At 34.9% G+C, this 115,343-nt stretch carries 87 protein-coding genes and 5 pseudogenes (2 of these 92 running past the window's edge); 53 read left to right on the forward strand and 39 right to left on the reverse strand.

The annotated features are described in order from the left end of the window. From P700755_RS09150 to P700755_RS09165, 4 genes are all read left to right on the forward strand, one after another. Positions 1-1,227, forward strand: the 3' portion of a protein-coding gene (locus tag P700755_RS09150; RefSeq protein ID WP_015024385.1) for a peptidoglycan DD-metalloendopeptidase family protein. Its footprint begins 27 nt before the window's first position; the window shows 1,227 of its 1,254 coding nt (coding positions 28-1,254); its start codon lies beyond the left edge, outside the window; the stop codon is at positions 1,225-1,227. 211 nt (positions 1,228-1,438) lie between these two features. Beyond that, positions 1,439-4,666, forward strand: a complete 3,228-nt coding sequence (locus P700755_RS09155) for a TonB-dependent receptor (protein WP_015024386.1) — start codon at positions 1,439-1,441, stop codon at positions 4,664-4,666. 183 nt (positions 4,667-4,849) lie between these two features. After that, a complete protein-coding gene (locus P700755_RS09160; protein WP_015024387.1) occupies positions 4,850-5,989 on the forward strand; it encodes an ATP-binding protein in 1,140 nt (379 codons plus the stop codon). Position 5,990: 1 nt separating this feature from the next. Beyond that, a complete protein-coding gene (locus P700755_RS09165) occupies positions 5,991-6,719 on the forward strand; it encodes a metallophosphoesterase (protein WP_015024388.1) in 729 nt (242 codons plus the stop codon). On the opposite strand, the gene P700755_RS09170 is transcribed toward P700755_RS09165, so the two are convergent. Further along, positions 6,716-8,494, reverse strand: a complete 1,779-nt coding sequence (locus P700755_RS09170) for a 1-deoxy-D-xylulose-5-phosphate synthase (protein ID WP_015024389.1) — start codon at positions 8,492-8,494, stop codon at positions 6,716-6,718. The two genes, P700755_RS09165 and P700755_RS09170, sit on opposite strands and share 4 nt — an antisense overlap. A 191-nt stretch (positions 8,495-8,685) precedes the next feature. Here P700755_RS09170 and P700755_RS09175 point away from each other — a divergent pair, with 191 nt between their 5' ends. Next, positions 8,686-9,135 (forward strand): nucleoside deaminase, encoded by a 450-nt coding sequence (locus tag P700755_RS09175; RefSeq protein ID WP_015024390.1) that lies wholly within the window; start codon positions 8,686-8,688, stop codon positions 9,133-9,135. A 57-nt stretch (positions 9,136-9,192) separates the two neighbouring features. On the opposite strand, the pseudogene P700755_RS21305 reads toward P700755_RS09175, so the two are convergent. Next, positions 9,193-9,884 (reverse strand): annotated as a pseudogene (locus P700755_RS21305) (IS30 family transposase); the annotation flags it as partial. 293 nt (positions 9,885-10,177) lie between these two features. Here P700755_RS21305 and P700755_RS09185 point away from each other — a divergent pair. From P700755_RS09185 to P700755_RS09195, 3 genes are read left to right on the forward strand one after another with little or no spacing between them, the layout of a single operon-like run. Then, the gene (locus P700755_RS09185; RefSeq protein ID WP_015024391.1) at positions 10,178-10,510 is read left to right on the forward strand and encodes a type II toxin-antitoxin system RelE/ParE family toxin; all 333 of its coding nucleotides are present in this window, start codon (positions 10,178-10,180) and stop codon (positions 10,508-10,510) included. Between the two features lie 17 nt (positions 10,511-10,527). Then, entirely contained in the window at positions 10,528-11,622 is a 1,095-nt protein-coding gene (locus P700755_RS09190; protein WP_015024392.1) for a HigA family addiction module antitoxin, read from the forward strand. Positions 11,623-11,647: 25 nt separating this feature from the next. After that, entirely contained in the window at positions 11,648-12,766 is a 1,119-nt protein-coding gene (locus P700755_RS09195) for a beta family protein (RefSeq protein ID WP_015024393.1), read from the forward strand. Here P700755_RS09195 and P700755_RS09200 read toward each other — a convergent pair. The 7 genes and pseudogenes from P700755_RS09200 to P700755_RS09220 form a co-directional block, all read right to left on the reverse strand. Beyond that, complete coding sequence (locus tag P700755_RS09200) at positions 12,763-13,545, reverse strand: sce7726 family protein (RefSeq protein WP_015024394.1); 783 nt, start codon at positions 13,543-13,545, stop codon at positions 12,763-12,765. The genes P700755_RS09195 and P700755_RS09200 overlap by 4 nt on opposite strands. 62 nt (positions 13,546-13,607) lie before the next feature. Then, a pseudogene (locus P700755_RS20735) lies at positions 13,608-13,715 on the reverse strand (transcriptional regulator); the annotation flags it as partial. Between the two features lie 22 nt (positions 13,716-13,737). Beyond that, positions 13,738-14,631: pseudogene (locus P700755_RS09205) on the reverse strand (IS1595-like element ISPto10 family transposase). 45 nt (positions 14,632-14,676) lie between these two features. Continuing rightward, complete coding sequence (locus tag P700755_RS20415) at positions 14,677-14,895, reverse strand: hypothetical protein (RefSeq protein WP_015024395.1); 219 nt, start codon at positions 14,893-14,895, stop codon at positions 14,677-14,679. Positions 14,896-14,915: 20 nt separating this feature from the next. Next, a pseudogene (locus P700755_RS20740) lies at positions 14,916-15,218 on the reverse strand (hypothetical protein); the annotation flags it as partial. A gap of 949 nt (positions 15,219-16,167) precedes the next feature. Continuing rightward, the gene (locus tag P700755_RS09215) at positions 16,168-18,297 is read right to left on the reverse strand and encodes a prolyl oligopeptidase family serine peptidase (RefSeq protein WP_015024396.1); all 2,130 of its coding nucleotides are present in this window, start codon (positions 18,295-18,297) and stop codon (positions 16,168-16,170) included. A gap of 183 nt (positions 18,298-18,480) precedes the next feature. Beyond that, positions 18,481-19,473, reverse strand: coding sequence for an aspartate-semialdehyde dehydrogenase (locus P700755_RS09220; protein ID WP_015024397.1), 993 nt, complete (start codon positions 19,471-19,473; stop codon positions 18,481-18,483). A gap of 156 nt (positions 19,474-19,629) precedes the next feature. Between P700755_RS09220 and P700755_RS09225 the strand changes: the two genes are divergently transcribed. The 4 genes from P700755_RS09225 (at position 19,630) to mfd (ending at position 26,041) form a co-directional block, all read left to right on the forward strand. After that, positions 19,630-21,501, forward strand: a complete 1,872-nt coding sequence (locus P700755_RS09225; RefSeq protein ID WP_041758733.1) for an ABC-F family ATP-binding cassette domain-containing protein — start codon at positions 19,630-19,632, stop codon at positions 21,499-21,501. 88 nt (positions 21,502-21,589) lie between these two features. Next, positions 21,590-22,390: an O-methyltransferase gene (locus P700755_RS09230; RefSeq protein WP_015024399.1), complete on the forward strand. Its 801-nt coding sequence runs from the start codon at positions 21,590-21,592 to the stop codon at positions 22,388-22,390. Between the two features lie 46 nt (positions 22,391-22,436). Continuing rightward, a complete protein-coding gene (locus P700755_RS20265; RefSeq protein ID WP_015024400.1) occupies positions 22,437-22,613 on the forward strand; it encodes a hypothetical protein in 177 nt (58 codons plus the stop codon). Positions 22,614-22,675: 62 nt separating this feature from the next. Beyond that, the gene (gene mfd, locus P700755_RS09235; protein WP_015024401.1) at positions 22,676-26,041 is read left to right on the forward strand and encodes a transcription-repair coupling factor; all 3,366 of its coding nucleotides are present in this window, start codon (positions 22,676-22,678) and stop codon (positions 26,039-26,041) included. A 2-nt stretch (positions 26,042-26,043) separates the two neighbouring features. Here mfd and rfbD read toward each other — a convergent pair whose 3' ends face one another. From rfbD to P700755_RS09270, 7 genes are read right to left on the reverse strand one after another with little or no spacing between them, the layout of a single operon-like run. Further along, positions 26,044-26,895, reverse strand: coding sequence for a dTDP-4-dehydrorhamnose reductase (gene rfbD / locus P700755_RS09240; RefSeq protein ID WP_015024402.1), 852 nt, complete (start codon positions 26,893-26,895; stop codon positions 26,044-26,046). Then, positions 26,892-27,440, reverse strand: a complete 549-nt coding sequence (rfbC, locus tag P700755_RS09245; RefSeq protein WP_015024403.1) for a dTDP-4-dehydrorhamnose 3,5-epimerase — start codon at positions 27,438-27,440, stop codon at positions 26,892-26,894. Before rfbC ends, rfbD begins: the two co-directional genes overlap by 4 nt. Further along, positions 27,441-28,295 carry a glucose-1-phosphate thymidylyltransferase RfbA gene (gene rfbA / locus P700755_RS09250; protein ID WP_015024404.1) on the reverse strand — a complete coding sequence of 285 codons (855 nt, stop codon included), beginning with the start codon at positions 28,293-28,295 and terminating at the stop codon, positions 27,441-27,443. Between the two features lie 3 nt (positions 28,296-28,298). Next, the gene (gene rfbB / locus P700755_RS09255; RefSeq protein WP_015024405.1) at positions 28,299-29,318 is read right to left on the reverse strand and encodes a dTDP-glucose 4,6-dehydratase; all 1,020 of its coding nucleotides are present in this window, start codon (positions 29,316-29,318) and stop codon (positions 28,299-28,301) included. Positions 29,319-29,324: 6 nt separating this feature from the next. After that, positions 29,325-31,025, reverse strand: a complete 1,701-nt coding sequence (locus P700755_RS09260) for a DUF6909 family protein (RefSeq protein ID WP_015024406.1) — start codon at positions 31,023-31,025, stop codon at positions 29,325-29,327. Between the two features lie 6 nt (positions 31,026-31,031). Continuing rightward, entirely contained in the window at positions 31,032-32,531 is a 1,500-nt protein-coding gene (locus tag P700755_RS09265) for a GH3 auxin-responsive promoter family protein (RefSeq protein ID WP_015024407.1), read from the reverse strand. 6 nt (positions 32,532-32,537) lie between these two features. After that, on the reverse strand, positions 32,538-33,410 hold the full coding sequence (locus tag P700755_RS09270) for a M23 family metallopeptidase (RefSeq protein ID WP_015024408.1): 873 nt from the start codon (positions 33,408-33,410) through the stop codon (positions 32,538-32,540). A 109-nt stretch (positions 33,411-33,519) separates the two neighbouring features. Between P700755_RS09270 and P700755_RS09275 the strand changes: the two genes are divergently transcribed. Beyond that, a complete protein-coding gene (locus P700755_RS09275; protein ID WP_015024409.1) occupies positions 33,520-33,732 on the forward strand; it encodes a Sec-independent protein translocase subunit TatA/TatB in 213 nt (70 codons plus the stop codon). A 54-nt stretch (positions 33,733-33,786) separates the two neighbouring features. On the opposite strand, the gene P700755_RS09280 is transcribed toward P700755_RS09275, so the two are convergent. Then, positions 33,787-34,542, reverse strand: a complete 756-nt coding sequence (locus P700755_RS09280) for a UDP-2,3-diacylglucosamine diphosphatase (protein WP_015024410.1) — start codon at positions 34,540-34,542, stop codon at positions 33,787-33,789. A gap of 125 nt (positions 34,543-34,667) precedes the next feature. On the opposite strand from P700755_RS09280, the gene P700755_RS09285 reads away from it, so the two are divergent. Further along, positions 34,668-35,357, forward strand: a complete 690-nt coding sequence (locus P700755_RS09285) for a head GIN domain-containing protein (protein ID WP_015024411.1) — start codon at positions 34,668-34,670, stop codon at positions 35,355-35,357. Between the two features lie 21 nt (positions 35,358-35,378). Then, positions 35,379-36,380: a ligase-associated DNA damage response exonuclease gene (locus tag P700755_RS09290; protein WP_041758735.1), complete on the forward strand. Its 1,002-nt coding sequence runs from the start codon at positions 35,379-35,381 to the stop codon at positions 36,378-36,380. A gap of 38 nt (positions 36,381-36,418) precedes the next feature. On the opposite strand, the pseudogene P700755_RS09295 reads toward P700755_RS09290, so the two are convergent. Next, positions 36,419-36,781: pseudogene (locus tag P700755_RS09295) on the reverse strand (helix-turn-helix transcriptional regulator); the annotation flags it as partial. A 370-nt stretch (positions 36,782-37,151) separates the two neighbouring features. On the opposite strand from P700755_RS09295, the gene P700755_RS09300 reads away from it, so the two are divergent. From P700755_RS09300 to P700755_RS09310, 3 genes are read left to right on the forward strand one after another with little or no spacing between them, the layout of a single operon-like run. Beyond that, positions 37,152-38,288 carry a hypothetical protein gene (locus P700755_RS09300; protein ID WP_041758287.1) on the forward strand — a complete coding sequence of 379 codons (1,137 nt, stop codon included), beginning with the start codon at positions 37,152-37,154 and terminating at the stop codon, positions 38,286-38,288. A gap of 59 nt (positions 38,289-38,347) precedes the next feature. Continuing rightward, on the forward strand, positions 38,348-39,250 hold the full coding sequence (locus P700755_RS09305) for an ABC transporter ATP-binding protein (protein ID WP_015024415.1): 903 nt from the start codon (positions 38,348-38,350) through the stop codon (positions 39,248-39,250). Positions 39,251-39,255: 5 nt separating this feature from the next. Beyond that, entirely contained in the window at positions 39,256-42,918 is a 3,663-nt protein-coding gene (locus P700755_RS09310; protein ID WP_015024416.1) for an ABC transporter permease/M1 family aminopeptidase, read from the forward strand. A gap of 293 nt (positions 42,919-43,211) precedes the next feature. Here P700755_RS09310 and P700755_RS09315 read toward each other — a convergent pair whose 3' ends face one another. Continuing rightward, entirely contained in the window at positions 43,212-43,784 is a 573-nt protein-coding gene (locus P700755_RS09315) for a MarC family protein (protein ID WP_015024418.1), read from the reverse strand. 168 nt (positions 43,785-43,952) lie between these two features. Here P700755_RS09315 and P700755_RS09320 point away from each other — a divergent pair, with 168 nt between their 5' ends. The 4 genes from P700755_RS09320 (at position 43,953) to P700755_RS09330 (ending at position 48,710) form a co-directional block, all read left to right on the forward strand. After that, a complete protein-coding gene (locus P700755_RS09320) occupies positions 43,953-44,522 on the forward strand; it encodes a DUF3109 family protein (protein WP_015024419.1) in 570 nt (189 codons plus the stop codon). 329 nt (positions 44,523-44,851) lie between these two features. Continuing rightward, on the forward strand, positions 44,852-45,034 hold the full coding sequence (locus tag P700755_RS19310; RefSeq protein WP_425357620.1) for a hypothetical protein: 183 nt from the start codon (positions 44,852-44,854) through the stop codon (positions 45,032-45,034). A gap of 163 nt (positions 45,035-45,197) precedes the next feature. Next, positions 45,198-46,178, forward strand: coding sequence for a ribonucleotide-diphosphate reductase subunit beta (locus tag P700755_RS09325; RefSeq protein ID WP_015024420.1), 981 nt, complete (start codon positions 45,198-45,200; stop codon positions 46,176-46,178). An 84-nt stretch (positions 46,179-46,262) separates the two neighbouring features. Beyond that, the gene (locus P700755_RS09330; protein ID WP_015024421.1) at positions 46,263-48,710 is read left to right on the forward strand and encodes a ribonucleoside-diphosphate reductase subunit alpha; all 2,448 of its coding nucleotides are present in this window, start codon (positions 46,263-46,265) and stop codon (positions 48,708-48,710) included. A gap of 2,222 nt (positions 48,711-50,932) precedes the next feature. Here the strand turns inward: P700755_RS09330 and P700755_RS09335 are convergent. After that, positions 50,933-52,921, reverse strand: coding sequence for a M56 family metallopeptidase (locus P700755_RS09335; RefSeq protein WP_015024422.1), 1,989 nt, complete (start codon positions 52,919-52,921; stop codon positions 50,933-50,935). After that, a complete protein-coding gene (locus P700755_RS09340) occupies positions 52,921-53,286 on the reverse strand; it encodes a BlaI/MecI/CopY family transcriptional regulator (RefSeq protein ID WP_015024423.1) in 366 nt (121 codons plus the stop codon). The genes P700755_RS09335 and P700755_RS09340 overlap by 1 nt, the downstream gene beginning before the upstream one ends. A gap of 288 nt (positions 53,287-53,574) precedes the next feature. Here P700755_RS09340 and dgt point away from each other — a divergent pair, with 288 nt between their 5' ends. Further along, positions 53,575-54,921, forward strand: a complete 1,347-nt coding sequence (dgt, locus tag P700755_RS09345; protein WP_015024424.1) for a dGTP triphosphohydrolase — start codon at positions 53,575-53,577, stop codon at positions 54,919-54,921. Positions 54,922-54,988: 67 nt separating this feature from the next. Here the strand turns inward: dgt and P700755_RS09350 are convergent, their stop codons facing one another. The 3 genes from P700755_RS09350 to P700755_RS09360 form a co-directional block, all read right to left on the reverse strand. Then, entirely contained in the window at positions 54,989-55,816 is an 828-nt protein-coding gene (locus P700755_RS09350) for an alpha/beta fold hydrolase (RefSeq protein ID WP_015024425.1), read from the reverse strand. A gap of 59 nt (positions 55,817-55,875) precedes the next feature. Then, on the reverse strand, positions 55,876-56,796 hold the full coding sequence (locus P700755_RS18745; protein WP_015024426.1) for a T9SS type A sorting domain-containing protein: 921 nt from the start codon (positions 56,794-56,796) through the stop codon (positions 55,876-55,878). Between the two features lie 89 nt (positions 56,797-56,885). Continuing rightward, a complete protein-coding gene (locus P700755_RS09360) occupies positions 56,886-58,178 on the reverse strand; it encodes an aminopeptidase P family protein (protein ID WP_015024427.1) in 1,293 nt (430 codons plus the stop codon). 230 nt (positions 58,179-58,408) lie between these two features. On the opposite strand from P700755_RS09360, the gene P700755_RS09365 reads away from it, so the two are divergent. The 3 genes from P700755_RS09365 to P700755_RS09375 are packed head-to-tail and all read left to right on the forward strand — an operon-like array spanning position 58,409 to position 61,843. Then, positions 58,409-59,074, forward strand: coding sequence for a succinate dehydrogenase cytochrome b subunit (locus tag P700755_RS09365; RefSeq protein ID WP_015024428.1), 666 nt, complete (start codon positions 58,409-58,411; stop codon positions 59,072-59,074). Between the two features lie 11 nt (positions 59,075-59,085). After that, positions 59,086-61,089: a fumarate reductase/succinate dehydrogenase flavoprotein subunit gene (locus P700755_RS09370; protein WP_015024429.1), complete on the forward strand. Its 2,004-nt coding sequence runs from the start codon at positions 59,086-59,088 to the stop codon at positions 61,087-61,089. Positions 61,090-61,096: 7 nt separating this feature from the next. Beyond that, complete coding sequence (locus tag P700755_RS09375) at positions 61,097-61,843, forward strand: succinate dehydrogenase/fumarate reductase iron-sulfur subunit (RefSeq protein ID WP_015024430.1); 747 nt, start codon at positions 61,097-61,099, stop codon at positions 61,841-61,843. A 740-nt stretch (positions 61,844-62,583) separates the two neighbouring features. On the opposite strand, the gene P700755_RS09380 is transcribed toward P700755_RS09375, so the two are convergent. Next, entirely contained in the window at positions 62,584-63,144 is a 561-nt protein-coding gene (locus P700755_RS09380; RefSeq protein WP_083858480.1) for an IS630 family transposase, read from the reverse strand. 13 nt (positions 63,145-63,157) lie between these two features. Beyond that, complete coding sequence (locus tag P700755_RS09385; protein WP_015023841.1) at positions 63,158-63,652, reverse strand: helix-turn-helix domain-containing protein; 495 nt, start codon at positions 63,650-63,652, stop codon at positions 63,158-63,160. Between the two features lie 387 nt (positions 63,653-64,039). Between P700755_RS09385 and P700755_RS09390 the strand changes: the two genes are divergently transcribed. The 6 genes from P700755_RS09390 to P700755_RS09415 all read left to right on the forward strand — a co-directional run bounded on the left by P700755_RS09390 (position 64,040) and on the right by P700755_RS09415 (position 74,579). After that, positions 64,040-66,370 carry a hypothetical protein gene (locus P700755_RS09390; RefSeq protein WP_015024431.1) on the forward strand — a complete coding sequence of 777 codons (2,331 nt, stop codon included), beginning with the start codon at positions 64,040-64,042 and terminating at the stop codon, positions 66,368-66,370. Between the two features lie 591 nt (positions 66,371-66,961). Then, positions 66,962-68,266: an NAD(P)/FAD-dependent oxidoreductase gene (locus tag P700755_RS09395; RefSeq protein WP_015024432.1), complete on the forward strand. Its 1,305-nt coding sequence runs from the start codon at positions 66,962-66,964 to the stop codon at positions 68,264-68,266. A 2-nt stretch (positions 68,267-68,268) separates the two neighbouring features. Continuing rightward, positions 68,269-69,855, forward strand: coding sequence for a 4Fe-4S binding protein (locus P700755_RS09400; RefSeq protein WP_015024433.1), 1,587 nt, complete (start codon positions 68,269-68,271; stop codon positions 69,853-69,855). 239 nt (positions 69,856-70,094) lie between these two features. Next, on the forward strand, positions 70,095-72,353 hold the full coding sequence (gene katG / locus P700755_RS09405; protein WP_015024434.1) for a catalase/peroxidase HPI: 2,259 nt from the start codon (positions 70,095-70,097) through the stop codon (positions 72,351-72,353). 334 nt (positions 72,354-72,687) lie between these two features. Then, positions 72,688-73,221, forward strand: a complete 534-nt coding sequence (locus P700755_RS09410; protein ID WP_015024435.1) for a hypothetical protein — start codon at positions 72,688-72,690, stop codon at positions 73,219-73,221. Next, entirely contained in the window at positions 73,218-74,579 is a 1,362-nt protein-coding gene (locus tag P700755_RS09415; RefSeq protein ID WP_015024436.1) for a DUF5723 family protein, read from the forward strand. Before P700755_RS09410 ends, P700755_RS09415 begins: the two co-directional genes overlap by 4 nt. Before the next feature lie 476 nt (positions 74,580-75,055). Here the strand turns inward: P700755_RS09415 and P700755_RS09420 are convergent, their stop codons facing one another. The 5 genes from P700755_RS09420 to uvrC form a co-directional block, all read right to left on the reverse strand. Beyond that, complete coding sequence (locus P700755_RS09420) at positions 75,056-75,823, reverse strand: DUF3108 domain-containing protein (protein WP_015024437.1); 768 nt, start codon at positions 75,821-75,823, stop codon at positions 75,056-75,058. A gap of 125 nt (positions 75,824-75,948) precedes the next feature. Beyond that, complete coding sequence (gene hppD / locus P700755_RS09425; protein ID WP_015024438.1) at positions 75,949-77,088, reverse strand: 4-hydroxyphenylpyruvate dioxygenase; 1,140 nt, start codon at positions 77,086-77,088, stop codon at positions 75,949-75,951. 210 nt (positions 77,089-77,298) lie between these two features. Further along, positions 77,299-78,465 carry a homogentisate 1,2-dioxygenase gene (locus tag P700755_RS09430; RefSeq protein ID WP_015024439.1) on the reverse strand — a complete coding sequence of 389 codons (1,167 nt, stop codon included), beginning with the start codon at positions 78,463-78,465 and terminating at the stop codon, positions 77,299-77,301. 128 nt (positions 78,466-78,593) lie between these two features. Continuing rightward, positions 78,594-80,840: a patatin-like phospholipase family protein gene (locus P700755_RS09435; RefSeq protein WP_015024440.1), complete on the reverse strand. Its 2,247-nt coding sequence runs from the start codon at positions 80,838-80,840 to the stop codon at positions 78,594-78,596. Beyond that, positions 80,830-82,632, reverse strand: coding sequence for an excinuclease ABC subunit UvrC (uvrC, locus tag P700755_RS09440; protein WP_015024441.1), 1,803 nt, complete (start codon positions 82,630-82,632; stop codon positions 80,830-80,832). Before uvrC ends, P700755_RS09435 begins: the two co-directional genes overlap by 11 nt. A 359-nt stretch (positions 82,633-82,991) precedes the next feature. Here uvrC and P700755_RS09445 point away from each other — a divergent pair, with 359 nt between their 5' ends. Then, the gene (locus P700755_RS09445; RefSeq protein WP_015024442.1) at positions 82,992-83,864 is read left to right on the forward strand and encodes a hypothetical protein; all 873 of its coding nucleotides are present in this window, start codon (positions 82,992-82,994) and stop codon (positions 83,862-83,864) included. Between the two features lie 124 nt (positions 83,865-83,988). Here the strand turns inward: P700755_RS09445 and alr are convergent, their stop codons facing one another. After that, positions 83,989-85,092, reverse strand: a complete 1,104-nt coding sequence (alr, locus tag P700755_RS09450) for an alanine racemase (protein ID WP_015024443.1) — start codon at positions 85,090-85,092, stop codon at positions 83,989-83,991. Next, positions 85,092-85,730, reverse strand: a complete 639-nt coding sequence (locus tag P700755_RS09455; protein WP_015024444.1) for a thymidine kinase — start codon at positions 85,728-85,730, stop codon at positions 85,092-85,094. The genes alr and P700755_RS09455 overlap by 1 nt, the downstream gene beginning before the upstream one ends. A gap of 101 nt (positions 85,731-85,831) precedes the next feature. Between P700755_RS09455 and P700755_RS09460 the strand changes: the two genes are divergently transcribed. Beyond that, the gene (locus P700755_RS09460) at positions 85,832-86,779 is read left to right on the forward strand and encodes a hypothetical protein (protein ID WP_015024445.1); all 948 of its coding nucleotides are present in this window, start codon (positions 85,832-85,834) and stop codon (positions 86,777-86,779) included. Between the two features lie 2 nt (positions 86,780-86,781). Continuing rightward, positions 86,782-87,462 (forward strand): 16S rRNA (cytidine(1402)-2'-O)-methyltransferase, encoded by a 681-nt coding sequence (rsmI, locus tag P700755_RS09465; protein ID WP_015024446.1) that lies wholly within the window; start codon positions 86,782-86,784, stop codon positions 87,460-87,462. 308 nt (positions 87,463-87,770) lie between these two features. Here the strand turns inward: rsmI and P700755_RS19965 are convergent, their stop codons facing one another. The 6 genes from P700755_RS19965 to P700755_RS09490 form a co-directional block, all read right to left on the reverse strand. After that, positions 87,771-87,953: a hypothetical protein gene (locus tag P700755_RS19965; RefSeq protein WP_157609274.1), complete on the reverse strand. Its 183-nt coding sequence runs from the start codon at positions 87,951-87,953 to the stop codon at positions 87,771-87,773. A gap of 1,816 nt (positions 87,954-89,769) precedes the next feature. Beyond that, positions 89,770-91,200 (reverse strand): pyruvate kinase, encoded by a 1,431-nt coding sequence (pyk, locus tag P700755_RS09470; protein WP_015024447.1) that lies wholly within the window; start codon positions 91,198-91,200, stop codon positions 89,770-89,772. Continuing rightward, positions 91,200-91,682, reverse strand: a complete 483-nt coding sequence (locus tag P700755_RS09475; protein WP_015024448.1) for an IPExxxVDY family protein — start codon at positions 91,680-91,682, stop codon at positions 91,200-91,202. The genes pyk and P700755_RS09475 overlap by 1 nt, the downstream gene beginning before the upstream one ends. Positions 91,683-91,818: 136 nt before the next feature. Continuing rightward, positions 91,819-92,556, reverse strand: coding sequence for a ribonuclease III (gene rnc / locus P700755_RS09480; protein ID WP_015024449.1), 738 nt, complete (start codon positions 92,554-92,556; stop codon positions 91,819-91,821). Between the two features lie 14 nt (positions 92,557-92,570). Continuing rightward, on the reverse strand, positions 92,571-93,824 hold the full coding sequence (gene fabF, locus P700755_RS09485; protein WP_015024450.1) for a beta-ketoacyl-ACP synthase II: 1,254 nt from the start codon (positions 93,822-93,824) through the stop codon (positions 92,571-92,573). Positions 93,825-93,840: 16 nt separating this feature from the next. Beyond that, the gene (locus P700755_RS09490; RefSeq protein ID WP_003443663.1) at positions 93,841-94,077 is read right to left on the reverse strand and encodes an acyl carrier protein; all 237 of its coding nucleotides are present in this window, start codon (positions 94,075-94,077) and stop codon (positions 93,841-93,843) included. A gap of 152 nt (positions 94,078-94,229) precedes the next feature. Here P700755_RS09490 and purN point away from each other — a divergent pair, with 152 nt between their 5' ends. From purN to P700755_RS09580, 18 genes are all read left to right on the forward strand, one after another. Further along, positions 94,230-94,817 (forward strand): phosphoribosylglycinamide formyltransferase, encoded by a 588-nt coding sequence (gene purN / locus P700755_RS09495; RefSeq protein ID WP_015024451.1) that lies wholly within the window; start codon positions 94,230-94,232, stop codon positions 94,815-94,817. Between the two features lie 2 nt (positions 94,818-94,819). Then, positions 94,820-95,440 (forward strand): ribonuclease H1 domain-containing protein, encoded by a 621-nt coding sequence (locus P700755_RS09500; protein WP_015024452.1) that lies wholly within the window; start codon positions 94,820-94,822, stop codon positions 95,438-95,440. Between the two features lie 96 nt (positions 95,441-95,536). Next, the gene (locus tag P700755_RS09505; RefSeq protein ID WP_015024453.1) at positions 95,537-96,460 is read left to right on the forward strand and encodes a PfkB family carbohydrate kinase; all 924 of its coding nucleotides are present in this window, start codon (positions 95,537-95,539) and stop codon (positions 96,458-96,460) included. Between the two features lie 45 nt (positions 96,461-96,505). Next, complete coding sequence (locus P700755_RS09510) at positions 96,506-98,407, forward strand: amidophosphoribosyltransferase (RefSeq protein WP_015024454.1); 1,902 nt, start codon at positions 96,506-96,508, stop codon at positions 98,405-98,407. A 98-nt stretch (positions 98,408-98,505) separates the two neighbouring features. Continuing rightward, a complete protein-coding gene (locus P700755_RS09515; protein ID WP_015024455.1) occupies positions 98,506-99,480 on the forward strand; it encodes a hypothetical protein in 975 nt (324 codons plus the stop codon). 323 nt (positions 99,481-99,803) lie between these two features. Beyond that, positions 99,804-100,826 carry an NAD-dependent epimerase gene (locus tag P700755_RS09520; RefSeq protein WP_015024456.1) on the forward strand — a complete coding sequence of 341 codons (1,023 nt, stop codon included), beginning with the start codon at positions 99,804-99,806 and terminating at the stop codon, positions 100,824-100,826. 24 nt (positions 100,827-100,850) lie between these two features. Continuing rightward, complete coding sequence (locus tag P700755_RS09525; RefSeq protein WP_015024457.1) at positions 100,851-102,098, forward strand: oligosaccharide flippase family protein; 1,248 nt, start codon at positions 100,851-100,853, stop codon at positions 102,096-102,098. 2 nt (positions 102,099-102,100) lie between these two features. Beyond that, positions 102,101-102,535 carry a serine O-acetyltransferase gene (locus P700755_RS09530; protein ID WP_015024458.1) on the forward strand — a complete coding sequence of 145 codons (435 nt, stop codon included), beginning with the start codon at positions 102,101-102,103 and terminating at the stop codon, positions 102,533-102,535. A 9-nt stretch (positions 102,536-102,544) separates the two neighbouring features. After that, positions 102,545-103,483 carry a sulfotransferase family protein gene (locus tag P700755_RS09535; RefSeq protein WP_015024459.1) on the forward strand — a complete coding sequence of 313 codons (939 nt, stop codon included), beginning with the start codon at positions 102,545-102,547 and terminating at the stop codon, positions 103,481-103,483. Continuing rightward, a complete protein-coding gene (locus P700755_RS09540) occupies positions 103,480-104,892 on the forward strand; it encodes an O-antigen ligase family protein (protein ID WP_015024460.1) in 1,413 nt (470 codons plus the stop codon). The genes P700755_RS09535 and P700755_RS09540 overlap by 4 nt, the downstream gene beginning before the upstream one ends. An 86-nt stretch (positions 104,893-104,978) precedes the next feature. Continuing rightward, on the forward strand, positions 104,979-105,779 hold the full coding sequence (locus P700755_RS09545) for a glycosyltransferase (RefSeq protein ID WP_015024461.1): 801 nt from the start codon (positions 104,979-104,981) through the stop codon (positions 105,777-105,779). Continuing rightward, positions 105,776-106,975, forward strand: a complete 1,200-nt coding sequence (locus P700755_RS09550; RefSeq protein WP_015024462.1) for an O-antigen ligase family protein — start codon at positions 105,776-105,778, stop codon at positions 106,973-106,975. The genes P700755_RS09545 and P700755_RS09550 overlap by 4 nt, the downstream gene beginning before the upstream one ends. A 3-nt stretch (positions 106,976-106,978) precedes the next feature. Continuing rightward, on the forward strand, positions 106,979-108,118 hold the full coding sequence (locus tag P700755_RS09555; RefSeq protein WP_015024463.1) for a glycosyltransferase: 1,140 nt from the start codon (positions 106,979-106,981) through the stop codon (positions 108,116-108,118). A 138-nt stretch (positions 108,119-108,256) separates the two neighbouring features. After that, a complete protein-coding gene (locus P700755_RS09560; RefSeq protein WP_015024464.1) occupies positions 108,257-109,564 on the forward strand; it encodes a UDP-glucose dehydrogenase family protein in 1,308 nt (435 codons plus the stop codon). Between the two features lie 135 nt (positions 109,565-109,699). Further along, entirely contained in the window at positions 109,700-110,857 is a 1,158-nt protein-coding gene (locus tag P700755_RS09565) for an ATP-binding protein (protein WP_015024465.1), read from the forward strand. Position 110,858: 1 nt separating this feature from the next. Further along, on the forward strand, positions 110,859-111,845 hold the full coding sequence (locus P700755_RS09570) for a UDP-glucuronic acid decarboxylase family protein (protein WP_015024466.1): 987 nt from the start codon (positions 110,859-110,861) through the stop codon (positions 111,843-111,845). Continuing rightward, entirely contained in the window at positions 111,846-113,198 is a 1,353-nt protein-coding gene (locus tag P700755_RS09575) for an undecaprenyl-phosphate glucose phosphotransferase (RefSeq protein ID WP_015024467.1), read from the forward strand. It abuts the gene before it with no gap. Positions 113,199-114,195: 997 nt separating this feature from the next. After that, positions 114,196-115,343, forward strand: partial view of a tetratricopeptide repeat-containing sensor histidine kinase gene (locus tag P700755_RS09580; RefSeq protein ID WP_015024468.1) — the 5' end (the start) only. The gene runs 1,246 nt beyond the window's last position; only the first 1,148 of its 2,394 coding nucleotides appear in the window; the start codon lies at positions 114,196-114,198; its stop codon lies beyond the right edge, outside the window.

Consider the following 115,343-nt stretch of genomic DNA (forward strand, 5'->3'; position numbering starts at 1 on the left):
TTAATAATTCTTTCTTTTACAGTATTGACCTCTTGCAATGAAGATATCGAAAAGGTATCCAAAAAGGAAACCATTGAATTGGAAGTTGAGAAAAAACCTGAGTCAAAAGTATATGGATTTAAGTTAAGTGATTTTGAAGTTATTTTAGATACTGTAAAACGCGGTGAAACTTTTGGGTTTATCATGGATAGACATGGAGTTACCCCAGGACAAGTTTTTCAAATCACACAAACTATCCCAGATTCTGTAATGAATTTCAGGCGTATCAATTATGGTAAGCCTTATATGCTCTTAAAGAGTAAAGATTCTACAAGACGGGTTGAGCATTTCATATATCAAAAGTCTGTCATAAACTATGCAGTTGTTAGCCTAGACAGTATCCACGGTCTAGCAAAGTCCAAACCAGTTACAATTAAACAGAAGACGACCTCTGGAGTCATTTCTTCATCGCTTTCAGCAGCTATAGATCAAGCGGGTTTAGATTATTTATTGACCAATAGATTCGCCGATATTTACCAGTGGAGTGTAGATTTCTTCAAACTTCAAAAAGGAGATCAATTTAAACTTATCTACAAAGAAAAATATATAGACGATACCATTTATGCTGGACTCGAAACCATAGATGCTGCGGTCTTAAAGCATAAAGGGAGAGAGTTTTATTCTTTCAATTTTGAAATTGATAGTTTAACTGGACGCACAGACTTCTTTGATGAGGAAGCAGGTACGTTGAGAAGTTTCTTTTTAAAAGCTCCCCTAAAGTTTAGTCGCATATCTTCAAGATATACTGGACGTCGTTTCCACCCCGTACAAAGACGTTGGAAAGCTCACAAGGGGACAGATTATGCAGCAGGAACAGGAACCCCAATCTGGTCTACAGCGGATGGTGTTATCACCAAAGCTAGCTATACCAGTGGCAACGGAAATTACGTCAAGGTAAGACACACCAATAAATACTCTACGCAATACCTTCACATGTCTAGAAGAGCTGTAAAAGTTGGCCAATATGTTAAGCAAGGTGAAATTATTGGGTATGTAGGACAAACCGGTCTAGCAACTGGACCTCATGTCTGTTACAGGTTTTGGGTGAACGGAAAACAAGTAGACCCCTATAAACAAGACCTACCAGATGCAGAACCTATGAAGGAATCTCTAAAGCCTTCCTATTTTGATTATATCAAGCCATTGAAAATAAAAATTGATGAGGTTGAGTATAAAAGGATTTTATAATTAGATGACTCAAATCTTGCTCTATCTTGTTAAAATTAGTGACTTTTTTTTTAAAATAAACCTACCGGTTTAGGAATTTAGTATTAATTTCGGCCGTAATTTCAAATCGAAATTTAATTTTTTAACAGTTTTTCTTAACATTGGCTTAATATTAAAACTTTAAATCTTGGTTTACTTTGCACCAAAATATAAACAAAAAAAACGTTTTCAAATGAAAAAATTGCTACTTGGCTTATTCTTAGTGATGGGAATTGGTATTTATGCACAAGGGGTAACTACTTCCTCTATTAATGGTAAGATCACAGACAATATTGATCAACCTCTTCCGGGGGCAAATATTATTGCTGTGCACACACCTACTGGAACACGGTATGGTGTTGTGACAGATTTTGACGGTTTCTACAGAATCCCTAACATGCGTGTTGGTGGACCTTACACTTTAGAAATTAGTTACGTTGGTTTTAACGACATTACTTTAAGTAATTTCTTTTTACAATTAGGCGATTCAGAAAGAATTAGCAAACAAATGTCGGAGTCAGACAACGCCTTGGATGAGGTGGTTATCTCGGCGTCTAGAAATGGTATTTTTGATTCTGGACAAACAGGATCAAATACAAACATTTCTCAAAGACAGATTTTGAATCTTCCATCTGCAACTCGATCTTTAGGAGATTTCATCAGAACAACTCCAGAAGCACAAGTTGGAGAAAATGGAAGCATTTCTTTGGGTGGTCAAAACAATAGATACAATGCCATTTATATTGATGGAGCGGTAAACAACGATGCTTTTGGACTTGCAGGTTCAGGAACCAATGGAGGACAAACGGGTGTAAGCCCAATCTCTATTGATGCTATTGAATCTTTTCAGGTTAATCTTTCTCCCTTTGATGTGAGGCAATCTGGTTTTGCTGGTGGGTCTATTAGTGCTATTACGCGTTCTGGATCTAATAATACAGAAGGTTCGGCATATTACTACTTAAGAAACCAAGATTTAGCAGGTAAGACACCTACAGCATTAAACGAAGATGATAGAGAGAGATTAACAGACTTTTCTGCAAAGCTTTTTGGAGCTAGAGTAGGTGGAGCACTTGTTAAAGACAAATTATTCTACTTTATTAACTACGAAAGACAGGATGAGGAAACGCCACAGCCTTTTGAATTTAACCGTTATCAAGGGGATACTCAAAATAGACAAGCTTTCACAAACCTAAGACAAGGTCTTATCAATACCTATGGATACGATCCAGGTGTGTTTGATAACAATACAAGTAGTTTGGTGAGTGATAAGTTAATTGCCCGTATTGACTGGAACGTAAATGATAAAAACAGCATTACACTTAAGAATAGTTATGTAAATGCTGAAAATACAAGTCCAAACCAAAGTAGTGATAGAAACATCAATTATACCAATGCAGGTGTATTTTTTCCTTCAAGAACTAACTCGACAACCTTAGAGTGGAGTACAACCAATGGTTCTAACATGTCTAATAACTTGATCGTCGCCTATACAGACGTATTAGATGATAGAAATCCAACTGGAAATCCATTTCCTTCTGTAAGAATATTTGACGGTCCAGGAAGTATAAACTTTGGTTCAGAGGCCTTTTCCACAGCTAACTTGTTAGAGCAGAAAACATTAAACATAACCAATAATTTTGAAGTTTATAGTGGACGTCATAAATTAACTTTTGGAGTTAACTTTGAATATTTTGATTCTAAAAATGTATTTTTTAGACAAAATTATGGTCAATATGCTTTTAATTCATTGGATGAATTTTCAACGTACTTAGATAATATTGACGGAAACGAAGCACCTGCTAGATTTTTTGATAGAGGCTATTCTCTTTTAGGAGGTATTGGTGATGACTCTTTAGGCGCAGCAGAATTTTCATATTCTCAGTTAGGGTTTTATGTTCAGGATGATATAGACTTATCTGATGATTTTAAAGTTAGTTTAGGTCTTCGTGTGGATGTTCCCTATTTTGATGATGGTTTAGTAAACGATGACTTCAACACAAGAACTGTAGAGCTTCTTGAAGCTAACGGAAAAGATTTACAAGGAGCGAGAGTCGGTAAGGCTATAAAAAGCCAAATTCATTTTTCTCCAAGACTTGGTTTTTCTTGGGACGTAGGTGGTAATAAATTAACCCAAGTAAGAGGTGGTGTAGGTGTATTTACTTCTAGAATTCCTTTGGCTTGGCCAGGAGGAGCCTATAACAATAACGGCTTAACTGCAGGATTCGTTGATGAAAGAGCAATAGATGGTGATATATTTTTTAATGGAGACCCCTTCAGTCAGCCTGTACAGCCAGGAGCTGAGCCAGGAACAGGAGCAAGAGGTGGACAAATAGATATCTTTTCTCCAGACTTCAGATTACCACAGGTCGCTAAGTATAATATCGCAGTAGATCAAAAACTACCAATATGGGGTTTAATCGCTTCCGGAGAATTTCTATATAACGACGTTTTAAATGCGATCTTTTATGAGAATTTAAACATTAAAGGCCCTGTAGGAAATCTTAATGGAGCAGACAATAGACCTTATTATGATAGACGTGACTTGATAGATGATGCTTATTCTAACATTATTTTAGGTACAAATACAAATGAGGGATATTCTTATAACGCTACGTTTAAACTAACAAAGCCTTTTGAAAATGGTTTTGCAGGTCAACTGGCCTACACTTATGGTGAGTCTTATAATGTTTTTGAAGGAACCTCTTCTCAAAACTCATCACAGTGGAGAAACATAGAAACGGTAAACGGTAAAAATGCTAACCCAGGTATTCAACGTTCTAACTTTGCATTAGGATCTAGAATCACAGCTAACATGAGCTATGAGTATGAGTGGAATGACAATGTAAAAAGTACTGTTTCCTTATTTTATGCTGGTGAAGAAGGGTCTCCATTTACTTATGTTTATAATAACAGACCATCAAACCTTCTTAATGATGATTCAAGAGACAACGCTTTAATATATATTCCTAGAGATGCTTCCGAGATTACTTTTATAGGTACACCAGCAGAACAAGCTGAGCAGTGGGAAGCTTTTAACGGTTACATTAATTCAAGTGATTACTTAAGCGAAAGAAGAGGACAGTATTCAGCGCGTAATGGAGAAAGAGGGCCATGGAGTCATATTGTAGACCTTAAATTTTTACAAGACTTTAGTGTGGATTTAAATGATAAGAATCATACGTTCCAACTCTCTTTTGATATTTTCAACTTTACAAATTTAATTAACAAGGATTGGGGTCGTAGACCATTTATCCCTGGTGGTGTTGGAATATTAAATGTAGAAGAAGGTGGTCCAGATCCTGTGTTTAGCTTTAATGCTGATCAATTTCAAACTGAAGCAGATATTGAAAATTTTGATGATTCAGGAATCCTATCTTCAAGATGGCAAATGCAAGTTGGTGTAAGATATATCTTCAACTAAACAACTTAAGAATTTACATTTTTTAAAGGGGCTATCTCAATAACATGAGATAGCCCCTTTTTCTTTTATTTCATTTAGTCTCACAATTATCTTATGTTATGATAAGAGGCTTTTTTTTTTGCAATTATTTCAAATTTGTTGGTGCTTACATTTGGTTTTTTTCTTGTAATTTTATCCTAATCTATGATTAACAAGCGCCTCCTTATTAAAAACCTACTTGCCCATAATGGGGAAAATAGTTTCTACGATAATAAATTACTTATAAACATAGGGAGTAAAGAGGGAAAAGCTAAATTTTTAAAACACGTGTGTTCCCTTTCTAACACTAACCCAATAAGTAATAGTTACATCGTTATTGGGATTGAAGATGAAAGCAATAAAATCGTTGGGGTTGACTTTTTTGATGACAGCAAAATCCAAAACTTAGTGAATGCCTATTTAGAACACCCACCAATCGTGTCTTACGAAAACATTCAATTTCCGCATTTGCCAGACGATAAGGTGGTGGGGCTCGTGAGCATTCGTCCAAAAAGAGATCAAAGCATCTGCGCTTTGCGTAAAAATATCTGGAAGTATTGGGGAGGTACCGTTTTTATGAGAGAAGGAAGCATTAGCAAGCCTAAGGTATTTGATATCGAAATAAAAGATATCAATTCTGAAATTGTTGCTGCTATTGAACAAAACTCTCAGAATAATATTGAATTAACTCTAGACAGTTTTCACGATTTCCTTTTAAACAGTAAAGATTTCAATCCTAAATATAAAGTCTTTAAAGAATACTTTGTCTTATGCTGGGCGGGAAAACCTAAAACCGTTGGTGATAAGACTTTCTATTCTAGAGTCAACATTCAGTTGATCAATGAGCAAGTCAAGTTGTTTTATTCTGATTTGGATGAAGTTGAAATTCAATATGATGAGGATAAGTTTCAAATTATTGAATATGTACATTTGGGTCTCCAAAATCAATTCAATTATTACCCTTTAGAAAAAGTCATGATCCATTTCAGAGATAATATGCATTACGATATAGAGTCCAAGTTGATGTTTGAGCCCCCTCAATTTGATCAAAAAACGCTAAGGCATTATCTCAACCATAATGACAGTCTCTTAAAAAAGCTTAAAAATAAGGTCGACTTAAATTCAGCAGAAAAAAGAGAACTTGTTAATTTGTCTACGATTTATCTTATCGCTTATCTCAATGGTTTTGCTTATTGTTTAGAAAATCTGGAGGAGGCTAAGCCTTTATTAAAGGCAGCACACCCTAAAGCTCATCAACGGCTAAAAGACAACTTAAGAATTTTACGAAAAACAAAATACAATTAGAATGAGTAGGACACTGGTGATTGGAGATATACACGGAGGTTTTAAGGCTTTAATTCAAGTCTTAGATCGTGCCAAAGTGACGAGACAAGATCGATTAATTTTCCTTGGCGATTACGTTGATGGATGGAGTGAGACTCCAGAACTTCTTTCGTACCTCATCCAATTGAAGGAAGAGCGAGACTGTATATTCATAAGGGGGAACCATGATGACCTTGTACTCGGCTGGTTTAAGACTGGCAATTCCAATCCCAAATGGTTACAACATGGTGGAGACAGCACGATAAAAGCATACGAAACCGTAAATCCAACTTTGAAAAATCTCCATCACCGATTTTTAGAAAACCTCACCAATTACCATATCGATAGTCAAAACCGACTTTTTTTACATGCGGGGTTTGCTAACATGCACGGCCCAGCTTCAGAATTTCATTCCAATACAGTATATTGGGACAGAACGCTCTGGGAAATGGCCTTAGCTATGGATACGTCTCTAACGCCGAGCGACCCCACTTATCCAGATCGCCTAAAGTTATTTAATGAAATTTATATCGGCCATACGCCCACCACACGCATTGGAGAAACTAAACCCATGAACTTGGCTAATCTTTGGAATATAGATACTGGTGCTGCTTTTAAAGGCCCTATAAGTTTGGTGGACATCGACTCTAAGCAGGTGTGGCAAAGTGATCCTGTATATGAATTATATCCTGAGGAAATCGGTCGCAATTAGGGGTTTAAAACTGCTTTAATTTTGTCTTTAATTTTTTCAGAAGAAATACCTGCAAGATCGTAAAGCTCTTTGGTATCCCCTTGTTCAATAAATTTATCTGGAATGCCGAGCTTATGAATGCGACCTTTATAAGAAGAGGTTTGAGCATAGTCCAAAACTGCATCCCCAAACCCTCCTTTGATGCATCCATCTTCAATAGTGATGATATTTTCGAAACGGTCAAAAACAGACTGAAGGAGCATCTCGTCCAGTGGTTTTAAGAATCTTAGGTCGTAATGTGCTATGCTGAAGGAATTATCGAGAGTATTTAAGGCGTCTTCGACCTCGCTCGAAATACTGCCAAGGCTTAAAACAGCGAGGTCTTTTCCATCTCTAAGTTTTAGGCCTTTGCCTATCTCCATGGCTTTAAAGTCTTGCTGCCACTCTTTCACCGTTCCTCTACCTCTAGGATACCGAATAGCGATAGGATGTTCTAAACCTTTAGAGGCGGTATAAAGCATCTGGCGCAGGTCAATAGCATTGCTTGGAGCAAACACAATCATATTTGGAATAGAGCGTAAGAAGGCCAAATCGTAAACTCCATGATGAGTTGCACCGTCGTTGCCTACCAAACCTGCTCTATCTATGCAAAAGATAACTGGTAAATTCTGAAGCGCTACATCGTGAATCACTTGATCGTAGGCCCGTTGTAAAAACGTGGAATAGATCGTGCAAAAGACCTTATGGCCTTGTGTTGCCATACCTGCTGAAAGTGTCACCGCATGCTGTTCCGCTATACCCACATCGAAAGCTCTGTCTGGAAATTCCTCCATCATGAATTTTAGGGAACTTCCCGTAGGCATAGCCGGAGTAATTCCTACAATAGAGGTGTCTTTTCTGGCAAGCTCTAATAAAGTGAGTCCAAAAACATCTTGAAATTTTGGAGGTAAGCCTTCATTATTTTTAGGCAAGACTTCACCGGTTGTTTTGTCAAATTTCCCTGGAGCGTGATAACGCACTTGGTCGTCTTCAGCTTGCTTTAAGCCTTTGCCTTTTTTGGTAATAATATGAAGAAGCTTGGGCCCCTTTATGGTTTTAAGGCGCTCAAAAACTTTGAGAAGCTCAGGTAAATCGTGACCATCTATAGGCCCTTCGTAGCTAAAGTTAAGCGCTTCTATAATATTGTCTTGTCGTGGTTTTTTACCGATTTTTGCTTTGGTCAAATAGGTTTTAAGCGCTCCAACACTAGGGTCAATTCCTATAGCATTGTCGTTGAGAATCACAAGCAAGTTGGTATTAGTCACCCCAGCATGGTTAAGGCCTTCAAAAGCCATCCCAGAAGCTATGGAAGCATCCCCTATCACAGCGATGTGTTGCTTGTCAAAATCTCCTTTTAGTTGCGAAGAAATGGCCATGCCTAAGGCTGCAGAAATAGAAGTAGAGCTATGGCCTACCCCAAACGTATCGTACGGGCTTTCGTCGCGTTTGGGAAACCCGCTAATGCCATTCAGTTTTCGATTGGTGCCGAACACTTCCCGGCGTCCAGTTAATATTTTATGGCCATAGGCTTGGTGGCCCACATCCCAAACCAACAAATCCTCTGGTGTATTAAAACAATAGTGTAAGGCGATGGTGAGTTCAATAACCCCAAGACTGGCGCCCAAGTGACCTTCTTTGGTAGAAACGATATCGATGATGAATTCTCGAAGTTCTCTAGCCAATTGTTCAAGTTGACGGGGATCCAACTGCCTTAAGTCTTTAGGCGAATTGATGTTAGAAAGTAATTCTAAATGCATATTACAAAGTTACCAATAAGAAATTGTATTTTCGATACGTATGAATTATTGATTATAAAGATTTGAAGTGATTAAGTTTGACTATTATGCTTTAGCATCGAGCGGAGTCGAGATGAAGTTTAAAACAAAAAGGGTCTCACTTCAATCAAAATAGATATATTGTAAAGTCATAAAAACACCTCTTTTATCCTATGCTGATTCCTTTTGACGACCATTATTTTATGAAAAAAGCTTTGCAAGAAGCTCAGCAGGCTTTTGATAAAGGCGAAATCCCTGTGGGAGCAGTGGTGACACACAATAACCAGATTATCGCTAAAAGTCATAATCTCACCGAGCAACTCACCGATGTGACTGCCCACGCCGAGATGCAGGCCATAACCGCTGCTGCCAATCACATTGGAGGCAAGTATTTGAGAGGCTGTACACTGTATGTCACTCTGGAGCCCTGCCAAATGTGTGCTGGTGCTTTGTATTGGAGTCAGTTATCAAGATTGGTGTTTGCCGCTCCCGACGAGGGGCGAGGTTACAGAACTCTGGGAACACAGCTGCATCCTAAAACCAAAGTCGATCATGGTATTTTAGAAGAAGAAGCCTCTAGACTTTTAAAAGCCTTTTTTATTCAAAAACGCAATATGAATTGAAGTGTTTTTGTAAGAAAGCTGGATTCAAGTCATAAATACAACTTCTGAGTTAAATAGTCATTGATCCATTACAGATATAGGATTTTCATAATTGAACCTTTTTCTAGGTCTTAGATTTAATTTCTCTTGTATCTGCTTTACTTGGTAATCAGTTATTTTTGTAAAGTCTGTTTTTTAGGTAAATATTGTCTTATCAGTCTGTTTAGGTTTTCGTTTAAACCCCGTTCCCAGAAGTGATGAGGTCTTGCAAAATAATAATCTATATTAATCTGTTGTACTACCACAAGGTGGTCTGCAAACTCTTTTCCATTACCCGCTGTAATAGTCTTTAAATAAGGTTTCCAACCCTCTAATAAATCTATGATTGCTAACCCTTCCCCTTTGGATTCTTTAGAAGAAACTTTTTTCATTTTAAGCACTCCAGAGCTTCTGTCATTAATTGTTAGAATAGCTTGATTGTGATTTTTACCTATTATCAAATCCACCTCAAGATCTCCAATGCGATCTCTGAGCTCCACTTTACTTGGTCGTTTTTCTATACTTACCCTGTCTTTTATAAGACCCCTAGAATCCTATGCTGCGCCTCTTTTACGATAACGCATGCCTTGATGTCTTAAATGCTTATGTAGGGTTTCTTTATATTTTTTATCATTCCAGATATATTGATAAAGTGTTTCAACACTTACACTAGGTTCTTAGTGTTTCTTTAATACCCCTACTACTTGTTCGGGACTATAATCTAACTTTAAACCCTTTATGAATCAGTTTTTATTTCAGGTAATTGTTGCAATTGATTCAGTTACGATTGAGTAGTAATACTCATTGATAATGCGCTTTATGGTTCGTCAATTCGCCAAATAAATGTACCTACTATGAATTTCAAAGTTCTATAAGATCTTTTGATTAGGGCAGGATTCTGATAATTTGTATTTCTATTTTCAAAACTTTAGTTTGTTGAAATAGAGTTATTTATTTGCACGAATCATAAGTAAAGTCTATATTTGAAAAATCATTACTGAAAAAGGGTAACTATAATTACAGAATGCAAATTGACTATAGCAGGAATAAATTAAGAAAGCAGTTAACCAACGCCACAGAGTTAAAAAAGGCCTACGGAGTTCATGCTAAGCGAATAGCTAACAGGCTAGATGATATCGCGGCTTCGCCAAATTTGGCAGTTCTTATACAGATTCCAGCTGCAAATTGTCATCAATTGTCTGGGAAAAGAAAAAGTGAATGGGCAGTAGCTATTTCTGGAAACTATCGATTAATATTCGAAATTGATTGCGATCCTATTCCATTATTGGAAGATGGGGGTATCGAAACCGAAGCGATAGATAAAATCCGCATTCTTGAAATTGTAGATTATCATTAAGGAATAAATAGATAGACATGAGCAGACTTAATGACGAACGTGAGCTTTTACCAAAACCAGGTGATACTATTTTGGAATCTATAGAATATCTAAAGATGAGTCAAGTTGAATTGGCTGATCGAATGGGAAAGACTCCGTCCAAAATAAATGACTTGATTTCAGGGAAAGAGCCTATTACAATTGCTACGGCACTTCAGCTTGAAAAAGTATTGGGAATCGACGCTCAATTTTGGCTTAATAAAGAGATGCTTTATCGCGAAAAATTTTCTAGAATAGAGCAAGAGGAAACTTTAACTGACAGTACGGATTGGTTGGACTCACAGCCTCTAAAAGAACTTAAAGCGAATGGTTTTATATCAAGTAGCCAAAAGGATGCAAATACAGTCGAAGAGTGCTTGAAATTTTATGGAGTCGCTGCACCTCAGCAATGGGAATCATTATATGTTGGTCAATATGTTTCTGCTGCATTTCGAAAAAGTCCTGCGCATAAAAGTACGTTAGGAGCTCTCGCAGCTTGGCTGAGAATAGGAGAGCTAAATATGAAAAAGCGCAACATTCAGGCTTACGATAAGAAAAAGTTTAAAGATAATCTGATTAAAGCTAGAGCCTTGGTGCGATCGAATCCAGAGGATTTTCCAATTCAACTTATAAAGTTATGTTCTGATGCAGGAGTAGCTCTTGTCTATACAATTAGTATAAATAAAGCCCCAGTTAGTGGGGTTGTTAGATGGGTGGCTGGAAGTCCACTAATTCAATTAACAGACAGGTATAAATCAAATGATCAATTTTGGTTTTCATTCTTTCATGAAGTAGCGCACATTTTATTACATGGTAAAAAAGAAGTGTTTGTAGAAGGGATAAAGGGATTAGAATTAAACGAAGAAAAAGAAAAAGAGGCAGATGCTTTTGCTAGAAAAACATTACTACCGGATGAATTCATTAATGATCTGTCTGATGAGATTACAGAAAAAGAAATCAGAAATATCGCAAGGAAGTATGATACACATGCCGCAATTGTAATTGGACGTTTGCAACATTTGAAAAGAGTACCATTTACTTTTGGTTCTTCCTTTAAATCGAAGGTTTTACTTGATGAGTTCTTCGGCGAATAAAAAACTAATTCTAAATACTATTACTATGAGTACTGAATTAAAGTATATGCCAATATTTAGGGCGCGACAAGAAGAGAATAAAGTACTGAAAAGTTTTGATTTTGGAAATAGGATTTATCCGTGCATTGAGATTTATAAGGAGCTTTTGAGAAAACCTTCAACACCTAAAAAGAACACAAAAACTCCTCCGAAAAGGAGAAAAGTAAAAACTTTTGAAGATGATTATTTGCCACTAATTAATGAGGTTAATGCAAAACAAGTTTTTGTGGATTTCCCTATTCATCTTATACCAAGAGTGCAAATGGATGCTGATGTTGTACGATTTATTAGAGGAGTCATTTTGAAAAGAGAGAACAGGACTGCATACATGAAAAAATTTGCAATGCTCAGTCATAAGGTAATTCCTGTAATTTCAACCTATGCAGAAGTGACAGGAGAACGACAGTCTATTCTAATTCAAGAAACAGATCTCAGACCTTTCTTTGGTGCAATTGCATTCCGAACTTTTCCCAAGACATTTTCTCGTGATATTGCACAGATTAAAGCGATATCCAAACCAGAAGATTATGTTATTATGGATTTAGAGGAGATGGAATTGGATCTTGACGATGGAGATTTACTAGATATTGCCGATGAGTTGGAAAGTTTAAATTGTAACGTTATTATTCATCGAAATGCTGTTTCTAAAGGAATAACTAATAAAGGGCTTGCTCACAATGACGTTGTCAGAGATATTGACAATAGTCTGATAAATAAGTTTCATTTACTCAAAGGAAGTTGTTTTTCAGATTACGCTGGAATCAAGAAAGATGATGTCACTAAGGGAGGTGGAATAAGTCCTGGGTTTATTTTCTATGATGCAGTTGGGAATCGGTTTTATGGCTTTCGTTATAGAGAGGGCCACAGAAAGTTAGATGAATTTGAGACAACAATTGTTCCAGCTATTGTTGGATCAGAAGCTTCGGGGAGAATGGATGAGGCCGAATTGGATTATTTAGGGTTCGATAATATTGGCTGGGGTATTATTAAAAAAATTGAATTAGAGGGTGAGCCAGGAAAAAGCCCTGCAAAGTTCAAGCGCATAGGAATGGAACATTATATTCACTGCATTAATTGTAGGGTAGTTAATGGGGATTTTGACTAATGCTGATAGATGAGAGAAGGACAGACATTTGTATTGAAGAAAAACTGTACATCAATAGGAAGTATTTCTCTATTATTTGAAACGATAAAGTCCCACCGTTCCGCATATCTATTCTTAAGAATCTTTTTGAATTGATTATTTATCTTTTTGGCATCATATAAGTCAATAATTCCATCAAGAGTACCGTTGGTTTTTTTAAAACCTCTTTCTCGTTCAGCTTTTGTTAAAAGGCCAAGTTGTATTTCAGGTTGAATTTGACTATTCAATTTTGCTTTTCTAAGCTTTGAATACTTTTGGTCATTGAAACTCCAAATTCCAAAACTCTCTGGAACTATCTCTAAACTTTTTTCAACATGACTTTCATGGATCATTAAATAGTTATACTCAAACGCGAGAAGATAGTCAGCACACTGCTTGGCCAATTTTGTCAAATTGTCTAATTCTGATTTTATTTCAAAACTTGTTGTCGAGCCATTGATTGTTAGAAAATCTACTCTACTTCTATTTACTTTTACCTCAAAAGCGGCGATTAAGTTTTGTCGGTTGATGTGTTTTTCGAATAACTTATACTTTAAAATTTCTTCTCCTTTGTAATTTTTAAGGATTATCTCATTATACAACTTATGAAGATCAAATTTTGATAGAGAATCAAAATTATTCATTGGGAATACACTTTTCAATAACTCCGATAATTTTACGGAATAATCTAGAGCACTATAACCACTGACTAATTGGTTAATTTTTCCTTTGCTTAAAGTAAGTCCAGTATCGAAATTCATAAGCGCACGAAATTATAAATAATTGTACTGCTTTTTCTTAAAAATGTTCCAAAAAGCGAAATTTAATTTTTAGAGCTTACCAACAATTCCCTAACATCAATATCCAAAATACTAGCGATTTGACTTAGCACCGGAATACTTGGTTGAACATCATTCGTACACCATCGAGAAACAGTTGATAGAGGTAGCTACTTAAGTACATATTAATTTGGATTGATATAATTTCGGTTTTTGCATCATTCTAGAAACAAGGTTATGAAAGATGGTTTTCTTACTTCTAGACCTATTCAATCGATAACAAAATTCATCAAAATATCCACTAATATGGAAAGAACTTACATATGAATAGGTAGTTCTAATCCACGATTTGATTTGATGAATCATAGTGTGTAAGATTTTGAAGTTTTTCCCAGAATTACTAGGTATCTGTTCGATATTAAATTCTTTAGCTATAGGTCTATATCCGCGCCACAAATCCGTGTTGATACTTGCCGTTTTTGAGATATGCTTATCAAATATTGGACGCAATTCTTTAGCAGAAAAGTCATTTATTTGATTCACGTACATTCTTTTCACTTTTCCATTTTCTGTTAGTTCAAGGGCTACTACAGCTTTTTATTTCTTGGTATTATAGCTTCTCCCAACCTTACCATCTTCTTTTCCACCTACCACAAATTCATCTACCTCAACGCGATTCATCATTGGAAAGTTCTCACTAGACTTCATAGCATCACGAACCTTGTACATGAACATTCGGGCAGTATAAGGTGTAACTCCTACTCGTTTTGCCAAATAACTTGCTGATAAACTACGAGTAGTCGTTGCCATTTCAAAACAGATGATAAAAGCCTTATCTAATCCAAATTTTACTTTATGAAAAAGCGTGTTTGCAGATGCTGATTCTGTATGACTACATTTATTACAGGTACGATCATAATTGGAACGAATTTGACAAGCACTATGACTACATTTTACACATTTGAAACCATTTTCCCATTTTATTTCTGATAGGTATTCCTTACAAGAAAGCACAGAATTGAACCGAACATAAAACTCTTGGGCATTTTGCCCTTCAAAATTAATCATACAACTCTTATTTTATTCACATACAAGATATAAAAAACTATAAAACTATAAAACTAAATAGCTACCTCTAACAGTTGATTCAGTCTTACTTAACTGCTTTGCCAAATCCTTTGATGAAACATTCTTTTCTGCTAGAACAGCTTTTATGCGATTGTGATTTTTCTTATCCATGATGGAATTTAATTGCGTTTTGATGTAAATATACTCACTCTTGAACACTTCAAATTGGCGCATAATTATAGTTTCATGATAATTATCACGCATGAAAAGGAATTAAAATTTGTTTAAACCTGAATTAAATATAATTTGGTATCAAGTTGTTTACACCAAAAGCCAATTAGCTTGTCAAATAGTCTCTCTCCAAAAGACCTCCTATTGAGTTTACAAATGAACTCATCTAGATATAACTGAAGATACTTCCGCCTTATTTTATAAAACTTCTGTAGGTCTATTTTTGCGTTTCCAATTGCAATGTGAACCTACTTCAGTGTTTCCCTTGTCAGCTGTTCACTAGACTTCCCAGTGCTACGAATACTTACGACATCTGTTATATTTATATATGATGTGCTTTCACCTAAAAACACAATGAATTTTCCTCTTTCACTAGTTTTTTTAGCATTTGATCAGTGCTAGTTTAGTCCCGAATATGTTTGGAGTACTATTTTCATTTCCTCTATATAATTTGAAACAAACAATCCAATAAGTTCTCCGTCGGTGAAACTCAAAATGTTGAAAATAGAGTTTTAATGTTTAATCAACATTATCGATTATTTCTATTTGCTGATCTAATACCAAATTAGACCTATAATGACGTAATAAATCGTTTCTTTTTCGCCTGATTTTCATCAAAAATAATTACCGAAGCTAAGGCTATGCTAGTTATTTTTGATTTCAATCCATCAAAAAATAATTCAATTTATTCATACGGCATTATAAATATAATTTGGTATAAGAGACTTTAAAGACTTTTATCAAGACCTAGCTGTTTCAAGCTTTCATAGATTTCAACATTCAAACTTTGTCACTTTTTAACCTGCCTTTGCCAGAAGATAGGCCGTGTTTCTGGGTCTTAGCGAGGGTGTTCTAAACCGATTTGATTCACCTAAGGTTTAGATGTTTAGACAGTCACGATAAAACTAGAGATGCTGAAACAAGTTCAGCATGACAAATTATACTACGACGTAGCTTAGCACAGGTTTTTTACTTAGTTGAGGAAAAAAATATAAGCATAGCAATAGTTACGGTTCTATTTTATGATGATTAGTAAGTGAAAAAAAAACTAATTTTATACAACATTTGAATGCTAAATTGGTATTAGCTAGGGTGTACTAAAGTGGTTTGATTCCCCTAAGGTTTAGATGCTGAAACAAGTTCAGCATGACAAACTAGTTTGGAGAAGATGCTGAAAAACCTTAACCAAGCCTTTACTGAGTTTATCGAAGAATCGAAACGCTCAGTTCAACACAATCTTTTTAAACACAAAAACCCCTGTTGATTAAAACAGGGGTTTTATAAACAATAAAATCACCTTAGAAACTATAATTCAGTATAGCCCATATTATAAAAGGTAAAGGCAAAAATATCTGCGTATTCTTGAATAATTTTTGAAGTTGGTTTACCTGCTCCGTGTCCAGCATCAGTTTCTATTCGAATTAAAGTAGGGGCACCACCTGCTTGCTTACTTTGTAATTCAGCGGCAAACTTAAAACTGTGCGCTGGTACTACTCTATCATCATGGTCTCCCGTAGTCACCAGAGTAGCTGGATATTCTGTACCGTCTTTAATGCTGTGTAATGGGGAATAGCCTTTTAGGTATTCGAACATTTCTGAACTGTCTTGAGATGTTCCATAATCATAAGCCCATCCAGCACCTGAGGTAAAAGTATGGTAACGTAACATATCCAGAACGCCTACCGCTGGTAAAGCCACTTGCATCAAGTCGGGCCGTTGAGTCATTGTAGCTCCTACCAAAAGACCTCCGTTAGATCCTCCGCGAATCGCCAATTTATTTGATGACGTATAGTTTTCAGCAATAAGATATTCTGCAGCTGCAATAAAATCATCAAAGACATTTTGCTTTTTCATTTTAATTCCTGCATTGTGCCATTCCTTTCCGTATTCACCTCCACCTCGTAAATTAGCCACAGCGTAAACACCTCCATTTTCTAACCATACTGTATTTGCAGTACTAAAAGATGGCGTTAATGAAATATTGAATCCTCCATATCCGTAAAGCATAGTTGGGTGAGTTCCATCCAATTCAATCCCCTTTTTATGAGTGATGATCATTGGAATTTTAGTTCCATCCTTGGACGGGTAAAATACTTGCTTACTTTCGTAAGCCTCCGTATCAAAGTCGATATCTGGTTTTTGATATACCACGTAAGTTCCATTTTCAGGAGTAAACTTGTAAATGGTCCCTGGAGTAGTATAATTTGTAAAAGAAAAGTAGATGTCTTTCGCTTCTTTTTTACCACCAAAACCTCCAACAGAACCTACACCTGGTAATTCAATATCTCTCACTAATTCACCTTCGTAGTTGTATTGCTTCACTTGAGAAACCGCATCTACCATATATTCTGCAAAGAAATATCCAGCACCTGTAGAAGGAGACAAAACATGTTCTGTTTCGGGAATAAAATCCTCCCAGTTTTCAGGCTGAGGTGCACTTGCCTCTACAGTCACAATCTTTTTATTGGGCGCGTCTTTATCTGTCACCATAAACAATTTGCTACCTTTATTTTCAATCACATAAACATCGCTGTCATAATTATCGACAACCTCTATAAAATCTGAATCTGGATTGGTCAAGTCTTTAATCATCAACTTATTACCTGAAGTAGATATGGATGCAGAAATCACCAAATACCTATCATCCTCTGTTACATTTCCAGAAACATACCTATGCTTTTCTGCTTCAGTTGCTCCAAAAATAACTTCATCTCCACTCTGAGGGGTTCCCATGGTATGGAAATACAATTTATGCTGATCTGTTTTAGCAGAGAGCTCGCTCCCTTCTGGCTTATCGTAACTAGAATAGTAAAAGCCCTCATTTCCTTTCCAAGACACCCCACTAAACTTAACGTCCACTAGCGTATCTTCTTTTCTATCCATAGTTTCAGTATTGAGGACGATTATTTTTCTCCAATCGCTACCGCCTTCAGAAATAGAATAGGCGAGGGTTTCACCATCTTCAGTAAAACTCATTCCAGCGAGTGAAGTCGTTCCATCGTCGCTAAAGGTATTCGGGTCTAAAAACACCTCTGCATTTTCTATGGAGTCTTCATTTTTATAGCGGTAAAAGACATATTGGTTTTGTAAACCATCGTTTTTGGAAAAGTAAGTATACTTTCCACGCTCAAAAGGAGCTCCTATTTTTTCATAATTCCACACTTTAGACAAACGCTCTTTCAGCTTGTTTCTGAAGGGAATGCTATCCAAATATCCGAAGGTGACTTCATTTTGGGCTTTTACCCAGTCTTCAGTTTCTGCATTACGGTCATCTTCCAACCAACGGTAAGGATCTTTCACTTCAGTATCAAAATACGTGTCTACCGTATCGACCTGTTTTGTTTCTGGATATGTCAAATTTGCTTGATTTTTTTCACCTTCATTGCAAGATGCCAAGAGGCATAAAGCTGCAAGAGGTAATACTATTTGTTTCATAGAAAAATGATTTTGTGGTAAATATAATCAATCAAAATCATATGCTTTTCAGCTCTTTTATTTACTCTGAATTTAATGCAGCCAGCTTTGATGTTTTTTGATATCAAACTTAAAAGCTGGAGTAAAACACAAAGGCTTTTCCAAAAAAAAGAAAAGCCCTTGTGGTCATTATCGTCTTAAATCCTATACTTTGAACCGCTTTTCTAAAAGGTACTCAGCGATTTGTATCGCATTGGTCGCCGCTCCTTTTCTAAGGTTATCTGAAACGATCCAAAGATTTAAAGCATTGTCGCGCGTGAAATCTCTTCGTATCCTCCCAACAAAGACATCGTTTTTGCCTTCAGCATAGATAGGCATTGGATACGTATTCACCTGCGGGTTGTCTTGAAGGGTGATCCCATCGGTTTCACTTAAAAGCTTTCTGATATCAACAACTTCAAAAGCCTTTTTAAATTCGATGTTAACCGATTCTGAATGACCGCCAACCACAGGGATTCTAACTGCTGTAGCAGCTACTTTGATGCTATCATCCGACAGGATTTTTTTGGTTTCGTTAGTCAACTTCATTTCTTCTTTGGTATAGTCGTTGTCTAAAAAAACGTCACAATGCGGAATTGCATTTTTATGAATAGGATAAGGATAGGCCATCTCACCAGCCTTACCTGCATATTCATTTTCCAATTGTCGCACTGCTTTTACCCCAGTACCTGTAATAGATTGGTAAGTAGAAATAATGACACGATCTATTTGATAGGCCTTATGCAATGGCTGTAAAGCCATCACTAGCTGGATTGTAGAACAGTTGGGGTTAGCGATAATCAAGTCTTCCTCTGTAATTTCTGAAGCGTTTATTTCTGGAACTACTAGCTTCTTGGTAGGATCCATTCGCCAAGCAGAAGAATTATCAATAACGGTTGTACCCACCTCTGCAAATTTTGGAGCCCACTCTTGTGAGGTTTCACCACCAGCAGAAAACAAAGCAATCTCTGGTTTTCGGTTCACTGCGTCTTCAAGGCTTACAACGGTATAAGATTTTTCCTTGTACATGATTTTTTTTCCGACTGACTTTTCTGAAGCCACTGGAATTAATTCAGTTAAAGGAAAATTACGCTCCGCTAAAATCTGGAGTATCACTTGGCCTACCATACCGGTAGCGCCGACGACAGCTACTTTCATTTGTTTGTGTTTAAATAATTTATAAAGCTGCAAAAGTATACTTTTGAAGGAAGGGATCTCCTTGTTTTGGAAATTATTAGCAGCAATTCAAAGTTCTATAAGCTAAAGAATTAGCTATTTCAAATGGACTTGAGTACTTTTGCAAAAAATTTAGCATTGAATTACTTATCAGTTGAAGAAATTTCTAAGTCATACGGCTTACTTGTATTGTTTGAAAACTTGTCTTTTGGCATTAGCCAGGGCCAAAAAATTGCGCTTATTGCCAAAAATGGAACCGGTAAAACTACTTTACTAGATATTGTTTCTGGAATAGGAGCTCCAGATAATGGACAGGTGGTCTATAGAAAAGGAGTTAAAGTCGGGGTTCTTCCTCAAGAACCTGACCTTGACCCAAAGTTGACTATTGAGGAAACTATTCTTACTTCTGATAATGAGGTTTTGAGAATCATCAGTGCTTATGAAAAGGCTTTACAAAATCCAGAAGACGCAGATGCTTATCAAAGCGCTTTCGACCAAATGGAAGCCAAGCAAGCTTGGGATTTTGAAACGACTTACCGACAAATACTTACTAAACTTAAGTTAGACGACCTCTCTAAGAAAGTGGGCGAGCTCTCTGGAGGTCAAAAAAAGCGTTTGGCCCTAGCCAATTTGTTATTGGACAAACCAGACCTGCTTATTCTTGATGAGCCAACCAACCACTTGGACTTGGAAATGATAGAATGGCTCGAGGAATTTCTAAAGACTGAAAACCTTACCTTATTTATGGTTACCCACGATAGGTATTTTCTAGACCGTGTTTGTAATTATATTTTGGAACTAGAGGACAAAACTCTATATAGCTATAAAGGCAACTACAGTTATTATATAGAAAAACGTGCTGAACGTATAGAAGTAGAGCAAACCACAACAGCAAAAGCAAAACAGCTCTATAAAAAAGAGTTGGACTGGATGAGAAGACAGCCTAAGGCTAGAACGACCAAATCCAAATCCAGAATCGAAAGCTTTGGAGAAATAAAAGATCGAGCTGGCAAACGTAGAAACGACCACAAGGTAGAGTTGGAAATTAATATGGAACGTTTGGGATCTAAGGTTCTAGAAATGCATCACGTGTCTAAAGGCTTTGAAGACGAGTTTCTTTTTGAAGATTTTGATTACATCTTCAAGAAAAATGAGCGCATAGGCGTTATTGGTAAAAATGGTACTGGTAAATCTACATTTTTGAATGTCTTGACAGGTAAGTTAGCTCCAGACCAAGGTAAAGTTATCCATGGAGAAACTTTAAAAATCGGTTATTACACTCAAGATGGTATTAAGGCTAAAGAAGGTCAAAAAGTAATAGAAGTGATAAGAGATTATGGCGACTATATCCCTCTTAATAAAGGGCGACAAATTTCTGCTCAGCAACTTTTAGAGAAATTTTTATTTGATCGTAAAAAGCAATACGATTTTGTAGAAAAGCTAAGCGGTGGAGAGAAAAAACGCTTATACTTATGTACGGTATTGATTCAAAACCCTAACTTTTTGATTTTGGATGAACCTACTAATGACTTAGACATTGTGACCTTAAATGTTCTCGAAAACTTCCTTTTAGACTTCCCTGGATGCTTAATTGTGGTGAGTCACGACAGGTATTTTATGGATAAAATAGTGGATCATTTATTTGTGTTTGGTGAAGGAAAAGTAACCGATTTCACTGGGAATTATTCTGACTACAGGGATATAAAAGCCTTAGAACTTGAAGCCAAATACGAGGAAAGTAGCCAAAGTTCTTCGGAATCTCCAAGTAAACCAAAACCTGTTTCAGACCAAAAAAGCAGCCTCAGCTTTAATGAGCAAAAGCTTTATAAAAAACTGGAAAAGGGAATCCACTCTCTAGAGAAAAGAAAAGAAAAGCTCGAAGCTGATTTCCTTAGAGAGTTAAACGCTAAAGAGGTTAAAGATAAAACCATCGAGTTACAGGACATCCAAAAAGAGCTGGAATCAAAAACAGAACAGTGGTTTGAATTATCTATGAAAATTGAGGGATAGAAAAGTCTTTTAATTAATCTTACTCTGATCTGAACTTAATTTTGGTAATCTATAAGAACTGAATACGATATAAGGAAAGTTGTAAATCATGTGGTTCAAAATAAAGGCGTATTTAAAATTTTTGTGGCATTCCAAAAACCAACATGGCATACATTCCCCTTTTGTTTACAAATTGATCACTCAGTGCTTTTATAATAAGCACTATTTTAAAGCTTATGGAATTTGGTACAGTGCACAAAGAAAAAATTTAGAATCCAAAGAGATACTTGAAGTTGAAGATTTTGGGGCGAAATCAAAAGTTTTTGAGGGGAATAGGAGACCTGTCTCTAAAATTGCCGAACATGTTTCAATATCAAAGAAGCGGGCTCGACTAATGATTCGCCTTGTCGATTACCTTTCTGTAGAAAAAGCACTAGAACTAGGAACTTCTATTGGACTTGGGAGTTTCAGTATTGCAGGAAATGGAAAAACAAGTTTGACAACAGTGGAGGCTTGTCGAGAAACTTCTTCCTTTGCAAGGCAACTTTTTAAAAGTGAAGGCCTTGAAAATATTTATGCACTATCTTCTTCATTTTCTGAGTATTTGTCAGGCTTTGGCTCTAGTGAGAATTTTGAACAGGCAAATTCAAAAAATAAGTTTGATTTGGTTTTTATAGACGGGCATCACGAGGGCAAAATCACCTTAAATTATTTTGAACGCTTATTAGCCCATAAACACAACGACAGCCTTTTTATTTTCGATGACATTCATTTGTCATCTTCTATGGAAGCAGCTTGGGAGCAGATAAAAGTTCATAAGGACGTAAAAGTCACCATCGACACTTTTCAGTGGGGGCTTGTATTTTTTAGACAGGAACAAGTCAAACAAGATTTTGTAATTCGTGTCTGATTTTAAAATCAGATTAAAACTCATTAACTTTACTAAAATTTGAATCATGCTCGAGCAATTTTCACCAGACTTACAATTTATCATAGTCATTGTGATTTTGGCAGTTCTATTTTTAGCGGTGTTCTTAAACAACAAGAAAAACAAAAAGAAACACTACGGCAGAAAAAACAGAAACTTTAGAAGAAATTTCTACGATAAAAAACAAAACAAAAAAGAAGATTAAAAAGCTATCTCTCATAGCTCTACTTCTTATAAATTTAAGTTTTTCTAGTACCTTAGCCGCCTATGACAAAAGCTGATATTAAAAAACACTTTTCCAAAAGTCCCATAATCAAAGAGTTAAGCGAAACTCTTTTGTCCGGAGAAAAGAAACAGATTTTTATCAAAGGTTTAATAGGTTCGGCGGTCTCATTTGTGCAATCCGAAAGTTTTTTGAAGTCTGAACGTCCTTTTTTGTTGGTCTTTAACGATAAAGAAGAAGCCGCATACCATCTCAACGACCTCGAGCAACTCGTCGATGAAAAAAACGTTCTTTTTTACCCTGGAAGTTATAGACGGCCTTACCAAATTGAGGAAACCGATAATGCAAATATCCTGCTGAGGTCTGAAGTTCTTAACCGAATCAATTCTAGAAAGAAACCATCCATTATAGTAACTTATCCAGAGGCTATCTTTGAAAAAGTAGTCACCAAAAAAGAACTGGACCGCACGGTTTTGAAAATAAATCTCAATGATGAACTATCGATTGACTTTGTTAATGAAGTTCTATTTGAATACAATTTTAAACGCGTCGATTTTGTAACGGAACCTGGAGAATTTTCTGTGAGAGGAGGCATTATAGATGTGTTTTCATTCAGTAATGATGAACCTTATAGAATAGAGTTTTTTGGGGATGAAATCGATAGCATACGTGCATTTGATGTGGAAACCCAATTATCCACCAAGCAAAAGAAGAGAATCGACATCATGCCCAATGTTGAGAAAGTGCAGCTAGATGAAGTCCGCCAAACCTTCTTGGAATATATCAGTCATAACACGGTGGTCTTTATTAAAAATGTAGACGTCCTTTCGCAAACTATTGATAATTTGTTTTCAAAAGCTGAAAAGGCTTTTTCTAAACTTTCTACAGATATAAAACACAGTGAGCCTAATGAATTATTTTCTAAGGGCGAGCTGCTCAAAAAACAGTTACTTGAGTTTACAAGTGTTGAATTTGGGACACAAGCTTTTTTAAAACCCGATCAAACCTTTATCTACCCTACGAGCCCTCAACCTTCTTTCAATAAAAAGTTTGATCTGCTTATAAAGGATTTGAATAACAAGCATCATAAAGGCTACGAGAATTGTATTCTTTGTACAAGCGAACAACAGGCCAAACGCTTTAAAGATATTTTTGAAGACCAAGACGATGAGGTCCACTATACAACCTTGCTGCTTTCCATGCACGAAGGATTTATAGATGAAACCAATAAATTGGTATGCTACACAGACCACCAAATCTTCGACCGGTACCATAAATTTCATTTAAAAAATGGCTATGCCAAGAAGCAGGCCATTACCTTAAAAGAATTAACCAGTTTAGAAATTGGGGATTATGTGACTCATATAGACCATGGAATTGGAAAATTTGGTGGGTTACAGAAAATAGACGTCGAGGGGAAATTCCAAGAAGCTGTAAAGTTGTTTTATGGAGACCGAGATATTCTCTATTTAAGCATTCATTCTTTACACAAAATTTCAAAATTTAACGGGAAGGATGGTAAGGCCCCTCAAGTCTACAAATTAGGAAGTAAAGCCTGGAAAAGTCTTAAGAATAAGACCAAAGCTAGAGTAAAGAAAGTAGCCTTTGACCTTATAAAATTATATGCCAAACGAAAGTTAGAAAAGGGATTTCAATATGGACCAGATTCTCATTTACAACATGAACTGGAAGCCTCTTTTATCTATGAAGATACGCCAGACCAAGGCATTGCTACTCAGGATGTAAAGAGCGACATGGAAAAAGAACAACCCATGGATCGCCTAGTCTGTGGGGATGTAGGTTTTGGGAAAACAGAAATCGCTATCCGTGCAGCTTTTAAGGCTGTAGATAATGGTAAGCAAGTTGCTGTTTTGGTCCCCACTACAATTTTAGCTTTTCAGCATCATAAAACATTTACTGAGCGATTGTCAGAATTTCCTGTCACGGTAGATTACCTCAACCGCTTTAGAACGACTAAAGAGCGTAGATCTGTTTTGGAAGGCCTGGAAGACGGTAGTGTGGACATTGTAATAGGTACTCACCAACTCGTAAGTAAAGCTGTAAAGTTCAAAAATTTGGGACTTCTCATCATTGATGAGGAGCAAAAATTTGGGGTGGCCGTAAAAGATAAATTGAAAACTATTAAGGCCAATGTAGATACTCTTACCCTTACAGCTACGCCTATACCAAGAACCCTTCAGTTTAGCCTGATGGCTGCCAGAGATTTATCGACCATCAAAACCCCTCCTCCAAACCGCTATCCTATAGAAACCCATGTCATTCGATTTTCTGAAGACCAGATCCGAGATGCCGTGTCCTATGAAATTGAAAGGGGTGGGCAAGTCTTTTTTATCAATAATCGTATTGAAAACATAAATGAAGTTGCTGGACTTATCCAACGGTTGGTTCCTGATGCTAAAATTGGCATTGGACATGGACAAATGGAAGGAAAGAAACTAGAAAACTTGATGTTGCAGTTCATGAATAACGAGTTTGATGTGCTTGTCTCCACTACAATTATAGAAAGCGGTCTAGACGTTACCAACGCCAATACTATTTTTATTAATAGTGCCAACAATTTCGGCATGTCAGATTTACACCAAATGCGTGGGCGTGTGGGAAGAAGTAATAAAAAAGCGTTTTGTTACCTTATCACTCCACCCCTAACGATGATGACCGATGATGCTAAAAAGCGACTTTCAGCCTTAGAACAGTTTTCTGATTTGGGGAGCGGCATCAATATCGCTATGAAAGATTTAGAAATCCGTGGAGCAGGAGATTTGCTAGGAGGTGAGCAAAGTGGGTTTATTTCGGATATTGGTTTTGATACGTATCAGAAAATATTGAACGAGGCCATTCAAGAATTAAAAGAAAACGAGTTCAAATCTGTATACGATGAAGAAAATGCAGAAGAGGATCAGGTGTTTGTGAAGGACGCTCAAATCGATACTGACTTTGAAATTCTATTCTCAGATAACTATATCAATAGCATAAAAGAACGCTTGAATTTATACACCAAATTAAATTCTATTCAAGATGAAGATGGGCTTGCCAATTTCGAAAAGGAATTGATAGATCGGTTTGGAGATTTGCCAAAAGAAGCTCGGGATCTAATCAACAGTGTAAGATTAAAATGGATTGCAGCCAATATTGGACTTGAAAAATTAATTTTGAAAAAAGGTAAAATGATAGGTTATTTCCTATCTAATCAAGATTCAGAATTTTATAATTCCAGTCGCTTCAGAAGTGTCCTTCACTATGTACACTCGCATCCACGCCAATGCCAGATGAAGGAAAAGCAAACTAGAAATGGCTTGCGTCTACTGCTTACGTTTGAACACGTTAAAACTGTCGATAAAGCTATAGGCTTGCTTCAACCCTTTGAACAAAAAGAAGTAGCTAAAGCCTAAATTTAACCCACTTCCTTAAGAAGATTCACAAGACTTTCCCTCCAATGAGGAATTCCTATAGCAAAGGTAGATAGGACTTTAGACTTATCAAGAACGCTAAATTTTGGTCTTTTTGCCTTTGTTGGGTACGAAAACGTGGCTTGTAAACTTATCTCTTGGTCAAGGTTTTTTTCTTCCAAAATCAATCTTGCAAAATCGTACCAAGTGGCTTCCCCTTTATTGCTGTAATGGTAAAGGCCATAGTCTGTAGAATCCGTTTGGATTAAATGGAGAATAAATTTTGCTAAGTCGTTGGCATTGGTTGGTGTTCCTATTTGCTCGGTAGTGATATTTAAGGGATGTTGACTTGCGGCTTTTTTTAATATAGTATTGAAAAAGTTATGACCAAATTCTGAGTACAGCCAACTCGTCCTCAACATAAAATAAGTGTTCATTGTTGAAGTAATATGAGTTTCTCCCTGAAATTTTGAAGCTCCATAGACATTGATAGGGTTCTCTTTATCGCTCTCATGATAAGGGCGGTTTTTTAAACCGTCAAAGACATAGTCTGTAGAGATATGTATAAGTTTAGTTTTAAATTTTTCACACAATTTAGCGAGCTTATGAACCGCTTCAGCGTTCACTTGAAAAGCTGAGTTTTCATTATCTTCTGCTCCCTCTACATTGGTATAAGCTGCGCAGTTAACACAAAAATCTGGTCGATGTTTTTCAAAATAAAGATTCAGGGTCTCTTCTTGGGTAAGGTCTAAGCTCTCTAAGGTTTCAAACTTAAAATCAAATAAAGTTAAAGACTTAGCATGCTTTTGGAGACATTGTCCTAATTGCCCGTTGGATCCTGTAACAAGTATTTTCATAACTTTAAATAAGCGTCTAGTGAAGGTAAATTCTGATCTTTTTCAGAAACAATTTGATCGTCTTTAGGAATTTTCCAATCAATATTCAAAGCTTTATCATTGAAAACTATTCCACTTTCTGAAGCCTTATTGTAAAAATTATCACATTTATAATCGAAAACAACTTCATTAGAAAGGCTAGTAAACCCATGAGCAAATCCCCTGGGGACAAACAGTTGGTGATTGTTTTCTCCCGAAAGGAGATAACTAAACTGTTTGAGGTAGGTTGAAGAGTTTGGGCGCATATCCACCACCACATCTAAAACCTCTCCTTTAGCGACTCTTATCAATTTAGCTTGAGCAAATTCTCCTTCTTGAAAATGCAAGCCTCGTATAGTTCCATAGTGGGAGATCGACTGATTGTCTTGAACAAATACAATGTTTAGGCCTGTATTTTTTTTGAAGTCTTTAGAATTAAAAGTTTCAAAAAAACTTCCTCTTTCGTCTTCAAAAACCTTGGGTTCTATAATAAAACAATCGTTTAAAGGCGTTTGTTTGCAAATCATTTATTCTGGATTTATATTTTTAGAATAACCACTTTTTAGAAAAGGTTCTGTTATTTTTTTAAGTTGATCTTTAGAAATATAACCCATCTTATAAGCTGTTTCTTCTATAGACCCTATTTTAAGACCTTGGCGTTCCTCTATAACCTCAACAAATTGTGAGGCTTGCATCAACGAGTTAAAAGTTCCTGTATCTAACCATGCGGTTCCTTTATCCAAAATACTAACATTCAATTTTCCTTTTTCCAGATAAGCGTTATTCACATCTGTAATTTCTAGTTCTCCTCTATGACTTGGAGTTATAGATTTAGCAATATCAACCACGTCATTATCATAAAAATAAATCCCAGGCACCGCATAATTAGATTTTGGATGTTTAGGCTTTTCTTCTATAGACTTCACTTGGCCATTAGTATCAAAATCTACAACACCATAGCGTTCTGGATCGTGCACATGGTAAGCATAAATAATTCCCCCATCTGGATTGGTATTGCCTTGAAGCAGTTGATCCAAGCCCGTTCCATAAAAAATATTATCCCCCAGAATCAAGGCAACCTTGTCATTACCTATAAAATCTTCGGCAATGATAAAGGCCTCAGCTAGACCGTTTGGGTCGGCTTGAACAGCATATTCAAACTTGCATCCTAGAGAAGAACCGTCTCCCAATAGCTTTTTAAAAAGCGGTAAATCATTGGGTGTAGATATGATAAGGATCTCACGTATTCCTGCAGACATTAGCGTTGATAAGGGATAGTATATCATCGGTTTGTCATAAATAGGCATAAGTTGCTTACTTACTGCGAGCGTTAAGGGGTGAAGTCGAGTTCCTGACCCTCCAGCTAAAACAATTCCTTTCATAAGTTAAAGATTCAAGGGTAGGTTATACTTTTCAAGATACCACTGGACTGTTTTTTTTATACCACTTTCAAAGGTTTCATCGGCACACCATCCTAACTTGCTTTCAATTTTACCAGCATCTATAGCATATCGAAAATCGTGACCAGGCCTGTCGGTAACATATTCAATTAAGTCCTTATGAGGCTTATTTTGAGGCTTTAATTCATCTAAAATTTCACTAATTTTGGTTGCAATGTAGATGTTTTGGCGTTCATTTTTTCCTCCGATATTATAAGTTTCACCTAGTTTCCCTTTATGCAGTGCTATGTCTATGCCTTTACAGTGGTCATCAACATAAAGCCAGTCTCTTATGTTTTTTCCATCTCCATAAATAGGAATGGGTTGCTTTTGAATAGCCTTTCGAATAATGGTTGGGATCAATTTTTCATCATGTTGATGAGGTCCATAATTATTGGAACAATTGGTTGTAACTACGGGGAGACCATAGGTATGGAAATAACTTCTAGCAATCATATCCGAGGACGCTTTGGAAGCGCTATATGGACTATTTGGTGCATAAGAGGTGTCTTCTGTAAATAAGCTCCCGTCATTTTCTAAAGTCCCGTAGACTTCATCTGTCGACACATGAAGAAATCTTGCCTTTTCAAATTCTTTTCTGAAATTGAAAGGAGATTCCATCCACAACACATAAGATTGATGAAGAAGGTTGAAGGTTCCTGTTATATTGGTTCTTATAAAAGCATCAGGATTAGAAATCGAATTATCTACATGAGATTCTGCAGCAAAATGAATTACCTTTTCAAACTTATATTCCTTAAATAAAGTCTCTAAAAGAGAGGTGTCACAGATATCTCCTTCTATAAAGGTATAATTATCATAATTGGAAACCTTTATATTGTTAAGGTCTCCAGCATAGGTCAATTTATCCAAATTAACAAAATGATATGTTTGTTCAGGAACCCAAAGGTTTAAAAAATTAGACCCTATAAATCCCGCCCCTCCTGTAACTAGGATAGTTGTCATATGTCCTTATTTCAAATTTTGAATAGCATCATCTATAATTTGCTCAAGAATTTTTTCAGTGATTAAATAAGTGGGTTTTACTCCTGCTGTACCTAACCCGCCAGAAGCTAGTGTACTTCCTGTTTCTAGAGGATTATCACTGGCATAGTAAGCATAGCGTAATTTTACTTTAGGTGAAATGTTTCCTCTTAGTCTGGACGCCGCTTGAATCGCTTTTTGGTAATGCGCACCTTCCATTTCTAGGCCAATGACGTTCCAAGTAGAGTCGTGGAAAAACTTCAATAAATCTCTATTTTGAAGTGAAGTTCCGAGCACAGTCACCATAGAACCATCATAGACTCTCAAGCCTTGGTCTTCAAAGTCCGATTTGGTCAATTCGTTATAGAAGGGATAGTTATCTGCCGTCCCTTCAAATAAGTGAGCATCTGGAATCATCAAATCTCCTTTTCCACCTTCCAAAATCCCTGCCTTTCCCATAATGGATATGGAATCCACATTCATATCGACTGGTTTTTCCTCGTCTTTATAAGGTTTCAGAAGCTCGTCCATAGTTTCGTATGCTTGCTCTCCAAAAGCGTAATCCATAACAATGATAACAGGAGCTTCTTCATTAGCATTAAGTTTTGTGTTGCCTTTATAATGGCTCAACTTTGCAAGATCAAAAATTTGGACATCGATATTTGTACCGCTTTCATCATCCAAAACAATCATGCCTTCTTCTTTTGCTTTTTTAGTAACTGTATGTCTTAAAGTTTTATTTTTAGCATTACTTAACTCTTCATAGACCTCAAAAGCAGACTTTTCCTTGAGTAAGTCTTTTAACGCCAATGGAGAAAAGAGGGTGTTCATCACACTGTGCATATTAGCACTAACGATGTGTAATTTCCTGTGAATTAAATCGTGCTTATGTAGCGTTTTTTTGATGTTATTGGCCCAGACCTCTCCATGAATATGATGTCCTAAACGCTCCCTTACAACAGGACTGAAGGTGATAACTCGCTTGTCTCCATGAATAATTTCACGAATGGCAAGCTTCCCTAAATTATAGATAAGATGTAGGAATTTGTCAGGATTGTCTTTGGTAGCAAACCTATCGTAAACCTGAGTAATTTCTGCAAAAGTTCGTCCCAAAATATTAGCGGTATGCGTAATGGCAATCTCTCTTTCATGCTGGCTCAACTCCACTTCCTTTAAGACTGCTGCACTTAGTTTTTCCCAGTCTCTAGAAGTATGACCTGCTTCGTTAATCACCACATTTCTCATGATTTTATGAGATTCTATGAACATAAAAGTAAGGTGGGTCAAGATATCATAAATCTCAGAGCGACCCCTAGTAATCTCGATGTTCATCTGTTCCTCATCTATCCTATAGCAATTCCTTCGCCTCTTAGGCGGAATAATAGCTTTAAAGTGAGAGTTAGAGTAGCCTTCATCACTAGTTAAGTTGATAAAACTACACTCTTCAATTCCTTCTGGAAGTCGTTCAATGATATATTGAAGACCACTTAATTCGACCTTAGACTCTGCGATTGCCCCATAAATTTCTGGTCGCAAAGTCAACAATGCTTCTCGCAAAGTTTCTCCAGAGACTCCCATTGGTTTATAAAAACCTCTAATAAAGAGGTGTCTCATTGTAATGTACATTCGCTCTATAGCATTTGTACTTTCTTGGGCTCTGTTTCTTCCTATATTAAAAGGTTCTGTCATATCAATTTATTGTTTTATCAGCTGCTTATATAATTCGTCTGCTATTTTTCTATCGTTAGACAGCCGTGGTAATTTATTTTGTCCTCCGAGCTTTCCAATGGATTTCATATAATTTTGAAACCCGTCTTTTTGAACCTTAGTAATCACTAAAGTTTTCAATATATTACCCTTTATAAGGTCATGATAATACGCATTTTGTTGTTGAAGCAGATCATCCATCTTCTGTCTAAAAGCTTCCATGTTTATGGGTTCCTTTTGAAATTCAATCAACCATTCGTGATAAGGTAATCCTTCTTTTGGAGTAATTTGTGGAGCGACTGTGAATTCATTAATTTGGGCCTCGAATTCTTCGGAGGCTTTAATAATAGCCTGCTCTACTTCTTGAGCAATTACATGTTCTCCAAAAGCAGAAGTGTAATGCTTAATTCTACCAGAAACTTTTAGTCGATAAGGGTGTGTATTGGTAAACATGACTGTGTCTCCGACATTATACCTCCATAAGCCTGCATTGGTAGAGATAATCATCACATAATTTACATCGACTTTCACATCTCCGATTGTTAGTATTTCAGGAGTCTCCTCAAAAAATTCATCAGCCTTGATGAATTCATAAAATATACATGAGTTTAACTGAAGAAGCATCCCATCTGCTGTTTGAGAGTCTTGAAAAGCAAAGAAACCTTCAGAGGCAGGATAAAGTTCTATACTATTAACTGAACCTCCTATTAGATTTTCAAATTTTGAACGGTAGGGTTCATAATTTACACCCCCATAAATAAATAGCTCAAGATTAGGAAAGAGTTCTGAAATAGACTTTCCAGTTTTATCTTTTAGTTTTTCAAAATAAATCTGTACCCAAGATGGAATACCACTAATGATGGTCATGTCTTGGGTATAGGTTTCCTCTACGATTTCGCTTATTTTTTTGTCCCAATCTTCTATACAATTGGTTTCCCAATTTGGCAATCTGTTTTTCTGAAGATAATTGGGGACAAAATGAGCGACAATCCCAGACAGTCTTCCAAAGAAAATTCCGTTTTTTTCTTTTAACTCAGGACTCCCTTGCAAAAAAATCATTTTACCATCTACAAAACTAGAGTTACCAGTTTCTGCAATATAAGATAATATGGCATTTCTAGCAGCGCTGGTATGGGTTGGGATAGATTCTTTGGTTAAAGGTATATATTTAGCCCCGCTTGTAGTTCCAGAAGTTTTTGCAAAGTATAGAGGCTTACCTGGCCATAAGATATCTTCTTGACCGTCGACGACTTGGTCAATATAAGGTTTTAATCCTTCATAATCTTGAATGGGTATACGCTCAAAAAAATCTTCGAAGGTTTCGATCTCATCGAATCGGTGATCTTTTCCAAATTTGGTTTTGCGACCTTCTTTCACGAGGCTTTTGAAAACTTTACGCTGAGTCTCTAGGGGTTGAGAAGACCAACTTTTAATTTGTGATGTAATGTATTTAGCAAATATTTTTGCGGCTATAGATTTAATGGGCATAAGCTCTTATTCAAAATTTATGTAATCGGATGGGTTGACAGGATATCCATCTACCCAAAGTTCAAAATGTAAGTGAGGACCATAAGAAAATTCTCCTGTGTCCCCAACTACAGCGATCACTTCTCCTGCAGTTACCAAATCGCCTTGACTTTTCAACAGCGAGTTATTGTGTTTATATACAGATATTAATCCTCGGCTGTGTTCAATAATAATCACATAACCAGTTTCAACAGACCATTCTGAAAAAATAACTGTACCATCTAGAGTCGCTTTTACAGGTTCATCTTTTTTAGTAACAATATCTACGGCATAGTGCTTAGCATCGGCATTATATTCTTCTGAAATTTGACCAGAAACTGGAGGGAAAAGCGTAAAATTTGCATTAAAAGTTGCTCTTTCTAAAAGACTGTATTTATCTTCCTGTTCTACTTTTTCTCGTAAAATGGAATCCTGTTGGGAAGCGTATATATTTACTGTTTCAGCATCTACAGGTTCTATGTCGTTTATAGAATAGGCGTCTTTTGCACTTAATGAATCCAATTGCCCAGTTAGCATATTGCGTATCGACTTAAAATAGATATCATTTATTTCTACATCTGCCATTAAAGAATCTACCGTAATCGTTAACCGTGTGGCTTTGTTTTTTAAAGCTGTCGAAGAATATCCAGGAATAAACTCTCTTATTGGTGTAAAAGCAATTAGAAGAGCTGTTCCAGAGATCAATAATAAAGTTGATATTGCTGTTAAGATGATTACGTTTAATTTAGACAATTGAAATGACAGCCTCTCTTCAAAAGTATCTTCATTCAATATGACTAAACGATACTTATGAAGTAGTTTTTGCTTAACTTTTCGTTTATCTTTTTTAGGTGAACTCATAGTATTTTAACTCGTACAAAGATAGAATAAAGTTAATTTATGTAGGTTTTAGAATCACAAACCTTTGGTTTAGATTTTTATCACTAATTTTGAATTAAATTTCAAAGTTATGAATGCACTTAATGCACTTAATGTAATAATGGGAATGGTGGGACCATGGCAATGGGTCATTATTGGTATTGCGATTTTACTGTTGTTTGGCGGAAAGAAAATACCAGAATTGATGAGAGGACTAGGGAGCGGAATTAAGGAATTTAAAGACGCATCGAAGGAAGAAGATGATGATAGTGAGACTAAAAAAGAGTCTAAGTCTATTAAATAAATAGACCTTTTTAATATAGATTATAAACCCTGTTTACTTTGTATTCAGGGCTTTTTAATTGAATTTCTTTAATGTAAATTCTTTTCCATCAAACACTCCATAAGTATAGTGAGAAATCCAGTCTCCTAAATTAATGTACAGGGAAGCCTTTCCAACTTCGATTTCCATAGGTAAGTGTCTGTGCCCAAATACAAAGTAATCATAATGAGAAGATAAAAGCTTACGCTTACAATACTGAGCTAACCATTCGTTCTTTTCCCCTAAAAAATTCGCATCTTCATCTCCAGAAATAAGTTTATTTTTCACCGAAAGGTGTCTGGCCAATCGCACTCCTAAATCCGGATGTAGCCATTTGAAGAGCCATTTCGAAACAGGGTGGGTAAATACTTTCTTCATTCGTTTATATCCTAAATCCCCTGGGCCCAAGCCATCTCCGTGACCCATAAAAAAGACAGCTGAATTTATTTCAAACACTTGTGGTTTATAAAAAACAGGTATGTTAAGCTCTTTTTCAAAATAATCTTTCATCCATAGGTCGTGGTTTCCTACAAAAAAGTAAATCTCTACTCCAGCATCACTAAGCTCAGCAAGCTTACCAAGTGTTCTAACAAAGCCTTTGGGAACCACTTCTCGGTATTCGAACCAGAAATCGAAAAGATCTCCTAACAAAAAGATAGCATGAGCATCACTTTTAATGTGATCTAGCCAAGAGACAAAAACTTTCTCTCGCTTTAGACTTTCTAAATGCGTTGGCGCACCGAGGTGATTATCGCTAGAAAAGTAAATCTTTTTTCCTTCGGGAAGTTTCATGCAAAAATAATTCTGGGTCAAATATACTTAAACCATAAAAATACAGACGCCCAAGTTTTGGGTAAAAATTAATGCCATAGTAAAACAGATTCTAGTATTTTTGATCTGCACTTAAAAAAACACTCATGAAAGTTAAAATCAATTTTATAGCCTGCTTATTTCTTATCCTTGGATCTTCTGCCTTTTCACAGGTAAAATCTATTTCACCAGGGGAAGAGTTTACAAAAATCAAAGTCTCTACTGGACTTTTTGTTGAAATCATCACCAATTCAGACGAAAGCAAAATCGATATAAAAGGCTCTGAAAAAGACAATGTAAATGTTGATATTAAAAATGGTGAATTGGAATTGAGTTTACCGGTTGGTCAACTCTTTTCTGAAGCCGAAATTTTAGTGACGGTCTATACCCGTAAAGTTGAAGAATTGAAGGCAAGAAGTGGTTCTGAAGTAGAATTTAAGAACAAAGTTCAGCAAGAGGAACTGAGTCTTATTGCCTCTGAAGGGAGTTATATTGGCGGTGTAATTGAAGTTAAAAATTTAGCTGTAAGAACAGTAACTGGTGCTAGCGTTAGTTTAGTTGGGTTTGCTAATAACCAAAATATAAGTTTAAAAACAGGAGCCTCTTATGATGGTAAGAATCTCGAAACTGAAAACACGAGTATAAGTGTAAGCTATGGGGGAGAAGCGATCGTATTCTCTACCGATAGTTGTAGCGCTAATGTGACTGCTGGAGGTAGTATTGATATTTATGGGAGTCCTTCTTCCATAAGCCAAAACGTTAAACTCGGCGGAAATATCCACCTTATTGAGGAGTAAAATCAGGCTTAGATGTCCCTTATGCAAGAACCCTTATTAGCATTCAATCAAAATGGAATTTACTGCGCCAAGGCAGATGTGTACCTTGACCCTTGGAGAAAAGTAGATAAAGCTATTATTTCTCATGGCCATGCCGACCATTCTCGCTGGGGTAATAAAAAATATATTACCCATCACGATAACATCCCTATTATGAAACATCGTCTAGGAGAAATAGATGTAATGGGCAAAGCATATGGGGAAAGCTTTACCATCAATAATGTAAAATTCAGTTTACATCCCGCAGGACATGTCATTGGAAGTTCACAAATACGCGTGGAGCACCAAGGAGAAGTCTGGGTGTTTACAGGCGATTATAAAGATGAAGCCGATGGGGTTTGCACACCCTACGACCCCGTAAAATGCCACACCTTTATTACTGAATGTACTTTTGGTTTACCTGCCTTTAAGTGGAAACCTCAAGCGGAGGTAATGGCAGAAATCAATGAATGGTGGCAAAGCAATAAAGCTGATGGACGCACCTCTGTCCTTTTTGGCTATTCCCTTGGGAAAGCACAGCGGCTTTTAAAACATCTCGATACTAACATTGGAGACATCTATACCCATGGTGCTATTGAAAATATGACAAATGTGCTAAGAACACGTGTAGATTTTCCTGAAACTAAACTTATCACACGAGAAACCACCAAAAAGGAACTGAATGGAAATTTGGTTCTTGCGCCACCCAGCGCTCATGGAGGAACTTGGATTCGGAAAATGGTCCCCTATGTCACTGCATCGGCTAGCGGTTGGATGACTTTTAGGGGAGCTAGAAGACGACGGGCTATTGATAAAGGTTTTGTGATGAGCGACCATTGCGATTGGGATGGCTTACTCAACAGCATTAAAGCAACTGAGTGTGAAAAAGTGATTTGTACACACGGTTACACCGATATCTTCTCAAGATATTTACGGGAAATAGGCTACGATGCTAGGACACAAGATACACAGTATGATGGAGAAACCGACGATTCTGATTTGTAAGGTCTAGCTCACTATTTATATTTTAAGCCTTTAGGATTTTATGAAAATGAATTTAAGACTAAAGCTAAAGAAGAAATTATCTTTAATTTTTTTGATCTGAGGCTTTTAATCTCCTCCTCTAGTTTCTGAATATACTCCCGCTGGGAATCAAGTATAAATTCTGGAATAGTATAAACATTATTAGTTCCGTTGTTGACACCAATCCCAACAGCTTGGTCTTTGCAGATAATAACTTGCTGCTGATCCGCCTCATAGATTTCTTCTATAGGTACGCCCAAATATTCGGCTATTTTCTCCCATTCTTCATGCCTCATGGACAATTTCCCTTTTTCTTTACGATTGTATTTGGATACATCCATACAAAGCAATTCTGCAATTTTTTTCTGTGTTATTCCCTTTTGTTTTTTGGCTTGGAGGAGCTTTTGTTATTTCATAATTAAGATTTGTTGCAAAAAAATATAATTTTTTACAAATAGCAAATCATTATTCTGGGTTTTTATGCTCTATATTTAAATAGATATTCAAGAATTAATTTTAACTTTAACAAAGAAAAATAAGTAAATTAATTCTAAGGGTTTTTAGCTAAAGAGCGGATCAAATTGCAACAGAAGATTTGTTAAATTCAATTTCAGGCGGCACTGAAAATACGTGTCATGATGAACCTGCTAATCCAAACCCAGCTGAGATAATATACCAACATGGCTTCCAATAAGAGGTGATCAATAATTTAAATTTATGAGGATCCGTCATCTTTCCTTACTTTTTTTGTTAATGTTATCTAGTTCAACTTATAATAAATCTGATGAACTTGAAGATAATGCTCTAATTATCCAAAACACAGTCGAGTACAATTTCAAAAATAAACATGATCTCGAATCAATTATTCATGCATTAGAGGGGTTTTTAAATACCAAAAATGACTCTTATTTAAGTAATGAATTCTGGATCGAAAATGACAATTCATTTTACAAATATCCATTTTTTGAAATTTCTAATTTAGAGAATTTTGGAAGCATAGTTCTTAAACCAAGTCTATTGTCTGTTACACAAATTAATTCAGAACATTTTATTTGTAAGTTAGGTTGGTTTTACAATAATGAAAAATCAAGATCTCTACAATATATTTATAATGTATCCGTAGTTAAGAAAAATGAAAGGTTTTTATTAAAAAACATTTTAGATTATAATATTAAAGATTGGGAAAAAAAAGAAATTAAACGTGTGACTTATTGGACTGATGATAGTTACAAAATCAATATTGAAAAAGCTGATGAATTCAACGATATAAATAATAAACTCTCAACTTTTTTTGAAAGTGATGTAATTTCTTTCAATTTTGTTCTTTGCAATTCAAATAATGAATTAATGAGACTAATAGGTTACGATTTTGAATCGTCAATGTTTTTTTCTAATCAAAATGGTTCTATTGCATTTCCAGATGATCGTTTAATTTTTTCAGGTAACAATAATGAAATAAATACTCATGAGCTTGTTCATCTTTATTTAACAGAAAAATTCAAAAATTTAAATCCTTATATGAACGAAGGACTTGCTTCACTATTTGGAGGTTCTAAAGGTTTGGAATATAAGGACCACTTGCTTAAACTTAAGACCCATTTAATTTCAAATGAAATTGATATTTATCAAGAGTTTTTTTTTGGTAATTATGTAATAGATTTTGATACATCACTGAGATATACTTTAAGTGCATTTATTTGTGAATTGACCTTGAAAAAATTTGGTAAGGACAAGCTCTTTGAGCTTATAAACTGTGGAAAATCTAACTATGATATAATTAATTACATAAAAAAATATTTTGAAGTCAATCCTAATGATTTTAATGATTTTATTAAATATGAATTAGAAAATTATGATTTTAAAAAAAGACCAAAAAAACTATTTTATTGATTCTATAAAACTAAGCCTACAAATAAATTAAGAATATTCTTTTTCCTAAAATGCTACTCATGAATCGACTTCAACTCATCAATGTCTCCAAAACCTATAAAAACGGAGTGAAAGCTCTTGATAATATTTCCATAGAAATCAATTCTGGAATGTTTGGATTACTAGGACCCAATGGGGCTGGAAAATCTACCTTAATGCGAACTATCGCTACATTGCAACAACCAGATTCTGGTGAAATTCACTTAGATGAGATTGATATTTTGAATCAGAAAATGGAATTGCGTAAAGTTTTGGGGTATTTGCCACAATCCTTTGGTGTGTATCCAAAATTGTCGGCAGAAAAACTCTTGCATTATTTTGCTGAATTGAAAGGAATCTCAAGTAAAAAAGAACGAAATAAGATTGTGGATTACGCCCTAGAGGTGACCAACCTTTCCAGTGTTAAAAACAAGCACGTAGCCGGATATTCCGGTGGGATGAAACAGCGTTTTGGAATTGCCCAATTACTACTGAATAATCCTAAACTTATTATTGTAGACGAGCCAACGGCTGGTCTGGATCCAGCAGAGCGTCATCGTTTTCTTAATGTTTTACGAGAAATCGGCACCAATCATATCGTTATCCTTTCTACGCATATTGTAGATGATGTAAAAGAGCTGTGTACCGATATGGCCATTCTGAACGGCGGTAAATTGCTAAGTCACAAAAAACCAATTGATGCGGTTTCAGAACTTAAAGATAAAACTTGGGGCCTTAGCATTGATCGGGAAAATTTGGAAACTTATGAATCTCAATTCAATTTGATTTCAACCAACTATAACCAAGATAATTCTTTAAATATACGTGTTTATGGCGATACTCAACCTGGAGAAAAATTTCAAAAAGTAGAACCAGACTTGAGTGATGTGTACTTTGTACACCTTAAAGCAGACGAAACTGAAGCCACTAACCAACACTCTTAATCCTTATGTTTTCAAGCATTTTCAAGTTCGAAATCAAGACTTGGTTTAGAACTCCTATTACCTATATTTATTCGGGCATCATGTTTATTTTTGCCTTGATTCTAATGGCCTCATCTGGTGGGCTTTTTGATAATTTTACCGTCACAACGACTTCCGCAACCTTTCAAAATTCTGCTTTAGCAATTAATGGTTTGATTAATATCATTGCTGCATTTTTGTATTTTTTACTTCCCTCCATCATTGGTGCATCGGTGAGTAAAGATTTTAAATACGATATGCACCAGGTGTTATATTCTTACCCGATCACCAAATTTAATTATCTATTTGCTAAGTTTTTGAGTGCATTAAGCATCGTCATCATGATTATTCTTTTCATTTGTTTCGGTCTCTATCTCGGTACTATTTTTCCGGGAACCAATCCAAAACTTTTCATGGATTTTGATATTCTGAATTACGTACAACCCCTTTTATTAATCATTTTACCTAACCTTATTTTCTTTGGGGCTGTTGTATTTGCAGTAGTTACGTTTTCAAGAAATATTTTCATAGGATTTATTAGCATATTAATATTGATTGTTATCCAAGGTTTAGCTCAAACTTTAGCAGCAGATGTCGATAACAAGACCCTTGCAGCTCTCATTGATCCTTTGGGCGCACAAGCATTATCACTTGAAACGGAATATTGGACTGTTTTTGATAGGAATACAAATTATTTACCCTTTGAAGGGTACCTGCTTTACAACCGATTGCTTTGGGCAGCTATTAGTATTTTAATTTTCGTGTTTGTATATGTGAAGTTCAAATTCAACCAGCAGGCTATTCAATTTAAACTTTTCAAGACTAAAGCAGAACGCATCATTAAAAGAAATTTTGGCAGTTTAGTGCGTATTAAAATACCAGAAGTAAGCAAAACCTATAAGTTTAAACATTGGTTGAAAATGGCCTGGACACACAGCCGTTTCGAAACTAAATACATTTTCAAAAACTGGGTTTTTATTTCTTTTGCACTCGTCACTGTATTGGTTACTTTTATAACACTTGCTCAACGTATTCCTATTTATGGTACTTCTACTTATCCCGTGACGCGAGAAATGATGCAGTCGGCTTCTGGAATCATTAGCGGGTTTATGATTATTATCACATTTTTGATTTCAGGCATGCTTATCAATCGTGCTCAAAACACAAATATGGACCAATTGGTGGATGTAACTCCTTACCCTAACTGGTCGTTTATGTTGTCCAAATTTCTTGCCATCTTCAAAATGCAAGCGTTTTTCTATATTTTAGCTCTGGTTATTGCTATTGGCGTTCAAATTTATAATGACTACTACAAATTGGAAATTGACTTGTATTTATTTCAATTTTTTGCTGTCGATTACTTACGAGTGTTTGCTTGGACGGTTATGGCATTCTTAGTTCATGTCCTTATCAAAAATCATATCGCAGGTTTTATAACTCTATTGGCAGGATTGATTTTTCTTTCTTTTCTCCCAAGTTTTGGTATTGAACAATACATCTTCAGATTCAACACTAATGCTGGTGCCACTTATTCCGATATGGTTGGTTATGGCACAAGTCTAAAAGTCTTTTATATTTACCGACTATATTGGTTTGCCTTGGCCACGGTGACGTATGTTTTGGCCCTATTATTTTACCGTAGAGGTATATCTTATTCTGTAAAACAAAGGATAGAGAGGGCAAAGCAGAATTTTAATCCCCTCCAAAAATCTATTGTTGCCTTAAGTCTGCTTCTATTTATAAGTATTGGTTCTTGGATTTATTATACCGATAATGTTGTCAATACACGCTATTCTGGAAAAGAAGTAGAACAGCTAAGTGTCGATTTTGAAAACCAATATTCAAAATATAAAGAGTTGGCACAACCCAGAATTACAAGTGTCGATATCGATTTTGATTTATATCCTGAAACTCGAGATTTCAAGGCAAAAGGGGAGTTCATTCTGAAAAACAAAACTGAAAGCCCTATAGATTCAGTGTTCATAAACATGAACGACTACCCCCAATCTTATGCCTTTGAAAGAGCAGGAAAAGTAGTGTTAAAAGATACTGTTTATGATTTTGAAATATTCAAGTTCAATAAAAATTTATCTCCTGGAGAAGAGGTGAAATTCACTTTTGAAATGGAGAATAAACTCAATACTATTTTGACGTCGAATTCTCCAGTAAGAACCAATGGGACGTTTATTAATAATCAAATTTTCCCCAGTTTTGGCTATAATGAAAATAGAGAAATTCAAAATAATAAAACCCGAGAAAAGTATGGATTAGAGCCTAAAGAACGAATGAAGTCACCTTATGATTCAACAGCTTTAGGCAATACTTATATCTCTAGTGATGCAGATTGGATAGATTTTGAAACCACAGTATCTACCTCTAAAGATCAAATTGCCATTGCGCCGGGCTATCTTCAGAAAGAATGGATGGAAGGCGACAGAAAATATTTTCACTACAAAATGGACAAGAAAATATTAAATTTCTACGCCTTTAATTCTGCAGAATACGAAGTTTACGAAGACCGCTGGAACGATGTGAACATCCAAGTGTTTTATCATAAACCCCACGATTATAACATTGAAAGGATGGTGAATGCGACCAAGAAATCTCTCGCTTATTATTCAGAAAATTTCAGTCCATACCAATTCAAACAACTTCGCATTTTGGAATTTCCACTTACCTCAGGATCGTTTGCTCAATCCTTTGCCAACACGGTTCCCTATTCAGAAGCGATTGGTTTTATAGCCAAAGTTGATGATGAAGATAATGAAAGTGTGGATTACCCGTTTAGTGTGACCGCACACGAAGTGGCTCACCAATGGTGGGCACATCAGGTGATTGGCGCCAATGTACGTGGGGCAACTTTACTTTCTGAAAGTATGTCTGAATATAGTTCGTTAAAAGTTCTAGAGAAGGAATATGGCAAAGAACAGATGCGAGTGTTTTTGAAAGACGCTTTGGATAAATACCTTAGAGGTCGCCGTTTCGAAAGTCAAAAAGAATTGCCTTTGATGTATAATGAAAATCAACAATATATCCATTACAATAAAGGGTCGCTAGTGCTTTATGCTATGAGTGATTATTTGGGTGAAAAGAAAATGAATAACATCTTGAAAACCTATGTAGATCAAGTCGCATTTCAGGAGCCACCGTACACAACTTCAGTAGAATTTGTAAATATTCTGAAATCTCAAACCCCAGATTCTCTCCAGTATTTGATAAAAGATATGTTTGAAACTATCACACTTTACGATAACCATGCCCTTAAAGCAACCTACGAAGTTCTTGAAAACGGTCAATATAAGGTCAATTTTGATGTAAATGTCCAAAAATACAGATCTTCAGAAAAGGGGGAAAAGGAGTTTAGTGATGCTGAAGGTGAGGGGTTAGTTTTGGAAACGGATGACGAAAATCTAGAATCTCTACCTCTCAAGGATTATATAGAAGTTGGCGTTTTTGGAAAATCTGATGAAAGTCTAGACGATGTCAGAAAGGAAACTGTACTCTACCTTAGAAAGCATATGATATCTGAAATCAACACTACTTTTAGCATTATTGTGGACTCAAAACCCTTAGAAGTTGGGATTGACCCTTTCAATAAACTTATAGATACCGATTCTGATGATAATCGTATAGAAGTTAAGGAAAAATAGAGCTGTATGTTTTTTTAACCATGAAAAACGCCTCAAACTTTAATTGGTCTGAGGCGTTTTTTCGTTAAATGACTTTAAATTAATCTATTAAGCCTCGTATCTCTCTTTCAGTTTTCTTGAAAGCAGGAGTATACATAAAAGGACTAAAATACACAGGCAGACTAATATACCTAAAACTCCTGTAAAACTTTTTTGATCTCCTACTAGGTCATTTGTATTGACCAATGACCCACTAAAAATTAAAAGACCTATGGCAGAGAGAATAAGGAAATAAATAAAATACTTCATAACTGTTAATTGAATAAACTCTGAATATTAGTGGCGAATAACTTCACCGCTATAGCTAACAAAATTACACCAAATATCTTCCTGATGACAGAAATCCCTTGTTTTCCGAAAAGTTTCTCAATTTTTTTAGAAGACTTTAAGACTGCATAAACCACGATAATGTTCAATATTATGGCTACAATAATATTAGGGGTATCAAATTCAGACTTCAAAGACAATATGGAGGTCATTGTTCCAGCCCCAGCAATAAGAGGAAAAGCTAGAGGAACTATAGCGGCAGTTTCTGGAGCATCATCTTTATAAAGTTGAATGCCTAGAATCATTTCCATGGCCAAGAAGAAAATAATGAAGGCTCCTGCTACGGCAAACGAGTTCACGTCTATGCCAATAAGGTTGAGAATGGTCTCCCCAACAAATAGAAAAGCAATCATCAAAATACAAGCAACTATAGATGCTTTTTCGCTTTGTATATGACCCACTTTTTTCCTTAAGTCTACAATAATTGGAATACTTCCCACAATATCTATAACTGCAAAAAGAATCATGCCAGCGGTAAAAATTTGTTTTAAATCAAACATAATAAGTTTCTCAAAATTTTTGCAAAAGTAATTCTGCTTAAAGGAATATCAATACTCACAAAGTATCTGAAATATCAAATTTAAGTTAAATTTACTTTTTAAACCCTTTGCCTTTAATTCTATAAGGCAGAACTCAAATGCACTAAATATTTAATTAGATTTGCAGCTATGATTCAAATAGGAAAAACACTTGTTTCTGAAGCAATTATTGACAATGAATTTGCTTGCAACCTATCGGCTTGCAAAGGAGAATGTTGCGTTTCAGGAGATTCAGGAGCTCCGTTAGATCCCGAAGAGCTTAATATTTTAGAAACGATCTATCCAAAAGTAAAACCCTTTTTAAGACCTGAAGGCATTGCCGCTATAGAAGCTCAAGGCACTCATGTCATGTCAGATTTTGGCGAACCAGAGACCCCCTTAGTTGGAGGTAAAGAGTGTGCTTACGTCAATTTTGCAGAAAATGGTACAGCACTCTGCGGCATTGAGACAGCTTATCGCGCAGGTGAAACCGACTTCAAAAAACCGGTTTCTTGTGAACTCTATCCCATTCGTGTTCAAAAATTATCAGAACTTCATGCCGTTAATTACGATCGCTGGAGTATTTGTAGTGATGCTTGTACTTTAGGCAAAAGCCTTGAAATGCCGGTTTATAAATTCACCAAAAACGCCTTGATTCGAAAATTTGGAGAAGATTGGTATGCAGAATTGGAGCAAGCGATAGAAGGAATAAACACTTAAAATTTACCATTAAACTTTTCAAAATTAAATTCAACCAGTCTTAAAGTTTATTTTTTTAAGGTTCTAATCCTTTAGTCTTTTAGAGATAGGCCTCTTGTGGATACTTTTCGACTGAATCCAAAGAAGCTTACTGATACCAAATTAAATTTATAATATCTCAAAATAAATTAACTGAAAAAATCAGATCAAGAGAGAATCAAATTTATGTCAACATTCTGCTTTAGGAAATATCATCTCATTTTTTTATTGATTAAATGTAACTAACATTTAAAAGGGGAAGACTTCAATATTTATCCGAATTTCATACGGTTAATTACGATCGCTGGAGTATTTGTAGTGATGCTTGTACTTTAAGCAAAAGACTTGAAATGTCTGTTTATAAATTTATCAAAAACGCCTTTATTCGAAAATTTGGAGAAGATCTAATATGCAGAATTGGATCAAACAATAGGATGAATAAATACCTAAGATTTGCTATTAACCTTTCCAAGATTAAATTGAACAAGTCTTAAAGTTTGTTTCATTAAGATCGCAATCCTTTAGTTTACAGGAGCTAGATCAATTGTGGATAACTTTGTGGATAACTTTCGACTGAATCCAAAGAAATTTAAATGAATTATTTTGATCTTTGTTAAGAATAATTTCAAATACTAAACCTCTCAAAATCATTAACCTATGGCGCAAATAGAACCTATTTTAGAAGAAAACAAAAATAGATTTGTCCTCTTCCCCATCACACACCCCGACATATGGGAATGGTACAAAAAATGTGAGGCGAGCTTCTGGACGGCAGAGGAAATAGATCTCCAACAAGACATCACCGATTGGAAAACTAAACTGAGCAAAGACGAGCAATATTTCATTAAACATATTCTTGCTTTTTTTGCTGCTTCCGATGGAATCGTCAACGAAAATCTTGCTGAAAACTTTGTGAATGAAGTTCAATATACAGAAGCAAAATTTTTCTACGGTTTCCAAATCATGGTGGAAAATATCCACTCAGAAACCTATTCGCTTTTGATAGATACCTATGTCGATGACGATAAAGAAAAGGATCTGCTCTTTAAAGCTATTGAGAATTTCCCTGCTATCAAAAAGAAAGCAGACTGGGCTTTACAATGGATCGAATCCGATTCGTTTGCTGAGCGTCTTATTGCTTTTGCAGCTGTAGAAGGCATCTTTTTCTCTGGTGCTTTTTGTTCAATCTTCTGGTTAAAGAAACGTGGTTTGATGCCAGGTCTTACCTTTTCTAACGAATTGATTTCTAGAGATGAAGGGGTTCATTGTGATTTTGCAGTGCACTTGCATAACGAACATTTAGTCAATCAAGTTCCTAAAGAACGTATTAGAGCCATCATCGTGGATGCTTTAACTATTGAACGAGAATTTGTTACAGAATCTCTTCCAGTAAGCCTTATTGGTATGAATTCTAATCTTATGACACAATACCTTGAGTTCGTAGCAGACAGGTTGCTTTTCGAACTTGGTTGCGACAAAGAATATGGAACGGCAAATCCGTTTGACTTTATGGATATGATTTCGCTTCAAGGGAAAACCAACTTCTTCGAAAAAAGAGTTGGAGAATACCAAAAGGCTGGCGTCATGAATAAAAATAAAGAAGAAGATAGCAAGATTAGCTTTGACGCAGATTTCTAAAATCTGTAAACCTTAGCTTCTTTTTAAATTAGTTTATTAATTACCACAGAGTTACCTGCCTCTGTATCCTAAATATATTTGAATATGCATGTGATTAAAAGAAATGGACAAAAAGAACCTGTAATGTTCGATAAGATTACAGCTAGAATAAGAAAGCTCTGCTATGGCTTAAATCCATTGGTAGAGCCCGCAAAAGTAGCTATGCGTGTCATAGAGGGTCTTTATGATGGTGTGACCACAAGTGAATTGGATAATCTGGCCGCAGAAATTTCTGCTACTATGACTGTAAGCCACCCCGATTATGCTCAGCTTGCTGCTAGAATTTCTGTATCCAACCTTCATAAAAACACTAAGAAGTCTTTCAGTGAAGTGATGGCAGATCTTTACGAGTATGTGAATCCTCGTAATAATAAAAAATCACCGCTTATTGCTGATGATGTTTACAAGGTGATAGAAGAGCATAAAGATGAATTAGATTCTAGAATAATATATAGCAGAGATTTCAACTATGATTATTTTGGTTTTAAAACTTTAGAAAGATCTTATCTTTTAAAATTGAATGGTAAAATCGCAGAGCGACCTCAGCATATGTTAATGCGTGTTTCTCTTGGTATCCATGGTGAAGATTTGGAATCTGTACTGGAGACTTACGAGTTGATGTCTAAAAAGTATTTTACTCACGCGACACCAACCCTATTCAATTCTGGAACTCCAAAGCCACAAATGTCATCTTGTTTCTTGCTTACTATGCAGGACGACAGTATTGATGGAATTTATGACACTTTAAAACAAACCGCTAGAATTTCACAATCTGCCGGAGGAATAGGCTTATCTATTCATAACATAAGAGCTACAGGCTCCTATATTGCTGGTACCAACGGAACCTCCAACGGAATTGTCCCAATGCTTCGTGTATTTAATGACACTGCAAGATATGTGGATCAAGGTGGAGGAAAACGTAAAGGGTCATTTGCTATGTATGTAGAGCCGTGGCATGCTGATATTTTTAGTTTTTTAGACCTTAAGAAAAATCACGGTGCTGAAGAAATGAGAGCTCGTGACTTGTTTTATGCGATGTGGATTCCAGACTTGTTTATGAAACGTGTAGAGGAAAATTCGACTTGGACTTTAATGTGTCCAAACGAATGTCCAAACCTTTATAATGTTCACAGTGAAGAGTTTGATGAGTTATACCTCAAATACGAACAAGAAAATAAAGGTCGTAAAACCATAAAAGCAAGAGAGCTTTGGGAGAAAATATTAGAATCTCAAATCGAAACAGGGACTCCCTATATGCTTTATAAGGATGCTGCTAACCGCAAATCCAACCAAAAGAATCTAGGTACCATTCGGTCTTCCAACTTATGTACCGAAATTATGGAGTACACAAGCCCCGATGAAGTTGCCGTCTGTAATTTAGCCTCTATTGCTTTACCTATGTTTGTTAAAAACGGTGAGTTTCAGCATAAAGAATTATATAAAATTACAAAGCAAATCATCAAGAACTTGAACAAGGTGATCGATAGAAATTACTACCCTGTAAAAGAAGCAGAAAATTCTAACTTTCGTCACAGACCTGTTGGTCTTGGTATCCAAGGCTTGGCAGATGCGTTTATTATGTTGAGAATGCCTTTCACGTCTGATGAGGCCAAGAAATTGAATCAAGAGATTTTTGAGACTTTATATTTTGCAGCCGTAGAATCCTCTATGGAACTGGCCAAAATAGAAGGGCCTTATTCCTCTTTTGAGGGGTCGCCAATCAGCAAAGGAGAATTTCAGTTTAACCTTTGGGGTCTAACCGATAATGACACAAGTGGGCGTTGGAATTGGAGTAAATTGAGAGAGAAAGTAATGAAGCATGGAGTACGTAACTCTTTACTTATGGCGCCAATGCCAACAGCATCTACGTCTCAGATCCTAGGAAACAATGAAGCTTTTGAACCCTATACGTCCAACATTTATACCAGACGTGTACTGTCTGGAGAGTTCATTGTTGTCAACAAACACTTATTAAAAGACTTAGTAAGTCTTGGCCTGTGGGATGATGATCTTAAAGATGCCATCATGAGAGCTAACGGCTCTGTTCAAGGCATCGATATTATTCCAGATGACATCAAAGAGCTGTATAAAACCGTTTGGGAATTGTCTATGAAAGACATTATAGATATGTCTAGACAACGGGGGTACTTTATAGATCAGTCTCAATCCTTAAATTTATTTATGGAAGGTGCTACGTTCGCTAAACTTACGTCTATGCATTTTTATGCTTGGAAAAGTGGTCTAAAAACTGGAATGTATTACTTGAGAACGAAGTCTGCAGTAGATGCGATCAAGTTTACTTTGAAAAGTGAAAAGAAAGAAAAAGAGGCGCCTAGCCAAGTGGTACAAAATGCTGCAAAGACCTATGAGGAAGCTCAAAGCCAATCCATAAAAGTCTCTGACGATTCATCATTAAGTCCAGAAGAATTGAAGGCATTAATCAAGCAGTCTAAAGAGTCTGAAGATGATGATTGTGAGATGTGTGGGTCTTAATAAACAGTGCACTTAATTACAAACCCCCAGTAAATTTTTATTTACTGGGGGTTTTCTTTTGAGCTAATTTCGCTAGATAACTAGATCGTCTCAAAACTTATCTCTTTATCATTCTGAATTCATTTCAGAATCAGCTCATGATCAATTTGAATAAAGATCTTCAAACAAGTTCAAGGTGATAAGAAAAGTTTTGAAGCGGTTTTTCTTTTGAACTAATTTTGCTAGATATCTAAATCGTCTCAATACTTATCTCCTTGTCATTCTGAATTCATTTCAGAATCTGATTCAACGGATGGTGAATTTGGATAAAGACCTTCAAACAAGTTCAAGGTGACAAGAAAATTTTTGAAATGGTTTTTCTTTTGAACTAATTTTACTAGATTACTAAATCATCTCAAAACTTATAGTCTTGTCATTCTGAATTCATTTCAGAATCTGACTTAACCGATGATCAATTTGGATAAAGACCTTGAGAGAAGTTCAAGGTGACAAGAAAAGTTTTGAAACGGTTTTTCTTTTGAGCCAAATAACCAAATCGTCTCAAAACTTATAGTCTTGTCATTCTGAATTCATTTTAGAATCTGACTTAACCGATGATCAATTTGGATAAAGACCTTGAAACAAGTTCAAAGCAACAAGAAAAGTTTTGAAACAGTTTTTCTTTTGAACTAATTTTGCTAGATAACTAGATCGTTTCAAAACTTATCTTTTTATCATTCTGAATTCATTTCAGAATCTGACTTAACCGATTATCAATTTGAATAAAGACCCTGAAACAAGTTCAAGGTGACAAGAAAAGTTTTAAAGCGGTTTTTCTTTTGAGCTAATTTTGCTAGCTATCTAAATCGTCTCAATACTTATCTCCTTGTCATTCTGAATTCATTTCAGAATCTGACTTAACCGATTATCAATTTGAATAAAGACCTTGAAACAAGTTCAAGGTGACTGGAAAAGTTTTGAAACGGTTTCTTCTTCGAGCTAATTTTGCTAAATAACTAAATCACCTCAAAACTTATCTTTTTGTCATTCTGAATTCATTTCAGAATCTGACTTAACCGATTATCAATTTGAATAAAGACCTTCAAACAAGTTCAAGGTGACAAGAAAAGTTTTGAAACGGTTTTTTCTTTTGAGCTAATTTTACTAGATAACTAGATCGTCTCAAAACTTATCTTTTTGTCATTCTGAATTCATTTCAGAATCTGATTTGACTCATTATCAATTTGAATAAAGACCTTGAAACAAGTTCAAGGTGACAAGAAAGATTTTGAAACGGTTTTTCTTTTGAGCTAATTTTACTAGATAACTAGATCGTCTCAAAACTTATAGTCTTGTCATTCTGAATTAATTTCAGAATCTAAATCAGCTCATGATCAATTTGAACAAAGACCTTCAAACAAGTTCAAGGTGACTGGAAAAGTTTTGAAACGGTTTTTTCTTTTGAGCTAATTTTACTAGATAACTAGATCGTCTCAAAACTTATAGTCTTGTCATTCTGAATTCATTTCAGAATCTGACTTAACCGATTATCAATTTGAATAAAGACCTTCAAACAAGTTCAAGGTGACTGGAAAAGTTTTGAAACGGTTTTTTCTTTTGAGCTAATTTTATTAGATAACTAAATCGCCTCAAAACTTATCTTTTTGTCATTCTGAATTCATTTCAGAATCAACGGATTATCAATTTGAATAAAGACCTTGAAACAAGTTCAAGGTGACAAGAAAGATTTTGAAACGGTTTTTTCTTTTGAGCCAAATAACCAAATCGCCTCAAAACTTATCTCCTTGTCATTCTGAATTCATTTCAGAATCTGACTTAACCGATGATCAATTTGAATAAAGACCTTCAAACAAGTTCAAGATGACAAGAAAAGTTTTGAAACGGTTTTTCTTTTGAACTAATTTTGCTAAATAACTAAATCGTCTCAATACTTATCTCCTTGTCATTCTGAATTCATTTCAGAATCTGAATCAGCTCATGATCAATTTGGATAAAGACTTTGAGAGAAGTTCAAGTTGACAAGAAAGATTTTGAAACGGTTTTTCTTTTGAACTAATTTTGCTAAATAACTAAATCACCTCAAAACTTATAGTCTTGTCATTCTGAATTCATTTCAGAATCTGACTTAACCGATGATCAATTTGGATAAAGACCTTGAGAGAAGTTCATGATGACAAGAAAAGTTTTGAAACGGTTTTTTCTTTTGGTAAATCACTAGATTATTATTCCTTGACTCCTTTTTTGGTCGTAATTTTTATTAATCCATCCACTTTTTTAGGATCGAATCCTGCTTCTTCTATAGCTTCAACAGATTTTATAATAAATATAGATGCTATTTGATTGTGATTAATCTCAGAGATTTTTTTCTTATCAACTTCTTTCCCATCAACTATATAGATTGCTGATTCTTTATTGATTAGTGATGATTTAAACGCATCGTAAGAATTTTCTGATTCTGATGCATCGGTAGTATTCACTTTTTTACTGGTAATTTTTATTAAACCATCAACAAAATTTGGATTATACCCTGCAGCTTTTAAGTCTTCTTTAGACTTCACTACATTGATGGAATCAATTTCTTTAGGCTCGATGCTAGTCATTTGACTTTCATCTATTTTTTTACCGTTTAACATATATACAATATTCTCATTATTGAATTCCTTCCGCTTTTGCGAATCATCATTTTTTGATGCTTTACCAACATTGTCTGGAACTTTGAAATCACTTATTTTCATCATGGTAACTTTATATTCAGATGTTAATCTGATATATATAAACTCATCAAGAACTCTATTTGCTGATGCGGTTTTAAGCTCTTTAAGGAGGTCGGAGATATCAGAAAAATAAGACTGGGAAAATTCAGATTTTGTGGTTACAGATAAAGTCTTCGACTTGTCATTATAAGAAGAAGTCTCTACGGGGATATAGTTGCCTACAAGTTCTTCTTTATCTATCTTTTTCCCATTAATGATAAAGTTCTCCGCGTTCTTCATCGTCTCATAATTCATTTCTGAATCCATTTCAGTTTTAGATCTAGTTCCCACTCCAAATGGAACCTCGGCACCTTCAGAGAAGTCTCTGAAGAAATAAACCGGTCTCGAAGCAACATCAGAAGAACTTACAGACCCACTGAAACCCTCATTAGTTTCTACAGACAAGGAAATTGAAATTAATTTGCCGTTAACTCCAAATTTAGTATCAGAAAAGGTCATATCAATGTCAAAATCTTCTTTTAGAAATGAAACGTCAGACTCTATTACGGCTATGGTAGTATTGACATCGTAGGTGATTTCAATTCTTGTAATTTTACTTTCTGAAGTTGTCACTGATTCTTTAATCTGCGCTTTGGTTTCGACTTGAAAAAGAAGAAAGAAAACGACTAATAAAGGGGAAACGATAAGCAGTTTCCATACTGATTGTGGTCGATTGTTTTTATTGAGCATAGCGATTCTTTTTTTAATGGGGGATTGATGAAAGGAATGTTGTAATTGTGATTTGAAATGTTGCTGTGTTATCTTATACAGTGTCATTTGATAGTCTGCTTTTGCAGTTTCTGATACTGCTTTGGCATCAGCTTCGTATTCTAAATTTAAGACCAAACTTTTCTGATACAACCAAGCAAATGGATTGAACCAAAAGAAACTGTTGTAAACATGTGACAAAAGAATATCAAAACTGTGTTTATAGACCACATGTGCTTTTTCGTGAGCCAAAATAAGTTTCATTTCTTCTTCAGAATAGAGGTTTGGATCATAAACAATATAATTCAAAAATGAAAAGGCTCCTTCTGGAATGGATTGATTGACGTGAATAAAGCCCTCTTTTTTGAATGCTTTAGAACGGTTCAAAAGCTTTAAAAGTTTGTAGAATTTGATCATTAATAAGGCTGCAAACATCAGGGAAATATTCATGTATATAAGTTCGATCACGGAATTCTCAGTCATAAAAGACCAAAACAATTCCATTCTAGTACTTGAAATCTCTGTAGCAGCAAATTCAGAAGAGGAAGGAATAAGACTAGACTCTTTAAAACTTATTTCTTCAATTTTGGTAAATGTAAAGAGCGGTAAAATCAAGCTAAAAATATAACCTAAATGAAGGTAAGCTCGCTTTAATCTATGATAAGTTTCAGCTTCCAAAAAGAGGCTGTAAATCACCCAAAAAAGTGTCAAAATGCAAGAAACTTTAGCTAAGTATATCAACAAGTCCATCAGCTTTTGTTTTTAATAAGTTCTAAAATATCTTCTAGGTCTTTTTCGGTTATTTTCTCTTGTTGAGCAAAAAAAGACACCATGTTTTTATAAGAGCCTTCAAAAAAGCGCTTTGAATTTTGATCCATAACCGCAGTGCTATATTTTTCTCTCTCCACAATAGGGAAGTATTGATGGCTTTTACCATAAGACGTATAGGACACAAAACCTTTATCTTCCAATTGTCTTACGATGGTAGAAATTGTATTATAATGGTTCTTACCTTGAAGTTCAGAAACGATCTCTTTAACAAAAGCCTTTTCGAGCTTCCACAAAACACTCATCACTTCTTCTTCTTTAAGGGTGAGTTTTTCTAGATTTTTCATGTGATTTTATATTTATATTTCAAATGTAAACTATAAAATCAGTTATATAACTATAAACCCAGTTTTTAACATGTTTCTGAATTTTTGATACTTAGAAATCACATTTCTTGTCGGTAGCCTCCCTTTTAGGATTCTTTTGAAATTACTATCAAATAGAGAGTTTAACATCTCCACTTAGTTCTTAGAGAAGCGGGTATCACTCATCCTAAAAATAGCTTCCTAAATATGGTAATATTTTGTGGGGAATCACTTTCTAGAATTCCTTACATTTGACACAAAATAAAACGCATGCCAACCTGGGAATCTCTTTTATCACTCAAACGCCATGGCGACACCAATAAACGCATACGCAAAGAACAAGATGATACCCGTTTAGGGTTTGAAGTCGATTACGATCGCGTTATTTTCTCTTCCGAATTTAGAAGTTTACAAGATAAAACTCAAGTGATTCCCCTATCTAAAACTGACTTTGTTCATACGCGTTTAACACACAGCCTAGAAGTTTCTGTTGTTGGCAGATCTTTAGGTCGTTTAGTGGGAAAGAAGGTGTTGGAAAAACACCCACAACTTCAAGGCACCCATGGACACCATTTTAATGATTTTGGGGCAATTGTAGCAGCTGCGGCTTTAGCTCATGATATTGGAAACCCTCCTTTTGGTCACAGTGGAGAACGTGCTATTGGAGATTATTTCAAATTTGGAAATGGCAAACGATTCAAATCCAAATTATCGGATGTTGTTTATGAAGATTTATCCAAGTTTGAGGGGAACGCTAACGGATTCAAACTCCTTTCCGATGACAAATGTGGTTCTCCGAGCGGTCTTCGGCTTTCCTATGCAACTTTAGGAGCCTTTACCAAGTATCCAAAAGCCTCACTTCCGCACAAACCCACCCAACAAGTCGCCGATAAGAAGTTTGGATTCTTCCATCAGCAGCAGGAAAAGTTTCAAGATGTTGCGGAAGAATTGGGTTTACAAAGCGTTATGGAAGGTGATAATATTCGATACAAGCGGCATCCTTTAGCCTTTTTGGTAGAAGCGGCAGATGATATTTGTTATACCATAATCGATTTTGAAGATGGAATCAATCTAGGTTTAATTCAAGAGGAATTTGCCTTAGAGTATTTGTCCAAAATCGTTCATAAGAATATAAATACGACCAAGTATTCACAGCTTTCTACTACCAAAAATAGAATTAGTTATTTAAGGTCTTTGGCAATAGGCGCACTAATTGAAGACGTTGTCGCTCTTTTCATGGAGAATGAAGAAGCTATTTTAAATGGAGATTATCACGCGGCTTTGCTTGACAAATCCACTTACAAAGTTCAAATAGAGGATATTATCAAGATCAGTATTAAAAACATTTACCAAAGCCAAGAGGTTTTGGACAAAGAAATTGCGGGCTATAAAATATTGACTAAGATTTTAGACGATTTCACAATAGCTGTAGAACACGATCATGCAGGTGAGGCCAGTAGCTTTGATAAATTGATTTTAAAAAATTTCCTCAAAGACTTCGATTTTTCTGAAGCTAAACTTGAGGATTGGCTTGTAGATGTTTGTTCTCATGTCGCTTCACTTACCGACAGTAATGCCCTTAGAACTTATCGTAAATTAATAGGAAGTGACTTTTAGGAACTAGATCAAGCCCACTAGATCCTTAATTTGAATTTTAAAATAATTATGTGACCGGTTCACACATTCATTGTTGCGATAAAAACTTTTTTAAAGTGTTCAATAGCATATCTGGATGTTCAATATAAGACATATGGCCTCCTGATAAAACTTCAACTTTGGTCCGTGTAGCGTGAGCAACTGCTTTAGTAGCATCAACATCTATAACTCCGTCTAGAGCACCTAAGACTATAAGGCTCTTATCGTTCATTTTCTTTAGTACGTCAACTCTTTCTTTTCGATCTCGTAAACCTTTTAGCGTATTGATAATTCCTTTTTGTGAACAGTGTCTGGCTTCTAGGATAGCGGTATCAATTTCAGAAGAAAATCGGTCTTGGTCTTGAGGTAAGAACAAGTGTTTAACGGCCATAGTTACAAAAGCTTGCGGGTATTTTTGTATCATCCCTATCGCTCTATTCCGCTCTTGCTTCCGAATTTCTGAGTCTGCTAAAGGGGTAGAATTTAAAAGTAGTATTTTATTTATTTTTTCAGAACCCGCCTGAGTGTCTTGGGTTTGCAGGCCAGACCAGCCAAGACACGATTCAGCTAAAGCTAAAGCCACATAACCTCCCATAGAATGACCGATAAGGCTAACTTTTTGAAGGTTTTCAAATTGGATTAAGGCTAAAAGGATTTCAGCATAATCCTCCATCGTATGGATATATCCAATCGCTTCGGTCTCGCCATGGCCTGGCAAATCTACCGCCAATACCCTATAGTTTTTGGAAAGCTCACCCTGAAGAGTCGCCCACATATTTTTATTTTCTAAAAATCCGTGGATTAAAATAAGAGGCTCGCCAGCACCTGTAGAGGAATAGTGAATTGGTGTTTGTTTATAAGTAAAGTTCATTGTCATAAAAAACCCTGTAATTTTTGCAAGGGATAAATTTTAAATTCAGGGATTTTTTAAACGTGCTATTTTTTGACGAATTTATGAATCATACTATTTTTACCCGTGTCAAGTTTAATAAAGTAAATACCAGGACTTAAATGAGAAACATCAATCTGATTTGAATTAGTAAGCGAAGTAGTCATCACTCTTTTCCCTTGGGTGTTAAACAATTCAATATGATTAACTATGTTTCCATGAGTATCAATATTTAATTTATCAAACGTTGGATTTGGATAAATTGTATATTGGTTCTCATCAAAAGTTTCGTTGCTTAAATTTTGAATGTCTACCAACTCACAAGTTACCCAATCATTGCTTGTGTCCTCAATATCTAAATCCCAAATTTCATCAATCCTAAACACCTGATCTCCATCTTTTTCAACACATACTGTAAAATATGTAAAAAAATAATCAAATCCCTCAGGAAGAGGAACTTGTTCATTGAACATCATTGGTAATACCCCTTCTTTGAAAAATATTTCATCTTGCCAAGAAGTTTCAAAATATATAATTTTATAATTGCCATCATAGACTATGTCACTAACAGTAACAGTGTTATCATCGCCTTCAAAAAAAGTTGAAAAAATCTCAGTAGTGTCTCCAATTTCTAGTGATAAATCTGCTATTAAATGTTCCTCAGCATCAATTGTCGGCCGATACCATAACTTACCTTCTTCCAGATTCTCCCTATAATAAGAAGAAATGGGGGGTTCCGTTTGATTATACTTAAAATGATCTGCTTTTTTCAAAATTTCACCATCTGCTGAAACAACTTCTGTTGTGATAGAAAGAGAATCTAAAAATCGGGAGCATCCACAAAGCGTGCCGGGATTATGAAGATATATAACATGTGTCTCTTCTTCGCCAAAAAAAGATAGATAATTTTGAGCGTTTACTGAAACCACAAATAGGAGAAAAAAGTTTAACAGGAATAAATTTTTCATAATTAGTCTTTTAAAATCACAATAAAGTTAAGATATTTTTATCTAATATGTTAATATATTGATAGTTAAAAACTTATTCCCATTTCTTCTTAAGAATTCATCAAATCCTCTATCTCTTCAATTTCAATAGGAATATTAGCCATCAAATTTTTGGGAGCCCCATTTTGTTGTATAACTACATCGTCTTCTAGGCGAATACCCATATTTTCCTCTGGCAGATAAATTCCTGGTTCCACAGTGAAAACTTGGTTGGCTTTCATCGGCTCGTTAAGTAGACCATAATCATGTGTGTCTAGTCCAATATTATGAGACGTCCCGTGCATAAAGTATTTTTTATAGGCAGGCCAATCTGGGTTTTCATTTTGAACATCTGCCTTATCTAGCAGCCCAAGATCTAGCAACTCGGAGGTCATTAATTTCCCCACCTCAACGTGATAATCTTTCCAAATAGTACCAGGAACCAATAGATTGGTGGCTTCTTTTTTGACTTTATTTACCGCATTATAAATTTGCTTTTGTCTATCACTAAACTTTCCAGATACAGGAATAGTACGAGTCATATCACTCGCATAATTCGCATACTCTGCCCCAACATCTATCAAAATTAAATCACCAGTCTTCAACTGTTCTTTATTTTCTATGTAATGAAGTACGGTTGCGTTTTTCCCTCCTGCGATAATAGGTGTATAGGAAAAGCCTCGAGATTTATTCATCAAAAATTCATGCATAAACTCAGCCTCCAACTCATACTCCCATTGGCCAGGTTTGGTATAATTTAAAATTCTTCTGAAACCTTTTTCAGTAATAGTGCAAGCTTTTTGCATCACTTCTAGTTCTAAAGGATGCTTGATAGAGCGTAAGCGTTGTAAAATAGGATTGCTTTTGGCCACTTGATGGGCGGGGTAGTTTTCTTTTAACCACTTATTAAATCGATCTTCACGAGTTTGAGTGGCATGATCTGCTCGATAGTGCTCGTTGGTATTCATATATACTAAGCCGCATTGGGTCATCAATTCATTAAAAACTTTAGGGAAGTCTTTTAACCAATAGACCGTTTTTATCCCTGTGTTTTGAAGCGCTTTTTCTTCATTGAGTTTTTCTCCTTCCCAAACCGCTATATGCGGATTGGTCTCTGTCAGAAATAAAACTTCTCTGTGTTTAGGATTCGGAGCATCAGGAAATAACACCAAAATACTTTCCTCTTGGTCTACACCACTGAGGTAGTAAATATTTCGATCTTGTTGAAAAGGAATGGTACTATCTGCACCAATTGGATATGTATCGTTAGAATTGAATACTGCCAAGCTGTTAGGCAGCATCTGACTCATGAAATTATTTCTATTCTGAATGAACAAGTCAGATTTTATAGGTTCGTATCTCATAATCTTAATTTTTTCCAAAGGTAAGAAATGGAAGGTGAAAATTGTATTTGTTAGGTTTTAAGTGATAACTAAAGGTTCTCAAGACCCAAATTGGGTGATAAAACTCAAAGGTTTTCGTGAAATCAATTCAATAGGCTTTAAAACTATTCTAAATTATGTCTAAACAACTGGCTTTATTTGCTTGAGAGGTCTAGGTGGTGTATTTTTGTGTTATAATTAAATAAAGACTTATGGCTGGAATAAGCAAAACATCAATAGCAAGGAAGTTTGCTATGGCTCTATCAGGACTTTTTTTAGTCCTTTTTTTAGCTCAACATTTTACAATAAATTTTACATCGGTAGTAAGTCCGTCGACTTTTAACGAAATATCCCATTTTATGGGGACTAATTTTGTGGTCCAGGCGATTTTACAACCTATTTTAATTTTGGGAGTTGTATTTCACTTTATCATGGGATTTGTCTTGGATATTAGAAATAGAAAAGCAAGGTCTGTGAGTTATGCTAAATTTAACGGTGCTTCCAATTCTTCTTGGATGTCTAGAAACATGATTATTTCTGGCAGTGTAGTATTACTATTTTTAGGCTTACACTTTTACGATTTCTGGATTCCAGAATTGGTTCACAAATACGTTGAGAGCCATCCTGATGATCCAACACGTTACTACCAGGAAACCGTGGCGAAATTTACTGGAGATCCAATACGAACAGGTTTGTATGTATTATCATTTTCTTTTTTAATGCTTCACTTACTTCATGGCTTCGCCTCTTCATTCCAATCTGTTGGTTTCAACAACATGTATTCAAGAGCGCTAAAAGTCTTTACAAAAGCTTTTGCAATTGTTATCCCAATGGGATTCGTTTTTATTGCGATATTTCACTACTTTAATAACTTATAAGCGAAAGGATTATGACAGTTTTAGATTCAAAAGTACCAGAAGGACCCATTGAGAAAAAATGGACCAAGCATAAAAATGAAATCAACCTTGTTAATCCTGCCAACAAACGTAATATTGACATTATTGTCGTTGGAACTGGGTTAGCTGGAGGTAGTTGTGCAGCAACTTTAGCAGAACTTGGATATAATGTAAAAACATTTTGTTTTCAAGATTCGCCTAGACGTGCTCACTCTATTGCAGCTCAAGGTGGAATTAACGCCTCAAAAAATTACCAAGGTGATGGAGATTCCGACTACAGATTATTTTATGACACTGTAAAAGGTGGCGATTATAGATCTCGAGAAGGGAATGTCTACCGACTCGCCGAAGTATCTAGTAATATTATTGACCAATGTGTGGCACAAGGTGTTCCTTTCGCAAGAGAATATGGTGGTTTGCTAGATAACAGATCATTTGGAGGAGTATTGGTATCACGAACTTTTTATGCCAAAGGTCAAACAGGTCAGCAGCTTTTACTTGGAGCTTATTCAGCAATGAATAGACAAATAAACAGAGGTAAAATTCAATCTTTCACTAGACATGAGATGATGGATTTGGTTTTAGTTGATGGAAAAGCAAGAGGAATTATCGCTAGAGATTTGGTATCTGGAGAAATTGAAAGACATTCTGCGCATGCCGTGGTCTTAGCCTCTGGTGGTTATGGAAATGTGTTCTATTTATCTACCAATGCTATGGGTAGTAATGTAATGGCTGCTTGGAGAGCTCACAAAAAAGGAGCCTTTTTTGCAAATCCATGCTTTACACAAATTCACCCTACCTGTATTCCTGTTTCAGGAGATTTACAGTCAAAATTAACCTTGATGTCTGAGTCGTTAAGAAACGACGGACGTATTTGGGTTCCTAAACATAGTAAAGATGCTGAAGCTATCCGAGAGGGTAAGTTAAAGCCAACTGAACTAAGTGAAGAAGATAGAGATTATTATTTAGAGAGAAGATATCCAGCTTTTGGAAATCTAGTTCCACGTGATGTTGCTTCTAGAGCAGCAAAAGAACGTTGTGATGAAGGCTATGGTGTAAACAAAACAGGACAAGCGGTTTATTTGGACTTTAAAGCTGCCATTGAACGTTATGGTAAAGAAAAAGCCTTCATATCTGGACACAAAAACCCAGGTAAAGAAGAAATTATAAAATTGGGTGAAGAAGTTATTGAGTCTAAGTATGGTAATCTATTTGAGATGTATGAGAAAATTACGGATCAAAACCCATACAAAACTCCAATGATGATTTTCCCTGCGGTTCACTATACAATGGGTGGTCTTTGGGTAGATTATAACTTAATGACAACTATCCCTGGATGTTATGCTACTGGAGAAGCTAATTTCTCTGATCACGGAGCAAACAGATTAGGAGCTTCTGCCCTTATGCAAGGTTTAGCAGATGGCTATTTTGTCTTGCCTTATACTATTGGTGATTACTTATCAGATGATATTAGAACTGGCAGCATTTCTACAGATACTGAAGAGTTTGAGAAAGCAGAAAAAGAGGTGAAGGAAAGAGTTCAAAAACTTTTTGATGCCAAAGGCAAGAATCCTGTTGACTATTACCACAAGAAATTAGGGAAAATTATGTGGGACAAATGTGGAATGTCTCGAAACATAAAGGATCTTAAAGAAGCCCTAGAGGAAATTAAAGAACTAAGAGATGACTTCTGGGCCAATGTAAGAGTAACAGGTAAAGAAGGGACTAAAAATTCTGAATTAGAGAAAGCAGGACGAGTTGCAGATTTCCTTGAACTTGGAGAACTTTTCGCTAAAGATGCTTTAGAAAGAAATGAATCTTGTGGGGGTCACTTTAGAGAAGAATATCAAACTGAAGATGGTGAGGCTTTAAGAGATGATGAAAATTATCGATTTGTTTCAGCGTGGGAATATGTTGGTAACCCTAGAGATGCGAAACTTCACAAAGAAGAATTGATTTTTGAGAATATTGAATTAAAAACAAGAAGCTATAAATAATTGAATTATGAAGCTTAATTTGAAAATATGGCGTCAAGAAGATGCCAAAGATAAAGGAGGATTTCAAAATTATAAAGTAGATGGTATCGATGGAGATATGTCTTTCCTAGAAATGCTAGATGTTTTAAATAATACTCTAGTAGAGGAAGGGGTAGACCCCGTTGAATTTGACCATGACTGTAGAGAGGGAATCTGTGGATCGTGTTCGCTCCAAATTAATGGAGAACCTCATGGACCCGATAGACGTGTCACTACATGTCAACTCCACATGAGAAAGTTTAAGGATGGAGATGATATCGTTATAGAGCCGTTTAGAGCTACTGCATTTCCTGTTATCAAAGATTTAGTTATTGATAGATCCGCTTTTGATAGAATCCAACATGCTGGGGGTTATATATCAGTCAACACGTCCGGTAATACTCAGGATGCCAACAGTATTCCTATAGAAAAAGATAATGCAGACGATTCGTTTTATGCGGCGACTTGTATTGGTTGTGGTGCATGTGTGGCCGCTTGTAAAAACGCGAGTGCGATGTTATTTACCGCAGCAAAAGTCTCACAGTTTGCTTTATTACCTCAAGGGGAAGTAGAAGCTCACGAACGTGTACTCAGCATGGTAGACCAAATGGATAAAGAGGGATTTGGTAACTGTACCAACACAGGAGCCTGCGAAATAGAATGTCCTAAAGGGATTTCACTTGAGAATATTGCTAGATTGAATAGAGAGTATCTAGGAGCTAGTTTCTCTGGATAACTTCTATTTAAAATAAGGTATACTCATTAAGCTAAAAAAGCAGGAATTCTAAAAGTTCCTGCTTTTTTAGTGATCAAAGAATTCTATTTAATTAAGTTTTCTAAAACCCTAAATTACATAACTCTCCTATGAATTTCCTGAATTTGAATTTGAAATTGAATATTAATTTGAAAACAATTAATATCTGTCTCGTTTTATGATACAGGTACTTTAGTTCCAAATGAAAAAAAATTTAAGTACAAGTTACTTTAGCTCTAGTAATACCAAATTATATTTATAATGCCGTATGAATAAATTGAATTATACTACGACATAGCTCAGCACAAGTTTTTTGATTGATTGAAGTCATAAATAATGGCTAAGTTCTAATTAGCATATTGAATAGTTGCTGTTTGTTCTCTTTGTATTTGCTATTTGAGACAAAGGCAATGTCTGTGACTGTTGCCGTTTTAGGGGTTGGGTTCGTAATCTTTTTAAATACCAAGAAACAATTCAAGTAGTTCTGTAATTATTTTGTATCTATACTATTAGTAAATCCCTGTAATCTGAAGGTCTCCTATCTATATAATTTTACATAAACAGGGGGCCTATTTATTTTAGAACACAGCTAAAATAATTAGTATAGCCTTAGTTAAGGTAATTATTTTTGATGAAAAGCACGAAAAAAAAGCCTGTGCCGAATTCATATCGGTAAAACGATTTATTGCGACATGATAGGTCTAAATAGGTCTAATACCAATTTAGTTATTAAATGCCGTATTAAAAGCTTTTAGAAAATGGTGATTTCCTGTTATAGATTTAATGGTTTCAGGTTTCATTTCGCAGACCATTTCGCTTAGCCATTGTTTTAAACTTTTCATCGATTCGAATCTTTGATTCTTAAATCGATTTTTAATGTATTGCCATACTTGTTCGCATGGGTTTAGTTCAGGATTGTATGGGGGTATTCTTAAAAGAACTATATTTTGTGGCACCTCTATATTTTTTGTAGAATGAAATCCTGCATTATCAATCACTACAATTTTATATTCCTTTGGATTATGTGTTGAAAATTCTCGCAGATAGGCTTGAAATATGTTAGTACTTACACCATTTATTTCCCAAACAAAAGAGTCTCCGTTTATTGGGGAGTAACTACCGTATAGATAGGTCGTTTTATAAATATGTTGATAGGTCACTATTGGCTTTACACCGCTAGCGGTTATGTATTTTCCAAGATGATTCATCATTCCAAATCGAGCTTCATCTTGAAAGTATAAATTAACAGAGTCGTAACTATCTTTATTAAGACTAATTCTAATGTTATCTAGCGTATTAGGGAGTTTTTAAAAAAGCTTTTTCAGCCTCTACATCTTTTTTGTAGTGAGATTTCCTAGGAGTCTTGGGTTTTGTTTTAAAATGTTGAATCAAATACTCACGGATCCGTTGGTACTTAACAACTACGCCATACTCTTGTTCTACCCAATTTTGAGCATCCCAGTATCCCAAAAAAGGATTATTTGGGTCATGTACTCTTTGGGATAAACCCTTATGTATTTGTGGTGTAATAATTTTAGACGTTTTATTTTTAGGCTTATCAGTTAACATCATCTCAACCCCACCAGCATTGTAGTTCACAATCCACCTTTCTAGGGTTCTGATATGAATCCCTAAAAAATCAGCTAATTCTTGTCGGGTTTCAAATTTGCCAGACTTAATGGCTAGCAAACTCTTTAAACGTTTTTCTGCTTTTAAGGTTTTCTGTTTTAACAAGAGTTTCTTTAGCTCCGAATCTGATTCCTTGATCTCTAAAATTGCTTTTCTTCCCATTCATAAATATACGAAAAATATACGGCAATACAAAACTTATTTGGTATAAGTAGTTTACCTGAATTTGTTAGTTTTTAGATTCAACTGATACTAATAACGAGTAGAAAATAATTGAGTATTTTTTGGAAAAGATTCGATAGTGCCTTAAAAAATGAAACAGTTTCATTTGGTAAAGATTGGAATCTATTATTTGCTAAAATTTAGAGAAATTTTTTTATTGCTAAAGATTTTTATTATATTTAATACCGTTATTTAGCTTATTAGTTTTATAATTTATTTTGAAGCCAACTGATAACCTTGTTCTAGATAGTTATCGGATACTAGTAAATTTGATTAATGAATAATTTACTTGGTATAAATAGGGAGTTTATTTAAAAAACAATCTTTATGAAATTTAGTTCACTCAGCCTTTTATATTTTTTCATCCTATCTGCAAATGCTCAAGATGTATTTTTAGAAAAATATCAAGATTATTTCGAATTACCCCGTGAATCCATATTTGTTCATACAAATAAATCGGTGTTTACGGCTGGAGAGCATTTATGGTATAAAGGCTATGCTATCGATAGAACTAATGGAAAATTAAGCGATAATGTAAGAAATATCCAAGTCTTTGTTTATGATAGCATTGGTAATTTGATTGATAAATCAATGGTACTAGCAAACAAGGGTATTTTCTTTAATCAAATTAAAATAGATACTACGTTTACACCAGGTCGTTACTATTTTAAGGCGATGACTAATTACATGAATAATTTCAAGGAATCTGACGCTTATTTTCAAAAGTTTGAGGTCATTGATGAGGTTGTGAGATCTAAAAGAAAAGCTCAAGATATTGAAGTAGTTATTCGTCCTGAAGGACAAGAAATCGTTTATGGTTTAAATTCTAATTTGGGTATAAAAATTACTAACGATATAGGCAATCCTGAAGAATCAACTCTTATACTATTTGAAAATAATATCCCAATAAAAAAAATTACAACTAGTAAATTGGGTTTAGCAAGAATGAATTTTAGACCATTTAAAAATAAAACTTACAAAATAGAAGTCATAACAATAGGAGGTTTTAAGAAGATCATCCCAATTGGGGATATAAAATCTAAAGGCACTTCTCTTGACCTTATCAATTTAAAAAAACATATCTATTTAAATATTGAGACCACATCTATTGAAGAACATGAAAAATGGCAATTGTTTATTTTTAAGGATCAAAACTCTATTTCATTTAATATTGAAATGAATAATTCTGAGAAGTCAATTGCGATTGAAAAAGATAAACTTTTTGTTGGCCTAAATACGATTCAACTCTTAAAGGATGGTAAAGCTGTATTAGAACGCATGTATTTGAATGAAGCTATAGATGAAACTGAATTTAAAGTTGGCTATAAACTAAAGCAAGTCGATAAACAAGATTCTATAATTTTAAGTTTAAACTTCAAAAATAATAGTAAATTAATGCTTAGTGCGTCCATATTACCAAAAGAAAACATCACTTATAGGTCGCAGCAATCTATTATTAAAACATTGAGATTAAATCCTTACATAGATAATAATGACTTTAAATCTTTTTTTGATTATACCACGCTATCAAATTTAAATGAGTTGGATGTACTACTGTTAATGTCAAAAAGTCTACACACAACTAACCTAGAATTATCTGAACCACCTGCACTTCAATATAAACGAGAGAACGGTTTTGACCAAATCTTGTATTTGATAGATAAAATAAAAAAAGATGATGACCTTATAGTAGGTATAGCCTCTAGATTTAATAAGGACTATAGTTTAAAACTTGATTCATCAAGGGTCTTTTTTTTAAAAAATAAATATCCAGTAATTGGAGAAAAACTTGAATATACCGCTGTAAACAAGCTAGGCAATTTTAAAGCACCAAAATTAACTTTGAAAACTCGTGTAATTTTTAATAACCAACATCCTATTTTATTTGAAGAGCTTGACACTTTAACATTTTTAAAAGATATTTCATTATCTAAAAATAGAGTTGCAGCTAATTTTACCAAAACAAATGAACTTAAGGAAGTCATAATTAAAGCACCAAAAAATAAAGAGGAAAAAATAGATCGATTGATTCGAGGTACTAAAGAAGAAATTACTGAAGATATAGTTAATGAGTATTTAAAACTTTCAGATTATCTAAGGGCAAAAGGTTTTAAAGTAAGAGAAGACTATAAAACCTTTATAGTTCAAAATTTGAGAAATCAAACTGGAGGTGCTGGAAGCGTTGCATTCATAGTAGACGGCGCTAGATTTAAAGATACAAGGGACATGAATTTTACTTCATTTCTAGCCAATGCTCGATTGGATCAATTTGAATCAATTACAATTAATAAAGTAGGCTTTGGACAAGGCCCCTTTGGTTCTGGTGGAGTTATAAAACTTGATAGCCGTAAAACACCTCTTTATGATAAAGATAATGGAGGAGTGTTTACCTCAATAGATGTAACGGAAGGTTATAATGAAATAAAAAAATACACTAACCCAAATTATACATCTTACAATAGTGAAACATTTAAAAGACTTGGTTCTATAGCCTGGTTTCCTAATATAGTTGTTCAAGGAGGAACCCAGAATAATAATAGTGTTGATTTGAAAGTTGTGGATACTAAACTTAAAGAAGGTATTATTTATATTGAAGGTATTTCGGAAGATGGCCAATTACACAGTTATAGAATCCCTATTAAATTGAATAACAATTAAACTGGATATTATAAACTATCTGTAAAAAGAAGAGTAAGTGGTATTCTTTAAAAAATGAATCAAAGCTTCAGAAATATAAAGGATGATATAAATTCTAAGTTAATGTAACTATTAGGTTTGTGTTTGGTGTATCAATTGTTTCAATTATATTCGACAGGAATATTTTTGAGGGTAGCAATAAAGCAGTATTTTTTTCAATATTATTTAGTTTGATCGCTTTAAACCTTATGAGGATATCAATTTCTAAAGCCTCATCACATCAAGATGAGGGTGTGAAAATCCTATATATGTAATGGATCAATTATTATGTAACGTAGAAGTTGCATTTATGACTTGAATCTAGCATTTGAAAAAACTTACTTTCTTATTTAAAGAAAAACATTTTATACATGAACGGAACTTTACCTTTAGCAGTCGACACAAACTCTTGAATCGCTTTTTAATAATGTGTCTTGAGAAGTACTTTAAAAATTTTATCAATAGTATATTAATAATACATCAATAAAAGTTTGAGATTGCTGTATTTTTAAATAAACTTAGTAATTTCATCATCACACCCGCGACTAATATTTTAATTAAAACCTGCGAAATTTGAAACAAGAACATATTGTCATCATCGGGAATGGTATATCAGGAGTGACTTTAGCTAGGCATATCCGAAAATTATCCAATCAGCGTATTACCTTAATTTCTTCTGAAAGTGAACATTTCTTTTCTAGAACCGCTTTGATGTACGTTTATATGGGTCACATGAAATGGAATCATCTTAAGCCATATGAAGATGGATTTTGGAAAAAAAATAAAATAGACATCAAGCAGGCCTATGTTTCTGCCGTTGATCATAAAAACAAAGAGTTACAACTAGAATCAGGAGAAGCATTTCCTTATGATAAGCTTGTCATTGCTTGTGGCTCTAAATCAAACAAATTTGGTTGGCCTGGTCAAGATTTAAAAGGTGTTTTGGGCCTTTATAGCAAACAGGATTTAGAGTCTCTAGAAGTTCATGCCCCAAATAAGGAGGCCTGCAAGAGAGCCGTTATCGTTGGCGGTGGTTTAATAGGAATTGAATTAGCAGAAATGCTTGCGACTAGAAATATACCTGTTACTCTATTGGTAAGGGAGAGCCATTTTTGGAACAATGTGCTACCTGATGAAGAAGCAAAGCTTATTGACAGACATATTCGAGAGCATCATATCGACTTAAGATTAGAAACTAATCTGGAAGAAATCAGTGCAGATGATATAGGTAGAGTTAAGGCTATAAAAATTAAAGAAACAGGTGAGGTCTTGGAGTGTGATTTTGTAGGATTAACGCCTGGGGTTTTACCGAATATTGATTTCCTTAAGTCGAGCGGTATTGAATTAAATAGAGGAGTTTTAGTGAACCGAAATTTGGAAACCAGCGTAGAGGGTGTTTATGCTATTGGAGACTGTGCCGAGCAAAGGCAGCCTATTGGAAATCGTCCATCAATTGAAGCAGTTTGGTATACCGGTAGAATGATGGGAGAGACTTTGGCACAAACACTCTGTGGAAATCCTAGAGAATACAAGCCAGGACATTGGTTTAATTCGGCTAAGTTTTTCGATATAGAATATCAAACATATGGTTGGGTATTTAATCAACCTAAGGAAGGACAAACTGATTTTTACTGGGAACATACCGATGGAAAAAAATGCATACATATTCAGTATGAAATAGAATCGGGGATTTTTAAAGGAATAAACACCTTCGGAATTCGATTACGCCATGAGGTTTTTGACCGATGGTTAACTGAGAAAGCTACAGTTGATGAAGTTATTAAAAACCTGAAGTCGGCTAACTTTGATCCTGAATTTTTCAAGTCTTATGAAAAAGAAATTCAAAATAAATTTCAACATACACTAAAAACAACCTAATTATGAGTGTAGATGTAAACATGTCTGTTACAGGCAACTCGCCAGAAGCTTTAAATGTCCAGCAAAAACTATCTTCTGCGCTAGGATTGTTGGGTGTTTCTATAATGGTCTTATCGGGTTTCAATATTCAATTTCAGCCTAAAATTGTTTGGGTGAGTTTATCGCTTATCATGGTTTTCGCAGGGATTTTTTGGTATTCCAAAGTGAGTTATGGTCATATGACTGAAGGTATCAAAAACGATAGGGTTTATTTTAAATCTCTAACCAACCGAGGATTCTGGGCCTATATTTTAGGCTTAGTCTTGACAGGGTTTTATATTGTGCTTTATTTTTATCCCAGCTGGATAGGATTAAGTAGCGATGGAGAAAATACAGGAGTTGTAGCTTTGTTTGATCCGTTAAGCCAAGCTATAAGTGGGAATGCAGCAAGCCAATGGTTTGTCTATGGAACTTTATACACGACAGCTATTGTTGGTTTTGGTATAAAATTTCTATGGAAATATCGTCATAATCGCTATCAACGCTTACGCACATTTTCAGTTATGTTTTTCCAATTGGGATTCGCCTTTTTAATTCCAGAGCTGATGTCAAGACTCAACGGAGATAATTTTTCATTACCTTATTATAATTTCGTCAATATATGGCCTTTAAACTATTATAATTTTGAGCAGTACAGAGTCGATCAGTATATAAATGCGGGAAATGTTGGGATTGGATTACTTATTTTTGGAGTTCTTTCTATACTTATTATTACTCCTATTCTAACTTATAAATATGGAAAGCGCTGGTATTGTTCTTGGGTGTGTGGCTGTGGAGGATTAGCAGAAACTGCGGGAGATTCTTTCCGCCATCTGAGCGATAAATCCCAGTCTTCTTGGAAATTGGAGCGCTGGTTAGTCCATATAGTTGTTGTTTTTGTTGTCATAATGACGACGGCAGTTGTTTATTCATATTTAAATACTGATAAGTATTGGTTGTCTGGTTCGGCTTTTCTGATAAGTGTAGCTAGTTTATTGACGATTGTCTTTACTTGGACGATGGTTTATAAGCGTGAAGAATTGCAAAACGATGCTAAATATGCTGCGATTGGTTTTTTTGTTGTTATACTTTCCTTATTGGGACTTCACTTTTCTGGACTTATAGATAAGGTCTTTTTATTTGAAGCTGAAACCCTAAGATCTACCTATGGTTTTGTAATTGGGGCTATTTTTTCTGGAGTTGTAGGGGTGGGATTTTACCCTATTTTTGGGAATAGAGTTTGGTGTAGATTTGGATGCCCTATGGCTGCTATTTTAGGATTTCAACAGCGCTTATTTTCAAAATTTAGAATTACGACCAACGGTGGTCAATGTATTTCCTGCGGAAACTGTACTACCTATTGTGAGATGGGAATAGATGTGAGAGCCTATGCGCAAAAAGGAGAAAATATAGTTAGATCCTCCTGTGTGGGTTGTGGAATTTGTGCTTCAGTCTGTCCAAGAGGAGTTTTAAAATTGGAGAATGATACACCAGTTGGCAGAATCAATTCAAAAGAAATCCTTCTTGGAAATGATGTTGACCTGATGGACTTAGTGAACCAAAATAAGTAAAATAAATTTACAGTATAATTTAACTCCTTCTCATAACCTTGGGAAGGAGTTTTTGTTTTTCATCAAAAAAACATTAATTTTTTAGGAACCTATCTATTATTTTCTTTAATTTTAAGAAATGTTTAATTATTAAAATATTGATTAGTTTTACTTATGATTATATAAAATATATAAGCTAAACTTATAGTTATTATGGTTTCTCATTTTGTTTCCTTTACTCAAAATTAAATACGCTTATAATGGAAGATACGAAAAGTTTAAAAGACGGTTCAAAAGCAAAGGTTGGTAACGTGAACTCATCCCCCGCGAGTTGTCCGTTTTTAAATGGCGAGATGAAGGGAGCCGCTGGTAGTGGTTCCGATAACAGAGATTGGTGGCCAAACTCCTTAAATATAAATATACTTAGGCAAAACTCTTCAATGGCTAGCCCAATGGACGAGGATTTTGATTATGCGGAAGAGTTTAAAACCCTAGATCTTAAAACTGTCAAAGAAGACTTAAAAGAACTTATGACGACTAGCCAAGAGTGGTGGCCTGCAGATTATGGGAATTATGGTCCATTTTTCATAAGAATGGCTTGGCATGCTGCGGGGACTTATAGAATTCAAGATGGTCGCGGTGGAGCAGGAACTGGTTCTCAACGTTTTGCGCCGCTTAATAGTTGGCCAGATAATGCTAATCTTGACAAAGCAAGATTATTGCTTTGGCCAATAAAAGAGAAATACGGTAGAAAATTATCTTGGGCAGATTTAATCGTGCTAACAGGAAATGTAGCTCACGAATCTATGGGCCTTGAGATGCAAGGTTTTGGCGGTGGACGTGAAGATATATGGCAACCCGAAGAAGATGTGTATTGGGGATCTGAAAAAGAATGGTTAGATAATGATGAACGATACTCAGAAGGAGAATTAGAAAATCCATTAGGAGCTTCTCATATGGGGCTAATTTATGTTAACCCAGAAGGACCAAATGGAAAACCAGACCCTATAGGCGCAGCTCATGATATTCGAGTTACTTTTGGTCGAATGGCTATGAATGATTATGAAACTGTAGCTTTAATTGCTGGAGGGCACACCTTTGGTAAAACCCACGGTGCTGCAAATGATTTGGAATATGTAGATTCTGAACCTGCAGGTGCACCAATCGAAATGCAAAGTATGGGTTGGAAAAATAACTACAAAAGCGGTAAAGGTGAAGATACAATCACCAGTGGACTTGAAGGCGCATGGACAGACACCCCAACCAAGTGGAGTCATAAATATTTTGAAAACTTATTCAAATACGATTGGGAATTGACCAAGAGTCCTGCAGGCGCTCACCAATGGAAGCCAAAAGACAATGAAGGAGCGGGAACTATTCCAGATGCACACAATCCTACTAAAAAACATGCTCCATTTATGTTGACTACAGATATTGCTTTAAAGGAAGATCCAGCATATGAAAAAGTATCGAAGCATTTTTATGAAAATCCAGATGAATTTGCTGAAGCTTATTCCAAGGCTTGGTTTAAGTTGATGCACCGTGATATGGGACCAATTAATCGTTACTTGGGACCAGACGTTCCGAAAAAACAAGAAAAATGGCAAGATCCTATACCTGCTGTAGATCACGAATTAATCAATGATAAAGACGGTGCAGAATTAAAATCTAAAATTTTGAATACTGAGTTATCCATTTCAGAATTGGTATCTACAGCTTGGGCATCGGCTTCTACCTTTAGGCATTCCGATAAGCGTGGTGGTGCAAATGGTGCCCATATAAGACTTGAGCCACAAAGAAATTGGGCAGTCAATTCTCCAAAACAACTGTCTAAAGTCCTTGAGGTTTTGACTAAAATTCAATCTGAATTTAATACGTTACAAAAAGGAAATAAAAAAGTTTCCATGGCAGATTTAATTGTACTAGGTGGAAATGCCGCTATAGAGGAGGCTGCTGAAGCTGGAGGGAATTATATTCAAATTCCGTTTTATCCTGGAAGAACAGATGCCTTAAAAGAGCAAACTGAGATTGACTCGTTTGGTGCTTTGGAGCCAATGGCTGATGGATTTAGAAATTATTCCAAAGGATATCCTAAAGTTACTGATGAAGAATTGCTCATAGATAAGGCCAACTTATTAACACTGACAGCCCCAGAAATGACAGTGCTTATTGGAGGTATGAGAGCTTTAAACACCAACTATAATCACTCTAAACATGGTGTCTTTACAACTCGTCAAGGTGTTTTAACAAACGACTTTTTTACAAATCTACTGGATCTTGGAACAACTTGGAAATCTAGTAATGATGAACAAACTTTGTTTGAAGGGAGTGACCGTAAAACTGGGGAGATAAAATGGACAGGAACACGAGCTGATCTTATTTTTGGATCCAATTCAGAATTAAGGGCTCTTGCTGAAGTTTATGGCTCTTCAGATTCTCAAAAAAAGTTTGTCAAAGATTTTGCATTTGCTTGGAATAAAGTCATGAATTTAGATAGATATGATTTACACCAAATTTGAATTAGAGTCAAGAGGTGGTTTGGAAACGAACTGCCTCTTTTTATTTAGAACCTAAGGGGAGGTTACAACGTAAATAGTTTAAACCTATTTAGAATCCGGTTCTACTGTCCTTAAGTTTATTTCTTTAGGAAGCTATTCTAAAAAGTTTACACTTTGCGAATACCTGCATAAGAGGCAAATACAAGTATATAATTTAGCATAAAGACACTTTACAATTATAAATATGTTCAGAATTCAATCTTTAATATTATGTTTATAGAAATTACAGCAATATTTATGTAGAAGCAAGCGTTTTTAAATATCTTGCTAGTGTAAATTGACTTATTTTAAAAATATGAAATACTTATTTATTATATGTGTCATTTTCCTAGGGTGTACAGACAATAGACCTCTGGACTCAGATGATTTTGAAGTGAGTCCAAGGTTTGAAGTTAACTTGTTTCAAATTCAGTATCCAACTCAACTTATCAATGTTGGATATGATTCTATCCCTTCTCCTAATACTATTCGCCAATTTGTGAATACCGATTTTCTAAATGAGCAGTTTAATGCGGATTATTTAAAATCTCTAGAATTTAAGTTTTTAGCAGAGAACAGCATCAATACTCCACAAACTTTTAATTTTACTTTCTTTGATGCCGATGGTCTTGTAACTTTCAGAATTACTCATAGTATAGCAGGTGGTAATGAGTCTAGTCCACAAACAGAGAGGGTTGCAAACTTATATACTACACAATCTGACATAGAAAAAATAACAAATAGTGTAGAGTTAGAGGTTCTTTTCAGTCAGCCTTCACAAGGTAGTAATAACGGTATAATGAACCTTGAGTGTGTCATTGAGGCTGGTTATCTTTATACAAGAGAATGAAGTTTGTCCCTATTCTTTTTTTTGTTCTATTATCCAATACTCTATGGGGTCAAGACAATCATTTGCTCTACAACCAAACGCATAATCCGCAATCTTTGATGCTGAATCCAGGAGCTGCTTATGAAAAAACGGACTTTCATATCGGAGTCCCCATACTTTCTAATGTTTATGCTTCTGTAGGAAACACGGTGCTCAATGTTGATAATTTATTCAATACTAGAGATTTCAACACCAATGTGGCAGCATCTCTAGATCGTATATCAGCTAAAGATTTTGTGGCTTTTAATCAAAGAATTGACCTTATTAATTTCGGTTGGAAAAGCAATTCGCGTTACTATACTGCGGGAGTATATCAGGAAAGTGATGCTGTATTAAATTTTCCAAAAGACTTATTACAACTTGCTTATTATGGAAATGCTGGTCAAAATAGGAGTTATGATATTGGACAAATCAACTTCAGAGGAAACCTACAGACCGTATTTCATTTTGGAATTAATCAACAAGTGAACGACGATTTACATATCGGGGTGAGAAGTAAGCTCTACACTTCGAGTGTTAATATAAAATCAGTAAGAAATACTGGGCGTTTCATATCTAGTGTTAATCAGCAAGGGTTTTTACTCAATCAAAGCATAAGCGATTTGAACTTAAATATTCAAAGTACAGGTTTGCAAAGTATTGATCAACTGACTCCTGGGAATATACTCATAGGTTCTAACTATGGATTAGGCTTTGATTTTGGGATGTCTTATTTTTTTAATGAGAGGCTAGAATTCACAGGGAGTATTTTAGACCTTGGTTTTATTCGTTTTACAAAAGACACCAGTCAAGACATTTATGAAGGTTCTTTTGATTACGGTGGTCTTGTTATCCAGTTCCCTAATTTTGGAAGTGAAGAAGATTTGATTGATTATTATCAAGATTTACTTGATGATATTGAAACGAATTTACTAGGGGAAACTACTTCTAGATCATACACATACGTTCAACCTACTAAAATAAATTTGGGATTGAGTTATAATTTCGGAAAAGAAGCCAGACCATGCACTTGCAGTCTAAAGTCAGGTGGAAAGCGCTCTGGGAACCAAACTCTAAGTCTACATGCTTTTAGTATGGTAAGTGCTGGGAATCTATTTTACAGTCTCAATGGAATCTATCAGCGGAGCTTTTGGAAAGTGTTGTATGCAAAAGTGAGTTTAGGGATAGATCAATTTAATAGACCAAATTTTGGAGGAGGGTTGGCTCTAGATGTATGGAAATTTAACCTATTTCTAAATGTAGATCGCTTAAATCATTTTAATAACATTTATAATGCCGAGGCTCTAGCTTTTCAGTTTGGTTTAAACCTAAAACTTTAAGGTCTTTTTTTGAATCTAACCACATATCTTAAGCCTTCAAGAGCTATCTAATATTCCGAGGTATTTTTATATGTCTCAGTTCCTTGAATATGTTTAAAACCTAAAAGGTCATATCTAGTTTTACGCCTGCTTGCATTTTCTGCAATCCGTAGTGTCTAAATTGATTATCGTCTAGAAGTGATTTTAAACCTTCAACTTCTTGAGAAGCAACCTTAGCGGGTTAACCAATACAAATATCTTACAGCATTCTTCCTGTTAAAAACTAGCCCTCTTTTTTCGTTTTCAATATTTACTAAAATTATAGAAAGGAGAAGTGGTGTTTCTATCTTTTTTTTTGGATCGCGCCGTACTTTGAGGGGGAAGCAAGCTTTTTCTCTGCTTGAGACTTCTTGTAGAGTTTATACCAGTAAGAATTTGATTTCAAAGATAAATTCATGAAGATTAAAATAAAAATAGGGTCAAAATTAAATATACATCTAATCTATTATAACTTCAAACGAATGGGAAAGACCTTTAAAGGCGTCTAGTTCAGCTATTAAAGAACCTACAGAGAGCTCCGCTTCAATCTTTAACGGGATTTTGTTTTTATCTGCGGTAATCCAAAACGTTAAGCTTTCTTGAGCCTCAAAAACACGTTCTGCTTTAACGTATGGTCTAAATTTTAAGCAGGCCACTCTTCCAAATTTAGAATCCAAGACTTCATAACCAAGGAATTTAGTTTTAAAATCATAGTTTTCATTATCAAAAAACATATTCAAGCGAAATTCTTGACCAATCTGCAAGGTTTCAATATCAATACTGTTCCTGAGTTTGTAGAAGGCAGAAACCATATCTTGAGTATTTAGCTTAAAATCAAAAGACTCTGTTGTACCGCGTTTATAATCTACGACTTTAACCCGTTGTGAGTCGTGATCAAAGTAGAGTTCTTTATGCTTTTTGTAACCTCCTTCATTAATGTCTCTTATAAACTTTACAGGAAGTCCATCTTGGTTAACATAGGTTTCATATCGATCTCTCACTTTAAAGAATACATCCAACAAGCCAACACTTTTTCCATTGCCAATAATGTGATAAACATCCTCATTGTATAGTTTGGTTTTTTTTATTTCAAGAGTGGCTTTGCTAGTATTAAACCATCCGTATTTTATTTTGAAGCTCAACCACTCTCCATCTTCATATGCGGACTGGCTGTAACCACAAAAAACACTTGAAAAGGCAATAACAAGGCTAAGAAAAAATTTCATAAAGATAGGATGTCTATTCAAATTTCAATGTAAGCAATTAGCATGCCTTTATTTTGTGATACCTTTAAAAGCAAAAGCCTAGACAATTAAGGGGAGACTTTCGCTTCATAGAGTATAAAACTAATTTAAAGTGTTCCTCTTAAGGTTTGTTCCCTTTCAATAGCTTCAAATAAAGCTTTAAAGTTTCCTTTTCCAAAAGATTGAGCTCCTTTACGTTGAATAATTTCAAAAAACATAGTTGGCCTATCTAAAATAGGTTTGGTAAAAATTTGAAGTAAATAGCCTTCATCATCACTATCAATTAAGATCCCAAGTTCTTTGAGCGGCGCTAAATCTTCGTCTATTTCTCCTACACGGTCCAAAACAGTGTCGTAATAGGTTTCAGGAATGTTTAAAAATTCAATACCCCTTTTTTGGAGTTCGGTCACGGTTTCAATGATGTTATCTGTGGCTAGAGCAATATGTTGAACGCCAGAACCATTATAAAAATCGATATACTCTTCAATTTGAGACTTCTTTTTTCCTTTAGCGGGCTCGTTAATAGGAAACTTTATTCTTCCATTTCCGTTGCTCATCACTTTACTCATAAGGGCCGTATATTCTGTAGAAATATCTTTATCATCAAAAGATAATAATTGAACAAATCCCATCACTTCAGCATAAAAATTAACCCATTTATTCATCTCGTTCCAACCTACATTTCCAACTATATGGTCGATGTATTTTAGGCCTACATCTTCGGTTTTGTAAGATTTGGTCCATGCGTTGTATCCAGGTAGAAATGGACCTTCGTAGTCTTTTCGCTCGATAAACAAGTGAATAGTCTCTCCATAGGTATGTATACCAGAAATAACAGCTTTACCATTGTCGTCCTCAATGGTGTAAGGCTCTACATAAGGTTTTGCCCCACGCTTTACCGTTTCTTCAAAACTCTTGGCAGCATCATCTACCCAAAGAGATACAAATTTCACCCCATCACCATGTTCGTTGATATGTCGATTGATATCGCCACCATCGCTCATTGGGCTAGTCAGTACTAACCTTATTTTTCCTTGTTGCAAAACATAGGAAGTAGAATCCTTTCTTCCCGTTTCCAATCCTGCGTAGGCTACAGGCTGGTAGCCCCATGCCGTTTGGTAATAGTAGGCTGCTTGTTTGGCATTTCCTACATAAAGCTCTACAAAATCGGTTCCTAGAATAGGAAGAAAATCTTCAGCCTCAAGATTTACTTTGGTTAATTTCTGACTAGTTGTATCTGTACTCATGAGTTTAAGTTTTTAATCGTTAATTTATATGTTTTGGGCGTTCCCCTCCCTGAAAAGTTGGGGAGGGTCAGGCTTTTGTTTCAAGTTTCTTCATTAGGCTTAGCAAGTCTAGAGTAGTCCTTTGGCTTCTTTTAGTCGCCAAGTCCAATACGACTTCTAGCGCCAAATTCAGAAAGCTTTTCTCGACAATCCCTAACGCAAGGCTAAGCCTTAATGTTTATCTCCTAGCCAAGATTTATGATAGCTATCATCGGCAATGGCCATGCCTTCTTCAGTTATTTTTAAAGGTTTAAAGGTATCTACCATCACAGCTAATTCTTCTGTTTTAGTTTGGCCAATACTCCGCTCTACAGCCCCTGTGTGTGGCCCATGAGGAATCCCCGAAGGATGTAACGAGATATGACCAGCTTCAATATCATTTCTACTCATAAAATCTCCATCGACATAATACAACACTTCATCACTATCAATATTACTATGGTTGTAGGGTGCTGGTATACTTTCTGGATGGTAATCAAATAATCTAGGACAAAATGAGCACACTACAAAAGCATCGGTCTCAAAGGTTTGATGAACAGGTGGTGGTTGGTGAACCCTTCCAGTAATGGGCTCAAAATCATGGATAGAAAACGCATAAGGATAGTTATAGCCATCATAGCCAACCACATCAAAAGGGTGAGAGGCATATACCATATCGAACAATTGATTTTCCTTTTTAATCTTTATTAGAAAATCCCCTTTTTCATTGTTGGTTTCTAATTCATAAGGCTGCCTTAAGTCCCTTTCGCAAAAAGGAGCATGTTCTAGCAGTTGCCCAAAGTAATTGCGATAGCGCTTTGGAGTGTAAATTGGTCGTCTTGACTCTACGATAAATAGTCGATTATCCTCAGTTTCAAAATCAATTTTATAGATTACACCTCTTGGGATAAGGAGGTAGTCGCCATATCCAAAATCCAGATTCCCCAGATGGGTTCTTAGTTTCCCTTTCCCTTTATGGATAAAAAGTAATTCGTCTGCATCTGCATTTTTGTAGAAATAGTCCTTGGAAGATTCAGTTGGGGCTGCCAGAATTATATTGACATCGGCATTGTGTAAAACGGTGGTTCTACTGTCTAGATAATCTGGCTGAGGTTTGGTTTTAAATCCATGAAACTTGTAGGACTTTAAATTGGTATCCACAGCAATTTTGGGAGTCAAATCCTTACTCCCTAGTATTTTTTTGACTTGCGTAGGGTGTTGCTCGTGATAGCTATTGGTGGACATGCCGTCAAAACCTATGGTTCCAAAAAGCTGTTCTCGATATAAAGAGCCATCAGGTTTTTTAAAGATGGTATGTCTTTTATGTGGAATTTTACCAAGTTTATGATAGAAAGGCATGATAATTACGATTTATTCAAATATCGTGAAAATAGATGTAATTTAAAACAGGATACCGTTATAAATAAATATTTGCTTCAAAAATAACTTCTTTCAGAGCGGAATCTTTCTCAGGACTTGAGTCTCGATTAAAACCAGTATCCAATACTTACAAACCACTGGCTTTCATTTGTTTCTGGAGAATAGGTATATTTTAAATCCACAGGCCCTAAAATGGTCTGGGATCCAAATCCAATTCCATACCCAGAAAAATCTGGAGTACTCACCCAGTTTCCAGAAGAAAATAGATCATCTTCTACGCTGGCATAGTTTGCTGTGAAGAGGAGGTGATTTTTTTTGTAAAAATTATAATCAACCTGCAAAATTCCTTTGATATATGAATTGGCAGATAGCGTAAAAAAGTCGTAGCCTAAAAAGTGTTTAAAATTATTGATGGGCTCATTTCCAAAACCACCAAGGAAAAAATTTAAGCCAGCTAAGTCTTCATTACCTGTTCTGAATCCAAGTTCTGAGCCTATATAAGCTGAGACTCTTTTGAAGAGGGGTTGTGCATAACCTGCTTCACCTTTAACGATAGCAAACTCGGAATAATCATCAAAAACTGGGAAGTATACATTCATTTGGCCAGTAAACAAATATCCAGAACTGGGATAAAATTTATCGTTCATAGTATCAAATTTCACATAGCTATAGGTGCTAAACAAGTTGTTTTTTTCTATAATTGTCTGTGCCTCGTTTACCTCAGGATCTTGTATAAAGGTCTCTGTAGTGGCCTCGAGAAATTTATACTCTGCTCCAATACCAAATTTAAAACCTTGAGTAAGGAAGGTTTCCACAAAAATGCGATTGGTAAAATCCTTGTTTTTTAAACGAACTTGGTTTAAATTTAAAAGACTTTCTATTCCTACATTCTGCTGTATAAATTCAAAATTAACATCATCATCAAATTGATTATATCGTGAAGAAATACCGATACTCCAATAGCGTCCTTTATCGATATAATAATCAAAATTATAACGTAGATTATCGCCAATAATGAGGTCTAGAGAAATAACATCATTGGTGAGAAAGAAACTCTTTTTGGTAAGATTAGCTAAAAAGCTGGTTTTATAAAGCTGGTCATAGTGAATCCCAAACTTTAACTGAGTATTTTGTTCACTTTCAAAAATTTTCAATCTCAAGTCTTTAAATTCCCCATTTTGAATAAGCTCGTAGTTGATTTTATTAAAACTTCCTGTAGCGGTCAAATTATTAAGACCCCCATTTAGTTTTTTAAAGCTTGTTTTTTCGAAAGTGTTTACTTTCAGTTTACCTCTGATGTAGTTTCTTGGAAACTTATTATTGCCAACAATATCTATCTTTCCAATAGCAATGCTATCATTAAGCTGGATGGTTTGCCGCGGTGTGTTAACTTTATTCTGGGCTTGTGCTATCAACTTAAGAGTATTTATTTTTTCTCTACCAGCTACTTCCCCATTTTTTATAATTTTTTCTCCCTGATCAAAAGAGAGGACCGTAAAATCATCGATGTTAGGATGTATATAAAGATCAGTTTTAAGGCTTTTTTCTTCGGCAGCTCTTATGGTTCTAAAGTTATTGACCTGAGTAAGAATTTCAAAACCGCTTTTTAGGTTTTCCTTACTGCGCAAGTCATCTTGCACATCTATCCCTATAATAATATCCATTCCCTTTGCACGCATTTCTTCAACAGGAAAATTATTAATCACTCCGCCATCGGTCAACATCATACCATCTATAAAAACAGGACTAAATAGTGTTGGAATTGCTCCACTTGCAGAGAGTGACGTTGCAAGGTCTCCTTCTTCAATAAGCACTTGCTCTCCAGTTTCTATGTTGGTAGCTATACAAAAGAAAGGAATTGGGAGCTGACTAAAATCGGACTCTTCCTTATGCGATAAAAGCTGTGCGTAGAGGTTGTAGATGTTTTGGCCCTTGGATAAACCCGAAGGTAGATTAACTTGAAAATTATCAAAAGGAAGTTGAAGCACATAACGTTCGGCCTCTTTCCTTTCATAAAAACTCCTAGCTTGCCTAGGCAAGTCATCTTGAATTAAAGCTCCAAAATCTATAACTTTAAAAATGGAGTCCAATTGTCTAGTGGTGTAACCAGAAGCGTACAAACCGCCAATTATGGCTCCCATGCTGGAGCCTCCTATATAATCTATACGAATCCCAGCTTCTTTAATCACTTTTAAAACACCAATATGTGCTAAGCCTTTTGCCCCACCACCACTCAGTACTAGGCCCACCTTTAAGTCTTTATGGAGCCGCTTAAGACTATCCAGCTTGGATAAGCCTATGTCTTGCCCAAAAAGAAAAACAGGGAATAGGAAAAAAAGAAGTTTAAGTTTCATCTTGAGTATGGTAATATGAGTGAATAATAGTTGCTTTAGAGCTTCCTATGACATCTTTAAGTTCCTTTAGACTTGCTTTTTTCACATTAGTAATGGATCTAAAATTTTGCAAAAGTTCTATGGATGTTTTTTCTCCAATTCCTGTGATTTCTTCCAATTCTGTGCCAATCGCACTTTTACTTCGTTTATTCCTATGAAAGGTGATACCAAACCTGTGGGCCTCATTTCTTAACTGCTGGATAATCTTTAAAGTTTCCGTCTTTTTGTCTAGATATAAGGGGTATTGATCTCCCGGATAAAACAACTCTTCTAGACGTTTTGCAATCCCTATAATTGGGATTTTACCACGTAATCCCAATCGCTCCAGAGCAGTCACCCCGGAGGAGAGTTGACCTTTTCCTCCATCTACAATAACCAGCTGTGGTAAAGGTTCATCTTCTTCTAGCAATCGCCTATAACGTCTATAAACGACTTCCTCCATGGACGCAAAATCGTCTGGCCCCACCACGGTTTTTATATTGAATTTTCTATAATCTTTTTTACTGGGTTTTCCATTTTTGAAAACGACACAGGCAGCAACAGGATTCGAGCCTTGAATGTTTGAGTTGTCAAAGCATTCAATATGCCTTGGTTCTTCATGTAACCTTAAATCTTCTTTCATTTGAGCCATCAATCGGTTGGTATGCCGATCTGGATCTACAATCTTCATTTGTTTAAACCGCTCCATGCGGAAATATTTGGCATTTCGTATAGAAAGTTCTACAATTGCTTTTTTATCTCCCAATTTTGGAACGGTGACTCTTACATATTCTCCTGCTTTGACTTCAAAAGGCACGTATATCTCTGGAGACCTAGAATCAAAACGTTGTCTTATTTCTGTGATCCCTAATTCTAGAAGCTCAGCATCGCTTTCATCTAACTTCTTTTTCATTTCAATGGTATGCGATCTTACAACGGCTCCATGAGATAATTGCATAAAATTGACATACCCATACCCTTCATCACTTACGACAGAAAAGACATCTACATTATTGATTTTGGGGTTAACCACTGTAGATTTAAACTGGTATTTTTCTAGTGTGCTTATTTTTCGCTTTACCTTTTCAGCTTCTTCGAATCGCATGTCCTCCGCGAGATGACCCATTTGCTCTCTAAAATCTTTGAGAGAATCTTTAAGGTTACCTTTTACGATATTTCGGATAGCTTCAATTTGTTTCATGTATTCGCCTTCATCTTGAAGATCCTCACAAGGTCCTTTGCAATTTCCAAGGTGGTATTCTAAGCAGACTTTGTACTTGCCGTTATCGATTTTGGCTTTAGACAAATCGTAGTTACAAGTCCTAAGTTGGAAGAGACCTTTAATCAATCCTAAAATTGTTTTTACGGTTCTTAAACTCGGGTAAGGGCCGTAATATTCACTTCCATCTTTTATGATTTGCCGCGTTAGAAATACCCTCGGGAAACGTTCATTTTTAATACACAGCCAGGGATACGTTTTATCGTCCCTCAACATAATGTTGAAACGTGGCTGCAGTTTTTTAATCAGGGTATTTTCAAGCAGAAGAGCATCCATTTCAGAATCGACAACGATGTGCTTGATGTCCTTTATTTTATTAACCATCACACCAATGCGATGACTGTCATGTTGTTTGTTGAAATAAGAAGAGACTCTTTTCTTAAGGTTTTTGGCCTTACCTACGTATAAAATCCTATCGTCTTTGTCGTAATATTGATAAACCCCAGGACTTTCTGGAAGCGTTTTTACCTGTATGTCGAGATCTGTAGATTCCATAGCTTGTGTTAACGACAAAGTTAAGTTTTATCCTCGAGGTTGGATAATAGTTTATAAAAATGAAAAGTTATTTTGATGTAGTGACTAATGATGCCATACTTGTGAAGTATTATTTTGTAAATTCAATAAAGTTTAATGAATACTACCAAATTAAATTTATAATGTCGTACAAATAAATTGAATTATACTACGACGTAGCTCAGCACAGGTTTTTTGATTGGTTGAAGTTAAAAATAATAAGCATAGCCTTAGTTACGGGGATTATTTTTGATAAAAAACAGGCGAAAAAGAAATGATTTATTGCGACATTATAGGTTTAATATCACACTAGATAATTTATATATTACCCAAGTAAAAAAATGAAATTCAGTTGTTTAAATTATAGGTTAATTTTAGTAGTGGCCTTATTCTTTTGTAGTGTGACTCACTATGGTCAATCCAACGATAGGGAAATGGCTCTATATAACGTTGGTTTTGCATCTGTCTTTAGTGGGGTAGGAGCACTTATCAATAAGAAGCCAGACGAAAAGTGGCATAAGGTGTTATTAAAAGGTATCGCTCAAGGAGCGGCTGGTGGTTATTTAATTTTTGAAAGCAAACGACTTATAGGAAAAATTGAATCTAAGCGTGCCTGGGAATACAGCTGGTACGCAAAGTTTGTTAATTCAGCGGGGACTTCTATTGTTGAAAATGCCGCTTCCAACCTTAATTTTTATGATTTATGGCACTTCAATATTGGCTTTAATCGCTTGGAGCTAGATACTCGAGACCAGCTAAAATTGAAGTATAAGCTTATGCCACTGTCATTTATTGCTACAACGTACTCTTTGGTTAATCATGATTTTGAATTTGAACGAACCTTACAAACAGGTGAACTTGTCTTTTCTGGTAATACCATTAAAGATTATAATGCTAGTGGAACTGCTATAGCAAATGTGGTTGTTCTCGATAAAACAGAAATGGATAATCATGCTTTACTATCTCATGAGTTTATACATATTTACCAGTATTATGATTTTAATGTATTTAATACCTACTTGAATAGACCACTTCAAAACTTAAAAGTGAATTCTAATACTTTTGATAGAGTATCCAATCACTTATATTATGATTTGCAAGGATTAGTTCTCAGGCCTTTGTATTTGTTAGAAAATTTAAATAGAGATTGTTATTACGATAATTTCTTTGAAAACGAAGCTGGCTATTATTCCAATACGATTATTTGTAATTAGATAAGCAGCACTTTAATAATATAGTCAAATGATTTGTAGAACCAGAGTCACTATGCTCGTGAAAATTAGGTTGTAAAAATGTTAAAATCTGAAATGATAGATTTGAACTATTGATTCTGAAATCTTATACCAGAACTCTAGTCACTCTTTGAGAGATTCTGGTGATAACTTCGTAAGGAATCGTTTGTTGTTCTATATCGAAGTCTAGAACCGTGTGATTTTTACCGAAGATTTCCACTTCATCACCTTCTTCACAGTCTATCCCTGTGACATCTAGCATTAAAGTGTCCATACAAACGTTACCAATGATAGGTGCTTTCTGGTGATTTATTAATACCTGTGCTTTTCCATTTCCAAAACTTCTGGAAATACCATCGGCATAGCCTAGAGGTAGTGTTGCGATTTTAGTCTCGCGCTCCGCTTTAAACTTACGTTCATAACCCACGCTATCCCCTTTTTGGATCATTCTTAATTGAGCAATTACAGTTTTGAGACTGGCGACTGCTTTTAGCATCTTATGCTCTTTGGGATTGTTGCCATAGCCATAAAGAGCAATGCCAGCTCTTACCATGTCGTATTCTGCATCAGGGTAATTTAAAATGCCACTAGAATTGCAAATATGACTTTCGAAAATGTAGGGTAAGTGGTTTTCAAAAAATTGTCTGGCCTGTTCAAATTTTGAAATTTGTCCTTTGGTAAATTCAACTTCATCCTTATTTCCTGAGGCTGCTAAGTGAGTAAATAAACCTACCATTTTAATTTTTCTTTCGGCTTTAAGGTGCTGAAGTATTGTATTTAAGTCATCAATTTCAAAACCAAGTCGGTTAAGTCCCGTATTGATTTTAAGGTGAATGCCAAAAGAATCTATCTCGTGCAAAGCTAGCTCTTCACAAAGTCCTTCTAAAAAACGATGGTTATAAACACTCGGGGTAAGTTGGAAGTCAATTAGTTTTTGAATTTCTTCCAATTGTGGATAAAACACAAGAATAGGAGCTTCAACCCCAGCTTTTCTTAATCGAACACCTTCTTCGATATAGGCCACAGCAAGATGTTGAACCCCAATCTTAACCAGGTGCTTACCGATAATAATGGAATCTGTTCCATAAGCAAAAGCCTTGACCACTCCCATAATTTTGGTTTTTGTGCTCAAGTAACTTTTAAGGAGTTTATAGTTGTATTCCAAAGCTTGGAGATCAATCTCAAGTCGGGTTTCTAATACTTTGGACATTATTCAGGTTTTTTTGAAGACAGTTCTTCAGAATCTTTGACTTCGATGCGCTTTACTTTTTCTTTGAGCATCGCTTTAAAATAGGCGGCCCTGCTCAGTGGTTCATATTCATCGGTCTCTCCTAAAAGAACTAGGTCTTCTTTGGACGACTTCCTAAAGCTATACTGGGCTAAATTTCCAGTTCTTGTGCAGACTGCATGGACTTTGGTTACATATTCTGCTGTAGCCATCAGATTAGGCATAGGCCCAAAGGGGTTTCCTTTAAAATCCATATCTAATCCAGCGACAATAACGCGAACGCCTCTGTTGGCTAAATCGTTGCACACCGAAATGATCTCGTCGTCAAAAAATTGAGCTTCGTCGATACCTACCACCTCACAACCGTCTGCAAGCAATCGAATATTTGCTGCAGCAGGAACGGGAGTAGAGCGAATAGAATTTTCATCATGGGAAACCACATCAGTATCATCATATCGTCTATCTATTTGAGGTTTAAAGATTTCTACCTTTTGCTTAGCAAATTTAGCACGTTTAAGACGCCTTATTAATTCTTCCGTTTTACCAGAAAACATACTTCCACAGATCACCTCGATCCATCCAAATTGCTCTTTGTGATTAACGGTATTTTCGAGAAACATTTTGTAATTTAGAGCGTTAATAATTATATTCTAGCTTTAGAATATCAAGGCTAAAATTAGCAAAAATTATAGGGCCTTTAAAAAAGAAAATCAAAAATATTATGAAGAGAGTCTTGGAAGACGAATTGATAAGTTTGGCGGAACGGATATTGAAGCTTAAAAACCGAGCAGACATTCATCAGCTGAAGAGGGAAACTGCTGTTCTATATGAGAAACTCAGTATTTTAGCATTTGCTGAATTACATTTTGGAGGTCTTAAATCTGATATCTCTAAAACAGAATTTAAGGAAGTTTTCTCCCAGCAATTTAGTGATATTGATGAAGACAGCGGGCATTACAAAACGCCTGATGGAATGGATTATAATCCAGATCCCATTTCTGAACCTAATACTGAGAAAATTAAAGATATCGTTTCACAAATGCCCCCCGAGTCTGAACAAGTAGATTTACTATTAGCTGAATTAGAAAAATTAAGAAATCAGCACCAATCCAAAACGAAAGCATCTTCAGAAGAAAAAGATAAACCCACGGAACAAGAAACTTCAACTAAAGATTTTGGAAAACCCAAAGAAAATAACCCAACTGAAGATGATTTTAAAAGTTTTGGAGTTCACTTTGACGATCTACCAGATTTTGAGCCTAAGACAAATGATCCAGAAGAGCCAACATCATCAGTTCAAGAACACAAAGAGTTTAAGGACACCTCTCTAACCACTCCTCGGGAGCCAGCACCAAAAACAGAGTCTGCTCCGCCAGAGGGAGTTCAATCCAATTTGAACTTTAGTCATAAAGACAAACGCTCTTTAAACGACAAGTTGAAAAAAGGGATTAAAATAGGTCTTAACGATAAGATAGCTTTTACCAAACATCTTTTTGGAGGAATTACCGATGATTATAACCGAGTTCTTTCTCAATTGAATACCATGCAGTCTTATGAGGAGGTGAGAAACTTCATTCAACAGCATATCAAACCAGATTACAATTACTGGGAAGGGAAGGATGTTTTTGAAGCGAGGTTTATGGAAATTGTAGAACGAAAATTCGAATAAGAATGGCCAAATTATACTTAGTCCCTACACCCATCGGAAACCTTGGAGATATGACTTTTAGAGCTGTAGAAGTGCTGAAGTCGGTGAATGTTATTCTTGCAGAAGATACCCGAGTTAGCGGAATTCTGCTTAAGCATTATGAGATAGACACTCCGATGCAAAGTTACCACCAACACAATGAACATAGTATGACGGAGTCTGTGGTGAAACAGATTAAAAGAGGAAGAGAAACGGCTATTATCACCGATGCAGGTACCCCTGGAATTTCAGATCCTGGATTTTTACTGTCTCGAGCTTGTGCTGCAGAAGGGGTTGAAATCCAATGCCTACCTGGAGCAACTGCTTTTGTCCCGGCCCTTGTTAACAGCGGATTGCCCAACGATAAATTTGTTTTTGAGGGCTTTTTACCCGCTAAAAAAGGAAGGCAAAAGCGTTTGAAAGCCTTATCAAGTGAAGATAGAACGATGATTTTCTACGAATCACCTTATAAGATCTTGAAAACCCTCCAGCAATTTACCGAGCATTTTGGATCGGATCGTGAAGTGTCTATTTCAAGAGAGATTTCCAAAATATATGAAGAGACCTTACACGGTACTTTAGATGAAATGATCGCCCATTTTGATATAAAAAAACCAAAAGGAGAATTCGTGATTGTCTTAGCAGGTTCAGGAGTTAAAGTGTAAAAAAGTCGAATTGTCATTCCGACAGAGAAACTCTTTTGTTTCGACGAGGAATCTCCTTGTCATTCCGACAGAGAAACTCTTTTGTTTCGACGAGGAATCTCTTTGTCATTCCGACAGAGAAGTTTTCTTGCTTCGACGAGGAATCTTTTTTTAACTGGGAGAGATTCTTCATTCGCCAAACGGCTCTTTCAGAATGACAGGGGTCGAATTGTCATTCCAATGATAGAAGTAATCTCGTTGTCATTCCGACAGAGAAGCTTTTTTGCTTCGACGAGGAATCTCATTGTCATTCCGACAGAGAAGTTCTTTTACTTCGACGAGGAATCTTTTTCAACGGGGATAGATTCTTCAGTCGCCAAATAGCTTCTCAGAATGACAGAAAGTCGAATTATCATTCCAATGATAGAAGGAATCTCATTGTCATTCCGACAGAGAAGCTCTTTTGCTTTGACGAGGAATCTTGCTATTTCCGACATGGATAGATTCTTCATTCGCCAAACGGCTCTTTCAGAATGACAGAAATCTCATTGTCATTCCGACAGAGAAGTTTTTTTACTTCGACGAGGAATCTCGTTATTTCCGACATGGATAGATTCTTCAGTCGCCAAACGGCTCTTTCAGAATGACAGAAAGTCGAATTATCATTCCAATGATAGAAGGAATCTCGTTGTCATTCCGACAGAGAAACTCTTTTGTTTCGACGAGGAATCTCTTTGTTTTCGACATGATTAGATTCTTCAGTCGCCAAATAGCTCTTTCAGAATGACAGGGGTCGAATTGTCATTCCAATGATAGAAGGAGTCTCATTGTCATTCCGACAGAGAAGTTTTTTTACTTCGACGAGGAATCTCGTTATTTCCGACATGGATAGATTCTTCATTCGCCAAACGGCTCTTTCAGAATGACAGGGTCGACTTGTCATTCCGACGATAGGAGGAATCTCTTTGTCATAAAGTTAATGAAGCCTTTTGCTTCGACGAGGAATCTCTTTTTAACGGGATAGATTCTTCAGTCGCCAAATAGCTCGTTCAGAATGACAGAAAGTCGAATTGTCATTCCAATGATAGAAGTTATCTATTTGTCATTCCGACAGAGAAGTTCTTTTGCTTCGACGAGGAATCTTTTTCAACTGGGATAGATTCTTCATTCGCCAAATGGCTCGTTCAGAATGACAGGGGTTGAATTGTCATTCCGACAGAGAAGCTTTTTTCTTCGACGAGGAATCTCGTTATTTCCGACATGGATAGATTCTTCATTCGCCAAACGGCTCTTTCAGAATGACATGGATTGGATTGTCATTCCGACAGAGAAGTTTTTTTACTTCGACGAGGAATCTTTTTTTAACTGGGATAGATTCTTCAGTCGCCAAATAGCTCCTTCAGAATGACATGGATTGGATTGTCATTCCGACAGAGAAGTTTTCTTGCTTCGACGAGGAATCTCATTGTTTTGGACATGGAGAGATTCTTCAGTCGCCAAATAGCTCCTTCAGAATGACAGAAAGTCGACTTGTCATTCCAATGATAGAAGTAATCTCATTGTCATTCCGACAGAGAAGCCTTTTTCTTCGACGAGGTGTCTTTTTGTTTTGGACATGGAGAGATTCTTCAGTCGCCAAACGGCTCCTTCAGAATGACAGGGGTCGAATTGTCATTCCAACTATAGAAGGAATCTCGTTGTCATTCCGACAGAGAAGTTTTTTACTTTGACGAGGAATCTTTTTTTAACTGGGATAGATTCTTCAGTCGCCAAATAGCTCTTTCAGAATGACAGGTTCGACTTGTCATTCCGACAGAGAAGTTCTTTTGCTTGGACTAGGAATCCCTTTTTAACTGGGAGAGATTCTTCAGTTGCCAAACGGCTCCTTCAGAATGACAGGGGTTGAATTGTGATTCCGACAGAGAAGTTTTTTTACTTCGACGAGGAATCTTTTTTTAACTGGGATAGATTCTTCAGTCGCCAAATAGCTTCTCAGAATGACAGAAAGTCGAATTATCATTCCAATGATAGAAGTTATCTATTTGTCATTCCGACAGAGAAGTTCTTTTGCTTGGACTAGGAATCCCTTTTTAACTGGGAGAGATTCTTCAGTCGCCAAATGGCTCTTTCAGAATGACAGAAAGTCGAATTATCATTCCAATGATAGAAGTTATCTATTTGTCATTTCGACGGAAAAGTTTTTCACTTAAACGAGGAATTTTTTTGTTTTGGACATGATTAGATTCTTCAGTCGCCAAAAAAAAAAGGCTCTTTCAGAATGACATAGAGTCACCAAAAAGAACCTTTAAAATAATAAAATTTTAAGCTTTAGCTAATTTCTGAAATTCTCAACGTATTTACCATACCCTTAGCTTCAATCGGCATAGCTGCAAGATTGATGGTAAAGTCTCCTTTTTCCAAATAGCCTTTCTGTTTGGCTATATTATTAATATCGTCTATGGTCACATCGGTACTATCAAACTTATCATAGAAAAAAGCTTTCACTCCCCATAACAGACTAAGTTGTGTTAGAATACGCTTGTTGGAAGTAAAGGCCAAAACATGAGAAGCGGGTCTCCAAGCCGAGATTTGGAAAGCTGTATAACCAGAATTGGTCAAGGTGCAAATGGCACTTGCATCAATTTCGTTAGCCATCAAAGCAGCGTGATAACAGATAGATTTTGTCATATATCTTTTCGTTTTGATTTGTGGGGCTTCTTGCGGAACATTAATCAGTGGCGAATTTTCTACGCTTTTTAAGATTTGAGACATTTTCTGTATAACTTGTACAGGATACTTTCCTACCGAAGTTTCTCCAGACAACATCACTGCATCAGCACCATCCATCACAGAGTTAGCTACATCATTTACTTCAGCTCGTGTTGGAGTAAGGCTATCAATCATTGTCTCCATCATTTGAGTGGCAATAATAACCGGGATTCTGGCTTGCTTGGCTTTAAGAACGAGTTGTTTTTGGATAAGCGGCACTTCGTGAGCAGGAACTTCTACTCCAAGATCACCACGAGCGACCATCAATCCATCGCAGTAGGCAATAATTTTATCTATATTCTTTACCCCTTCAGGTTTTTCTATTTTAGAAATAATAGGAATTTTGTGCTTACTGTGTTTTTTAATCAACTTCTGAAGTTGTTTTAGATCACTTGCAAACCTTACAAAAGATAAAGCCATCCAGTCTACTTGAAGCTCACAGGCGAAAATGGCATCTTTAACATCTTTTTCGGTAAGTGCAGGCAGTGAAATATTCGTATTTGGAAGGTTCACACCTTTGCGAGAACGAAGAGAGCCTCCTTGGATTACTTTGGTTTTGACTTCACTTTTTCTATCGGTGGTTAGCACTTCAAAGATCAACTTCCCGTCATCCAATAGAATTTGTTCACCTGGATTAACATCTTGAGGGAAGGTATCATAATTCATGAATACCCGACTTTTAGTACCTTCAAACTCTTTGCCAGTCGCAAATATGATTTCATCACCAGTCTCAACAACCACTTCATCTTTCATAATCCCAACACGAAGTTTAGGACCTTGTAAATCACCAAGAATTCCAGCATTATAACCGTACTCGTCGTTGAGGTCTCTAATCATTTTTACACGCTCCCTTACATCATCGTGATCTGCATGTGAAAAATTGATTCTAAAAATATTGACACCAGCATCTAGCATGTCCTTAAGAACTTCTTTTTTGCTAGTGGCTGGCCCTAGTGTTGATACTATCTTTGTTTTCTTTGATGTTTTCATTACTCTAAAATTAAGTGTTCTGGGTATTTTATTTTCTTAGATTCAATAGCATAAGCCATTGAAATTTGTTTTATGCTTGACAGTTTATCGATGATAATTTGAGGATTAAAAATATTGAGTTCATCATTAATCTTCATTAAGTAATCAACTTGCTTATGGTCCTTCAATAAATACTCTACTTGGACTAAATCTTCTTCAGTAAACAAGTTGCTCGATGGAACATCTATATAGTGGTCGTTTACTTTATTACATATCAAAAAGGACTTTGTATCCCATTCTTGATTAAAATATTCAAATATTGGGAAGCTAACTATTTTGGAAGTTAACTTCAAATCCAAGTCCTTTTCCATTCTATTAAAACTAATATCAAGTTTAGAATTAATAAGGTATGCTATCCTATGTGGTTCCAACTGCGAGTGAATACCAATCAATTTGTAATCGTAAATATCAAAGTCAGATAAACAGATCTTTTTCTTTTTCATGACTTTAAATAAATTCGATCAAGCTCATTTCAGGATTAGACTACTTGTAAATATATGAAACAAAACAAGATGCATCATTCCTATTCGGATTTATTCCAAAATGTGCACTAAAGAAAACGTTTTCGTGGAAAGATTTTTAAGATCTAATTTCGTTTTGGAAAGAAAAGTAAGCCCGCTGTGAAGCCTTTTCTTCGGCCCTTTTCTTAGAAGTTTCCCTAGCTTTTCCAGAGATTTCGTTATTGATAATCAGTTTAACGGCAAAATGTTTTTCTTCATCTTTACCAAAGTCATCTTCAATTACAAATTCAAAGGGGAATTTGTTTTTTTGACACCATTCGATCATTAGGCTTTTATAGCTCATCACTCGTTTTTCAAGTTTTGCTAAATCCACATCTTCTCGAATCACTTTTTTATAAATAAAAGCTTCGCAGTCTTTGAAACCCTTGTCTACATAAATAGCTCCAATTAGAGCTTCAAATAAGTTTCCATTGATGTTTTTACCCATTTTTTCAACAGGAATTTCGGATAAAGTAAGGTCTGCAAGGTCGAAGCTTTCCCCTAGTAAATTAAGGTTTTTCCGGCTCACGATTTTAGATCGCATCTTGGTGAGGTACCCCTCATCCCCATGTGGAGCATTTTCAAAGAGATAGGTAGATATGACAGCGCCGAGAATAGAGTCTCCTAAAAACTCTAAACGCTCATAGCTTATAAATTTTCCTTCATCGTCTTTGAGCTTAAGAGAAGAGTGAGTAAAGGCTTGCTTATAAATGGATAAACTTTTGTGTTTAACCTTTATAATGCGTTGTATCTTTTTAAAAAAAATCCCGTTTCTATGTGAACGGGATTCGCTTAATATTTGTTTAAAAAATCTCATTCAAAACGAATAACTTAATCATCCATACTTTTAAAAGCGACACAAGCATTATGCCCTCCAAACCCAAACGTATTGCTCATAGCGACTTTGATTTTTCGTTCTTGAGGTTTATTCAACGTCAAGTTCAATTCAGAGTCGATATTTTCATCTGGCGTTTCATGATTTATCGTTGGTGGAACAAGGCTGTTCTGCATTGCTAAAATAGAAGCAATCGCTTCAACAGCTCCAGCTGCTCCAAGTAAATGACCAGTCATGGATTTTGTAGAGTTAATGTTGATATTTTTGGCATGATCTCCAAAAACATGCTTGATAGCTTTTAGTTCTGCAACATCACCTAAAGGTGTAGAGGTACCATGAGTATTTATGGTATCTACATCTTCTGGCTTGAGGCCAGAATTCTCTAAGCAATTCTTCATCACGGCAATAACACCAATTCCTTCCGGATGAGGGGCCGTCATGTGGTAAGCATCAGAGGACATTCCTCCTCCAACAACTTCAGCATAAATCTTTGCTCCTCTAGCTTTAGCGTGTTCATACTCTTCAAGAATAAGAGCACCACCACCTTCGCCAAGAACAAACCCATCTCTGTTGGCATCAAAAGGACGTGAAGCTTTTTGAGGATCATCATTTCTAGTAGAAAGGGCATGCATAGAATTAAATCCACCCATACCAGCTTGAGTAACTGCTGCTTCACTACCTCCAGTAACCATAATATCGCTGTATCCTAAACGGATATAATTTAAAGCATCTATCATAGCATTAGCCGACGATGCACAAGCTGAAACTGTCGCGTAATTAGGACCCATAAATCCATGCTTAATAGAAATATTTCCCGGAGCGATGTCCGCGATCATTTTTGGTATGAAGAAGGGGTTAAAACGCGGAGTACCATCGCCATTTGCAAAATTGATAACTTCATTTTGAAAAGTTTCCAGTCCGCCAATTCCAGCACCCCAGATGACACCAATTCGATATTTATCTACGACATTAAGATCTACTCCTGAGTCTAAAATAGCTTCATCTGAAGCGACTAAGGCATACTGAGCAAATCTATCCAATCGTCTTACTTCTTTTCTATCGAAATAATCTTTGGCATCAAAATTTTTTATTTCACAAGCGAATTTTGTTTTGAAAAGGCTAGTGTCAAAGTAAGTTATAGGCGCAGCACCGCTCTTGCCGTGCTTTAATCCTTCCCAATACTCTGATATATTATTTCCAATAGGCGTTAGAGCGCCTAAACCAGTAACTACAACTCGCTTTAATTCCATGAAATAAGACTATTTTTTATTTTTTAGCTTCTTCAATATATGAAGTCGCTTGACCAACTGTTGAAATATTTTCAGCTTGATCATCAGGTATCTGGATGTCAAATTCTTTTTCAAACTCCATAATGAGCTCTACAGTATCCAAAGAATCTGCTCCTAAATCGTTTGTGAAGCTAGCTTCTGTAACCACTTCGTTTTCGTCAACGCCTAATTTATCAACGATAATGGCTTTTACTCTTGATGCAATGTCTGACATGATTCTATTTTTTATATTTAATTTCAGTTGGCAAAAATAAAAAACTTTAGTTTAAAACAAGTTTTAAAGATGAAAATGTGTTTAAATTTACGTAATAATATTTTATAATATAGATTTGAAATGTTTAAGTTTTCAAATTCAATCGTTTAAAAATGGAAAATTCAAAATCAATACCTGTCAAAAAGATCATAGTATTTGCCTCTGGAAATGGAACTAATGCCATAAATATATATCATCATTTTAGGGAAAATCCCAATGTAGAGGTGTCCCATATCTTATCCAATAATAAGAAATCCAAAGTTTTGAGAAGAGCTCACGATCTGGGAATAAAATGTATACATTTTGAAAAGGAAGATCTATACGACTCTGAAAGTTTACTGGACGTGGTCAAAGATATACAACCTAGTTTAATCGTACTCGCGGGCTTTTTATTGAAAATACCCTCTCCATTCTTGTTTCATTTTCCAGATAAGATTATTAACATCCACCCTTCTTTATTGCCAAAATACGGAGGAGAAGGTATGTATGGGAGTCGAGTTTTTAAAAAAATACTCAAAAACAAAGAAGTAGAAAGTGGCGTTACTATTCATTATGTAAATGCAAACTATGATGAGGGGGAAATCATTGCACAGTTTAAAACAGCACTTGAGAATAATGAGGATGTAAATAGCTTGGAAGAAAAAATTCATGAACTTGAGTATATTCACTATCCTAAAGTTATAGAAGATTTACTTAAATAGCTATGGGCAAATCGTCTAAGTTTTATGTCGTTTGGGAAGGTTATGAGCCAGGAATTTATACGTCTTGGCAGGATTGCAAACTAAAAATCCAAAACTATCCAAACGCAAAGTATAAGTCCTTTGCTTCATTGCCTGAGGCTAAAGACGCCTATACTACGGGTTTTTTCAACTACAAGAAGCAACAAAAACAAGCACCGAAGTTACTAAGTACTGAAGGTATTGAATGGAATTCTATAGCAGTAGATGCAGCTTCGAGCGGTAATCCCGGTAAAATGGAATACCGCGGCGTGGTGACCAAAACCAAACAGGTGCTTTTTAACATGGGTCCTTTTCCAAATGGGACCAATAATATAGGTGAGTTTTTAGCCTTGGTTCATGGTTTGGCATTTTTAAAATCAAAAAAAAGCGATCTACCTATCTACACAGATTCCAAAATTGCAATGTCTTGGATTCGGCAAAAAAAGTGCAAGACTAAACTTAAGCCTAATTCTAAGAATGCAGAGTTGTTTGAATTGGTAAAACGGGCGGAAGTGTGGTTAACCAAAAACTCGATCAATCGACCTGTTTTAAAATGGGAAACTAAATCTTGGGGTGAAATACCTGCTGATTTTGGGAGAAAGTAAGGGTCTAATGAGATATTGATAACTCAAATCCATTCCCTTAAAATCATGAGAGGATTCTATAAGAAAACCTATATTTGCAAAAAAAATAAAATCAGGATGAGTAAATTATTGATAGTGGGAACTGTAGCTTTTGATGCGATAGAGACTCCGTTTGGAAAAACCGATAAAATACTAGGTGGTGCTGGGACCTACATAGCCCTTAGTGCTTCGCAATTTGATGTAGAATGCGGTGTGGTATCCGTGGTTGGAGATGACTTTCCGCAAGATTACCTTGATTTACTCACAGATCGAAACGTCAATATCGATGGCTTAAAAATCGTAAAAGGCGGTAAAACCTTCTTCTGGAGCGGCCGTTACCATAATGATATGAACACTAGGGACACGTTGGATACTCAACTGAATGTCTTGGCAGATTTTAGCCCAGTTGTTCCAGACCATTTTAAAGATGCGGATATTGTCATGCTAGGTAATCTACATCCTGCAGTACAGATGAGTGTCATTGAACAAGTGGAGTCAACAAAATTAATTGTTCTGGATACGATGAATTTCTGGATGGACTCAGAGCTTAGTCTTCTTGAAGAGGTGATTTCAAAAGTAGACGTCATCACTATTAATGATGAAGAAGCCAGGCAATTGTCTGGAGAATATTCACTGGTAAAAGCTGCTAGAAAAATAAGAGATATGGGTCCAGATTATGTGGTCATCAAGAAAGGTGAACACGGCGCTTTGTTATTTCACAAAGAAGAAATGTTTTTTGCACCAGCTTTACCTCTGGAAGAGGTCTTTGACCCAACTGGAGCTGGAGACACCTTTGCGGGAGGTTTTGTAGGTTACTTATCCAATTCTAAAGATATCTCCTTTGAAAATATGAAAAATGCAGTCATTTATGGCTCCAATTTAGCTTCTTTTTGTGTGGAGAAATTTGGAACTGAAAGAATGCTGGAACTCAATAAAGAGGAGGTTGATAAACGTTTAGAGAGTTTTCAAGCCCTCACTCAATTCGAAATTAATTTAGCATAACACCTTGCCCTGAGTATTCAGGGCTTTTTTATTGGAAACAACATCATGAGTGAACTTATTAAACACGAATGTGGTATAGCCACATTAAGATTATTAAAGCCGCTTTCTTTTTACCAAAAGAAATATGGCAGCGCTTTTTATGGCATCAACAAAATGTATTTGATGTTGGAAAAGCAGCACAATAGGGGTCAAGATGGTGCAGGTTTTGCGAGTGTTAAGCTAGATATGGAGCCTGGTAATCGTTATATTAGCAGAGTGCGTTCTAATGAAGCACAACCTATCCAAGATATTTTTGCAAAGATTAACGAAAGAATCAATGCGGAAGTAGAGTTACATCCTGAGATTCTTGAGGATATCGATTCACAAAAGAAAAATCTTCCTTATTTAGGGGAGGTATACTTAGGACACGTTCGCTACGGTACTTTCGGTAAAAATGGTATAGAGAGTGTTCATCCCTTTTTAAGACAAAACAACTGGATGCACCGTAACCTAATTGTTGCTGGTAACTTCAATATGACTAATGTCAACGAGTTATTTCAAAACTTAGTCGAGCTTGGGCAGCATCCCAAGGAAAAAGCCGACACAGTCACGGTGATGGAAAAAATTGGTCATTTCCTCGACTCTGAGGTAGGAAAGTTATACAAAAAGTTAAAAGAAAAAGGCTATAATAAGAAAGAGGCATCTCCTCATATTGTGGAACAATTGAAAATACACAAAATTCTCAAAAAGTCCTCCAAAGATTGGGATGGTGGCTATGTGATTGCAGGTATGCTTGGACATGGAGATTCTTTTGTCTTGAGAGATCCCAACGGTATTCGTCCGGCGTATTACTATAAAGATGATGAAGTGGTGGTGGTGGCTTCAGAGCGACCAGTGATACAGACCGCTTTTAATGTCGATTATGAGGATGTTCATGAACTAGAACCCGGGCAAGCGATTATCACCAAAAAAGATGGTTCAGTTCATTTTAAAACCATTTTGGAGCCAGGAGTACGTAAGGCCTGTTCTTTCGAGAGGATTTATTTCTCCAGAGGGAGTGATGCTGAAATTTATAAAGAACGAAAAAAACTAGGTCGCTTATTAATGCCGGAAGTTCTTAGTGCTATCGATTATGATACGATGAACTCTGTATTTTCTTATATTCCCAATACAGCAGAGACTTCATTCTATGGGATGGTTGAAGCGGCCCAAGACGAATTGAATCGTCAAAAAAATGAAGCGATTTTAAAAGAAAAAGAAAATCTGACGGATGAACGGCTTTCAGATATACTTAGTTTACGGTTACGAACTGAAAAGATAGCCGTTAAGGATGTCAAGCTCCGTACTTTTATTACACAGGACAGCAGTCGAGATGATTTGGTAGCTCACGTCTACGATGTAACTTACGGAGTAGTAAAACCTACAGACAATTTGGTGGTGATAGATGATAGTATAGTTAGAGGAACCACCTTAAAGAAGAGTATCTTGAAGATGCTAGATCGTTTGTCACCAAAGAAAATCATTATTGTGTCCTCGGCACCACAGATTAGATACCCAGACTGTTATGGTATTGACATGGCTAATCTGGAAGATTTTATTGCTTTTCAAGCAGCAGTGTCTTTGCTCAAGGAGCATGGTATATATCATGACACTATGGATGCTGTATATCAGAAATGCAAGCAGCAGATAGAACAGGCCACCAAGACCGATAAAAATTACGTTAAAGCAGTTTACAATCCTTTCACTTACGAGGAAGTTTCAGAAAGAATCGCCCAACTTTTAAGTCATGAGAGCATCACCTCAGAAGTTAAAGTAATCTACCAAACCGTAGAAAAACTCCATGAAGCTTGTCCCAAAAACTTAGGCGATTGGTATTTCACTGGAGATTATCCTACAAAAGGAGGCAATAAGGTAGTGAACAAAGCGTTTATGAATTTTTATGAAGGGAAAAAAGATAGAGCTTACTAAAATAGTACCGTTATACACGCAACCTTTTCGTAAGGTAGTGCATCTTCATATTGTGAAAGATTTAATAAATTTATACAACTAATTTCATCCATATTTAAATGACAGAACAAACTTCACAAAATGCCTCAGACGAAATTGACTTAGGTGTTGTTTTTGAAAAGATAAAGTCTTTTTTTAAGTCTATTTTAATAGGAATTATCCAAATCTTTCAGTTCTTCTGGAAGCATAAGTTTGTGCTTGTCGGACTCTTAGTTATAGGTGTTGGCATACAGTTATATTTGAAATCGACATCAGAATCTACTTATTTGAATCAATTTTTTGTGAGAACGAACTATGGCAGTACTGAATATGTCTACAGTAAGGTGAATTCTATTAACTTGAAGCTTGAAGCTGACGATAGTTTATACATAAAAGATATCTTCGGAGAACATTATAATAAAGTTAAAGAAATTGAAGTAGTTCCTGTGATCGATGTGTATGGACTTGTAAATAAATCTGAGCAAAATAAAGAAACCTTTGAACTCTTGTTAGATGAATTCGGTGATATTTCTTTCTTAAGCGATGAGATCAATATCAATGAATACACAACTCATAAAATTAAAATATACATCGAGGGACAGGCTTATAATGAGAAGATTTCTAATCGACTATATGACCATTTAGCAAGTAATTTGTATTATAATGAACTTAAGACTGCAGCTTTAGAAAGTTATAAAGAGCAGCTCGAACAAAGTAAAACTATTAGAACTCAAATTGACAGTATTCTTAAAGATCAAAAAGGAAATACACTCCCTAAGTTAGATAATAATGCAATTAATTTTTCGGGTAGTCAAGATTTGAATGAGTTATTAAGTAGAAAGCAAGCGCTGTTAACCAACGAGTTATCAATCAGAAATCGATTGTCTTCTAATGATGAAGTTTTAAAAATTATTGATTCTTCATTTGGAGTTTTTAGTGAAGAGCGCAACCAATCTTATTTTATTATACCTTCCATAATCTTAGGAATATATTTTCTCTTATTCTTTTTCAGATATTTAAGTAGAAGAATTTTAAGTTTTGTGGGGAAAGATTAAATATTTTAGTAAGTATATTATAAATGTTGAACAGCTCTAACAATAAATCTGAAATATTTAAATAGCTTGAAGTTTTACAGGTTCAAGCATAATAAATCAAAATCAATAAAGATCCTGCTTTTTCATACTTAAAGCTCACAGAATTCAAGCTTTTAAAAAACGTAGAGTAAAAAATAAGATGGTTGATATAATGTTTCAAGTTTCAAAACCACTGATTTCTTGACTTATATAGAAAGATATAAATATTAGGAAGGTTAATCTTAACATATGATAGAAAAAATTAAAAGCTCGTTACTGACATAATTTTTTAATAATTAATTTTCATGAAAAAAATATTGGTAACTGGAGCCGCCGGTTTTATTGGGTTCCACTTATGTAAAACTTTAATCAAAGAAAACTACTTAATAATTGGCCTAGATAATATTAATGATTATTACGATGTTAACTTAAAGTTTGACCGACTAAAAGAATTAGGGGTTGAAAGAGAAAAAGCAGCGATATTTAATAAAGAAACTTCAAGTAACTCTTTTAATAATTTTAAATTCATTCGTTTAAATTTAGAAGATACTGATGCTATTTCCAAATTATTTGAAAAAGAAAAATTTGATGAAGTTGTCAATTTAGCTGCTCAAGCTGGAGTAAGATATAGCATACAGAACCCAAGAGCATATGTTCAAAGCAACTTGGTTGGCTTTTTGAATATACTAGAGGGTTGTAGGGATACAAAAGTTAAACACCTCCTATACGCTAGTAGTTCTAGTGTTTATGGGGAAAATAAAAAAACCCCTTTTTCTGTTCCTGATAATGTCGACCATCCAATAAGCTTGTATGCTGCAACCAAAAAAAGTAATGAATTAATGGCTCACACATATAGTCATTTGTATGATATTCCAACAACTGGGTTGAGATTTTTCACTGTTTATGGGCCTTGGGGAAGGCCAGATATGGCTTTGTTTCTGTTCACTAAAGCTATCATAGAAGGTTCTAGTATAAACGTCTTTAATAAAGGAAAGATGAGCCGTGATTTCACTTATATCGATGATATAATTTCAGGTATTGAAATTTCGCTTAGCCTACCCCCCTCTAAAGATAAACAACAAGTCCCATACAGGATTTTTAATATTGGTAAAGGTTCTCCAGAAACATTGGAAGATTTTATTTCATGTATCGAAAAAAGCTTAGATAAAAAGGCTCATAAAAAAATGCTGCCTATCCAGCCTGGTGATGTTCCTAAAACATGGGCGGATATTAGCGACTTAAAAGGGATGGGCTATAAAAGTTCAACACCAATAGAAAAAGGAGTAGACAAATTTGTGAAATGGTATAAGGAATACTATAAATTATAGTTCTTCATCTCTAAAAATAAAATAGTGGTAAAATATTCTGAGCAATTAAAAAAACATAGAAAAATAATAGAAAATTTCTCTTATCTATCTATTTTTCAATTACTCAATCTGTTAATACCTCTAATTGTTTTTCCTTATTTAATTAGGGTTTTAGGTGGAGAAAAATATGGCTTAATTATTTATGCTCAAGCAGTAATAGGCTATTTTGTCATCCTGATAAATTTTGGCTTTAATATTACTGCAACCAAAGAGGTTAGTATTCATAAAAAAAACAAAAAAAAACTTAGTAAAATTATCAGTAGTGTCATGATAATTAAAGGCATTTTACTCCTTATATCCTTTACGATAATCACACTATTAGTCTTTTTGATACCTAGTCTTTGGGAAGAAAAAACGTTATTTTATCTAACTGTTTGGATGTGCTTATATGAATTCATATTTCCTATTTACTATTTCCAAGGAATAGAAGAGATGAAATACATTACAATTATTACATTAATAAGTAGATTAATTTTTCTTTGCCTTATTTTTTTATTAATTGAGGATAAAAGCGATTATTTATTAGTCCCAATTATTAACGGTACAGGTGCAATAATAGCAGGCATTATTTCTCAAATTATAATTGCTAAAAAAGGAATAAAATACTTTTGGCAACCTCTATATGTATTGAAATTTTATTTTATTAAATCCTATGTTATGGCACTAGCGTATTCTTCTAATGCCTTAAAATCTAATTTGAATATTGTTTTAGTTAAAGCTTTGTTTTCATATAAGGAAGTTGCGTATTTTGATTTAGCATTAAAAGTATCTAGGGTAGGCACTTCATTTCTCGAGTTGATTAGTGTCTCTGTATTTCCTAAGATGAGCAGAGAAAAAAACATCTTTTTCTTAAGAAAGATTATTTATTTAAGCTTAACACTTTCTGTTCTTTATGTTTTATTTGTTGAAGTAAGTGCTCCTTTAATTATATCTCTAATTGGAGGAGATGAAATGTTAGATTCAGTGCCTCTACTAAGAGTAATTGTTTTGTTTGTTCCGTTTCAAATACTTGGAGGTCTGTTGGGTAGAAATAGCTTAATTGTAAATGGCTATAATAAAGAGGTGCTTTATAGTATGGCATTATCTAGCTTTATTTATGTAATCACCGTATTAGTTTTATATTTGTTTTTGGATAATTTATCTCTAGAATTGTTAGGGGCAGTTTTTGTATTTTCATTCGCATTCGATACAGGATACAGATATATAAAATGTAGATTTTATAAAATATTATAAAGATGAAAAGATTGAGCATAGGAAGAGCTTTATATGAATTTTTTACTGGAATAATATTAAGTATTTATTGCTATAGGTCAATAAGGGTATATTTAAGCAACCATTTAAATATTGGCATATGGAAGCTTTATAAACAAAAAACAACTTTACCTCATCCAGTAGGTATCGTTATAGGTTACAAGGTTATCCTAGGAAAGGGGTGTAAAATATATCATAATGTTACTATAGGTACTAAGGATACTAAAAACTTTAAAAATGCACCTTATCCCATAATAGGTGATAATGTACTAATTTACCCTAATAGTATCATAATTGGAGATATTAGTATTGGTGATAATGTAATAATTGGAGCTGGAGCTATTGTTTTGAATGATATACCTTCAAATTCTACAGTGATTGGTAATCCGGCTAGAATTGTAAAAAGAAAGACTTTATAGAAAAAAATTATGAGTAAAAATAATCTCCCCAATTTTATAGTTGTTGGTTTTCCCAAATGTGGTTCTACGGCACTACATTATTATTTGGAAAGCCACCCAGAAATATACATGCCTTTGCAAAAAGAGTTGCATTATTTTACTTCAGATAAATTACTTAAGCTTAATAAAGGTCCTGGTGATAAAGAGGTAAAGAAGTTCATGCTTACATCATTAATTGAATACCAAAAAGCATATAAAAATGTTAGAGATGAAAAGGCTGTTGGTGACGCGTCTCCATCCTATATAAATCATCCTGATAAAATTCCTTTTATTAAAGAAACGCTAAAAGATACTAAGATAATTATTTTACTTCGTGACCCTATAAAAAGAGCTTATTCAAACTACTTACACTTATTGAGAGAAAAACGAGAACATTTGCCATTTTTAGAAGCTTTAGAAGAAGAGGACAATCGTGCTAAAAAGAAATATTCTGATTTTTGGTATTATAAATACAACTCTACTTATTTCGAAAAAGTGGATAAGTTTAAAAAATCCTTCGACGAAGTTCTAATAATTACTCAAGAAGAACTCAATAATAATACAATTAAAACCGTTAAAAAAGTGTACTCTTTTTTAGATGTTAGTGAAATAACTCCGGAAAATGCTAGTCAGCGTTATAATGCTGGTGGAATTTATAAAGATAATTTTATAACTAATTTGCTACTTAAGCAATCAGTATTCAGGTCAACATTGAAGAAATTAATTCCTATAACCCCCAAAATGAAGGAGTATAAAGAAAAAATGATAGCTAAATACAAAACTAAAGCACCAGCAATAAGCGAAGAAGCGGAAAATTATCTTGTGGAAAGGTTGAGAGAGGATGTTCTTAAATTAAATCAAGTTTATAACGTTGATATTTCTAACTGGAATAAAAAATTTAAAAAACAATCAATAAAAATATATAATTGAAATTAGTATTTAAAAAACATAAAATAAGTTTAAGCCTTTTTTTAATTTTAGCAGGATTCTTTTTTATTCCCTTTAACTCTGGAATAAACATCCCTTTTTTTGGAGAATTCTCAAGAGAGTCTTGTGTTCTATTTTTTTTAGCTTCAGGATTAGTTACTTTATTTGAAATTTTATTTAAAAAAAATATATATTTCCCTAAAAGTCATTTTTTAATTCACCTTATATTTTTATTCATAATATGGATAATCGTTAGTTTTTTCGTGAACTTTAATGATATTCAAGGTTATGAATTGAAAAACACCTCTGGATTAGTAAGGTTTTTTAGTCAAATAACATCCTTAATTATAAGTATCTCTTTTTTCATTTTTTATTACAATGCTTTTAGATCAGAATCCATTTGGACATTATTAAGATTAATTAGAAAAGCATTTTTACTTGGCTTTGCCTTTGTATCCCTATATGTTTTACTTGAAACATTAATAGTCAAATTAAAATTTAGCTTTTTACAAGATCTATTATATTTATTCGATTATTTTCCTTTCACAGATGTGAAGTTGGACTTAGGATTAAACAGAATTTCTGGTCCTACTTTCGAACCTCCTTCTTTTGCAACGTATTTGATCACTGTCACACCTTGGATGCTTAGCTATATAATAACTCATAAGATTATTTTAAAATATATTCCATGTCTCTTAGTTTTAACCTTTGCATTTCTTTCAGGGTCTAGGGCTGGAATTTTTATTATTACAATTCAGTTTATTGTCTTTTTTTTATGTTTCATAAATTTTAAAAAATATCAAACATATCTCATCAAATTATTGTTTTTTGGAGGTATCGTAACCCTACTCATTTTTGCTTTTAAAGGTCGGATAATTACTAATTATATAACTGAACAGGCAACATCTTTTAATATTGATGGAGATGAACATTCAATTTCAAACAAATCTAGATTTGGAATTCAATATGCAAATTATGAAGTTTTCAAAAATAATCCTTTTTTTGGTGTTGGGTTTGGTCAACAGTCTTTTGAAGCTAAAAAATATTATCCTAGATGGTCTCTAAAAGGTAATTGGGAGTTTAGGTTAAAATACTTGAATGATAATCATCCTAGTTTTGTACCTGGATATAATTTATATATAAGGCTTCTTGCAGAAACTGGTTTCATTGGTTTAATCATCTTTTTAACTATTCTAGTCTTAAGTATCACAATGTGTTTAATTGCAATCTATCAAAAAAACAAAAATCATTTGATTTATTTAATTATTCTTACAAGCTTAGTAGGCACAGGACTTAATTGGTTAAAAGTTGATTCATTTAGAGATTATATTTTTTGGATTAATTTGGCTTTATTAATAATTTTAACTTCAGGTTTATCCAAATCTAAAATATCTAAAAGAATTGAAAGTTAAAATTTTTGACTGCTTTTTCAAAGTCATCTGGTTCGAATAGGTTGAGCGATTTTTAAAATAATTGAAATAATAAAAGTAGCAAATGCATGGAGAAAAGTAGGCTTATTCTTATAATACCCCATTATAATTGCCCAAAACAATTAGATGAATCAATTGCATCTATAGATGAGCAAATCAATGTGGATATTCTAATTGTAGACGATGGAAGCCATATTAAACCTAATCAAGAACTTTTAGAGCAAAGTTATAAATTTGGTAATATTTTTTTTGAATCTCTAAAAGTCAATAGTGGTATAGGGGTTGCATTGAATTTTGGTATCGATATAGTGTTGAAAATGGGTTATGAATTAATAGGTCGTCTGGATTGTGGTGATTTGTTTGTGAAGGATAAATGTTTCAAACAAATAAATTATTTAGATGCACATAAGGATGTGAAATTATTAGGTACATGGGCGAATGTTGTGGACGAAAACAAACAATTTTTATATGAACTCAAACACCCAACTGATTATGAGTTGATTTTAAAAAGCATATATTTAAATAGTGTTTTTTTGCATCCCTCCGTAATATTTTATTCTAGTATTATTCGAAAAGTTGGAAACTATCCGTTTAAGTATAGACGTGCATCTCAAGATTATGCTTTTTTTTTTAAAATTATAAAACATTTTAAAGCTGAAAATTATCCGGAAATTCTGGTTAATTATATTTCAGAACCAAACTCTATCTCGACCCAAAAAAGGAAACTTCAAGTCTATAATAGAATTTTAATAATTATTGATAATTTTTATTTTGGATATTATCCAATCAAAGGAATTTTCAGGAACGTTCTTTTATTGCTACTTTCAAGAACGTTTACTGATAGAATAAAAAAGTTATTAAAAAAATGAAAAATGAATTCCTTTTAAACAGAATATATCTTTTACTTTGGGTTGCTTTTGCTTTTTTCCTTCCATTCTCAAAAGCTCTTCCTAATTTGCTTTTAATTCCTATTTTAATACTTTTTCTTTTTTTAACCAAATACAAGCAAATTAATTTTTCATTGAAAAATGGATTTTTATTTTTTATTGTATCTGTTGCATGGATTAGTGTTTCAACGATTATTCAAGGTGGAGTAGAAGATACCATAAAATTACTTTTAAAATTTTATCTTCTCATAGGAATTTTTTTCCTTGCACAAAGTTTGGATAGGAATAGTTTTACGGTACTCTATGGATTTATTAGTGGTTGTATTATACAGTTTTTTATTTCTACCTATAGTATTGTCAAATTTTATCTAGAGAATGGATACCTTAGGTTAGATACAGGAGGGGGTGTAAACGAAATCCTTCATGGTGAGAGACCATATATTGGATTTATGTTTGCCCTAAGCATTCTATTTAGCCTATTTATTATTAGAAAATTCAAGTATCAATGGCTTTACATTTGGGTTGGCTTAGCAACAGGTTTTATTTTTTACATTTCCGCAAGACTAGCTACAGGGATGTGTATTTTAATTTTAATTCATCATATTTATGAAACTTTCAAAAAGCGTAAAGCCTTTTTTTTTATAATAAGTTTTGTCCTTGTCTCGTTAACAACAGCGGGTTTTTTTTTCAACGAAAACTTTCAAAAGAGAATGCGTTTGGAGAATGATTTAGGTTCTACTTATGAGAAATTTAAAGCTTACGAACCTAGGTTTATAATATGGAGTTGTGCCATAGAGGTAAGTCATAATATGAGACCCATTCTTGGACTTGGAAATTTAAAAGCAATCGAAAAAAATTTAGTAAACTGTTATTTGTCTAAGATACCTAATAATCAAAAAAGTAAGCTGAAATACTATCAGGAAATGGCCTTTAATACACATAATCAATTCCTTAGCTTTCTTTTGATAGGAGGCTGGCTAGCCTGTTTATTATTGTTTTTGTTTTTCCTGTTTTCTTTTTATAGGTCAAATAGTATTTTATATACCATAACTCTTGCCATGTTTCTGATCTTCTTTATTTTTGAAAATGTTCTTTACCGACAATCAGGAATTCATCTAGCCGGACTTTTATTTGGATTACTAAATAGAAACTTATTAACAGAAGATAAAAAAATTTAATACGTGAAAAATGCAAAAATTAAAGTTGCACATATATTGCACTCTGTAGGAGGTGTAGACGTTTCTTTACGACTTATACTAGGGAATTTAGATCATAACCATTTTGAAAATTTTGTAATTCATGGTCAAACTGATACAAATCTAGAATTTAAAGATCAGAACGGAAAAACTCTTCCTACATTTCAAACAAGCATATCAAGAAATATTAATCTAATAAAAGATCTTAAAGCTCTACTGGACATTGTTCAGTTTTTAAAAAAAGAAAGACCGGATTTAATACATTGTCATAGTGCTAAAGGAGGAATTTTAGGTAAAATTTCATCTTTTTTTTTCGGCATTCCTTGTTTTCACACTCCTCAAGCATACTCATATCTTAGTGCAGAAAACAAATTAAAAAAAGGATTGTTTTTAGGTGTAGAAAAATTTCTTTCCCATTTCAACAATAAAATATTAGCTTCTTCTAACTCAGAAAAGAATAGAGCCATCAAGGAGGTTGGATATAAGAAGAATAAAGTTTTAGTCTTTTCAAATTCAATATTACCTATAAATAATATACCAAAATTGAGTATTCCAAAAACTTGGCCGGATGATTATATTTGTTCCGTAGGGAGACCTTCTTTCCAAAAAAATATTGAGTTAATGATTGAAATACTCGCAAAAGTAAAAAATAAAAAGCCAGACATTCATCTCGTTCTTATGGGGGTTGGATTTCACTCTCCTAACTTATCTATAGTAAAAGAACTTATTGAAAAACATCGTTTGAAAAACAATATAACCCTTCTGGAATGGACTCAAAGAGAAGATATATTTAATATAGTAGCCCATTCAAAATTATACATTTCAACGGCGAGATATGAGGGTTTGCCTTATTCTATAATAGAAAGTTTAGCTCTATCAAAAGCCTGTGTAGTCACAGATGCTGATGGAAATAGAGACTTGATTGAGAATAAAAAAAACGGGTATGTTCTGAATCCAAATGAAACAGATTCTTTCGTTGACAAAGTATTGGAGTTGTTACAAAATGACAAACTAAGAGATAGTTTTGGGATCTATTCTAAAAGTAAATTTGAATCGGAATTTAATATCTTGAAAACCATTCAAAATCTAGAATCCATTTATACGCATGAAGTTAATTCTTATTAAAACTTATTTGATAAAGAATTTTTAAAATATGTCAGTACTGAATCTCTAAATGCATATTTTTGTTATTTTAAAATAAACCATTACATTGGGGTTAATAAGTTGACACTCAATCAAAATTGATATCAAAAACTTAATTTAATGAAAATAGCTGTAATAGGCACAGGCTATGTAGGCCTGGTCACTGGAACATGTTTAGCGGAAAATGGAAATGATGTTCTTTGTGTTGACATAGATACAAATAAAGTTAAGCAAATGAAAGCGGGTATAGTTCCTATCTATGAGCCGCATTTGGACGTGTTATTTGAAAGAAATATCAAAGCAGGTCGACTCAATTTCACAACCAATTTGAAAGAAGGTTTGGATTTTGGAGAGGTTATTTTTTTAGCCTTACCCACTCCAGAAAATGAAGACGGTTCTGCAGATTTAAAATATGTTTTGGGTGTAGCTAAAGAAATAGGAGAATATATCACAACTTATAAGGTTATTGTTGATAAAAGTACAGTTCCTGTAGGGACAGCAGATTTGGTAAAAGCAACTATAGAAAAAAGTTGTAAAACTGATTTTAATGTGGTTTCTAATCCAGAATTTCTAAGGGAAGGTTTTGCCGTCGATGATTTTTTAAAACCAGAGCGCATTGTTATAGGTTCCAGCAGTGAAAAAGCTATTGAGGTTATGCAGAGGCTTTACCAGCCTTTCGTAAGGTCTGGTAATCCCATTATCATCATGGATGAGAAGTCAGCAGAATTAACTAAATATGCTTCGAACTCCTTTTTAGCTACTAAAATTACTTTTATGAACGAAATAGCCAACTACTGTCAAAAGGTAGGGGCAGATGTTGATAAGGTTAGAATAGGTATGGGAACCGATTCTAGAATTGGAAAACGATTTCTCTTTCCAGGTATTGGGTACGGTGGGTCTTGTTTTCCAAAGGATGTAAAGGCACTTCACAAATCGGGGAAGGATATCAACTACGATTTCAAAATTTTGGAGGCTGTGGTGGAAGTCAATGAACACCAAAAAACAATTCTTTTTCCAGAAGTTTCTACTTATTTTGATGATAATTTGGAAGGAAAGACCATCGCGATTTGGGGTTTAGCGTTTAAGCCTCAAACGGATGATATTCGAGAAGCTCCTGCTTTATATATGATCGAGAAGCTTTTGGAAGCCGGTGCTAGAGTAAAGGCTTTCGACCCTGAAGCGATGGACAACGTAAAAGAAAAATATGGGGATAAGTTACAGTATGGTAAGGATATGTATGAGGTTACAGAGGGGGCAGATGCCTTGTTGATTTGTACCGAGTGGAGCATATTCAGGACTCCAAATTATGACTTATTAAAGTCCAATCTAAAAAACCCCGTTATCTTTGATGGGAGAAACTTATATCCAACGGTGGAGCTGGCAAAGCGAGGAATTCACTACATTTCTATAGGAAGACAAAAAGTATAATTGATGAAAAAAGTTTTAAACACTGGCGATTATCTTGTTTAAAGTCGACTTTACCAACAATTCTATTGATAAGATAAACTGCACAATATAGGAATCCGATTCCTATATTGTGCAGTTTATGACTTATATTTGTATATGATTTCAAGAATAGCACAAGCAGAACTTATCAATTTGTCTCAACAATATAAGGCCATAGCAGTCATTGGCCCTAGGCAGTCCGGTAAAACAACCTTAGTAAAATTAGTATTTCCTGACAAACCCTATGTGAATTTAGAAAATCCAGACATAAGGAATTTTGCTTCTGAAGATCCTAGAGCCTTTCTCGATCAATTTTCTAAAGGAGCTATTTTAGATGAAGTACAACGCACACCAGAGCTATTTTCTTATTTACAGCAGGTACTAGATGAAAATGACCAAACCGCTCAATTTATACTTACAGGCTCCAATAATTTTTTACTACAGCAAAGTATTACTCAAAGTTTGGCAGGCAGAGTTGGGTATTTAAATTTGTTACCTTTTTCTTTATCAGAGATTAAGAATTTGGCCCCAGCGAAAATTCATGAATTGCTTTTTAAAGGATTTTATCCTCCGTTATACGATAAACCATTTGAAATTCAAAAATGGTTATCAAATTATATTAGTACTTACATAGAGAGAGATGTAAGGCAATTGCGAAGTATTGAAAATCTTGTTGTTTTTGAAAAATTTTTGAAATTATGTGCTGGCAGAGTGGGGCAACTATTAAATAAAAATACTTTGGCAATAGAAACAGGAGTCGATAGTAAAACTATTGAATCCTGGATAGGAGTATTAGAAGCAAGTTTTATTATATTCAGGTTACAACCTCATCATAAAAATTTCAATAAACGAGTTGTTAAAATGCCGAAATTATACTTTTATGATGTAGGTCTAGCGAGTGCGTTGTTGGGGGTGCAAAAAGCAAAACAATTAGAGTTCCACCCTTTCAAAGGAAGTTTGTTTGAAAATATGGTGGTCGTCGAACTATTAAAACAAAGATTGAATAAGGGAAAGTTAAATAACTTGTACTTTTGGAGAAATAGTAAGGGCAATGAAATTGATATTATAATAGATAATTTTGATGAGTTGATCCCTATTGAAATAAAATCGGGCAAAACAATTACCAAAGATTATTTTAAAGGTCTAGACTATTGGAATAATTTAACTGGCTTAACTGGGGGCAGGGTTATATACGGAGGAAGCCAGTACCAAAAAAGAAGTCATGGTGTAGAAGTCATTCCTTTTGCATCATTAGCAGAAATTAATAATAGATAACATGAAAAAAGTTTTAATAACAGGGGCTGCAGGATTCTTAGGATCACACCTCTGCGATAAGTTTATAAAGGAAGGTTTTAAGGTTATTGGCATGGATAATCTTATCACTGGTGATTTAAAAAACATAGAACACCTTTTTAAACTCGACACCTTCGAATTTTATCATCATGATGTAAGTAAATTTGTGCATATTCCAGGAGATTTGGATTATATTCTCCATTTTGCCTCTCCAGCGAGCCCAATTGATTATTTAAAAATTCCCATCCAAACCCTTAAAGTGGGTTCTCTAGGGACCCATAATTTGTTAGGCCTAGCAAAAGCTAAAGGAGCTAGACTTTTGATTGCTTCCACTAGTGAAGTGTATGGTGATCCTCTTGTTCACCCTCAAACTGAAGAGTATTATGGAAATGTAAATACGATTGGACCTAGAGGGGTTTATGATGAAGCAAAACGTTTTCAAGAATCTATGACCATGGCTTATCACAGGTTCCATGGGTTAGAAACTAGAATTGTTCGTATATTTAATACTTACGGTCCTCGCATGCGTTTGAATGATGGTCGAGTAATTCCTGCTTTTATTGGTCAAGCTTTACGGGGAGAAGATCTTACTGTTTTTGGAGATGGCTCTCAGACCCGTTCCTTTTGTTATGTAGATGACCAAATAGAAGGAATTTACAGTTTATTGATGAGCGATTATGCAGAGCCTGTAAATATTGGAAATCCTTATGAAATTTCAATTCTAGACTTTGTCAAAGAAATTATTAAACTAACAGGAACTCAACAGAAAATAATCTTTAAACCTTTGCCAAAAGACGATCCAATGCAGCGTCAACCAGATATTACTAAAGCTAAAGCCATTTTGGGTTGGGAACCAAAAGTAGATAGGAAAGAAGGAATGCGTCTTACATATGATTACTTCAAATCTTTAAGTGAGGACGAGTTAAAAAAGAGTGAACATAAAGATTTCACCTCTCATAACAGGAAATAAATGGCAAGTAAAACAGGGCGTTATTCGACTTATATTCGACCAGCGTCATATTTAATCGATATTGTAATCCTTATTTTTTTCGCAGCTCAATTCAATTTTGACCCGATTGTTAATGCTACATTTTTTTCTTACATCATAATTACTTGGATTTTACTTTCTATAAAATCCAATTTTTATGAGATCTATAGATATACTAAAGTAATCAAATTAGTTTCACTTACCTTTTTACAAGCGATCATTTTTACTTTAATTGTTTTTGCTTTTTTCGGATTTTATTTTGAATATGGGCGAGAGTCCAACAGGATCTTTCTCTATTTGGCAAAATCGTTTGGTCTTATTTTGTTTATTAAGATTACAGTGCATCATCTCCTTAAGAGTTATAGAAAAGACCTTGGAGGTAATTATAGAATCACTGTTATTATTGGAGATTCCTTAAGAACAAGACAACTCAATGATTTTTTTAAGATAACTCCAGAATATGGCTACAAATGCTTGAAGGTATTTAATTTAAACAATTCAAAAACTCAATTATCTCATGTTTATGATTTTATCCTAGAAAATAAAGTTGATGAAATCTATTGTTCGATGGCTGAAGTTGACAACATACAACTCAATCAAATTGTAGATTTTGCAGACAATAACCTTAAAGTCCTCAAATTTTTACCAGATAATAAAGATATATATTCTAGAAAGCTCAACTATGAATATTACGGATTTTTACCTATTCTATCTCTTAGAAAAATTCCTTTTGACGATCCACTAAACAAATTTATAAAGCGTTCCCTTGACATTATTATTAGCTTGTTGGTTCTTTTTTTTATTCTATCTTGGTTAACTCCTTTGTTAGCTATTATCATAAAGATAGAAAGTAAAGGAGCTGTATTTTTTAAACAGAAGCGTAACGGATTAGATTATAAAGAATTTTATTGTTTTAAATTTAGGTCTATGAAGCCTAATCTGCAAGCTGATTTGCATCAAGTGAGTAAAAATGATAAGCGCATTACCAAAGTAGGTCGCTTATTACGTAAGACTAGTTTTGATGAATTGCCCCAATTTTACAACGTTCTGTTGGGAGATATGAGTGTTGTGGGCCCACGTCCCCACATGGTAAGTCATACGCATATGTATGCTGAAAATGTAGATAAATTTATGGTAAGACACTTTATTAAACCAGGGATCACAGGTTTGGCTCAAGTAAGCGGTTATAGAGGAGAAGTAGAAACTGACCAAGACATCATAAATAGAGTCAAATACGATATTTTTTATCTAGAAAACTGGTCTTTGTTGCTAGATTTAAAAATTGTGATTCAAACGGTTTTAAATGCTATTAAAGGTGAAAAAAAAGCGTATTAACAAAAGATATAGTATATACTGTTACTCCAGTCAACAATGCTGAAAAAGTTGAAGAAGAAGCTATAACTTATGTTCAAAATTAAACTTGTCAAAATTGCAAACATATCCTTGCAGATGATTGCTCTACAGGTTCATATTTTAATATTATTCAAGCTTTAGATAAAAGATCGTGGAGCAAAATCTGTTTAGTGGTACCAAAATCGAGATCCAGTATTCGTCAGAAATAGTACGATTAATAAGAAGACCAAAGAAAGATGTCCTGCTTTTCTTCAGGCAACTGATATTTAGTCAGGATCCTATTTAAAATATTTTTTGAATTGCTGAAATCATAAAGCTATAAATCCTTTTTGCCTCCTATAAATGATCATATCAGAAGAGGGCTTCAATTATATCTATTTTGACTACACCCTTTATTGAAAAGGAATCTTATACCAAATTATATTTATAATGCCGTATAAATAAGTTGAATTATTTTTTGATTGATTGAAATCAAAAATAACTAGCATAGCCTTAGCTACCGTAATTGTTTTTGATGAAAAGCAGGCGAAAAAAGCCTGTGCCAGATTCATATCGGTAAAACGATTTATTGCGTCATTATAGGTCTAATTTGGTATTATAAGTACTAGGTATTTTAAAGTTAAAATCTACAAATTACCTAACGGCTGATATTGGTAAGGAATTTTAGGAAAAATAGAAATACCTCTTATTCGTAAGCGAGAGGATATTAACTTATGGTGGAAGTTTTAAAAAAAAAGAGATTATGCCTGTGGTATAAATAAAATTCATGTTGCCTATCACATAAGAAAAATTTCATTGTCAATGGATAAAAAAGCCCCATTAAATACAAACAGTAATTTTATAAATAAGTTGAAATCGCATTTTTTATAGTCACTATATTCTTTATTGTGTTGGATATATTTCGGATACAAAAATAAATCTTGTTAATTGTACACTAATTTTTTTAAAAAAAACTATATTGCTATAATCAAAGTTGTCAATGAAATTAATAATTCCAGTCCTTTTTTGTTTGTTTTTTAGCCTACAGTCTTTAGTAAACAACCCAAAGATCGATAGCTTAAAAACAAAATTATCCTACGCTAAGGTGGACACTATTAGAGTCTCTATTTTAAATCAAATAGCTGCAGAATTTATAAATGTAAGCTATGATAGTATTCTTCCATATTCTCAAAAAGCATTTAATTTATCTTCTAAAATCGGCTTTCTTAAAGGAAAAGGCATAGCTCTAAAAAATAAATCTGTTTATTATTTCTACGCAGGGAATCAAGATGAAAGCATAAACAAAATAGAGAGAGCTATTCAATTGTTTGAAGAAATAGAAGATAATTTAGAACTTGCAAAAGCGTACCAAAACTATGGAATGCTCTCAAAAAATCAAGGAGACAGTAAAAAAGCTTTAGAAAAGTTTAATTTGTCGATTACTTATTATCAAAAAGCAAATAACCAACAAGGTGTCATTGATAATTTAATTAATAACGGTAATGTTTATCAAAATCTGGGTGATTTTGATAAAGCTTTAGAAGCCTTTGCGGAAGCCAAAAAATTCAACATTAAATTAAATGACCTGGAATCTAGAGCAAGGATTTTTAGTGGAGAAGGACTGATGGCGGATAATAAAGGAGATTTTGATGAGGCTATCCAAAAGCTAACTGAAAGTCTTAATCTATTTAAACAGCTAAAAAATGAAAAGCTTGTTTGTGGGCTGTATAACAATCTTGCAAACATTTCTAGAAAGCAAGGAAACTACCTAGAGTCTATAACTTATTTTGAAAATGCTTTAACTTCCGCTGAGAGAATGAATAATCCTCGCCTACAAGGCATTATTCTTAATAATCTTGCCAATACTTATTTCGATATCAATGATGATGATGAAGCGGCCTCCTTATACAAAAGAGCTGTGTCAATAATTAAGGATATAGACAAAATTACGTATGCAAGTTTATTATTAAATCTATCATTAATTCAGACCAATCAAAAAAAATATGAGGTTGCACTCAAATCTTTAGATTCCTCCTTAACCATATTTAGGGAGCTAGGAAGCAAAGGCTACATCGTGAATAATTTATTCAATATTGCGTTTAATCATCTTAAGCTTAATAATTTACAAAAAGCAAAAGCCTTTTATGT

The sequence above is a fragment of the Psychroflexus torquis ATCC 700755 genome (assembly GCF_000153485.2).
Classification (GTDB): Bacteria; Bacteroidota; Bacteroidia; order Flavobacteriales; family Flavobacteriaceae; genus Psychroflexus; species Psychroflexus torquis.

Excerpts from the sequence above, each read along its gene's own strand:
- P700755_RS09515 (WP_015024455.1), top strand. The coding sequence starts at position 98,506 with ATGACAGAACAAACTTCACAAAATGCCTCAGACGAAATTGACTTAGGT.
- P700755_RS09350 (WP_015024425.1), bottom strand. The coding sequence starts at position 55,816 with ATGACAATGAACTTTACTTATAAACAAACACCAATTCACTATTCCTCT.
- P700755_RS09530 (WP_015024458.1), top strand. The coding sequence starts at position 102,101 with ATGAAAAGATTGAGCATAGGAAGAGCTTTATATGAATTTTTTACTGGA.
- P700755_RS09510 (WP_015024454.1), top strand. The coding sequence starts at position 96,506 with ATGAGTGAACTTATTAAACACGAATGTGGTATAGCCACATTAAGATTA.
- P700755_RS09230 (WP_015024399.1), top strand. The coding sequence starts at position 21,590 with ATGTGGTTCAAAATAAAGGCGTATTTAAAATTTTTGTGGCATTCCAAA.
- P700755_RS09550 (WP_015024462.1), top strand. The coding sequence starts at position 105,776 with ATGAAAAATGAATTCCTTTTAAACAGAATATATCTTTTACTTTGGGTT.
- rsmI (WP_015024446.1), top strand. The coding sequence starts at position 86,782 with ATGGCCAAATTATACTTAGTCCCTACACCCATCGGAAACCTTGGAGAT.
- katG (WP_015024434.1), top strand. The coding sequence starts at position 70,095 with ATGGAAGATACGAAAAGTTTAAAAGACGGTTCAAAAGCAAAGGTTGGT.
- P700755_RS09285 (WP_015024411.1), top strand. The coding sequence starts at position 34,668 with ATGAAAGTTAAAATCAATTTTATAGCCTGCTTATTTCTTATCCTTGGA.
- P700755_RS09390 (WP_015024431.1), top strand. The coding sequence starts at position 64,040 with ATGAAATTTAGTTCACTCAGCCTTTTATATTTTTTCATCCTATCTGCA.
- P700755_RS09215 (WP_015024396.1), bottom strand. The coding sequence starts at position 18,297 with ATGAAACAAATAGTATTACCTCTTGCAGCTTTATGCCTCTTGGCATCT.
- P700755_RS09315 (WP_015024418.1), bottom strand. The coding sequence starts at position 43,784 with ATGTTTGATTTAAAACAAATTTTTACCGCTGGCATGATTCTTTTTGCA.
- P700755_RS09570 (WP_015024466.1), top strand. The coding sequence starts at position 110,859 with ATGAAAAAAGTTTTAATAACAGGGGCTGCAGGATTCTTAGGATCACAC.
- P700755_RS09330 (WP_015024421.1), top strand. The coding sequence starts at position 46,263 with ATGCATGTGATTAAAAGAAATGGACAAAAAGAACCTGTAATGTTCGAT.
- P700755_RS09500 (WP_015024452.1), top strand. The coding sequence starts at position 94,820 with ATGGGCAAATCGTCTAAGTTTTATGTCGTTTGGGAAGGTTATGAGCCA.
- P700755_RS09310 (WP_015024416.1), top strand. The coding sequence starts at position 39,256 with ATGTTTTCAAGCATTTTCAAGTTCGAAATCAAGACTTGGTTTAGAACT.
- P700755_RS09260 (WP_015024406.1), bottom strand. The coding sequence starts at position 31,025 with ATGACAGAACCTTTTAATATAGGAAGAAACAGAGCCCAAGAAAGTACA.
- rfbA (WP_015024404.1), bottom strand. The coding sequence starts at position 28,295 with ATGAAAGGAATTGTTTTAGCTGGAGGGTCAGGAACTCGACTTCACCCC.
- P700755_RS09275 (WP_015024409.1), top strand. The coding sequence starts at position 33,520 with ATGAATGCACTTAATGCACTTAATGTAATAATGGGAATGGTGGGACCA.
- P700755_RS09435 (WP_015024440.1), bottom strand. The coding sequence starts at position 80,840 with ATGAAACTTAAACTTCTTTTTTTCCTATTCCCTGTTTTTCTTTTTGGG.
- P700755_RS09335 (WP_015024422.1), bottom strand. The coding sequence starts at position 52,921 with ATGGACTTGTTGATATACTTAGCTAAAGTTTCTTGCATTTTGACACTT.
- P700755_RS20265 (WP_015024400.1), top strand. The coding sequence starts at position 22,437 with ATGCTCGAGCAATTTTCACCAGACTTACAATTTATCATAGTCATTGTG.
- P700755_RS09270 (WP_015024408.1), bottom strand. The coding sequence starts at position 33,410 with ATGAGTTCACCTAAAAAAGATAAACGAAAAGTTAAGCAAAAACTACTT.
- P700755_RS09165 (WP_015024388.1), top strand. The coding sequence starts at position 5,991 with ATGAGTAGGACACTGGTGATTGGAGATATACACGGAGGTTTTAAGGCT.
- P700755_RS09400 (WP_015024433.1), top strand. The coding sequence starts at position 68,269 with ATGAGTGTAGATGTAAACATGTCTGTTACAGGCAACTCGCCAGAAGCT.
- alr (WP_015024443.1), bottom strand. The coding sequence starts at position 85,092 with ATGTCCAAAGTATTAGAAACCCGACTTGAGATTGATCTCCAAGCTTTG.
- mfd (WP_015024401.1), top strand. The coding sequence starts at position 22,676 with ATGACAAAAGCTGATATTAAAAAACACTTTTCCAAAAGTCCCATAATC.
- P700755_RS09375 (WP_015024430.1), top strand. The coding sequence starts at position 61,097 with ATGAAGCTTAATTTGAAAATATGGCGTCAAGAAGATGCCAAAGATAAA.
- P700755_RS09190 (WP_015024392.1), top strand. The coding sequence starts at position 10,528 with ATGAGCAGACTTAATGACGAACGTGAGCTTTTACCAAAACCAGGTGAT.
- P700755_RS09565 (WP_015024465.1), top strand. The coding sequence starts at position 109,700 with ATGATTTCAAGAATAGCACAAGCAGAACTTATCAATTTGTCTCAACAA.
- P700755_RS09195 (WP_015024393.1), top strand. The coding sequence starts at position 11,648 with ATGAGTACTGAATTAAAGTATATGCCAATATTTAGGGCGCGACAAGAA.
- purN (WP_015024451.1), top strand. The coding sequence starts at position 94,230 with ATGGAAAATTCAAAATCAATACCTGTCAAAAAGATCATAGTATTTGCC.
- rnc (WP_015024449.1), bottom strand. The coding sequence starts at position 92,556 with ATGAGATTTTTTAAACAAATATTAAGCGAATCCCGTTCACATAGAAAC.
- dgt (WP_015024424.1), top strand. The coding sequence starts at position 53,575 with ATGCCAACCTGGGAATCTCTTTTATCACTCAAACGCCATGGCGACACC.
- pyk (WP_015024447.1), bottom strand. The coding sequence starts at position 91,200 with ATGAAAACATCAAAGAAAACAAAGATAGTATCAACACTAGGGCCAGCC.
- hppD (WP_015024438.1), bottom strand. The coding sequence starts at position 77,088 with ATGAGTACAGATACAACTAGTCAGAAATTAACCAAAGTAAATCTTGAG.
- P700755_RS09280 (WP_015024410.1), bottom strand. The coding sequence starts at position 34,542 with ATGAAACTTCCCGAAGGAAAAAAGATTTACTTTTCTAGCGATAATCAC.
- P700755_RS09305 (WP_015024415.1), top strand. The coding sequence starts at position 38,348 with ATGAATCGACTTCAACTCATCAATGTCTCCAAAACCTATAAAAACGGA.
- P700755_RS09220 (WP_015024397.1), bottom strand. The coding sequence starts at position 19,473 with ATGAAAGTAGCTGTCGTCGGCGCTACCGGTATGGTAGGCCAAGTGATA.
- P700755_RS09475 (WP_015024448.1), bottom strand. The coding sequence starts at position 91,682 with ATGAAAAAGAAAAAGATCTGTTTATCTGACTTTGATATTTACGATTAC.
- fabF (WP_015024450.1), bottom strand. The coding sequence starts at position 93,824 with ATGGAATTAAAGCGAGTTGTAGTTACTGGTTTAGGCGCTCTAACGCCT.
- rfbD (WP_015024402.1), bottom strand. The coding sequence starts at position 26,895 with ATGAAAATACTTGTTACAGGATCCAACGGGCAATTAGGACAATGTCTC.
- P700755_RS09460 (WP_015024445.1), top strand. The coding sequence starts at position 85,832 with ATGAAGAGAGTCTTGGAAGACGAATTGATAAGTTTGGCGGAACGGATA.
- P700755_RS18745 (WP_015024426.1), bottom strand. The coding sequence starts at position 56,796 with ATGAAAAATTTATTCCTGTTAAACTTTTTTCTCCTATTTGTGGTTTCA.
- P700755_RS09560 (WP_015024464.1), top strand. The coding sequence starts at position 108,257 with ATGAAAATAGCTGTAATAGGCACAGGCTATGTAGGCCTGGTCACTGGA.
- P700755_RS09415 (WP_015024436.1), top strand. The coding sequence starts at position 73,218 with ATGAAGTTTGTCCCTATTCTTTTTTTTGTTCTATTATCCAATACTCTA.
- P700755_RS09385 (WP_015023841.1), bottom strand. The coding sequence starts at position 63,652 with ATGGGAAGAAAAGCAATTTTAGAGATCAAGGAATCAGATTCGGAGCTA.
- P700755_RS09360 (WP_015024427.1), bottom strand. The coding sequence starts at position 58,178 with ATGAGATACGAACCTATAAAATCTGACTTGTTCATTCAGAATAGAAAT.
- P700755_RS09175 (WP_015024390.1), top strand. The coding sequence starts at position 8,686 with ATGCTGATTCCTTTTGACGACCATTATTTTATGAAAAAAGCTTTGCAA.
- P700755_RS09430 (WP_015024439.1), bottom strand. The coding sequence starts at position 78,465 with ATGCCTTTCTATCATAAACTTGGTAAAATTCCACATAAAAGACATACC.
- P700755_RS09265 (WP_015024407.1), bottom strand. The coding sequence starts at position 32,531 with ATGCCCATTAAATCTATAGCCGCAAAAATATTTGCTAAATACATTACA.
- P700755_RS09185 (WP_015024391.1), top strand. The coding sequence starts at position 10,178 with ATGCAAATTGACTATAGCAGGAATAAATTAAGAAAGCAGTTAACCAAC.
- P700755_RS09490 (WP_003443663.1), bottom strand. The coding sequence starts at position 94,077 with ATGTCAGACATTGCATCAAGAGTAAAAGCCATTATCGTTGATAAATTA.
- rfbC (WP_015024403.1), bottom strand. The coding sequence starts at position 27,440 with ATGATTTGCAAACAAACGCCTTTAAACGATTGTTTTATTATAGAACCC.
- P700755_RS09200 (WP_015024394.1), bottom strand. The coding sequence starts at position 13,545 with ATGAATTTCGATACTGGACTTACTTTAAGCAAAGGAAAAATTAACCAA.
- P700755_RS09160 (WP_015024387.1), top strand. The coding sequence starts at position 4,850 with ATGATTAACAAGCGCCTCCTTATTAAAAACCTACTTGCCCATAATGGG.
- P700755_RS09455 (WP_015024444.1), bottom strand. The coding sequence starts at position 85,730 with ATGTTTCTCGAAAATACCGTTAATCACAAAGAGCAATTTGGATGGATC.
- rfbB (WP_015024405.1), bottom strand. The coding sequence starts at position 29,318 with ATGACAACTATCCTAGTTACAGGAGGGGCGGGATTTATAGGGTCTAAT.
- P700755_RS09420 (WP_015024437.1), bottom strand. The coding sequence starts at position 75,823 with ATGAAATTTTTTCTTAGCCTTGTTATTGCCTTTTCAAGTGTTTTTTGT.
- P700755_RS09340 (WP_015024423.1), bottom strand. The coding sequence starts at position 53,286 with ATGAAAAATCTAGAAAAACTCACCCTTAAAGAAGAAGAAGTGATGAGT.
- P700755_RS09445 (WP_015024442.1), top strand. The coding sequence starts at position 82,992 with ATGAAATTCAGTTGTTTAAATTATAGGTTAATTTTAGTAGTGGCCTTA.
- uvrC (WP_015024441.1), bottom strand. The coding sequence starts at position 82,632 with ATGGAATCTACAGATCTCGACATACAGGTAAAAACGCTTCCAGAAAGT.
- P700755_RS19965 (WP_157609274.1), bottom strand. The coding sequence starts at position 87,953 with ATGAAGAATCTATCCATGTCGGAAATAGCAAGATTCCTCGTCAAAGCA.
- P700755_RS09410 (WP_015024435.1), top strand. The coding sequence starts at position 72,688 with ATGAAATACTTATTTATTATATGTGTCATTTTCCTAGGGTGTACAGAC.
- P700755_RS09575 (WP_015024467.1), top strand. The coding sequence starts at position 111,846 with ATGGCAAGTAAAACAGGGCGTTATTCGACTTATATTCGACCAGCGTCA.
- P700755_RS09325 (WP_015024420.1), top strand. The coding sequence starts at position 45,198 with ATGGCGCAAATAGAACCTATTTTAGAAGAAAACAAAAATAGATTTGTC.
- P700755_RS09300 (WP_041758287.1), top strand. The coding sequence starts at position 37,152 with ATGTTATCTAGTTCAACTTATAATAAATCTGATGAACTTGAAGATAAT.
- P700755_RS09170 (WP_015024389.1), bottom strand. The coding sequence starts at position 8,494 with ATGCATTTAGAATTACTTTCTAACATCAATTCGCCTAAAGACTTAAGG.
- P700755_RS09535 (WP_015024459.1), top strand. The coding sequence starts at position 102,545 with ATGAGTAAAAATAATCTCCCCAATTTTATAGTTGTTGGTTTTCCCAAA.
- P700755_RS09545 (WP_015024461.1), top strand. The coding sequence starts at position 104,979 with ATGGAGAAAAGTAGGCTTATTCTTATAATACCCCATTATAATTGCCCA.
- P700755_RS09155 (WP_015024386.1), top strand. The coding sequence starts at position 1,439 with ATGAAAAAATTGCTACTTGGCTTATTCTTAGTGATGGGAATTGGTATT.
- P700755_RS09290 (WP_041758735.1), top strand. The coding sequence starts at position 35,379 with ATGCAAGAACCCTTATTAGCATTCAATCAAAATGGAATTTACTGCGCC.
- P700755_RS09520 (WP_015024456.1), top strand. The coding sequence starts at position 99,804 with ATGAAAAAAATATTGGTAACTGGAGCCGCCGGTTTTATTGGGTTCCAC.
- P700755_RS09320 (WP_015024419.1), top strand. The coding sequence starts at position 43,953 with ATGATTCAAATAGGAAAAACACTTGTTTCTGAAGCAATTATTGACAAT.
- P700755_RS09505 (WP_015024453.1), top strand. The coding sequence starts at position 95,537 with ATGAGTAAATTATTGATAGTGGGAACTGTAGCTTTTGATGCGATAGAG.
- P700755_RS20415 (WP_015024395.1), bottom strand. The coding sequence starts at position 14,895 with ATGCGTGATAATTATCATGAAACTATAATTATGCGCCAATTTGAAGTG.
- P700755_RS09365 (WP_015024428.1), top strand. The coding sequence starts at position 58,409 with ATGGCTGGAATAAGCAAAACATCAATAGCAAGGAAGTTTGCTATGGCT.
- P700755_RS09370 (WP_015024429.1), top strand. The coding sequence starts at position 59,086 with ATGACAGTTTTAGATTCAAAAGTACCAGAAGGACCCATTGAGAAAAAA.